The organism is Streptomyces sp. NPDC045956, assembly GCF_056430705.1.
The window spans coordinates 114,762-230,104 of sequence record NZ_JBWKKZ010000010.1; the positions used below are offsets into that span (position 1 = coordinate 114,762).

General features: G+C 72.7%; 76 protein-coding genes and 4 pseudogenes (2 of these 80 cut by a window edge). 34 read left to right on the forward strand and 46 right to left on the reverse strand.

The genetic code is table 11. The features are described 5' to 3' along the window. The 4 genes from AC07FV_RS25635 to AC07FV_RS25650 all read left to right on the forward strand — a co-directional run. Positions 1-46: the 3' portion of a nucleotidyl cyclase domain-containing protein gene (locus AC07FV_RS25635; RefSeq protein WP_479089590.1), read on the forward strand. It extends 779 nt beyond the left edge of the window; 46 of the gene's 825 nt are visible here — the last part of the coding sequence; the start codon falls outside the window, past its left edge; the stop codon is at positions 44-46. Then, positions 43-2,067 (forward strand): hypothetical protein, encoded by a 2,025-nt coding sequence (locus AC07FV_RS25640; protein WP_479089591.1) that lies wholly within the window; start codon positions 43-45, stop codon positions 2,065-2,067. The genes AC07FV_RS25635 and AC07FV_RS25640 overlap by 4 nt, the downstream gene beginning before the upstream one ends. 59 nt (positions 2,068-2,126) lie before the next feature. Beyond that, positions 2,127-2,825 (forward strand): hypothetical protein, encoded by a 699-nt coding sequence (locus AC07FV_RS25645; RefSeq protein ID WP_479089592.1) that lies wholly within the window; start codon positions 2,127-2,129, stop codon positions 2,823-2,825. 1,082 nt (positions 2,826-3,907) lie between these two features. Beyond that, positions 3,908-4,369 (forward strand): hypothetical protein, encoded by a 462-nt coding sequence (locus AC07FV_RS25650; protein WP_479089593.1) that lies wholly within the window; start codon positions 3,908-3,910, stop codon positions 4,367-4,369. Positions 4,370-4,387: 18 nt separating this feature from the next. Here the strand turns inward: AC07FV_RS25650 and AC07FV_RS25655 are convergent. Then, positions 4,388-5,216, reverse strand: a pseudogene (locus tag AC07FV_RS25655) (IS5 family transposase). A gap of 94 nt (positions 5,217-5,310) precedes the next feature. Between AC07FV_RS25655 and AC07FV_RS25660 the strand changes: the two are divergent. Beyond that, the gene (locus tag AC07FV_RS25660) at positions 5,311-5,799 is read left to right on the forward strand and encodes a hypothetical protein (protein WP_479089594.1); all 489 of its coding nucleotides are present in this window, start codon (positions 5,311-5,313) and stop codon (positions 5,797-5,799) included. Positions 5,800-5,972: 173 nt separating this feature from the next. Here AC07FV_RS25660 and AC07FV_RS25665 read toward each other — a convergent pair. Beyond that, positions 5,973-6,723, reverse strand: a pseudogene (locus tag AC07FV_RS25665) (transposase). Between the two features lie 313 nt (positions 6,724-7,036). Here AC07FV_RS25665 and AC07FV_RS25670 point away from each other — a divergent pair. Further along, positions 7,037-8,029 carry a hypothetical protein gene (locus AC07FV_RS25670; protein ID WP_479089595.1) on the forward strand — a complete coding sequence of 331 codons (993 nt, stop codon included), beginning with the start codon at positions 7,037-7,039 and terminating at the stop codon, positions 8,027-8,029. Positions 8,030-8,702: 673 nt separating this feature from the next. On the opposite strand, the gene AC07FV_RS25675 is transcribed toward AC07FV_RS25670, so the two are convergent. Further along, positions 8,703-9,095: a DUF6233 domain-containing protein gene (locus tag AC07FV_RS25675; RefSeq protein ID WP_479089596.1), complete on the reverse strand. Its 393-nt coding sequence runs from the start codon at positions 9,093-9,095 to the stop codon at positions 8,703-8,705. Here AC07FV_RS25675 and AC07FV_RS25680 point away from each other — a divergent pair. Together AC07FV_RS25680 and AC07FV_RS25685 are read left to right on the forward strand one after the other, a co-directional pair. Then, positions 9,028-9,189, forward strand: coding sequence for a hypothetical protein (locus tag AC07FV_RS25680; RefSeq protein ID WP_479089708.1), 162 nt, complete (start codon positions 9,028-9,030; stop codon positions 9,187-9,189). The genes AC07FV_RS25675 and AC07FV_RS25680 overlap by 68 nt on opposite strands. Positions 9,190-9,489: 300 nt before the next feature. Further along, positions 9,490-10,860, forward strand: a complete 1,371-nt coding sequence (locus AC07FV_RS25685) for a DUF6236 family protein (protein WP_479089700.1) — start codon at positions 9,490-9,492, stop codon at positions 10,858-10,860. A gap of 69 nt (positions 10,861-10,929) precedes the next feature. On the opposite strand, the gene AC07FV_RS25690 is transcribed toward AC07FV_RS25685, so the two are convergent. Further along, positions 10,930-11,088: a hypothetical protein gene (locus AC07FV_RS25690; protein ID WP_479089597.1), complete on the reverse strand. Its 159-nt coding sequence runs from the start codon at positions 11,086-11,088 to the stop codon at positions 10,930-10,932. Between the two features lie 64 nt (positions 11,089-11,152). Between AC07FV_RS25690 and AC07FV_RS25695 the strand changes: the two genes are divergently transcribed. Next, positions 11,153-11,320 carry a hypothetical protein gene (locus AC07FV_RS25695; RefSeq protein WP_479089598.1) on the forward strand — a complete coding sequence of 56 codons (168 nt, stop codon included), beginning with the start codon at positions 11,153-11,155 and terminating at the stop codon, positions 11,318-11,320. 177 nt (positions 11,321-11,497) lie between these two features. Beyond that, positions 11,498-12,073 (forward strand): RICIN domain-containing protein, encoded by a 576-nt coding sequence (locus AC07FV_RS25700; RefSeq protein ID WP_479089599.1) that lies wholly within the window; start codon positions 11,498-11,500, stop codon positions 12,071-12,073. 767 nt (positions 12,074-12,840) lie between these two features. Here the strand turns inward: AC07FV_RS25700 and AC07FV_RS25705 are convergent. After that, positions 12,841-13,065 (reverse strand): hypothetical protein, encoded by a 225-nt coding sequence (locus AC07FV_RS25705; RefSeq protein ID WP_479089600.1) that lies wholly within the window; start codon positions 13,063-13,065, stop codon positions 12,841-12,843. Positions 13,066-14,395: 1,330 nt separating this feature from the next. Here AC07FV_RS25705 and AC07FV_RS25710 point away from each other — a divergent pair. Both AC07FV_RS25710 and AC07FV_RS25715 read left to right on the forward strand, forming a co-directional pair. Beyond that, positions 14,396-15,210 (forward strand): IS5 family transposase gene (locus AC07FV_RS25710; RefSeq protein ID WP_479089701.1). Its coding sequence is split into 2 segments (ribosomal slippage): positions 14,396-14,750 and positions 14,750-15,210, totalling 816 coding nucleotides; the frame shifts between segments, so codons are not numbered across the junction. 129 nt (positions 15,211-15,339) lie between these two features. After that, entirely contained in the window at positions 15,340-15,798 is a 459-nt protein-coding gene (locus tag AC07FV_RS25715) for an SMI1/KNR4 family protein (RefSeq protein WP_479089601.1), read from the forward strand. 103 nt (positions 15,799-15,901) lie between these two features. Here AC07FV_RS25715 and AC07FV_RS25720 read toward each other — a convergent pair whose 3' ends face one another. The 3 genes and pseudogenes from AC07FV_RS25720 to AC07FV_RS25730 all read right to left on the reverse strand — a co-directional run bounded on the left by AC07FV_RS25720 (position 15,902) and on the right by AC07FV_RS25730 (position 18,012). After that, positions 15,902-16,621, reverse strand: coding sequence for a VOC family protein (locus AC07FV_RS25720; RefSeq protein WP_479089602.1), 720 nt, complete (start codon positions 16,619-16,621; stop codon positions 15,902-15,904). 133 nt (positions 16,622-16,754) lie between these two features. Next, positions 16,755-17,545 (reverse strand): annotated as a pseudogene (locus AC07FV_RS25725) (IS5 family transposase); the annotation flags it as partial. Between the two features lie 71 nt (positions 17,546-17,616). Further along, entirely contained in the window at positions 17,617-18,012 is a 396-nt protein-coding gene (locus AC07FV_RS25730) for a hypothetical protein (protein WP_479089603.1), read from the reverse strand. 370 nt (positions 18,013-18,382) lie between these two features. On the opposite strand from AC07FV_RS25730, the gene AC07FV_RS25735 reads away from it, so the two are divergent. After that, positions 18,383-19,336 (forward strand): transposase, encoded by a 954-nt coding sequence (locus AC07FV_RS25735; RefSeq protein WP_479089604.1) that lies wholly within the window; start codon positions 18,383-18,385, stop codon positions 19,334-19,336. Positions 19,337-19,409: 73 nt separating this feature from the next. Here the strand turns inward: AC07FV_RS25735 and AC07FV_RS25740 are convergent, their stop codons facing one another. Beyond that, the gene (locus tag AC07FV_RS25740; protein WP_479089605.1) at positions 19,410-19,907 is read right to left on the reverse strand and encodes a GNAT family N-acetyltransferase; all 498 of its coding nucleotides are present in this window, start codon (positions 19,905-19,907) and stop codon (positions 19,410-19,412) included. 550 nt (positions 19,908-20,457) lie between these two features. Between AC07FV_RS25740 and AC07FV_RS25745 the strand changes: the two genes are divergently transcribed. Continuing rightward, entirely contained in the window at positions 20,458-20,805 is a 348-nt protein-coding gene (locus tag AC07FV_RS25745) for a MerR family transcriptional regulator (RefSeq protein ID WP_391971553.1), read from the forward strand. A gap of 162 nt (positions 20,806-20,967) precedes the next feature. Here AC07FV_RS25745 and AC07FV_RS25750 read toward each other — a convergent pair whose 3' ends face one another. Next, positions 20,968-21,501, reverse strand: a complete 534-nt coding sequence (locus tag AC07FV_RS25750) for a 2'-5' RNA ligase family protein (protein ID WP_479089606.1) — start codon at positions 21,499-21,501, stop codon at positions 20,968-20,970. A gap of 100 nt (positions 21,502-21,601) precedes the next feature. Here AC07FV_RS25750 and AC07FV_RS25755 point away from each other — a divergent pair, with 100 nt between their 5' ends. The 3 genes from AC07FV_RS25755 to AC07FV_RS25765 all read left to right on the forward strand — a co-directional run bounded on the left by AC07FV_RS25755 (position 21,602) and on the right by AC07FV_RS25765 (position 23,716). Continuing rightward, positions 21,602-22,438, forward strand: coding sequence for a helix-turn-helix domain-containing protein (locus tag AC07FV_RS25755; protein ID WP_479089607.1), 837 nt, complete (start codon positions 21,602-21,604; stop codon positions 22,436-22,438). Positions 22,439-22,520: 82 nt separating this feature from the next. Beyond that, a complete protein-coding gene (locus AC07FV_RS25760; RefSeq protein WP_479089608.1) occupies positions 22,521-23,000 on the forward strand; it encodes a cupin domain-containing protein in 480 nt (159 codons plus the stop codon). Further along, positions 22,997-23,716 (forward strand): SGNH/GDSL hydrolase family protein, encoded by a 720-nt coding sequence (locus AC07FV_RS25765; protein ID WP_479089609.1) that lies wholly within the window; start codon positions 22,997-22,999, stop codon positions 23,714-23,716. The genes AC07FV_RS25760 and AC07FV_RS25765 overlap by 4 nt, the downstream gene beginning before the upstream one ends. Before the next feature lie 234 nt (positions 23,717-23,950). Here the strand turns inward: AC07FV_RS25765 and AC07FV_RS25770 are convergent, their stop codons facing one another. From AC07FV_RS25770 to AC07FV_RS25785, 4 genes are all read right to left on the reverse strand, one after another. Further along, on the reverse strand, positions 23,951-25,504 hold the full coding sequence (locus tag AC07FV_RS25770; RefSeq protein ID WP_479089610.1) for an alpha/beta hydrolase: 1,554 nt from the start codon (positions 25,502-25,504) through the stop codon (positions 23,951-23,953). A gap of 217 nt (positions 25,505-25,721) precedes the next feature. Further along, positions 25,722-26,390 (reverse strand): beta-glucanase, encoded by a 669-nt coding sequence (locus AC07FV_RS25775; RefSeq protein ID WP_479089611.1) that lies wholly within the window; start codon positions 26,388-26,390, stop codon positions 25,722-25,724. Between the two features lie 161 nt (positions 26,391-26,551). Beyond that, positions 26,552-27,211 (reverse strand): MSMEG_1061 family FMN-dependent PPOX-type flavoprotein, encoded by a 660-nt coding sequence (locus AC07FV_RS25780; RefSeq protein ID WP_479089612.1) that lies wholly within the window; start codon positions 27,209-27,211, stop codon positions 26,552-26,554. A 34-nt stretch (positions 27,212-27,245) separates the two neighbouring features. Then, a complete protein-coding gene (locus tag AC07FV_RS25785; RefSeq protein ID WP_479089613.1) occupies positions 27,246-28,310 on the reverse strand; it encodes a hypothetical protein in 1,065 nt (354 codons plus the stop codon). Between the two features lie 168 nt (positions 28,311-28,478). Here AC07FV_RS25785 and AC07FV_RS25790 point away from each other — a divergent pair, with 168 nt between their 5' ends. Then, positions 28,479-29,072, forward strand: a complete 594-nt coding sequence (locus tag AC07FV_RS25790) for a helix-turn-helix domain-containing protein (protein WP_479089614.1) — start codon at positions 28,479-28,481, stop codon at positions 29,070-29,072. Between the two features lie 117 nt (positions 29,073-29,189). Beyond that, positions 29,190-30,104 (forward strand): class I SAM-dependent methyltransferase, encoded by a 915-nt coding sequence (locus AC07FV_RS25795; protein WP_479089615.1) that lies wholly within the window; start codon positions 29,190-29,192, stop codon positions 30,102-30,104. Between the two features lie 7 nt (positions 30,105-30,111). On the opposite strand, the gene AC07FV_RS25800 is transcribed toward AC07FV_RS25795, so the two are convergent. The 17 genes from AC07FV_RS25800 to AC07FV_RS25880 form a co-directional block, all read right to left on the reverse strand. After that, complete coding sequence (locus tag AC07FV_RS25800; protein ID WP_479089616.1) at positions 30,112-30,414, reverse strand: hypothetical protein; 303 nt, start codon at positions 30,412-30,414, stop codon at positions 30,112-30,114. A gap of 29 nt (positions 30,415-30,443) precedes the next feature. Continuing rightward, positions 30,444-30,623, reverse strand: a complete 180-nt coding sequence (locus AC07FV_RS25805; RefSeq protein WP_356610359.1) for a hypothetical protein — start codon at positions 30,621-30,623, stop codon at positions 30,444-30,446. A 108-nt stretch (positions 30,624-30,731) separates the two neighbouring features. Continuing rightward, a complete protein-coding gene (locus tag AC07FV_RS25810; RefSeq protein ID WP_479089617.1) occupies positions 30,732-31,925 on the reverse strand; it encodes an acyl-CoA dehydrogenase family protein in 1,194 nt (397 codons plus the stop codon). Between the two features lie 62 nt (positions 31,926-31,987). Then, positions 31,988-33,238: a lytic transglycosylase domain-containing protein gene (locus AC07FV_RS25815; protein ID WP_479089618.1), complete on the reverse strand. Its 1,251-nt coding sequence runs from the start codon at positions 33,236-33,238 to the stop codon at positions 31,988-31,990. A 37-nt stretch (positions 33,239-33,275) separates the two neighbouring features. Continuing rightward, on the reverse strand, positions 33,276-34,118 hold the full coding sequence (locus tag AC07FV_RS25820; RefSeq protein WP_479089619.1) for a hypothetical protein: 843 nt from the start codon (positions 34,116-34,118) through the stop codon (positions 33,276-33,278). Positions 34,119-34,144: 26 nt separating this feature from the next. Then, positions 34,145-34,693: a hypothetical protein gene (locus AC07FV_RS25825; RefSeq protein WP_479089620.1), complete on the reverse strand. Its 549-nt coding sequence runs from the start codon at positions 34,691-34,693 to the stop codon at positions 34,145-34,147. Between the two features lie 26 nt (positions 34,694-34,719). Next, positions 34,720-35,526 (reverse strand): hypothetical protein, encoded by an 807-nt coding sequence (locus AC07FV_RS25830; RefSeq protein ID WP_479089621.1) that lies wholly within the window; start codon positions 35,524-35,526, stop codon positions 34,720-34,722. Beyond that, positions 35,523-36,041: a hypothetical protein gene (locus tag AC07FV_RS25835; RefSeq protein WP_479089622.1), complete on the reverse strand. Its 519-nt coding sequence runs from the start codon at positions 36,039-36,041 to the stop codon at positions 35,523-35,525. Before AC07FV_RS25835 ends, AC07FV_RS25830 begins: the two co-directional genes overlap by 4 nt. Continuing rightward, entirely contained in the window at positions 36,038-37,327 is a 1,290-nt protein-coding gene (locus AC07FV_RS25840) for an MCE family protein (RefSeq protein ID WP_479089623.1), read from the reverse strand. Before AC07FV_RS25840 ends, AC07FV_RS25835 begins: the two co-directional genes overlap by 4 nt. Beyond that, positions 37,324-38,556, reverse strand: a complete 1,233-nt coding sequence (locus AC07FV_RS25845) for an MCE family protein (protein WP_479089702.1) — start codon at positions 38,554-38,556, stop codon at positions 37,324-37,326. The genes AC07FV_RS25840 and AC07FV_RS25845 overlap by 4 nt, the downstream gene beginning before the upstream one ends. 104 nt (positions 38,557-38,660) lie before the next feature. Next, positions 38,661-39,680, reverse strand: a complete 1,020-nt coding sequence (locus AC07FV_RS25850; protein WP_479089624.1) for an MCE family protein — start codon at positions 39,678-39,680, stop codon at positions 38,661-38,663. Continuing rightward, positions 39,677-40,780, reverse strand: coding sequence for an MCE family protein (locus AC07FV_RS25855; RefSeq protein ID WP_479089625.1), 1,104 nt, complete (start codon positions 40,778-40,780; stop codon positions 39,677-39,679). Before AC07FV_RS25855 ends, AC07FV_RS25850 begins: the two co-directional genes overlap by 4 nt. Further along, on the reverse strand, positions 40,777-41,835 hold the full coding sequence (locus tag AC07FV_RS25860) for an MCE family protein (RefSeq protein ID WP_479089626.1): 1,059 nt from the start codon (positions 41,833-41,835) through the stop codon (positions 40,777-40,779). Before AC07FV_RS25860 ends, AC07FV_RS25855 begins: the two co-directional genes overlap by 4 nt. Continuing rightward, positions 41,832-43,094 carry an MCE family protein gene (locus tag AC07FV_RS25865; RefSeq protein ID WP_479089627.1) on the reverse strand — a complete coding sequence of 421 codons (1,263 nt, stop codon included), beginning with the start codon at positions 43,092-43,094 and terminating at the stop codon, positions 41,832-41,834. Before AC07FV_RS25865 ends, AC07FV_RS25860 begins: the two co-directional genes overlap by 4 nt. Position 43,095: 1 nt before the next feature. Continuing rightward, the gene (locus AC07FV_RS25870; protein WP_479089628.1) at positions 43,096-43,902 is read right to left on the reverse strand and encodes an MlaE family ABC transporter permease; all 807 of its coding nucleotides are present in this window, start codon (positions 43,900-43,902) and stop codon (positions 43,096-43,098) included. 5 nt (positions 43,903-43,907) lie between these two features. Beyond that, the gene (locus tag AC07FV_RS25875) at positions 43,908-44,672 is read right to left on the reverse strand and encodes an MlaE family ABC transporter permease (protein ID WP_053141558.1); all 765 of its coding nucleotides are present in this window, start codon (positions 44,670-44,672) and stop codon (positions 43,908-43,910) included. Continuing rightward, complete coding sequence (locus AC07FV_RS25880) at positions 44,669-45,703, reverse strand: ABC transporter ATP-binding protein (protein WP_479089629.1); 1,035 nt, start codon at positions 45,701-45,703, stop codon at positions 44,669-44,671. The genes AC07FV_RS25875 and AC07FV_RS25880 overlap by 4 nt, the downstream gene beginning before the upstream one ends. Before the next feature lie 731 nt (positions 45,704-46,434). Between AC07FV_RS25880 and AC07FV_RS25885 the strand changes: the two genes are divergently transcribed. The 9 genes from AC07FV_RS25885 to AC07FV_RS25925 all read left to right on the forward strand — a co-directional run bounded on the left by AC07FV_RS25885 (position 46,435) and on the right by AC07FV_RS25925 (position 55,449). Next, on the forward strand, positions 46,435-47,067 hold the full coding sequence (locus AC07FV_RS25885) for a hypothetical protein (RefSeq protein ID WP_479089630.1): 633 nt from the start codon (positions 46,435-46,437) through the stop codon (positions 47,065-47,067). Positions 47,068-47,181: 114 nt separating this feature from the next. Beyond that, positions 47,182-48,762, forward strand: coding sequence for a DUF6801 domain-containing protein (locus AC07FV_RS25890; RefSeq protein ID WP_479089631.1), 1,581 nt, complete (start codon positions 47,182-47,184; stop codon positions 48,760-48,762). Positions 48,763-48,862: 100 nt separating this feature from the next. Continuing rightward, the gene (locus tag AC07FV_RS25895) at positions 48,863-49,813 is read left to right on the forward strand and encodes a hypothetical protein (RefSeq protein ID WP_479089632.1); all 951 of its coding nucleotides are present in this window, start codon (positions 48,863-48,865) and stop codon (positions 49,811-49,813) included. Positions 49,814-50,026: 213 nt separating this feature from the next. Beyond that, the gene (locus AC07FV_RS25900) at positions 50,027-51,235 is read left to right on the forward strand and encodes a PucR-like N-terminal domain-containing protein (protein WP_479089633.1); all 1,209 of its coding nucleotides are present in this window, start codon (positions 50,027-50,029) and stop codon (positions 51,233-51,235) included. A gap of 338 nt (positions 51,236-51,573) precedes the next feature. Beyond that, positions 51,574-52,080: a DUF2617 family protein gene (locus AC07FV_RS25905; protein WP_479089634.1), complete on the forward strand. Its 507-nt coding sequence runs from the start codon at positions 51,574-51,576 to the stop codon at positions 52,078-52,080. Continuing rightward, a complete protein-coding gene (locus AC07FV_RS25910; RefSeq protein ID WP_356610339.1) occupies positions 52,077-52,478 on the forward strand; it encodes a DUF4247 domain-containing protein in 402 nt (133 codons plus the stop codon). The genes AC07FV_RS25905 and AC07FV_RS25910 overlap by 4 nt, the downstream gene beginning before the upstream one ends. Before the next feature lie 56 nt (positions 52,479-52,534). After that, on the forward strand, positions 52,535-52,972 hold the full coding sequence (locus tag AC07FV_RS25915) for a DUF350 domain-containing protein (RefSeq protein WP_479089635.1): 438 nt from the start codon (positions 52,535-52,537) through the stop codon (positions 52,970-52,972). Positions 52,973-52,982: 10 nt separating this feature from the next. Continuing rightward, positions 52,983-54,581 (forward strand): polyamine aminopropyltransferase, encoded by a 1,599-nt coding sequence (locus AC07FV_RS25920; protein WP_479089636.1) that lies wholly within the window; start codon positions 52,983-52,985, stop codon positions 54,579-54,581. Positions 54,582-54,714: 133 nt separating this feature from the next. After that, positions 54,715-55,449 carry a D-Ala-D-Ala carboxypeptidase family metallohydrolase gene (locus AC07FV_RS25925; RefSeq protein WP_479089637.1) on the forward strand — a complete coding sequence of 245 codons (735 nt, stop codon included), beginning with the start codon at positions 54,715-54,717 and terminating at the stop codon, positions 55,447-55,449. 89 nt (positions 55,450-55,538) lie between these two features. Here the strand turns inward: AC07FV_RS25925 and AC07FV_RS25930 are convergent. From AC07FV_RS25930 to AC07FV_RS25970, 9 genes and pseudogenes are all read right to left on the reverse strand, one after another. Beyond that, positions 55,539-55,691: pseudogene (locus tag AC07FV_RS25930) on the reverse strand (phosphotransferase-like protein); the annotation flags it as partial. Positions 55,692-55,741: 50 nt separating this feature from the next. Beyond that, entirely contained in the window at positions 55,742-56,080 is a 339-nt protein-coding gene (locus tag AC07FV_RS25935) for an STAS domain-containing protein (RefSeq protein WP_479089638.1), read from the reverse strand. After that, entirely contained in the window at positions 56,077-57,363 is a 1,287-nt protein-coding gene (locus tag AC07FV_RS25940; RefSeq protein WP_479089639.1) for a PP2C family protein-serine/threonine phosphatase, read from the reverse strand. The genes AC07FV_RS25935 and AC07FV_RS25940 overlap by 4 nt, the downstream gene beginning before the upstream one ends. Beyond that, the gene (locus AC07FV_RS25945; RefSeq protein ID WP_479089640.1) at positions 57,363-58,166 is read right to left on the reverse strand and encodes an alpha/beta fold hydrolase; all 804 of its coding nucleotides are present in this window, start codon (positions 58,164-58,166) and stop codon (positions 57,363-57,365) included. The genes AC07FV_RS25940 and AC07FV_RS25945 overlap by 1 nt, the downstream gene beginning before the upstream one ends. A 121-nt stretch (positions 58,167-58,287) precedes the next feature. Continuing rightward, on the reverse strand, positions 58,288-58,644 hold the full coding sequence (locus AC07FV_RS25950; RefSeq protein WP_479089641.1) for an STAS domain-containing protein: 357 nt from the start codon (positions 58,642-58,644) through the stop codon (positions 58,288-58,290). A 129-nt stretch (positions 58,645-58,773) separates the two neighbouring features. Further along, on the reverse strand, positions 58,774-59,532 hold the full coding sequence (locus AC07FV_RS25955; RefSeq protein ID WP_383635673.1) for an IclR family transcriptional regulator: 759 nt from the start codon (positions 59,530-59,532) through the stop codon (positions 58,774-58,776). 225 nt (positions 59,533-59,757) lie between these two features. Beyond that, the gene (locus AC07FV_RS25960) at positions 59,758-60,030 is read right to left on the reverse strand and encodes a DUF4190 domain-containing protein (RefSeq protein ID WP_384694704.1); all 273 of its coding nucleotides are present in this window, start codon (positions 60,028-60,030) and stop codon (positions 59,758-59,760) included. Between the two features lie 162 nt (positions 60,031-60,192). Further along, positions 60,193-62,109: an ABC transporter ATP-binding protein gene (locus tag AC07FV_RS25965; RefSeq protein ID WP_479089642.1), complete on the reverse strand. Its 1,917-nt coding sequence runs from the start codon at positions 62,107-62,109 to the stop codon at positions 60,193-60,195. 152 nt (positions 62,110-62,261) lie between these two features. Continuing rightward, positions 62,262-63,806: a fused MFS/spermidine synthase gene (locus AC07FV_RS25970; protein WP_479089643.1), complete on the reverse strand. Its 1,545-nt coding sequence runs from the start codon at positions 63,804-63,806 to the stop codon at positions 62,262-62,264. A gap of 380 nt (positions 63,807-64,186) precedes the next feature. On the opposite strand from AC07FV_RS25970, the gene AC07FV_RS25975 reads away from it, so the two are divergent. From AC07FV_RS25975 to AC07FV_RS25990, 4 genes are read left to right on the forward strand one after another with little or no spacing between them, the layout of a single operon-like run. Next, positions 64,187-65,545, forward strand: a complete 1,359-nt coding sequence (locus tag AC07FV_RS25975) for an enolase C-terminal domain-like protein (RefSeq protein WP_479089644.1) — start codon at positions 64,187-64,189, stop codon at positions 65,543-65,545. Further along, positions 65,542-66,297: an SDR family NAD(P)-dependent oxidoreductase gene (locus tag AC07FV_RS25980; protein WP_479089645.1), complete on the forward strand. Its 756-nt coding sequence runs from the start codon at positions 65,542-65,544 to the stop codon at positions 66,295-66,297. The genes AC07FV_RS25975 and AC07FV_RS25980 overlap by 4 nt, the downstream gene beginning before the upstream one ends. 11 nt (positions 66,298-66,308) lie before the next feature. Continuing rightward, positions 66,309-67,301 carry an aldo/keto reductase gene (locus AC07FV_RS25985; RefSeq protein ID WP_479089703.1) on the forward strand — a complete coding sequence of 331 codons (993 nt, stop codon included), beginning with the start codon at positions 66,309-66,311 and terminating at the stop codon, positions 67,299-67,301. Continuing rightward, positions 67,298-68,233 carry an amidohydrolase family protein gene (locus tag AC07FV_RS25990; protein WP_479089646.1) on the forward strand — a complete coding sequence of 312 codons (936 nt, stop codon included), beginning with the start codon at positions 67,298-67,300 and terminating at the stop codon, positions 68,231-68,233. Before AC07FV_RS25985 ends, AC07FV_RS25990 begins: the two co-directional genes overlap by 4 nt. Here the strand turns inward: AC07FV_RS25990 and AC07FV_RS25995 are convergent. Further along, positions 68,190-68,948 carry a GntR family transcriptional regulator gene (locus tag AC07FV_RS25995; protein ID WP_479089647.1) on the reverse strand — a complete coding sequence of 253 codons (759 nt, stop codon included), beginning with the start codon at positions 68,946-68,948 and terminating at the stop codon, positions 68,190-68,192. The genes AC07FV_RS25990 and AC07FV_RS25995 overlap by 44 nt on opposite strands. Positions 68,949-69,089: 141 nt before the next feature. Between AC07FV_RS25995 and AC07FV_RS26000 the strand changes: the two genes are divergently transcribed. After that, positions 69,090-69,956: a GNAT family N-acetyltransferase gene (locus AC07FV_RS26000; protein WP_479089648.1), complete on the forward strand. Its 867-nt coding sequence runs from the start codon at positions 69,090-69,092 to the stop codon at positions 69,954-69,956. Between the two features lie 28 nt (positions 69,957-69,984). Here AC07FV_RS26000 and AC07FV_RS26005 read toward each other — a convergent pair whose 3' ends face one another. Next, complete coding sequence (locus AC07FV_RS26005; RefSeq protein ID WP_479089649.1) at positions 69,985-71,010, reverse strand: helix-turn-helix transcriptional regulator; 1,026 nt, start codon at positions 71,008-71,010, stop codon at positions 69,985-69,987. Positions 71,011-71,146: 136 nt separating this feature from the next. Here AC07FV_RS26005 and AC07FV_RS26010 point away from each other — a divergent pair, with 136 nt between their 5' ends. Further along, positions 71,147-71,542: a RidA family protein gene (locus tag AC07FV_RS26010; RefSeq protein ID WP_479089650.1), complete on the forward strand. Its 396-nt coding sequence runs from the start codon at positions 71,147-71,149 to the stop codon at positions 71,540-71,542. An 81-nt stretch (positions 71,543-71,623) separates the two neighbouring features. Here the strand turns inward: AC07FV_RS26010 and AC07FV_RS26015 are convergent, their stop codons facing one another. From AC07FV_RS26015 to AC07FV_RS26030, 4 genes are all read right to left on the reverse strand, one after another. Continuing rightward, positions 71,624-72,271, reverse strand: coding sequence for a dihydrofolate reductase family protein (locus AC07FV_RS26015; protein ID WP_479089651.1), 648 nt, complete (start codon positions 72,269-72,271; stop codon positions 71,624-71,626). Between the two features lie 139 nt (positions 72,272-72,410). After that, positions 72,411-96,872: a type I polyketide synthase gene (locus AC07FV_RS26020; RefSeq protein WP_479089652.1), complete on the reverse strand. Its 24,462-nt coding sequence runs from the start codon at positions 96,870-96,872 to the stop codon at positions 72,411-72,413. A 16-nt stretch (positions 96,873-96,888) separates the two neighbouring features. After that, positions 96,889-107,922, reverse strand: coding sequence for a type I polyketide synthase (locus AC07FV_RS26025; protein WP_479089704.1), 11,034 nt, complete (start codon positions 107,920-107,922; stop codon positions 96,889-96,891). Positions 107,923-107,943: 21 nt separating this feature from the next. Further along, positions 107,944-115,343, reverse strand: the end of a protein-coding gene (locus tag AC07FV_RS26030) for a type I polyketide synthase (RefSeq protein WP_479089653.1). It continues 9,880 nt past the right edge of the window; only the last 7,400 of its 17,280 coding nucleotides appear in the window; its start codon lies off the right edge, out of view; its stop codon occupies positions 107,944-107,946.

Here is a 115,343-nt window from a genome sequence, read left to right on the forward strand (position 1 = left end):
GGTTCAGGTCGGTCGCGACTACATCACCGGCCCGGAGCAGTCATGACGGGCGGCGAAGGCTCCGGAAAGGTGTCGCTGCAGCGGGCGGAAGCGTCCGGCAATTCCCAGGTGACGCAGGTGGCGGGCGACTACGAGGAACACCACCACCGCTACGTGCGGGGGTGGGAGTACCTGCGCGGGATCCGTGTGGACGACGCCGAAATGGACCTGGTCGACAACGCGTTCGTTGATCCCGCCGGTCCTGACGGAACCGGACAGGTGGCAGCGGCCGCCGGCGCGCTCACCCGATCGTACGATCGCAATCAGATCCTGGTGATCTGCGCAGAGGCCGGAGCGGGACGGCGCACCGCCGCCCTGCGGGCGCTGCGCCACGCGGGGGTACCCAAGGAAAAGATCCTCTGGCTGGTCCTGGACTGGGACCAACCACGCACCGAACAGATCCCCCACACCGAGAAGCACGGCTTCGTCCTGGACCTGACCGGCTACCGGACGCTCACAGAAGACTTCTACACCGGGCTCGCCGACTATCAGAAGGACGCCGAGACCGACTCCGCGTTCCTGATCATCCTGGCCGAACCAAGTACCTGGACCCCCGGCACGCTCACCGCGGCACCCGTCATCTCCCTCACCCGCCCACCAGCGCAACAGGTCGCCGCGGCCCACCTGCGTCATCTCGCGGCCTCTCGGCAGCACTGGCTCGACAGCGCCCCACTGGACGACCTGTTGGCTCCGGCTGCCCCGGCAGCCGACGCCGCCCGCCTCGCCCGGCTCATCGCCCAAGCCAAGGAGAACGGAAGAGCCGCGGTCAAGGAAGAGTTCACCGACTGGCGCGACCACTTGGAGAACTGGTTCGAGACGTACTCCCGGGAAGAGGACCTGCGCGAGAGAGCGCTCCTCCTGGCCGCAGCCCTGCTGGAGAAGGTACCGGCTCAAGTCGTGCTCACGGCAGCCGACCGGCTCTTCACTGAAGTCGGAGGCCAGCTCCCGCCCGGCGGCGCGCTGACAGGCCGTGACCTGGACAAACGCCTGGCGACCATCCATGCCCGTTCGGTAGACGACGAGAGCATCTCTCTGGAAGCCGAGCAGCACGGCCTGCCGGCCGCAGTCCTGAAGTACGTATGGCAGCAACGCCCGCAACTGCGGCCCGTGCTGCTCGAGTGGGCCTCGCAGATCAGTGCGCCCAACGGAATCGCCGTGCGGCATCTACGGCGTATCGCCGACTGCCTGGTACAGCTGGCCTTGCTGCCGGGCGGCACGACGGTGCGATCCGTGGCAAGCGCCTGGATCGAAAACGGCCGCACCGCACACCGGCAGCTGGCCGTCGAGATTCTCGAGACCATGGCGCTCCACCCGGTTACCGGCGTCGCCGTCCGCAAGCAGCTCTACGACTGGGCGCACCAGAAGAACACCAGCCAGGAGCTGATCAAGGCCGTCGGCGACATCTGTGCCGGACAACTGGGACAGAGGTACCCGCGCGTTGCTCTCACACGCCTGCGGCTGCTGGCCGCGCGAGGCGACGAGCTGTCTGTCCAGGCAGCATCCGACGCGGTGCGGGCCCTGGCGACCGCTCCTGACCGGCGCACCCTGGTCCTGTCGGAGATCATCGGCTGGACCGAGGCCACCGACACCGACATCCGCATGGCCGGAGCACACACCTTCCTGGCCCTGGCCGAAGCCGGCGACGTCCTCCTCCCGCCGCCCGATGAGCAGGAGAACGCAGGCAGCCTCCCCACCACACTGCCCGGACAGCTGTTCGTGCGCGGCTGGCGGGCAGTGCTGCAGGAGACCACCCTCGCCGAGAGTGCCCACACACGTCTGGCTTCCTGGCTGGACTCCTGCCAACTGGCCGACGAAGCGGTACTGCCGCTCGCAGCCGAAGTGCTGCGCGGGTACCTCGGCCAGGTCGGTGCAGCCGCTCTGCTGGTGGGATCGTCCACGAGCTCCGGCGTAGGACGAAGCCGCCGCAGGCAGCTACTCGACCAGCTGATCCTCGAACAAGTGGAATCGCCTTCCGGTCCTGCTCCGGTGCCCGCCGCAGGCAACCAACCGCCCTCCCCGCCGGGGTGAGCATCCTGCCGTGGCGCAGCCGGGCCACCCGGCGCAGCCCGCACGCCGGAGACATCGGTATGGCACATCCGCTCGCCCTGCACGGCGAGCGGATGGCCAGCCGCATCTCCAGTGTTTTCTTCACGGCCAACGTCAGCGGCTCGTGGCGCCACGTCGGCGCTGCTCTCACGCCTCATCAAGACCCCGAGGCCCTGGCCCGTGATCATCTGCGCCGCCAAGCAGCCCACGCCGTTCGTGAGTACTCCGTCCTCGACGCCGCCGCAGCCCAGGACGCAGCCAACGCCGCACTGGCACCGCCACCGCGCGGATGCCCGCTGGACATCACCGGCAGTGTCCACCTGGAGGTCACCGACCTCGACCGCGGCCTCGCCGAAGAGCACGCCCGACGGCAGCAGACGGCCGACCTCGACCACGAGGAGGAGACGTACCGACTGGCCCACCTCCAGCGGATCCTCGCCGATGAGGACCTGCGACGCGTCTGGTGGATCGCCCGCTTCCCCGACCGCTTCACCGACCTCGAAGGGCTCAAGACCGCGCTGCACGGCCTTCCCTCGTGCACCGAACCCGCAGACGACGACCTGCGCGGGGACATCAAGACCTTCACTGACCGGCTCGTGACCGCACTGCACACCCCCGAGCAGCGCGAAGTCTTCCTCCACGCCCTTGTGCAGACCCTCACCATCGTCGGCCACCACAACCTGGCATCTGATGCCGCCCGCTGGCGCACCGCCCATGAAACCGGGAGTCCACCCGAATGAAGATCCGCACCGCCCGATGGCTTCTTGCACCTCTGCGGCAGCTACGCACCCTCCGGCTCATGGCCCATCATGGGCCCTCCATGCCGTACGACACCGCATGGGCCCTGACTTCCCTGCGCGCCGCGCCCGACGACACCGCATTCGTACGGGCCTGGATCCGCGAGAACCCGAGCAACTCCCCCGGCATCCACCGCGATCACTGGCACGAACTGGAACCCGCAGAACAGCAGCGCCGCCTGCGGTGGCTGCACCGCCACGGCGGGCACTCCCCCGTTGAGCTCCTCGGACTGGGCCCCTCCGTCATCCAGAGTGTCGGCCTCCACGTCCCCGACTGGGGCCGTCCCCATACGGCGGACCCCTCACAGCGGGGCCGATTTTGCACCCGTGTTGTCACCATCCGCGGCCGCCACAGGCATCCCACAGGGCCTTCGGAGTCCTGACCTGTGGTGGCCCCAAGTGGTGACGTCCACGGTCACGTGCCGGAGAGACCCGGGGTCAAATGGGAGGCGGTTGGGTGGGCGGTAGCCCCCGAGAGAGGTCTGGTCGCGTTGGCCCGCTGCCCATTGACTGACCTGTTCGGTACCCACCTGTTCAATGGCGGCGAGCAGCAGAGTGCGCGCTTGGTCATCCCGCTCGGCCACCGAGAGCAGCCTATAGCGGTTGGTCTCGCGGCGCAGGGACTCCCGGGCCTGGGCTGCCAGCACCCAGCGGGGACCAGGGGCGAATACCTGGCGGAACCCGGTACAGAACAGAGCGCCGCCGGCAACAGTCGCCGTCACTCAGGCTGGGGCGTGTACGCCTGCTGCTACCACTGTCACGGAGGCGCTGGTTAACGCGCCGAGTTCGATCGCGCGGTGCGCGCGCCGCGCGGCATCTCCCCTGCGCTGGTAGAACGCCAACTCCTGCTCGGCCAGTGCCAGTAGTGGGTCGGGGGCGGAGGCCCAGCCATCAGTATCCGGAGTCGGTCTGCGCATGCCAGCATCATCGTCGCCGCCGCAGCTAGAGCCTGTCTCCTTGATGGGGCGATCCACTGATCGGCGCCCCCTTGATGCTTGCGGTATCGCGCGTGGAAGCCTGTCCACATGGATACATTCGCGGACCGACTCGACGGCGGGTGGAAGTGGTGGGAGGCCGCCATCGAAGAAGCGCAGGAGGGGCGCTGGGTCCGTGACGCTGTGGAACGGCAGGTCATCAAGGACATCGGCGCCGCCACAAACCCTCTTCATGGCGGACGGATGGCCCCGTTCACCGAGGACTCGTGGCACGTACGCATCGGGAGGATCGCGAACTGGGCCGGGGTACTGCGGCTCGCGGCCCGATCAGGCGGATGGGTGCTCCAACCCGTTGCCGGACGCATCCCGCCAAACCCCGCTGGCATGGCCGAGCTGCTGTCTGGCATCTACGCGGTCGGCGAGCAAGGAGAAATCTGGATGCGGCAGCTCCTGACGGGTGAGCTGCCACCCGAAGACGAGATCGCGAAGGTTGAGGGCTTCCTCACCGGGCCGGGATCCGTCGAGGACCTTGAGCTCTTCTTCTACGACTAAAAAGCCGTCGCTACAACGTCACCGTCGTACCCAGATGAGGATGGAGGCGAGGTGGAGTGCGGCCTGGTAGGCGATGGCGAGCTTGTCCGTCCGCATGGCCAGGCCGCGCCACTGCTCAGCCGGTTGATGCATCGCTCGACCGCGTTGCGTTGCCGATACGCCTCGGCGTCGAAAGCCGGTGGGCGACCGCCGGCGTGGCCTCGCCGCAGACGGTGGCCGATCTGGTCGGACGGCTGGGGGATGACAGCGCGGATTCCACGTCGGCGGAGATGATTTCGGATCGCGCGGGATGAGTACGGGCGATCCGCCAGGACGGCATCGGGTCGGGTCCTCGGTCTTCCCGGCCCGCTTCGCGGGACACGGATGCCGGCCATGACGGTCTCGAAGGCTGGGGCGTCGCCAGCCTGGCCCGCGGTGACGCGAAGGACCAGAGGTCGCGCATGGCCATCGCTGGCAAGGTGGACCTTCGTGCTCAGGCCGCCGCGGGAGCGTCCAAGCGCATGGTCGTCAGGTTCGGCCCGACCTGGAGCCCCCTTTTCCTCGCTCCGGCGGCGTGCTGGTGAGCCCGGCAGACGGTGGAGTCCACCGACACGGTCCACCCAATGTCGTCAGCACCCTCGGCGGCTGCGAGGACCGCGGCAAGGATGCGTTCCCAGGTGCCGTCCACGGCCCACCTGATCAGCCGTTTGTGAGCGGTCTGGAACGAGCCGAGCTCGTCCGGCAGGTCCCGCCAGGGCGAGCAGGTGCGGTACTTCCACGCGATGGCTTCCAGGGTTCGGCGGTGGTCGGCCCATCGCCGACCGCGGACCGGATCGGCCGGCATCAGCGGCTCGATCCGGTCCCACATCGCATCACTGATCACTAATCGGACGGACACATCCGATCAACAGACCAATGGATCAAAGAGACACGCTCTAGCCCTCAGCACCGCGCGCCGTCTGATGGAGTTCGGCCGCCGCGAGGACTCTCGGGTCACCTTGTATGCCGAGCTCTGCTCTGTTGCCGAGGTGCAGCGGGTGGCGAGGGAGCTGCCCCAAGGGCAGTACGCGGGGGATTTTGACTATCGAGAGGTCGACGGAGTGCCACGGGAACAGCGGCCCCCGCTGGTGGCCGGCCTCGCAGGGTCTGATCTGCCGACCGATCCGGCGGCGTACGATGGACGGCTGCCGGTGACGTGCGAGCTCGACCACCTGCCGATCGGAAGAACTGAGGACGCCTTCGCAGCGGCGATCGGCCCGAGCAGGGGCTGGATCAACTGGGAGTGGCTGTGCTGGCCTGATGCGCCTGAGCTGGACTTTTTTGGCGAGCGAAAGCATGCCGAGGTGTCGCTCCTGTTCAACACACGCACCCGCGAGCTCGATGAGCCTGCCGACGATCACACCGGGTCCTGCTTCACGTCCGTAGCGTCAGCATCGACGGCCGCCAGGTGAGGGAGCCGTACGCACACTGGCTTGCCGAGCAGGTGGGACTCACTGTCATAGGACCCGGAGAGCTGTGGTGAGTCCGAGCGCTGTGACTGACCGGACCAGCCAGCGGCAGCACTCGGTCACGCTTCGCCCCTCCCCATGGCCTTCTCGATCTTCGCCTTGCTCATTGAGCTTCGTCAGCGGCGCCACTCCACAGTGAGGACGGCTTTGGCGATTGACGTCATGCGGTTCGGACTGCATCGGGCGTCACGGAAGATCCGCCAGCACTTCAGGCGGGCGACACCGCGTTCAACCGGAGCCCTGGTGCAAGACAGTGCCCGGTTGAGGGTCTGGCCGGTCGGAGTGAGGTCGTGATGCCGGCCGACGCTTGAAGCCCGTGGTGACCCAGGGTCCGCCGCCCTGGTAGGCCAGGTCGGCCAGGATCGGGACGCCCTGGCGCTCGCAGATCCGGATGATCCGGTGTGTGCGAGCGGCGGTCAGGTCGTGGCTGCGCCCTGGCAGGGCCGGCGAGAGCCACAGCAGTTGGCCGGACGGATCGGTCACGACCTGGACGTTCACCCCGTGGCGGCGGTGCTTCGGGGAGTAGTCGGCCCGGCCGTCGCCGACGCGGTCGCATTCGGCGAGAGTGCCGTCCAGCAGGACGAAGCCCGGACCGCTTTCCCGCAGCACCTTCAGCAGGCCGGGTGCCCGTTCGGCCGGCAGATCGATGACCGCGGTGGTGTAGGCGTGGGCGGTGGACTCGCTGATGCGGAATCCTGCGGCAATCTTGGCCAGGGTGGTGTGCTCACGCAGGTACACCAGCGCCACCATCGCGCGCTGGGATGGGCGCAGCTTGCACCGCCGGTCGCCCTCACGGGTGACGATGAGCATCGTCACCCACTCTACGAGCGCATGCGGCAGGTCGAGGCTGGCAGGACAGATGACCAACAAGACCCCAAGGCACACCGGTTGAGACGTCCGACATCTCGATCAACAGCCCGAGGGCCTCGCCTGTTACGCCTCGCAGCCTTCACCCGATCAGGGGCCAGCCCGAAGAAGCTCACCGAGCCCCGCCGCAGTCCTCGACGCCTCACCGCCTACCGTGCACGAGCTCGTTAGGCTCATTCAAGATCACCGGCAGCAACGCTGGGGCGGTACGAGGGAGGGGCCGAGGATGGCCTGGTGGGACACGAGGCCCTGGGACACGCGGGAGCAGTGGATGCTGGAGCCGTTGGCAGGAGTAGGGCCGTTGCGATTCGGGATGAGACCCGACGAGGTGACGGCGGCTCTCGGAGAGGACAGCCCTTCCGTCACCCATCACACGGACACCGGAGTGGTCTCGGCGCAGTACACGAACTGGGGTGTGACCGCGGTATACGGAGAGCAGTCCCAGCTCGTTGCGGTCAAGGTCGATGCGATGAGCGGGCCGCGGGTGAAGCTGCGCGGTATCGACCTGGTCGCCAGGGTGCCCTCTGAAGTCCGGTCGGATATCGACCGTCTCGCGCATCAGGACGGTGTGTGCGTGCGGGTGAACTGGAGCGGGGACCCGGAGGTTCCGGCGTGGGGTGTGTCCATGGGAGCTGAGCTGGAGTTCGAGGTGTTGCCCCAGCAGTACGTACACCGTACGGACAAGATGATCTCCAGCGCACTGTTCGTCAGCTCCGACCTGGCTGAGGATCCGTACGCATCCGAGCCCGTGGCCCGGTGGTGTGACGTCAGCACCGAAGAGCCGAACCCGGGGGCGTGGCCGGTGAAGGCCGAGTCGGACCGGCTGCTTTGGGAATGGAGGCCACTAGAGGGTGTCGGCCCTCTCCGGTTCGGCATGGATCCGGATCAAGTGGCCGCCGCGCTCGAAGACAAGCCTGCCGCCCGTCATGGCCGATACCCCTACGGGACGTCCTGGGAGGGGGTCGGGGAGTGGATGCTGCTTGACGACCGGTTCGACGCGGTCGGCGTGACCGCTCACTACCATTGCGGCTTCGGCTTTCCGCCCGTTCTGGGTGCCGTCACGGTGCACGGACGTACTGGCCCTCAGGTCGTCTTCGACGGGATGCCACTGATCGGCAGGAAGGTTTCCACTATCGACAAGGCCATGATCGAACGCGCGGACAACGGTGAGATGGGCCTACTCATCGGCTGCAACTTCGATCTCGGGCCGGACGGCCTCAACATGTACGTACGGGCCGCCAGGGCGGGAGACAGCGTGGTCAGCGAGGCCCGTTTCTGCCAAGCAGAATGGGAAGATCACGGATGAGCTCTCGCAGAACAGGACAAGCGGGATGGCAAATCCACTCGCTCCCGTGGGACACATCTGAGTGTCTGGAGAACCGTCCCACTTGGGCTCGGCCGGCACCGCGGCGGCGGATCGGGGCCGGGTGCGGCCGCGGTGAGCATCGGGTCCGGCAGTGTCCAGTTCACCCGGGATGCTTCTACAGCCGCTGCCTGATTTGCTCTATTCGCGAGTACGGGTTCTGGCACGAGTTGTGTGACGTGGGCGCACGTTCAACGACGGCCCTGTGCCTGCCTAGTAGATGTGGTCGTCGACGCGTTCATCCTCGGGTGTCCGTCGGAGACGCCACGCGCCGAAGGCGACCCCCGAAGCCCCGCCCATGAGAGCTGCCGCTCCTGCCCACACGCCGCTGGGCGAGAGCGCCGCAGCGAACAAGCCAGCCAACAGGGCTCCCACCAACAGGTACATGACGATGATAAAGCACGCAGCGAGGTAGCGACTCCTCGGAGGCGTCATGCCACCTTGCATGAGGTTCTCCGGTCCCCTTCGGCTGGTTCCCTTCTCGCATATCCCCGAACATTCACGGCAATCCGGCTCACGGGGTCACGCCACAGGAATTTGAGCCAGTGCCCGTCCTCGCGAACAGAGCCACCCGTTCGATCCTGTGAAGGCCGCCCCTCGCCCGTTGGCAGGTAGGTCAGTCGATGATGCGCAATTCGACGTTCGGCTGGCAGTGCCCGCACGCTCGCAGGCCCGCGGCGAGCAGGCGCCGTGCCTCGTTGCGGGCGACGGCGCGGCGTCGCGGGCCCGCCATGTGGCAGTCCCCGGCGTATACCTGTACTGGCGGGCGGCGGGCGCCGATCCCCAGCTCCATGATCCACTCTGGGGGCGCGGGGCGGTTGCGGCGGCCGTGCTCCTCCTCGACCCGCCGCTGCCGGCGAGCGGCGAGCTTGGCGTCGATGCGTTCGAGCTTCTTTGAATTTAGGTTCGATATCGTGTGTGTGGGGGAACGAGGTGGTCTAGTGCCGTACGCCGACACGCTGGCGGACCCGGTACCGACGGTGATGCACGTGCGCTGTCCCGACCGCATCCCGGAGGACGTCTACCGGCAGGTGCTGGAGCTGCTGCCGACCTGTCCCCGGTGGTGCAAGCGCTGCCGTCGTCCGCGGCCCTGGTCGGGCTGAAGGGCGCCCTGCGCTACTACGGCCCCCAGGTGCACCGGCTGGACGAGGTCCTGCGGGCGCGGACCCTGACCCGGCTCGGTATCGACCTGCGGGTCGGCATAGGTCCGATGGTCACCGTCGCCGCCACCGCCTTGCCCGGGTCGACCCACCTGGCGGCGTCCTCACCGTCACCTCCGGCCAGGCGGCCGACTGGCTGGCGCCGCTGCCGGTCGGGGCCTACATGGCATCGGCCCCCGCCCGGTCGTCCCCCGGACCCTGCCCGCGGCCGCCACCGTCCGCCTGCGCTTCGCGGGCCACGTCCTGGACGGCGCCGACGTCCGCGCCGGCCTCCTCGACCTCGTGGTGCAGCTGGCCCGCCCGCTGCGCCGCCGCGGCCAGGCTGATCGCGCTCTCTCCCTGACGTTGCAGTTCACCGGCGGCACCATCTGGGAGAAGACCCGCCGCCTGCCCGAGCCCTCCGCCCACGACGAGGGCCTGCGCACGATGGCCTACCGCCTGATCGACATGGCGGGCGTCCTGCTGGGCGAGGCCGCGGTCCCCGCCGACGCGCGGGAGGGGCTGGCCACGCGGGCGGGCGCGCTGTCCGTGCGGTACGTGCTGCCCGGCCGCCTCGACACAGTGCCCGTCGACCGGATCGTGCAGCTGCGGACCCGGTACGAGGCGGAGTTCCGCACCTTCAGCGACGCGGTGGAGCGGACCACGCACACCCTCCACGAGACCGTGGGCGACGTCGGCAGCCGGCAGGCACTGGAGATGCACCTCTGCGAGGCGGTGCACCGTGACTTCGAGATTCACGTGGACGAACTGCGCAAGGTGATGAACGGCATCGACCTGCAGACCATCACCACGGCCGCCGGCACCAGTTTCAAGATGCCCGCCTCGGTCGCCCTGGCCGGGGCGGCGACCGGCGTGGCGGCCGGTACCGCCATGGGCACGCTGACCGGCGCCGTCGGCACGGCCACCGTCGCTGCCTTCGGCGTCGTCACCGGGGCACGGCAGGCGGACGCGGCCCTCGCGGCGGACCCGGCCGGTTTCCTGCTGCGCGTCGAACCCGGGCTGCGGCCCGCCACCTTGTGGGGACGCTTCGACCGGGCGCTGCGCCGCGGTGTGGGAGCGGGCGCCTGGCGCTCTCACGGCCGCGGGACCGCTACGGTCTCGCGGCCGCGCGGACCGGGTCAGTCCGCGTGGACGAGGATCAGGACCAGGGCCGCGAACGGCACGGTGGTCGCGCCGAGCAGGGTCAGGGCCGCCGGGACCGCCGCCGTCAGGCGCTCCCTGCCCCGGCGCCGGCCCGAGTGGAGGACCAGGCAGGCCAGGGCGGGCGGCAGGGCCACGAGGGCGAGGAGGACCACCGGGACCGCGATCCGGCTGAACACGGTGGTGCCCGGGTCGGTGACCAGTTGCAGGCTGGTCGTGCCGAAGACCACGGCCAGGGCGGCCAGGAGGACGAGGGAGAGGGCTGACGCCACGGCGACGGTCAGCCCTTCGGTCAGCCGCTCGGCACCCGCGCGTTCCCGGCGCACCCCCGTCGCCCCGCCGTCCCCGCTGTCGCCCACGACCGTCCCCCCGTTGCCGCCGTCCGTGCCGCCAGGGCCCCGGTCGCATGGCGCCGCTCCCGCCGTGGCCGGCGGAAAGCGACGGCACCGGGGCGTGCGGCCACGGAGACGATGATCCCATGACCCGCCGGCCGCGCCACGGGCCGGTGCCCTTGCCTTGGAACCCGTGGAGGAGCCGCCTGTGTCAGCGGGCACGCAGACCGGGGTCCGGCGAGACGTCCGGACGCCGCTCGCCGGGCCCCACGCAGGCGTAGACCACGCCGCCGCTGCCACCGACCTTGTAGTAGCCCGGGCCGAACGCGGAACAGTAGGCGTACGACCAGATGTTGCTGCTGGTGATCACCCCGCGGGCCGTCTTCCTGGTGGACCCGTTGGTGCAGGTGGCCTTGGCGTAGTAGGCCTGGCTCGTGACACAACTGACCTACCGGGAGCTCGAAAGCAAAGCCACCGCCCACGCCGACCCCCTGCCGGCCAGCACCATCGCCACCACCCTCAGCCGCGTCACGCTCCCTCGCGAGCGTTTCGTGGGTGCCTTCGTCCGCGCCTGCGGACTCAGCGAGGACAAGACACGCTAGTGGATCCTGGCCCGCCGCCGCATCGCCACCGAGAGCCCCGCGCCCACCCGGGGCGAGGGCGGGGCCCGGACCGGCGGCGGAGAGAACTTCTCCGCCACCGGCGTGGTCGGCCCGGCGCCCGCCCCACGGTGGTGGCGTCGCGCAGCCGCCCTGGCCTGCGGCGCGGGCCTGGGGGCCGTGGGAACGCTCGCCGTCGTGGGCCTGATGGGCGACACCAGCCCAGGGGCGAGCCCGCCCCCGATGCCGGTGACCGGTCTGCGCATGCTCGCCGTGGGCAGCTGGACGCAACTGCATCCGGCGCGCACCCCCGAGCTGTGCGTGACCGAGGGCAGGGACCGCACCGGCGGCTACGAGACCGCCGTCGCCGTCCAACGGCCCTGCACCCAGGCCGGTCTGCCGCAGGTGTTCCTCGAACCGACGGGGCGGAACACCGTGCAGATCCAGTGGCACCACCCGGACCACGGCATCGGCTGCCTCACGGTCCTGCCCGACGGCCCGGGCCGGGACCTGATCGAGCCCCGCGACGACTGCACCGACACCGACCCGGCTCAGCAGTTCCGCATTGAGCCCTTCGGACCGCCCGCCGCCGCTCACTTCCGTGTCCGGCCCGTCAGCACCGGCAGGTGTCTGAGCCTGCGCGACCAGAACACCGCCGTCGGAGCGGAGGTCGTCCAGGGCCGCTGCTCCGGCGCCCCCGACCAGGACTTCCTGATCGAGCTGACCCGTCCCCCGCGGACAGCCACCGCCCCCTAGTAGCTACTGGATTATCGAATCCGATTCCGGACGCCGCAGTGTTCATTGTCCTCCTAGAGCCATGAGCCAGTAATTCCGACGCCTCCCAGGTAGCCGCCAGCCGCGTAGCCGACGTCAACTGCCTTGGCGGCCTTTCCTGCCGCTCCCGCCAGCTTCATGGCAGATCCGACACCACCCGTGGCGGCACTGAATATGCCAACTGCAGCCGTCTCATTGGCGGAATTCCCGGAAGCAATGGAACCCGCCACGGTCAATCCCACGGATGCGACCGTGGCACCTATCGCTACTGGCGCTGAAACGGGCGCCAAGGCCGCCAGACCCACAACCGTGCCGGCCATTCCGAGTCCCTCGGGTACGCCACAAGCAATGCCCAGGCGCAGCCCACCGACGTGAGGCGCTCGGCCATGATCTTCGGCCGAGCGCCTCCGTGTTCACTCCCCGCACAAGGGCGCCGTCACCCTGCAGCACGCGGGGCCACGCTTCGCGGATCGGGAGTCAGGACTTTTCTTTGCGGCCGGCGAGTACGGCAAAGACTGCCAAGAGCACTCCACATGCCGCGGCGATCGCCCCGAGCACCATCGGAACAGCGTCACTGGTCGCGATTCCCGCGATGCATCCGCTCAATCCACCCACCAACAGAATGATGGAAAAGATCCGCACAGCGCGTACAGCGTCCGTCATCGGGGCGTCGCTCGCTGTCATTCTTACGTCACTTCCCCGGCCGTACCCAGCGATGTCCGTGGCGGCCGATCGGCTCCCTCCACCGCTCACTTGTTCCGCGAGCGAATGACCACTGCCACTCCGATCGAGATGATCACACCGACCACAGCCACCCACACAGCTGGCTTCATGCCTGCCACCATGCCGAAGACACCGATGAGCACAAGAGCGATCCCGGCGACCAGTGCGATCCACAATCCAGTAGCAGCCACCGCTCGTCCGGCCTCGTCGCCGTGGCCCAGCAGGCTTCCTTGATCGTTGCCAGTGTCCACCTGATCTCCTTGTGTCAGGACAGCGAGTCCTGCATCGCACCTGCGGTTACGTTGCTGACGGTGTCGGCCGCGATACCGCATCCTGCCGTGGTCAGCGGAATGAGGTAGGGCATCCCTGCGGCGGTCGCCATCGTGGCGGTCCCAGCGGTGCAGAGGCCTCCGAAAACAGCCCCTGCGGCGATGCCCACGGCCTGCGAGAACAGCGCCTTGGGATCATTACGGTTCTGCCAGATCTCTGCGATGTCCTTGCCTCCGAACAGTAGGTGTACGTGGTACCGCCGGGGCAGGTGTTCTTGCTGCCGTCCCGGCTGGTGAGGTTTCCGGCCTTGTCGAAGCAGCACAGCCACGACGCGTCCCGCGCACCGGCGGAGTCGGCTTCCAGGGCGTAGGTGAGGCGGTCCTGGGAGTCGTAGGTGTAGGTGGTCTTGTACTGGGTGAGGTTGTCGGTGCGGGTGCGGAACTTGGTGGTGTCCTTGCCCGCGCTCGTGTAGCTGTAGGTGAGGTCGATGAAGGTCTGGGTGCCGGAGGTGGTCTTGATCTTCTCCGGGCGGCCGTTCTTGTCGATGGTGACGGTCTGGGTGGTGCCGCCGGGGTAGACGGTCTTGGTGCGCTTGTCGTTGTTGTTGTAGTCGAAGTCGGTCTTCTTGCCGTCCGGCGCCGTCAGGTGGTCGAGGCGGCCGGCCTTGTCCCAGGTGTAGTCCGCCTTCCCGGTCGGGTCGGTGTAGAAGTCGACGTCGCCGCCCGGGGTGTAGGCCAGGACGGTCTGGGCGCCGTTTTGCAGGGTGCGGCGCTTCTCGCGGTTGAGCTTGTCGTACTCCCAGGTGGTGGTGCCGGAGGCGTCGGTGCGGGTCTTGACGTTGCCATCGTCGTAGGTGTAGGTGACGGTGGAGTTGGTCGAGGAGACCTCGCGCACGCGGTCGCGGTCGCGGTTGTCGTAGTCGTAGACGGTCTTGATGCCGCGGCCGGCGGTGACGGTCTCCACCCGGTTCAGCGCGTCGTAGGTGTTGGTCGTCTCCCTCAGCGGCGCTGGCGGCTTCACCTCCCACAGGTTGCCCTTGGTGTCGTACTCGAAGGAGGTGACCTTGCCGTTGCCGTCCTTCGCCGTACAGCGCTGGCCCTCGAAACCGCCGCACTTGGGGGTGGCCTCGTTGTAGGTGTACTCACGGGTGCCGCCCGCGGTGCCCGACGTCGTCACCGACATGGTGTTGCCGTTGGCGTCGTACATGAAGGAGTCCTTGCGGCCGTCCGCGGTGGAGAAGTCGTTCGGCAGGTCGGTGCCCGCGACCGTCTGGTAAGCGGACACGGACGCCGTCGCCCCAAGCGGCAGCTTCTGGGAGACGGCGTTGTTGCGGCCGTCCCAGCCGTAGGTGGTCGTGTTGCCGCCGGTGCCGTCCGTGCCGGTGCCCATCGCGTCGATCGCGGTCTGGGTCAGGTGGTTCTTGTACGGGACGTACTGTGCGGGATCTTGTACGTGCTGCACACCGGGATCCAGTGGGAGTACCTGCCCAAGGACCTCGGCTTCGGGTCGGGCATGACGTGCTGGCGCCGGCTGCGGGACTGGAACGAGGCCGGTGTCTGGCAGCGGTTGCACGAGATTCTGCTGGCCGAACTGAACGCGGCCGCACGTCTGGACTGGTCCCGCTGTGTGGTCGACTCCTCCCGCGTCAGGGCGCTAAAAGGGGGCAGCACACGGGCTCATCGCCGGTTGACCGGGGACGAGCCGGCTCCAAGCATCACTTGATCACCGACGGACACGGCACCCCGCTCGCGGTGCTGCTGACCGGCGGCAACCGCAACGACGTCACCCAGCTCCTGCCCCTGCTCGACGCGATCCCGCCGGTCCGCGGCCGGGTCGGTCGTCCTCGCCGGAAGCCGGACTCGCTGTTCGCCGACCGCGGGTACGACCACGCCATCTACCGGTACCAAGTCCGGGCCCGCGGCATCGTGCCCGCGATCGTCCGCCGCGGCACCCTGCACGGCACCGGACTGGGCACCTACCGCTGGGTTGTGGAGAGGAGTTTTGCCTGGTTGCACGGCTTCCGTCGCCTGCGAATCCGCTGGGAGCGGCGAGCCGACATCCACGAGGCGTTGCTCAGACTTGCCTGCTGCCTCATCACCGATCGGCAGCTCAGGGCATTGCGCTGACATTGGAACCGCTGGGTATCCCATGGATGTCCGTGGCTCATGCCATGATCCGGCCTCATGAGTGACCGATCGCTTTCGCCTGCCTGGCTGGCCTCGTGGACAGAAAGGGTCAGCGGGACTCTCACGGCCATGACAGGCGAGTTCGAGCATCGGCACGGCTTTCCTCCTGGGATCAACCAGGTCCGGCCGGCCGACCACGATGATCAAGCCGCGGCTCGCACGCTCGCCCAAGTCGCCCCTATACCAGGTGACCTGGTCACCTTCTACGAAAGTATCGGTGATGTCACCTGGGAGGACGTCGGCAACGGCTACTTCCTCGATCCGGCCGGTGACCTCCTGCTGCGGCTCCAGGAGTACGGCGTTGTCGACGTCGGCACGGACGAAAAGATCCGTGGCCTGGTCATCGGCTCGAACGGCGGCGGCCAGATCTATGTCGCGGGGCCTGAGGGGGCCGTGTACCGAACGCGGACGGCTTCACTGGACGAAGCGGAGCTCGACAAGGTAACCGATGACCTCCGACAGCTTCTGGAGCTGCTGGAGCGTTCCCTGACAAGGTTCAACGCCGACGGCGATCCGGGATACCTGTAAGCACAGGCTCGACGCCCATTCTGTTAGCCGCTGTTAGAACCCCTAACGAAATGAGGTGCCGTCGGCTCAACATGGTCCGACGGCGCCATGTGTGGTCCAGGCGTCATTGCCCCAGAGATTGAACTCGGAATGACAGCCCTTCCGGGCTGTGCAGCCTCAGATTGGACTGGTCGGTCTCTCGGATTCGGTTAGCGAGGCTCGGGCCACCGCCACCGATCTGCATGCGGGAGATGACGCCCTCCAGGTCATCGACCCCGATGCAGAGTTCCCACTGCGGGGTAGTGATGGGTTCACGCGCCGCGATGAATGCGGCAGCCGCGAGAGGAGTACCTGTCAACTGGTGGTAGAAGTCCCGGGCCCGGTCCGGTTGGCCGGAGATCAGGACCATGTGATGTGGGGTGCCTGCCAAGCGGGGCGGGAACTTCCACCCGGTGAACCCATGGGGTTGCCACAGGGAGAAAGGGGCACCCACCGGGTCGATCAACGTCGCCGTACGGCCCTGATCACCCGCGTCAAAGGGAGCCACGACAAGACGCGCGCCGTTCGCCGTCGCGGCTTCGGCGCGGCGGTCGACGTCATCAACGGCCAGGTAGTAGGCGACGTGGGCGGGCGTGCCCGGCGGGTAGATCGGGTTCGCAAGGTCGCTGACGCTGCCGATCTGGTACCCGCCGATGGTTATCTTGGTGGCCTGGCGCCAGTCCTCCTCATCCACTGCAAAACACCAGCCCAGTGCCTGCGATAGGAAGGCAGCGGTGCCGGATGGATCGCAGGTCTTCAGGTCCATCCAGCAGAACTCGTTCAACGAACCGAGGGCGGTCATCATGTCCTCCTTGTCTTTCGAGTGCTGGATATCGGCTCACCGGGCGACTGCACAAGCGGGTTTCAGCTGCTAGCCGTGCGAGAGGTCCGGCGGGATGCCACAGGTCTGTGCTGCGTATGCAGTGACACCAGCGTCTCCAGCAGATGAGAGCGCATCCGAGGCTGAGGAACGCTTCGTGGATGTCGTCGCGTATCTCCCAGCGAATCCGCAGGCGGCGGAACCAGTGCAGGTGAGCGAATGCGCGCTCGACGACCCAGCGTTGGGCTCCCAGTCCGGAGCCGTGTTCGGTGCCGCGGCGGGCGACCAGCGGCTTCACGCCAAGGGCCCGGACCATATGGCGGTACTTGTCGTGGTCGTAGCCGCGGTCAGCAAGGATCACGTCCGGGCGGCGCCGTGGCCGGCCGCGCTTGCCTCGCACCGGCGGCACGGCCTGGAGGAGCGGGATCAGCTGAGTGACATCGTTGCGGTTGCCACCGGTCAAGGAGGCAGCAAGCGGGATGCCGGTAGCGTCAGTGATCAGATGATGCTTACTGCCCGTCCTGCCCCGGTCAACGGGGCTTCGTCCGGTCTTGGCTCCCCCTTTAACGCCCGGATATGGGAGCCGTCGACCACCGCGCGAGAGAAGTCCAGGGCGTTCGCGGCGCGCAGCTCGGCGAGGAGGAACTGGTGCAGCTGAGGCCACACCCCGGCCTCGGTCCATTCGGCCAGGCGGCGCCAGCAGGTCATGCCCGAGCCGAAGCCGAGTTCCTGCGGTAGATGTTCCCAGGCGATCCCGGTATGCAGCACGAACAGGATGCCCTGGAACACCAGCCGGTCCGGATGCCGCTTGCGCCCTGGATGCCGGGTCCGGCGCTCGATCTTGGGCAGTAGCGGTTCGATCACTGGCCACAGCTCGTCGTCGACTTCCCATGCCTTCGGCCGTGCCACCCCGCACCCCCAGATCCTCGATCGGTCTTGGAACGATCCAATCACCTCGAAGATCATTTCGTTAGGACTTCTTAGTCCCCTGAGAATCCGAAAATTCCCAGGTGAGTCGGACTGTCGCCGGTGTAGAGGGCGACGTAGTAACCGGTCCACCGCATCTGGCACTCGCCGAGCAGGCTTTGCTGGTGCTCCTCATAGCTCGAAGCCTGCTTGGCAAGAGCAACGAGGTCCGCGTACTGCTCAACCGACGGGCGCTCTGTTCCGAAGTGGTGCATCACGCGATTGAGAGCCAGCGGGCGCAGGGTGCCGTTGTCAGCGATATCGGAGTCGGTCGGCGGGTCGGCCGTGGCCACAACCCTTTCGATATCGAGGACCGTATGGGTGCCCTCGGACCCCATGAACTGCTCGTCCCCGTAGAGAGCCTCGAGACTTCGGTACCGGGCATCGTCGCCGTACTCCTCCTGGAACACCCTGGCCCGCAGTGTCGCCAAGGCCGCCTCTGGATGGCGGTGAGCAGGACGAAGAGGATCCCGCACAGCGCCTGCCGGTCGGGTACCCGTGGTCTGCCCTCGGCCTTCTTCGGACCCGGCTTCGGCAGCAACGGCTCGACAAGCGAACACAGGTCATCCGACACGATCCAGGGCCGTGACTGACGGTCTGCCATGCCCAGACATACGGGCGCAGGGGCCGAGAGTCTCATGATCAGCCACTTTTGTTAGAGCCAGTAAGACTGATCCTCCGGAGCGTGTAACTGACACTTGCTGCTGATCGTTGGTGTGCACATGTGGCGGGGTGACCTAACGAGCTCGTGCACGGTAGGCGGTGAGAGGCGGAGCCTGGATGGTTGATCATGGCCGGGTGGTGGGGAACTCGACGCGTGCGGCGATCATCAGTAATAGGCGGATCACAGGCCTGACTGCCGGAGTGATAGCTGAACTCGTCGAGGAGATCGGTCCCTTGTGGCAGGAGCGTCACCAGGCGAGGCTTGCCGCTCGACCGCGGAAGCGGGCCGTGGGCGCCGGCGCGAAGCACCGGCTGGTGTTCGTCGACCGGCTCCTGGTCACGCTCGTCCGTCTTCGTCATGGGGTCACCCACGACGTGCTGGCCTGCTGGTTCGGAGTGGACCGCTCCACCGCCACCCAGGCCGTCGGCCAGGTGCGGCCCCTGCTCGCCGAGAGAGGGTGCACCGTCAGCCCTGACGTGCGGCTGCGGTCTCTGGCCGAGGTCATCGACCATCTCGGCTCGAGCGGGACGACCGGCATCATCGACGGCACCGAGATCCGGGTTCACCGCCCGGCCGCCGGACACCAGGACCGCGACAAGTTCATCTCCGGCAAGAACAAGCAGAACGCGGTCAAGTCCATGGTGGTCACGGACGGCGAAGGCCGCGTGCTGTGGTGCAGCCCAACACGGCCCGCAAGCTGCGCGGACATCACCCAAGCCCGCCAGTCAGGGCTGGTCAGACTCCTGGCCGACGGGCCCGCGGTGGAGATCCTCGCCGATGCCGACTACCAGGGCCTTGGCGCGCAGACCGGCGGCCAGGTGATCACACCACCGCACCGCGAGTTCAAGAAGAACCCCCCGGACTGGTACGAGGAGACGTACGAACGCCAGCGCAAGGCACACTCCACAAGGCGGATCCGGGTCGAGCACGGCATCGCCCATCTGAAGAATTGGCGTGCCCTGGCCCGCCACCTCGGCCGCCGCGAGCACATGAGCGACACCGTCCAAGCCGTCGCCGGCCTGCTGTCCCACCAGCAGACCGCGGACCTGACGTCGCCACCGCAGAGGTGAACACCGAGCCCCGCCGACAGCCTCGACGCCTCACCGCCTACCGTGCACGAGCTCGCTAGCGGCGTCGTGGAAGTCAGATGCGGAATTCGAACTCCGGACGGTCCCACGGCACGGCGGGCGGGGTCGCGAACACGGTGCCGGTCCGTACCGCGCCGACGCGGTGGTAGAAGTCCTCGGCGGGAACGTGCGACACGACCTTGACCCGGTCGACTCCGGCGGCACGGGCTTCGGACCGCATGTGCGCGACGAGCAGCCGCCCCATGCCCCGCCCCTGCGCTTCGTCCGCGACGAACAGCAGGTCGAGCTCGGGCGGAGCGAGGACGAGCGCATAGAACCCGAGCACCCGGCCCTCGTGATCGTCAGCATCGGCGGCCACGAAGACGCGGTGGGCCTCGATGTAGTCGGGACCGACCCGGTAGCCCGCGACCGCGGACGCGTACAGGCCCTCGTAGGCGCTCGATCCGCGCACGAGCCGCGTCAGTCGTTTGGCATCCCGGGCGACGGCTCTCCGGATCGTGATCGGCCGGCCGGCCGGGACAGCGCGTGTACCCATCGATCGAGTATTTCGCATCGGGCGGCGCCTCCGCGCGGTGGGTCGGTCCGTTCCCGTCCCGCCCGTCCCGGCGACTGCGACCAGCCCTCTCCCCCGCCGGTCGGCTCCCTCCGCGCACGCCGCCCATTCGAACACAGGGCGAACAGACTCACACCTACAGCCTATGGAGCAAATCTGTAGTGTCGGGAGTAGACATTACCGCCGGGGAGAGTTAGTCTTTCTGCGTACCCAGAAGTCGAAGGGCGCGGCAGAGACGACTGCCACGCAAGCAGGAGCGGCCTTGGGGCCGCACAGCGGTATCAGGTAAGTCCGGCAGAACAAGAGGTAAGGAGCAGAGCGCCATCAGGATCGCCCGGGCGAGGAAGCAGTCCGCCCGGGTACCGCAGACCCCGGAATGGAAGGTGGTCCCCGGTCACGCATCCGCGATCCCCGCATCCCCGCCCCTCCGGGCGGACCTGCGGACAGAGAAGGTCGGCCATAATGGCCGGCAGATGGTGTTGAAAGCTCGGGGCCCGGGTGCCAGTACGGCACTCGGGCCCCTCGACGCGTCCCTAGAAAGAAGAGGCCTATGCCCTCTGGCAGTCCCCAGCCCGTCATCCCCCTCGATGACGACGACTACCCCGCCTACACTATGGGCCGGGCCGCCGACATGCTCGGCACCACCCCTGCCTTCCTCCGCGCGCTCGGCGAGCATCGCCTGATCACCCCTCTGCGCTCCGAAGGCGGCCACCGCCGGTACTCCCGTTACCAACTGCGCATCGCCGCCCGCGCCCGCGAGCTCGTCGACTCCGGCACCGCCATCGAAGCCGCCTGCCGCATCATCATCCTCGAAGATCAACTCGAAGAAGCCCAGCGCATCAACCAGGAACTCCGCAACACCCACAACGCGCGCCAACAGCCGAAGACCCCCACCTGACGGCGCGGGCCTCACCCCGGCGCGTCCGGGCGCGTAGCTCCCCCACCGCGGGCCCGCCGGTGCGCGGGCCCGGACCGCGGATCGATACCGCCGGCTCCAGTACCGTCGGCCGCTGCACCACCGCGCGCCGGGCCCGTCGTGCGGTCGGCGTCGGGGCGCGTCTCAGGGGCGGGGCTCCAGCACCTCCAGGGCACCGGTCACCGTGTCGTAGCTGCGCAGGGTGCTGAGGCGGACGGACAGCGGCGGCGCCGGGAGCAGTTCGGGGACCTGCCGGCCGGCGAAGGCACCTGCCCGCCTGGTGCGGCCGAGCGTGACGTGCGGGCTCCAGCGGCCAGGAGCATGGAACGGGCTGAGCGTCCCGGGCGGACTGTCCGAGGCCACCGCCTCCCACACCCGCTGGTGCAGACCCTCCAGCGCGGAGTCGAGGTCCAGTGCCCAGGCCAGCACCGAGGTGGGCCGCTCGAAGCGGACCACTCCGGTGAACCGCACCGGCAGCGGCAGCGCGGCGGCCGCCTCAGCCAGCTCCCAGCGGATCGGGGCGGTCAGCTCCGGACACGCCGCCAGGGTGAGGTGCGGGCTGTTGGTCGGGGAACGGTGGCGCGCCTGACTGGGCAGGCCCGCTTCCGCGAGCCGCCGCCAAGCCTCCCGGACCGCCAGATCCGCCGCCTCGTCCAACAGGAGCTCGACCGTACGCACCGCCGCAGTCTATCGGCGAGGGCGGAACGCCGGGTGAGCGAGAAGCCGCAGCGGCTCGTGCAGGGAGCGTCGCCGTGGCGCGGCTCGTACACTGGCGAGGATGGAGGACCACACGGCGACCGAGATCGCTGCGCGTCCCGCGCCCGCCCTGCGGCAGTACGTCGACTCGTATCTCGGCTTCGACCTCCGCGGACTCCCGACAGGGGTGCACTGCGGCCCGCCGAGCCGTTCGCTCACCACGGTGATCAGCCTGTCGGGTCCGCTGGAAGTGGCGGCGGGCGTCGACGACGGGTCACCGGTCACCCGGTACGGCAGCGTGGCCGGTGGTCTGATGTGCCGGTCCGTCGCGATTCACCACGACGGACGCCAGCAAGGTGTTCAGGTGTCGCTGACACCGCTCGGGGCCCGGGCCGTCTACGGCGTGCCGTCCGCCGAACTCGCCCACCGCGTGGTCCCCCTCGACGCACTTCTCGGAGCGCTCGCCGGAGAGCTATTCGAGCGGCTTCGATCGGCGACGACATGGGCGGCGCGGTTCACCGCACTGGACGCCTTGCTCCTCCGCGCCGTCGGCCGTGGCCCCTGCGCCGACCAGGTGCGCTGGGCGCGTCCCGAGGTGGTCGAGGCATGGCGCCGCCTCGTCGCGGCGCGGGGTCGCGTCCAGGTCGGTGCGGTCGCCACGGAGCTCGGCTGGAGCCGCCGTCACCTCACCGAGCAGTTCCGCACCGAGGTGGGCCTGTCGCCGAAGACCTTCGCCCGGGTCCTGCGCTTCGAGCACGCGCACGAACTGGCGGCGGTGCGGAACCCGCTCCCGTGGGCCGAGGTGGCAACCGTCTCCGGCTACGCCGATCAGGCCCATCTCGTCCGGGAATGGCGCGAGTTCACGAACCGGTCACCGACTTCCTGGCGTCGCGGCGAGGTCCTCCTCGAAGGTGGGTAGCCACCACCCGTCTGCCCGTCGCGTCGGTATCTCTTCCCTTTCCTTCAAGACCGCCCGATCGCTGTCGTGGACGATTCCCGCCATGAGACTCGTGGACCACGAACGCAACGCCATGGACCTCCGGACCACCCCCGTACATCTGGGTCTGGGATCGAGAGCGAAAGCCGTCGAGGGCTTCGCCTGGGACCCGGCAGTGCTCCAGGCCTACAGCGCCGCGGTCGCGGCGGACGGCGCCGAAGGCCGGATGGTGATGATCTTCGACGGCGACGGCCCCGGCGACCACTGGGAGAGCCACCCTGCAGGCGACGAACTGGTCGTCTGCCTCAGCGGGTCCGCGACGGTCACCCGCGTCGTGGACGGGGTTCCCGACCGCGTTCTGCTCGGGCCGGGCGAGGGCACCGTCAACCCGGCCGGGGTATGGCACGTGGTCGACATGGAGGGACCGACGTCCATCCTGTCCATCACCGCGAGCCTCGGCACCGAACACCGTCCTCGGACCGCTCGGACCGACATCCGCCCGACCGGCCGCGTGGGTACGCCGGGCCCTGAGGAAACGCCGTGACGACACGCATCGCGTGCCTCGGCGACAGCCTCACCCGCGCACAGTTCAGCGTCGACTACCTGGATCTCCTCGGACGACGCCACCCTGCCGGTGCCGTGCGGCTTGCCCGCTTCGGCGTCAACGGCGACTTCGCCCACAACCTCTCGCAGCGCCTCGACGCCGTCGTCACCGACCCACCTGATGTGATCACCGTGTTGATCGGGACCAACGACGCGCGAGCGAGCCTCGCCGGTTACCCCGTCGAGCAGGCCATGCGGCGCAAACAGCTCCCCCGCCGCCCGTCGGCCGGATGGTTCCAGCAGTGCCTCGCAACCGTCGTCGCACGACTGCGAGCGGAGACCGACGCGACGATCGGTCTGCTGTCGCTGCCGGTACTCGGCCAACAACTCGACGGTGCGGCGGCTCATGCATCGCAGGAGTACAGCCGGATAATCGCCGAAGTCGCCGCCGCCCAGGAGGTGGCCTACCTTCCGCTCCACGAACGCCAGACGGAGGAATTGCGCCGAGCGGACCCGGCGCCGGTTCCGTACCGGGAGGTGACGCCGGCGGCGGCCCTCGGCGTCCTCGTCCAACACGCGGTGCTGCGCCGCAAGCTCGACACGATCTCACGGCGCCGAGGTCTCGTGCTCACGACCGACCACATCCATCAGAACAGCCGCGGCGCCGGCCTTGTCGCCGAGACCATCGACACCGGTCTGCTGACCCGGCGCACGTAGCCGGCTCCCCTGCCGAGCCGGTCGTACGGCGTCCTGCACCCGGAGAGCCGTCAACCCTGACGATCGTCGCGGTCCGGTGTTGCCGTTCGGCTCGGGTCCCCGGCCGTTCGGGCTTCTACGTTCGGGCCTCATGAACGGCCCAGGGACGATCAGCGGCGGCCGACTCGATCCGAGCGCGCGGGGCGGAGTGGGGTGGGGTGGATCGTTCGGTCGTCCGGAGGGTCCGGGTGGGTGTCAGGACATGCTGCCCCGGCACACCGTCCCCGCGGCCGGGGTGCGGCCCGTGCGGAGGTAGGTGTCGACGGCCTCCGTGACGCAGCGGTTCTGCGGGTAGCTGCCGTGGCCCTCCTCCTCGGCCGTCAGAAGCACGCCGACACCGTCGCCCAGGGCGCGGGCCATGTGGCGGGCGCCGGGGTACGGGGTGGTCGGGTCGCCGGTGCCGCCGACCACCAGGACGGGGGCCGCCCCGTCGGCGTTCACCTGGGGTGTGAGGCGCTCGCCGTCGAACGGCCAGTCGTAGCAGAGGTAGACACCGGTGGACCAGGCCGCGCCGAAAACGGGCGAGGCGGCCTTGACGCGGGCCTCGTCCCGGTCGAGGCGTTCGAAGTCGGGGCGCAGGCTGGAGTCCGCGCAGGTGATCGCGGTCTGGGCGGCGGTGCTGCTGTCGGGCGGGGTCTCCGTGCGCTCGGCGGACCCGGTGTCGGACGCGCCGTTGCTCAGCGGACCGCCGTCGTTGTGGTCGATCAGCGCGGTGAGGGCCTTGGCGAGCGGTGGCCAGCCGTCCGTGCCCAGGACGAGGTGGTCGCCGACGCTGTGCGCGAGGTCGTCGGCGTCCAGGTGGTTTCCGTCGCCGGTCGGGGCGGGCTTCTTCTCCAGGCGGTCGGCCAGGTCCCCCATGCGTCGTGCGGCCTCTTCGGGCCCGTCGCCGGTCGGGCAGTGGCGGATCCGGGTCGCGCAGTGCGCGGCGAACCGGTCGAACGCCGCCTGGACCGCCTTGACCTGCGACACCTGTTCCTCGCTGAGGTCCTCGGTCGGATCGACGGGCGCTTCGAGGACGAACCGCCCGACGTGCGAGGGGTACAGGTGGGCGTAGGCCGCACCGAGCGCCGTTCCGTACGAGACGCCGAAGTAGTGCAGCCGCTCGTCGCCGAGGAGGTAGCGCATCAGGTCGAGGTCGCGCGCGGTGTGGGAGGTGCCGAGGTACGGGAGGAGCGCCCCCGAGTGCTCGGCGCAGGCGTCGGCCCCGGCGAAGGCCGTGTCGTCCGCGGTCTTCCCGCAACGCACGGGGATGGTCGCGCCGACGCCGCGCGGGTCGAAGGAGACCAGGTCGTAGCGGTCGAGGAGGGGCTTGTACTGGTCGATGTACTCGGGCAGGCCGTTCACTCCGGACACGCCGGGGCCGCCGAAGTTGAGGACGAGCGAGCCGATCCGCCGGGCGTTCGGGCCGGTGGCCTTGCGGCGGATCAGGGCGACGTCGATCGTCCTGCCTTCCGGTTTCCGGTAGTCGAGGGGGGTCTTCATGGTGGCGCAGTCGTAGCCCGTGCGGGCGGCCGGCGGCGAGGTGCAGCGGGACCAGCGGAGGTGCTGGCCGGTGGTGAGCGCGGTGGGCAGCCCGGCGGGCGGGTTGTTCGCGGTGAACTCCGTGCGCGGTTCCGCACTCCGGCCGGGAGGGTCGTGCTGGAGATAGGCGCCGACGGCCCCGATCACGGCGAGGACGACCACCGCGATGATCCGGGCGCCGACCGAAAGACCCGGTCGGCGACTGCGTATCGGCGTTGCGTCACTCATCGGAACCCCCGCGCTCCCGCCCCGGACGCCCGCCCCGTGCCCGCCGGCCCGTGTCCGTGATCGTCCGATCGTTCAATGAGTGCAGGGTACAAGTCGTCGTCAGCGGCTCAGCTCCCGGCTGACGCGGGCGCAGCGCGGTCACCGGTGGTCACCGGTCGGCCGGACCGGCGACGCCCCGGCCGCTCGGGCAGCCACCGGCCGTCTGCGGCGCCGGGGTTCACCCCGGGCCGTGGGCAACCGGCCGTCGTACCACCAGTCCCTCCACCTCGTAGGACAACTCGGTGGCGTCGTCCTCGGGTGGCGGGTGGTAACGGCCCGCGCAGACGGAGAGGTTCACGATGAGACTGGCGTGCCAGCGGCTTCCGACGCCGCGACCGTCGGAGTGGACGCGCCGCCCGTTCAGCGACCAGACCACGCTGTTCCGGCCGAACAGCACGGCGATGTCGATCCGGCCGCCGGGGCGTACGGCTTCGTCGCGTACGTAGGCCTGCCCCCGGCGTACGTGGTTGGTGAGTTCGAGCAGGTCGGGGTTGTCGGGGTGGTACTCGAAGACGTCCACCTCGTTGCCACCGTCCCGCCAGGTCCAGATCGCGGGCCAGGCGCCCAGGCCGACGGGGAGCCGGACCGTCGCCTCCAGGAGGTCGCCGGTGCGGACCATGAAGCCGTCGGCGCTCTCCTCCGTGGTCAGCAGCCCCGCCTCCCACAAGCCGTCCGGGCGCCGCGTGGCACGGAAGCGGCCGGTGCGGCTGTAGGCGGGGTCGGCTGTCAGGTGGTCCAGCTTGTCGTCGTCCGGATTGACGGGGCCGCCGTCGGGATAGGCCCAGGAGCGGCCGGCCACCCATTGCCGGTCACTGGTGAAGTCGGCCCTGAACACCACATCCGCCATCGGTGACCTCCTGGGGTCCGGGCGACGGAATGGTCGCACCCGCGATCGTCCCCGTATGGCATGCCGGGCATGCGCCGGGGCAGCGAAGGCGGGCCGGGTTTCACCCTGGTGAGTGACAGCCGGCCGTCGTGCGGTGCCGCAAGGCCCGACCGCGGGCTCCCCTACTCGTAGCGGTACTTCAGCGAGTCCGCCTCCGCACGCTCGATGTCGGCGATCGTCAGCTCCGGCATCCGCAGCTGGGCCAGCGTGACCTCGGCCGAGGTCGGCTGTGCGTCCGCCGGCAGCCACTGTTCCGGCTTCCACGCGTTGCTGCGCAGGAGCGACTTGGGGCAGTGCGGGTAGACCTCCTCGATCCCCAGCACCAGCGCACTGGCCGGCGGCTTGCCCACGGCGGTCAGCTGCGACAGCAGCTCCGGGCGGGTGGATACGCAGGCCCGGCCGTTGACCCTGAGCGTCGTGGTGCGCCCCGGAATGACGAACAGCAGCCCGGCCCGTCCGGTGGCGATGACGTTGTGCAGGGTGTCCAGACGCTTGTTGCCGGTCGCGTCCGGTATCGCCACCGTCCGGTCGTCCAGGACGGCGACGAACCCGGCGGGGCCGCCGCGCGGGGAGACGTCACAGTTGCCCTCGGCGTCCGTACTGGCGATCAGGACCAGGGACGAGCAGCCGATCAACCGTCTGGTCTGCTCGGTGAGTTCGTCCATCTGCTTGCGCCAGGCCACCTCCCTGGGGAGTTCGTAGACACTGCGCAACGCCTCCAGGTCGGAGACGGCGTCGAGACGGAGCGAGTCGAAAGCACTGTCGGCAAGAGGTGAGGTCATGCCCCGACCCTAAGGGGCCCGCCTGCGGGGCCCGTCAGGACCGCGACGCGCGTGCGCACTCGTCTCCGGAGGACGCGTCCTGTCCGACCGGGCCGCTGCGGTCGTACGGGTCCACCTCCGCGCCGGACACGTCCGCCTCGCGGTCCTTGCCGAAGGGCGGGGTGAAGTACCCCGTGGGGGCCCCGCAGCCGCCGTTGGTCATGTCGTACTTGTACGAGACGATCGAGAACGTGCCCGGCTCGGTGATCACCTTGTCGGGGTCGTCCCAGTTGAGGACCAGTTCGCGTCGCACGATCGTGCGTACGATCTCGTCGCCGCCCCCGTCGGCACGGGTGACCGGATAGACGAAGGTGACGTCGGCGGTCACCTGGAGCGCGCCGCGCTCGCCCTCCCGGTAGGTGAGCCCGCCCCGGGTCTTCACGACGTCACCGACCAGGCGGCTCTCGGAGGGCCGGAAGCGGCTGAACAGCAGGAGGGGGTCGTGGTCCTCGCTCGGGCTGCGGAACGCGGTCCCGAGGAAGTCCTGCACGTCCTCCTGGTGCGGGTTGATCTGTGCGATCGCCTTCGCGGGGCGCTCGCCGCGCAGTACCGCACGGTCCAGGCTGGTCCCGACGAGGAAGTCCCGGCTGCGGTCGAGCGCGCGCTCGACCTCGGTCTCGCTCATCCAGCCGACCGCCCTGGCCCCGGGCATGCTGATCCCCGCCGCTCCGCTCGCCCAACTCGCCGCCGGGGAGCCGCGGAAGGGCTCGTCCACGGTGGGGCCGTCGGTCCCGGTCGCCGAGGCCGGGGGGCCTGCGTCCCCGTCGCCGGTCACCAGGTCCGTCATCCGTTCCGGCGCGAGCGCCACGGCGAGCAGCACCAGCGAGGTCAGCAGCCCGACCACGTACCAGCCCGTACGCCGCTTGGGACGCGCGGGCGAATGGCCGCGCCAGGTCTCCGCCTCGCGGCCGGGCTCCGCACGCAGCCGCTTCGCCACGTCACGAGCCCGTGCCGACGGCTCCTTGGGCGAGTCGGCGACCCCTTCCACCGACTCGCGGAGGAACCGCTCCCACTCCTCGTCGGACCTGGACGAGCCGTCCGGCTCGGTACCCGCACCCATGCGCAAACCCCCTGGCAAGCAGCACGCGCCCCACTCCCTGGAACGCGTCCGCATCATGACACGGGCCGCTGACGGCGAGGACGGCACGGGGGCGGCGTGCGCGCGGCCGGTGTCGTGCGGGCCGTGCCGCTACCGGGATGGATGCGGGAGACGCATACTGTGCTGCCCATGACGCAAGAGGATGACGATCTGGACGGCCTCGTCCGTAAGCGGATCCGGGCGCTTCGCCTGGCGCAGGGCTGGTCCCTCGAGGAACTCGCCAGCCGCGCACGGCTCAGCCAGTCCTCGCTGAGTCGCATCGAGAACGGCGGGCGCCGCCTCGCACTGGACCAACTGGTCACGATCGCCCGCGCCCTGGACACCACGCTGGACCAGCTCGTGGAGACCGCGTCCGACGACGTGATCACCAGCCCCGTGATCGACAGCGCCCGCGGCTCGATGCGCTGGCTCGTGAAGGGAGATCCCGGCATGAGTGTGGTCCGCCAGCGCATGACCGACCCGCCCCCGCAGAGCCCGGCCCGCATGCGGGCGCACCCGGGGCGCGAATGGCTCGTCGTCCTGTCCGGCACCGCGATCCTCATGCTGGGCCAGCGCCGCTACCGCGTCGAAGCGAACCAGGCCGCCGAGTTCCCCACGATGATGCCGCACGCGATCGGCTCCGAAGGCGGACCCTGCGACATCCTGGGCATCTTCGATCGCGACGCGCGCCGCGGCCACCAGCGCGAGGACGGCGACGGCGGCCCGCGCGGCACCGGGAGGTGAGGGGGCGGACCCCCGCCACGGCAGCTTCTTGCGCGGGCGGCAGCACACACGACCGTCTTCTTGCGCAAACCGGGAGGCGTCATGCCACCTGCGCATGAGGCTCCTAGGGTGGCAGGCATGGACCGAACACAGCCGCACCCCCTCGCCCACAGCGCGCAGCAGAGGCACGCACAGCAGGGGCACCACCACGAACACGAGCACGACCATGACCACGACCACGACCACGACACAGACGATCTGGCCGAGATCCTCGATCTGGACGCCGAGGTGCTCGCCGAGCACCTCAGCTCCCTCACCGCGTGGCTGCCGCTGAGGACCGGTCCGCGGCGGATCGTCGATCTGGGCTGCGGCACGGGCACGGGCACCTTTGCCCTCCTCGACCGCTTCCCCGACGCGCACGTCGTCGCCGTCGACGCCTCGGCCGCGCTCCTCCAGCGCCTGCGGGCGAAGGCACGCGACAACGGCCTGGACGACCGCGTGAGCACCGTGCGGGCCGACCTCGACGCCCCCGAGTGGCCCGACCTCGGCTCCCCCGACCTGGTGTGGGCGTCGGCCTCCCTGCACCACCTGGCCCACCCCGACCGGGCGCTGCGCACCGTCCGCGACGCGCTCGCGCCCGGCGGACTGTTCGCCGTCGTGGAGCTGGCCGGCTTCCCCCGCTTCCTGCCCGAGGGCGCCCCCGCGGAGCGACCCGGTCTGGAGGAGCGCTGCCACGCCCTGACCGACCGTCACCAGGCCGAGCACACACCCCATCGAGGCGCCGACTGGGGACCGCTGCTGACCGCCGCCGGCTTCACGGTCGAAGCCCGACGCACCCTCGCGGTCGACATCGCGGGTTCCCGCAGCGAGGCCGTCGGCCGCTACGCCCTCGCGAGCCTGAGCCGCATCCGCCGCGCCACGGCCACCGGGCTGCACCCCGAGGACCTCGCCGCGCTCGACCGGCTCCTCGACACCGACGGTCCGCACAGCCTCCTGCGCCGCGACGACCTGGCGGTGCGCACCGAACGCACCGTCTGGGCCGCCCGCGCGTGAGTACGCCTCAGGGGGTTCCGTGCTGCGAGGCCGCCGTCATACGCGGGGCGGCATGGTGCGCGGGCCGGCGCGGGCCGGCGCTCTCCAGGCGCCGGACCCAGGTGGTGGCCGTGAGCAGCAGGCCGGTGAAGACCCCCAGGAGGAGCAGGGCCACCCACATCTGCCGGCTCCCTGGGGACTCCAGTCCCGTCCAGGCGGCCGATGCCGCCCACAGGGCGAATCCCGCCGCGTAGAAGGCCCTGATGCGGCGGAGCTGGCGGATCTGACGCGTACGGGGCGACGCTGCCCGGTGATCGTTCCTCGATGCCATGGCGGGCGTGTACCCCCGCACGCGGCTCACTACCTCCCGCGGCCCTCGAAGTCCCGGCGGACCGCCGCTGCCCGGTCCTCCGTCAGTCCGGTCTCGGCCGGGAGTTCCAGGACCCTGCCGCAGTGCTCGCACAGCTCGCCGTCCCCGGCGGGCGTGCCGCAGGCGATACAGGAGCGGATCCGGGTCTTGTCCTCGTGCTTCTCCGTCATGATCTCTTCCGGTCGTCGTGGATGCTGGTGGATACCCCTACGCGCGTACCCGGCAGGTCCTGCCGAATGCCGGGGGCCCGCCCGAAACGCCTGAACTCCTTGGGAAGGTCAGACGAAGGCGCTCTCCCCGGTGATCGCCTTCCCGACGATCAGGGTGTTCATCTCCCGGGTGCCCTCGAAGGAGTAGATGGCCTCCGCGTCGGCGAAGAAGCGGGCGACGTCGTGGTCCAGGACGATGCCGTTGCCGCCGAAGATCTCCCGGGCCCAGGCCACCACCTCCCGCATGCGGGCGGTGACGTGCGCCTTGGCCAGCGACGAGTGCTCGTCCCGGAAGACGCCGGCGTCCTGCATCCGGGCCAGCTGGAGCAGCATCCCCCAGCTGGACGTGATGTTGCCCAGGCTCTTGACCAGGAGGTCCTGCACCAGCTGGAACCCGGCGAGCGGCCGGCCGAACTGCTGCCGCTCGCCGGCGTAGCGCAGGGCGAGTTCGTAGGCGCCGATCATGACGCCCAGGGCCTGCCACGCCACCCCGCTGCGCGTGGCCCGCAGGATCTCCGCGACGTCCCGGAACGACGACACGCGTTGCAGCCGGTCGGACTCCGGCACCCGCACGCCGCTCAGGGTGACGTCCGCGTTCTGCACGATGCGCAGCGACGTCTTGTGCGCGATGGGCTCCGCGGTGAACCCGGGCGCACCGCGGCCGACGACGAACCCCTTGACCTGGTCGTCCTGGACGTCCCGGGCCCAGACGACGACGTGGTCGGCGAAGGTCGCGTTGCCTATCCAGCGCTTGGCCCCGTCGATCACCCAGGTGTCGCCCTCACGCCGTGCGGTGGTGCGCATGCCGGCCGCGATGTCGGAGCCGTCGAGCGGTTCCGTCAGCGCGAACGCCCCCACGGTCTCCATCCTGGCCATGCCGGGCAGCCAGCGCTCGCGCTGCTCCTCGTCGCCGCCCGCCTGGACGGAGTACATCGCCAGTCCGTTGTGCACGCCGAAGAACGTGGCCACCGAGGCGTCGACGCGGCTCATCTCCATCGCCATCATCCCGGTCAGCAGATGGCTGGCGGCCGGTCCCGGTTCGCCGTAGCCCTCGTACGGCAGGCCGACCAGCCCGCTCTGCGCGAAGCGGGTGATCAGCTCCATGGGGAAGGTGCCGTCGGCCCAGTGTTCGGTCACCAGGGGCCGGACCTCGTCGCGCATGAACTCCCGCGTCCTCGCCAGGACCTTGCGCTCCTCCTCGGACAGGGCGCTCTCGAAGTCGTAGAAGTCGGCGACATTCTGCTGTTCCTCGTGTGACGTCATGCGGCCCTTCTTCCACGGTTGGGCCGGGCGATGCGTGCGTCACGCCGAGGGTGCGGGTCCGTTCAGGCCGGGCAGGTGGGTTCCGGTCCCGGCGCCTCCGGGTCCGGGCCGGGAGAGGCGCCGGTGTCCGGGGAGGGGCTCGCCGAGTCCGTGGGGCAGTCCTGCGGGGTGGACGGGTCGGGGGTCGGGGTGGGTGAGTCGGTGGGGGTCGGGGTGGGCGAGGGGTCCGGTGACGGGGAGTCCGTCGGGGACGGGTCGGGAGACGGGGAGGGGGCGGGCTTCGTCGCGGACGGGGACGGCCGCGGGGAGGAGGCGGGCGGATCCGAGCGGGAAGGGGACGGCTGGGGCGTCCCGGGATCGGGGCCGATGATGATGTCGTCCCCGTCCGCGCCCCCGCTTCCGTCCTTGCCGCCGGCACCCCCGCGCTCGTCCTGGTCGACCGGCTCCGTCGCCGGAGTGTCGCCGCCGGCGCCGGGAGACCGCGGGACGACGCCCTTGCCGTCGGGGACGGCGTGCACGCCCCCGCGGTAGAAGTCCAGCCAGTGACGGACCAGTGCGAGGTAGGAACGGGAGTGGTTGTAGCTGAGGACCGCCCGGTCGAGGTCGGCGGCCCGGCGCAGGTCGCGGTTCCCGGCGCACAGGTAGTGCCCGGCGGCCAGGGCCGCGTCGAAGATGTTGTTGGGATCCGCGCGGCCGTCGCCGTTGCCGTCCGCGCCCCAGCGCGCCCACGTCGACGGCAGGAACTGCATCGGCCCCACCGCGCGGTCGTACACCGTGTCGCCGTCGTGGACTCCGCCGTCGCTGTCCAGGATCAGGGCGAAGTTGCGGCCGTCGAGGGCCGGGCCGGTGATCCGGCCGAGCGTGGTGCCGTTCCGGTCGACCGCGCCGCCGCGTGCCTGCCCGGACTCCACCTTGCCGATGGCGGCGAGCAGTTCCCAGGGCAGGGCGCATCCCGGGTCCGTCCGGCCGACGGACGTCTCCGCGGCACGGTAGGCGCGCAGCACGGTTCCCGGTATGCCGGACTCGGCCCGCATGCGGACGGCCTGGCCGGCGCGCGGCGGGACGTTCGGGGTGATCAGCGGCGGCAGTTCGGTGTGGTACGAACCGTCGTCGGGCGGGGCCGGCTCGGCGTGCGGGAGGTCCGCCACCGGGGCGGCGGAGCGGGCCTCGGAGGCCGGACGGGCGCTCTCTTCCCGGGGAAGTCCGGGGGCTTGAGAGGCGGTCAGTGCCGCCACCGCGGTCACGGCGGCGGCGGTGGCCCGCAGACCCTGCCGGGTCCGGGCGGGTACGCGGCGGTCGCGCGTTTCGGGCATGGTCTGTCACTCCCTGGTGGTGAGGCGCGTACGGGGTTCAGCGGCCGAAGGTGTCGATGCCGGAGACGAGCCACCGACCGTCGCGTCGCTGGACGTCGACGGCGAACATCGCCCCGGCATAGGTGCCGTCGTCCTCGGCCTTCTTGCCGCCCGCGGTGCTGACGCTGCTCTGGTCGGCGTAGACCAGGACGCGGGCCCGGTCTCCGTCGATGCGCTCGACCGCGCTGTCGGTGACCGTCGTGGTGATCACCGCCTTCTGCCGGTCGGCCTGGGTGCGGACGTCGCCGAACAGGTCCCGGTGCTGGGTGACGGCGCGGCCCGTCAGCCATTCCTTCGCGGCCTTGTCCAGGCCGGCGGGGTCGGCGTGGTCGTACGAGAAGAGCGCGGCGACGGCCTTGGCCGACTGCCCCTTGATCTCGCTGGTGCGGGCGGTGTCGGACAGGGCGGTGTTGCGTGCGGCCGCGGTGTCCCGGAGGGCCTCCGCCCGGGAGTGCGCCCAGCCGGCGAAGCCGCCGAGGAGCAGCGTCAGCAGGCAGAGGACGAGGAGCGCGGTGCGGTGGCGGTGCGGGGCGGACGGGCGCAGGGGCGGCGTGTCCTTCGTGTCGGGTGCGTCCTGCGCATCCGACGCGGGCGGGGCCTCCGGCGGGTCCGCGGCCCCGTTCCGGGCGGGCGGGGGCTTGCGGGTGGCCGTGCCGGGGGCACCGGCCCGCGCCGGGCGGGGCCGGTCGAGCAGGGGGCCGCGTCCGTCGACGGATTCCGCGCCGGCCGGGGCCCGGGGGGTACCGCGCTCCCGGGGCTCGTGCGTGTCCCCCGGGGGGCGCAGTGCCTCGCGGGCCTGGCGACGGCGGAGGTTGTTCAGATGGTGCCGGGTCGTCGGCATGGTGGGTCGTCCTCTCCTCCGGCCGGTCAGCCGGCCGGTGTACCGCCGACGGGGGCCTGGCCGAGGGCGCTGAGCTTCCAGTCGCCACCGGTGCGGGTCAGTTCACCGAGCATGCGGCTGTCCTTGTCGGTGCTCGCGTCGCCCGGCGCCTTCACCGTCACCCGCAGGGCGACCAGGACCCGGGCGCGGCCGGCGCGGTCGTCGAGTTCGGTCAGGGCACCGGACAGCACCCGTGCCGTGGTGACCGTCTTGGCGCCCTTCACCTGGGTGGTGAACTCCTCGCGTCCGGAGACCAGTTGCTCGTGCAGGTCGCCGGTGGTCGAGGACTCCCAGAGGTCCAGCCCCTGGTCCAGCTTGCGGTGGTCCAGGGTGTTCAGGTTCTGCACGGCCTGCTCCCCGGCCGCGAGCGCCTCGTCGCGCTGCACGGCGTAGGCCGTCGTGTCGTCGTGGGCCGTCTCGTACCAGTCCCAGCCCGTCCACGCCGCGAAGCCCCCCGCCGTCAGGGTGAGGACGAGGGCGAGGACGGTGACGGACCTCCCCCGGGTCCGGTCCTGTGATGCGGCCGCGCGCTGCACGAGTGCTCCCCTCCGCCGCTGTGGCTTCAGTGGGTTCTGATGTCGACGATCCGCCACTGGTCCTCCTCCCATCGCGCGGTGACCGTGAGTTGAGCCGCCGCGGAGGTGGTGCCGTCCTTGCCGCGGTGGGAGATCTGGTCGAGGAAGACCAGCAGTCGCGCCCGGTCGCCGTCGAGTTCGATCACTCCGGTGCGCACGGGCTGGGTGCTCAGGGTGACGCGCTGCTCGGCGAGGTCGCCGCGGATCCGTTCCATCAGGTCGGCGTACTGCCGGGCCGCCCGTCCGCCGAGGACGGTGCGTGCGGAACGCTCGGTCGCCTCGACCCCGTCCGGCGTGTACGAGAAGACGCGGGCGAGGGCGTTGCCCACGTCTCCGGCCACCCGTGTGCTCGCCGCGGTGTCGGTCAGCGCCGCGTTCTCGGCCGAGGGGGTGGACCGGAGCTGGTGCGCGCCGTAGAAGAAGCCGCAGCCGGCCAGGACGAGGGTGACGGCCCCCACCGCGGGCGCGGCCCTGCGGAGGCGGCCCCACCGAGTGCTGCGGCGTCCCGCGGGCGGCGCCCCGGGGCCGCCCTCGTCCCTTTCGGCGACCGTGCCGTCCCCGGTGTCGTCGGCGTCTTCGGCGTCGTCGGCGCTTTTCGCGTCGTCGGCGTCCCGGTCCTGCTCGGCCGCTGTGCCGGACCGGGCCTCCGCGGCGTCCCAGTCCGACTCGGCCACCGTGTCGTCGCCGGGCCGCCCGCCCGCGTCCCCGGAAGCGGCGTCCGCCTCCCCGCGGGGTGACGGGGGTTCGCCGGCCGCGGAGTCCCGCGCCCGCCTGATGTGCAGCAGCCGTGTCATCGGCCGTCGTCCTCCTCAGCCGTCCGTGCGAGCGGTACCGCGCTCAGTGCCTTGACCTTCCACTCGCCCGCGTCCGTGCGGGCCAGGACCGCTTCCAGGCGTTTGCGGTCCGTGCTCGCCCGGGCGGCTCCGGCGGACGTGACCTCGACGCGCACCGTCGCGATGAGCTTGGCCGTGCCGGCGCGCGTGTCGAGGGCCGTGAGGGCCGCCTCGGTGACCGTGCCCCGGGCCGAGGCGCCCTTCTCCGGTCTCGTGCGGGCGAGTTCGGCGCGCAGCGGGCCGGTCGCGGCGGTGCGCCAGGCCCGGATGCCCTCCTGCGCGTGCTCCCGCGAGGAGGCGTCCAGCGTGTGGAGGACGGAGAGGCGCTCGCGTCCGTCGGCGAGCGCTTCGTCACGTTCCCGGCCGTAGGCGAGCGAGTCGTCGCCGCGTGCCTGCGCGTAGGTCCACGCGCCGGCGCCGCAGAAGGCCAGGGACAGCGCCAGGGCCGCGCCGGCGGCGATCCGGGCCCGCCTCACCGGCCGTCCTCCTCGCCCGCTCCGAGCAGCCCGGCCAGGTCCGGGGCCCCGGCTCCGCCCACGTCGGGCAGTGCGAGGGCGCCCGGCAGCGGCCCGGCGGCGGACGTGGCCTCGGACGCCGACGGTTTGGTGCTGCCGGAGGGCAGGGAGCCGGGCCTGGCGGGCTCGGGCACCGGGCCGCCCCGGGGGGCGTTGGCCGAACCGCGCACGTTGACGCCGCTGCCGGGTGGGGCGGTGCAGGAGGCACCGGTGTTGAGGGCGGGGGCCGTCCCCAGGTCCAGGCCGTTGCGGTAGCGGGTGCCGCCGTAGCCGGCGGTGCACGGCAGGGGCTTGAAGAAGGTGACGGCCAGGCCCAGCTTCATCGTTCCTCCGTCGACGGCGGTGGCGCCGGCGGAGACGGCCGCCGGGTACTTGACGAGCAGCTCCTCGATGCCGCGCTGCCGGGTGACGGCCACCTCCGAGGTGGTCAGGAGGTTGGCGAGCACCACGCCGAGGCTGGGGTCGAGGTCCCTGAGGAGTCCGCTGACCTGCGTGGCCGCTTCCGGGGTGACGGTGAGCAGGCGCCGCAGGTCCGCGTCGGAGCCCTTGAGGGTGCGGGCCAGCTCCGTCGCGCCGTCGGCGAAGCCACGGATCGCCTCCGCCTCCTCGGCCTGGGTGCGCAGCACGGTCTCGCCGTCGGTGAGCAGGCGCGTGGTGGAGGGCAGTGCCCGGTCGGCGGCCTCGACGAAGGCGCTGCCGTTGTCCAGCAGCGCCTGGAGGTCGTCGCCGTGGCCCTCGAAGGTCTTGCCGAACTCGTCGACGACCGTGCGCAGGTCCTCCAGCGGCACCGACCGGGTGAGCGCGTCGACGCTGGTGAGGACGTCGGTGACGGGTGCGGGCACCTCCGTGTCGGGCAGCTCGATGCGGGTGCCGTCCGCCAGGTAGGGGCCCGAGTCGCTCTCGGGTCGCAGGTCGATGTACTGCTCGCCGACCGCGGAGAGCCCGGCCACGACGGCGCGTGTGTCGGCGGGGATGGAGGGGGCGGACTTCTTGATGCGCAGGTGGGCGACCACGCCGTCGGCGGTGAGGTCGATCGGCCCGACCCGGCCCACCGAGACACCCCGGTAGGTCACGTCGGAGTGGGTGAACAGTCCCCCGGTGCGCGGCAGTTCCACATCCACGGTGTAGTAGTCGGCGGCTCCGACGTACCGTCCGAGGTCCGCGTACCGGATGCCCACGAAGCCGAGGACGAGGACGGCGATGACCAGGAAGGCGAGGTTCTTCAGCCGGACGGCGAGGGTGATCATCCCTGGGCACCTCCGCCCGCCGACGGGGTCGGCACGGAGGGCAGGGGCAGCGGGGCCGAGGGGGTGGGCTTCTTCCCGGCCCCGGCCCCGCTCCGGGAGCCCTTCCCGGCCGCGTCGTCCCGTCCGCTCTGCGCGGTGACGGAGGGCGTCGGCGAGGGGGAGGGGGTGCTCCCGGGCACGAGCGGCGGGATGATCCGGGTGCCGGGGGCGGCCGTCATGTTCAGGTACACGTTGAGGTAGTCGCCCTTCACCCCGTTCAGCACCTCGTCGGTGAACGGGTACGTCAGCAGCACCTCCAGGGAGTCGGGGAGGTCGGTGCCCGCGTCGGCGAGTGCCTTGAGGGTGGGCGCGATGGCTTTGAGGTCGGCGACCATGTCGTCCTTGCTCGCTTCTACGGTGGAGACGGCGACCCCGGAGAGCGTGTCCAGGGAGCGCAGCATGGTCAGCAGGGAGCCGCGCTGTTCGTGCAGGGTCTTCAGTCCGGGTGAGAGGTCGGTCAGGACGGTCCGCACGTCGTCCTTGCGGCCGGCGAGGGTGGAGGAAAGGCGGTTGACGGCGTCCAGGGCGTCGGTGATGTCTCCCCGGTGGTCGTCGAGGTTGCCCACCAGCTTCTCGACGCGTTCGAGCATCGAGCGGACCTCGCCCTCGCGGCCGCCGAGGGCCTTGTTCAGCTCCTGGGTGATGGTCTTGAGCTGGTTGACGCCGCCGCCGTTGAGGAGCAGGGACAGTGCGCCGAACACCTCCTCGACCTCGGTGTTGCGGCCGGTGCGGGCCAGCGGGATGACGGCGCCGTCGGCGAGCCGGGCGGCGGCGGGCGACGTGCCGGGGGCGCTGAGCTGTACGTACTTCTCGCCGAGCAGGCTGGACTGTTCGAGGCGGGCCGTGGCGTCGGCCGGCAGTCGTACGTCCCCGTTGATCTCCATGGTGACGCGGGCCGTCCAGGCGTCACCGTCGAGACGGATGGCGGTGACCCGGCCCACCGCGACGTCGTTGACCTTGACCGCGGCCTGCGGCACGAGGCTGAGGACGTCGCCGAGTTCGGCACTGACGGTGTACGGGTGGGAGCCGAGGTCGGCACCGCCCGGCAGGGGCAGGTCCTCGATGCCGCCGAAGTCCGGGGCGGTGACGGAGAACGCGCCGAGGGCCAGGGCGAAGCCGAGTCCGAGGGCGAGGATCCCGCCCAGTCCGGCGCCGACGGCCGTGGTGGTCGTGAGCGCTCCCCGCCTCACCGTGCCGTGGACCTCGACGCGGTCGGCCCGCTCGGTCTCCACCTGGTCCTCCCCCGGGGCCTCCACCGGGTCGGTCCCCCGCCCGCGGCGTCCCACGACGCGCTTCATCGGGTCCCCTCCCCCGAGCTCGCCGCGCCTCCGGTGACCGGCAGGGGCAACAGGGGGCCGCCCATGCTGATCTCGTTGAGGTTGGCGCGGCCGTCGAGCATGCCGGTGCCGGTGTCGTATGCGTTCACGACGTTGCCCGCGGCGAGCGGGGCGACGTCCAGGGCCTCGGCCAGGGACGCGCGCCGCCGGACGAGGGTCTCGGTGATCGGCACGAGCTTGTCGACGTTCTTCTTCAGCTCGCCCCGGTTGTCCTGGATGAAGGTCTTCACCTGGGCGAGGGCGGTCCCGAGTTCCTCCAGGGCGCCGGCCAGGTCGTCCTTGTTGTCGGCGAAGAAGCCCACGACCGTGTCCAGGCGCTCCTGGGCGGTGCGCACGTCGGTGTCCTTGTCCTTCAGCATGGTGGTGAAGGTCTGCAGGCTGCCCAGGGTGGCGAACAGGTCGTCGCTGGAGCCGTCGAGGGTCCTGGCTGCCTTGCCGAACTGCTCGATGCCGTCGCCGATGGCCTCGCCGTTGCCGTCGAGGTTGGCGGCGCCGGTCTTCAGCAGTTCGGAGAGCGCGCCGGAGGAGTTGGCGCCCTCGGGCCCGAGTGCCTCGCTGAGGTCGGTGAGGGAGGCGTAGAGCTGGTCGATCTCGACGGGGGTGCGGTTGCGCGAGGCGGGCAGCACGGCGCCGTCGGCGAGGGCCCGTCCGGAGCGGTAGGCCGGGGTGAGCTGCACGTAGCGGTCGGCCACGACGCTGGGTGCGACGACCACGGCGCGGGCCGAGGCGGGGACCCGGACCCCGTCGTCGAGGGCGAGTTCGACCCGTACCCGGGTGCCCTGGGGTTCCACTGACTCCACCTCGCCGACGCGGACGCCGAGGATGCGCAGGTCGGAGCCGGCGTAGATGCCGACGGCGCGGTCGAAGTAGGCGGTGACGCGGGTGCCGTCGTCTTCGAGGGCGCGGACCGTGGCCAGGCCGGCGGCGACCACGGCGAGGGCGATCGCTGCCGACAGGAGTCTTCTGCGTCTGCTCATCGCTCACCGCTCCCCGGGGCCGCCGCCTGCTGCTTCGGCGGCATGCACCCGTTCGTGGGCTGGGACTGTGCGGGCAGGTAGTCGCGGGGCACGACCCCGCAGAGGTAGCTGTCGAACCAGTGGCCGTTGCCCAGGGTGTTGCCGACCAGGCGGTAGTAGGGGCCGACCAGGGCGAGCGTCCGGTCCAGCTGCGTGCCGTTCTTCTCCAGGACGGTCGTGACCCGGCCGAGCGCCTTGAGGGTGGGCTCCAGTTGCTTGTCGTTGTCCTCGACCAGGCCACCGAGTTCGGTGCCCAGGTCGCGGCTGCCGGTAAGGAGGGCGTCGATGGCGTCCCGGCGGTCGCGCAGTTCGCCGAGGAGCGGTCCCGCGTCCTCGATGAGGGTCTCGAAGCTCGACTTCCTGGTCTCCAGCGTCTTGGTGAACCGGGCGCTGCCCTTGAGCAGTTCGGAGAGTTCGCGGTCGCGCTTGGACACGGACTTCGACAGGTCGGACAGGCCGGTGGCCGCCTTGCGGACGTGCGGCGGCGACTTCTCGAAGGTCTTGGAGATGGTCTCGAAGCTCTCGGCGAGCCGCTGGGTGTCGATGGCGTCGACGGTGCCGCTGAGGTCCTGGAACGCCTGGGTGACGTCGTACGGGGAGGTGGTGCGGGTCCGTGGGATGCGGGCGCCGGGGTCCTGCCGGCCGGAGCCGAGGGGGTCGAGGGCCAGGTACTTGTCGCCGAGCAGCGTCTTGATGGCGATGGCGGCGGTGGTGCGGTCGCCGATCCAGGCGTCCTCGACCTCGAAGGTCACCTTCACCCGGTCGCCGTCGAGGGCGACGGAGGTGACCTCGCCGACCTTGACCCCGGCGACGCGCACCTCGTCGCCGTCGTCGAGGCCGGCCGCCTCGGTGAAGTCGGCGGTGTAGGTGGTGCCGCCGCCGGTCAGGGAGAGCCGGTCGGCGTTGTAGGCGAGGACGGTGAGCAGCGCCAGCAGCAGCAGACCGACGAGGGCCACGGCGACGGGGTTGCGGTCCTTGACCGGCTTCAGGCGGGGTGCGCGGGGGCGGCGGGGCGTGGCCCAGCTCCCGGCGCCGCGGTCGGGGCGCGTCAGGGTGCTCATGCGCCGCACCTCGCTTCGGTGACCGCGATGCCGGTCGGCGCGTCCTCGCCGGTGGAGGTGGTCACGGGGCCCACACGCGCCTCGCACAGGTAGAGGTTGAACCAGGAGCCGTACGAGGACAGGCGGCCGAGCGCGGTCATCTTGGCGGGGGTCCGGGCAAGGAAGTCCTCGATCTGCGGGGTGGCGTCGCCGAGGTTGCCGGAGAGCCGGCCCAGTTCGCGGATGTCCTGCTTGAGCGGTGCCCGCCCCTCTTCGAGGAGGTCGGCGGTGACGGTGGTCAGGTCGCCCATGGCCGCGACGGCCTTGCCCAGCGGTTTGCGGTCCCCGTTGAAACCGCTGACGAGTTTCTGGAGGGTGTCCACGAGGTCGTCGAAGTCGGCCTCGCGGTCGTTGAGGGTGGTCAGGACCGTGTTGAGGTTCTTCACCACCTCGCCGATGACCTTGTCCTTGGCGGCGACCGTCGTGCTGACGGAGCCGATGTGCCGGATGAGGCTGTCGACGGTGCCGCCCTCGCCCTGGAGGACCTGGACGATGGAGCCGGCCAGCTCGTTGACGTCCTTCGGGGACAGGCCCTCGAAGAGCGGCTTGAACCCGTTGAACAGCAGGGTCAGGTCGAGGGCGGGCGCGGTGCGGTCCAGCGGGATCGTGTCGCCGGCGTCGAGCGTCCCGGTGAGGTCGCCGCTGCCCCGGTCGAGGGCGATGTAGCGCTGCCCGACCATGTTGAGGTACTTCACCGCGGCGGTCGTCGAGCGGGGCAGCGTGCGGTCGTCGCGGACGCTGAAGGTGACCTGGGCGGTCCGCCGGTCGACGACGCGGACGTCGGTGACCTCGCCGACCTCGACGCCCGAGATGCGCACGCTGTCGCCGTCGGTGACGCCGGTGGCGTCGGTGAACAGCGCTCGGTAGGAGAGGCTGTCGTCGTCGACGCCGGTGCCGGAGACGCTCAGTCCGAGGACGGTCGTGGCGAGCGCGGTGACGACGAGGAAGGCGAGGGACTTCAGCAGCGGTCCGGTCAGGGGGCGGCGCCGGGTCGGGGCGGAGCGGGTGGACGTCATCGCAGGGTCACCTCCGTGCCACGCAGCGCCGGGCCCGCCAGGAGGCTGCTCCACTCGGGGAGGTCCGCGGGGGCCTTGCCGGTGGCGGGCGCGAGGAGTTCGTTGACGAGGTCGTTCTCCTGCGGGGAGTTGGCGGGGCCGAGGTCCTGGCCGGCCGACGCGGGCACCTGTGCCGCGGGCTTCGCGGAGACCCCCAGGTAGGGCACGGGGTAGCAGCGGGGGCCGCCGCCGGCGTCGTAGGAGGGGGTGTCGCTGCCGGGCCGGTAGGCGCCGCGGGAGGTCACGGTGGTGACGTCGACCCGCAGGCCGGGCCGGTCGGTGCCCTTGCCGAGGGCCTCGTCCATGGCCGGGACGAAGTCGGCGAGGGTGCGCAGGGTGCAGGGGAAGGCGGAGGAGTACTCGGCGAGGAGTTCCAGGGTCGGCCGGGAGGACGCGGAGAGCCGGATGATGTTGTCCCGGTTCTGCCGGAGGAAGGCGGTGACGTCCTCGGCCGTGCCGGTGGTGGCACCGAGGGTGCCGGCCAGCTCGCTCTCCTTCTCGGCCAGGGTGCCGCTGGTGGTGGTGAAGTCGGTGAGGGCCGTGATGATGTCGGGCGCGGAGTCGGCGTACACGTGACTGACCTTCACCAGCTCTTTCAGGTCGCGGTTGAGGGTGGGCAGCTGGGGGTTGAACTCCCGCAGGTGGGAGTCGAGGAGGCTGAGGGTCTCCCCGAGCCGGTCGCCCCGTCCCTCGAGTGCCTGGGAGACGGCGGAGAGGGTGGCCGAGAGCTTCTGCGGCTGGACCGCGGTGAGCATGGGCAGGACGTCGTCCAGTACCTGCTGGAGTTCCACGGCGCTCTCCGAGCGGTCCTGCGGGATGACGGCGCCGGCGGCCAGCGGCTGCGCGGAGGGCGCGGCGGGGGGCACCAGGGCGACGAAGCGCTCGCCGAAGAGGGTGGTGGGCAGCATCTGGGCGCGCACGTCGGCCGGGATGTCGTCGAGGGCGCCGGGTCGCAGGGCGAGGGTGAGCCGGGCGCCGTCGTCGGTGGCGTCGATCTCGCGGACCTCGCCGACGACGACGCCGCGCAGCTTCACCTCGGCGCCCAGGTGCATCTCGTTGCCGACGCTCGCGGCCTCCACCACCACCGGGTCGGAGTCCGTGAACTTCTTCTGGTAGACGGCGATGGCGAGCCACACCAGCAGGGCGGGGACCACGAGGAACACCACGCCCGCGAGGCGGCGGCGCGCGGTCGCGCCCCGTGCCGTGTTCACTGCGGTCATCTCAGCCCGCCACCTTCACGGTCGTGGTGGCGCCCCACAGGGCCAGCGACAGGAAGAAGTCGGTGACGCTGATCAGCACGATGGCGTTGCGCACCGACCGGCCGACGGCCGTGCCGACGCCGGCCGGGCCGCCGGTGGCGCGGTAGCCGTAGTAGCAGTGGGCGACGATCACCATCACGCTGAAGATGAACACCTTCAGGACGGACAGCAGCACGTCCGTGGGTGAGAGGAACAGGTTGAAGTAGTGGTCGTAGGTGCCCCGGGACTGGCCGTTGAAGAGGACCGTGACGTACCGGGAGGCCAGGTAGGAGGAGACCAGCCCGATGGCGTACAGGGGGATGATGGCGACGACGCCGGCGATGATGCGGGTGGTGACCAGGTAGGGCAGGGAGCGGATGCCCATGCCTTCGAGGGCGTCGACCTCCTCGTTGATGCGCATGGCGCCGAGTTGGGCGGTGAAGCCGGCGCCCACGGTCGCGGACAGGGCGAGTCCGGCGACGAGCGGCGCGATCTCGCGGGTGTTGAAGTAGGCGGAGACGAAGCCGGTGAAGGCGGCGGTGCCGATCTGGTCAAGGGCCGCGTAGCCCTGGAGGCCGACGACGGTGCCCGTGAACAGGGTCATCGCGATCATCACGCCGATGGTGCCGCCGACGACCCCGAGGCCACCGGTGCCGAAGGCGACCTCGGCGAGGAGCCGCTGCACCTCCTTGAGGTAGCGGCGCAGGGTCCGCGGGATCCACAGCAGGGAACGGACGTAGAACAGGAGTTGGTCGCCGGAGCGGTCGAGCCAGACGAGCGGGGAGGCCACGGACCTCAGCCTCCCTTCGGCGGGACGAGTTGGAGGTAGACGCCCGTCATCACCATGTTGACGAAGAACAGCAGCAGGAAGGTGATGACGACGGACTGGTTGACCGCGTCGCCGACGCCCTTGGGGCCGCCGCGCGGGTTCAGGCCCCGGTAGGCGGCGACGACGCCCGCGATGAACCCGAAGACCAGGGCCTTGAGTTCGCTGACGTAGAGGTCGGGCAGCTGGGCGAGGGCGGAGAAGCTGGAGAGGTAGGCGCCGGGGGTGCCGTCCTGGAGGAAGACGTTGAAGACGTAGCCGCCGAGGATGCCGACCACGGAGACCAGGCCGTTGAGCAGCACCGCGACACCCATGGTGGCCAGGACCCGGGGGACCACCAGGCGCTGCACGGGCGAGACGCCCATGACCTCCATGGCGTCAAGCTCCTCGCGGATGGTGCGCGAGCCGAGGTCGGCGCAGATGGCGGAGCCGGCCGCGCCCGCGATCAGCAGGGCGACGATCAGTGGGCTGGCCTGCTGCACGACGGCCAGCACGCTGGCGCCGCCGGTGAAGGACTGGGCGCCGAGCTGCTGGGTGAGCGAGCCGACCTGGAGGGCGATCACGGCGCCGAACGGGATCGAGACCAGGGCCGCGGGCAGGATCGTGACACTGGCGATGAACCAGAACTGCTCCACGAACTCCCGGAACTGGAACGGCCGCCGGAAGATCGCCCGGGCCACCTCGGCGGCGAGCGCGAAGAGCCGACCGGTCTGCCGCAGGGCACCGGTGATCATGTGCCGCTCCCGGTGGCCGGCATCCGGAGCGTCGGGGCGGTGGCGCCGGGCGCGGTGGGCCCGGTGGCCGCGGAGGTCGCGTAGGTGCGTTCGATGGCGGTGCGGGCGGCGGGCGGCAGCCTGTCGAGCATGCCCAGCACCCGCTCCCGGCGCCGGGTGACGGCGCGGCGCGGCGGGAGCCCGGGGGACGGCTCCAGCTGGGGGGTGATCTCCCGGGGGCCGTCGGCGCCGCGCCCCCCGGCGGCCTCGGCGGCGAGGGTGGCGGCGTCCTTCTCCTCCGACATCCCGATCGGTCCCTCGCGGCGGCCGGCCAGGAACTGGGCCACGACCGGCTCCTCGCTGGTGAGGAGTACCTCGCGCGGGCCGAAGGTGACCAGTTCGCGCCGGAAGAGCATGCCCATGTTGTCGGGGACCGTGGCGGCGATGTCGAGGTTGTGGGTGACGATGAGCATCGTCGCGTCGATCTGCGCGTTCAGGTCGATCAGCAGCTGGGAGAGGTAGGCGGTGCGGACGGGGTCGAGTCCGGAGTCGGGTTCGTCGCACAGGATGATCTGCGGATCGAGCACGAGCGCGCGGGCGAGTCCGGCCCGCTTGCGCATGCCGCCGCTGATCTCTCCGGGCAACTTGCCCTCGGCGCCCAGCAGACCGACGACCTCGATCCGCTCCATGACGATGCGGCGGATCTCCGCCTCTTTCTTCCGGGTGTGCTCGCGCAACGGAAAGGCGATGTTGTCGAAGAGGGACATGGAACCGAAAAGGGCGCCGTCCTGGAACATGAGCCCGAATTTCTTGCGGGTCTCGTAGATATCGCGCTCCGGGCTGTTCACCATGTCGACGCCGTCGATGAGGACGCGGCCGTGCTCCGGTTTCAGCAGTCCGATGAGCGACTTGAGGAACACCGTCTTTCCGGTGCCGGACGGACCGAGCATGACGCTCACCTCTCCGGCCGGCAGGGTGAGGCTCACGTCCTGCCAGATCTTCTGCCTGCCGAAGGACTTGGTGAGGCCCTCGACCACTACTTCGATTCCCATATCACCTCCAAAGCAGGTGAGAGCGGTGCGTGCCGCGGAGCGCACGCCGAGTCGCTGCGCGGTGTGCTGACAACCGGTGGGACGCCGGCCTCCTCGCCTTTTGTCACTGCGTGGACAAGTCGCGTCCGGCGCTTTGTCCGCCGGGTGCGGGGCAGGGTCGCGCGGCTCCGGGAGGGAGGAGCTCCACGCGGCCCTGCCGACGGATGTCCGCCCCTGAAGGAGGGCAAGGCCGGAAAACATCCATCGCGCCTCCTCGGCATGGGGGGGCACCCACCAGGAGATCAGCGCCGTGCCCGGCACGCTACGGCTGAGTAACCTGAGCGGGCAAGAGGAGGATCCGACTTTCCCGAAGGATTCGGTTGAGCCATCGCGCGTTTGTCAGCGCGGCGACAAATACGCCCCTTCTTCTTGTCACTCGGTGAGTACGGAAGGGCCGGCCGGCGCCCGTGGACCGTCCCCCACCTCCCCCGGAGCGGTCCGGCCGCGAACCGTGCGCAGGCGCCTTACTTAGCAGCGGATGACTATGCCGGGCTCCGGAGCGCTCACTTGGGGAACAGATATTTCACGTTCTCCAAAGAATCATGACCGACGCCATTGTTCGCCTAAGTTTCCCGCAAGTAACGTCGTGGCTCGCGGTCGAGGATTTCCGGACCGCACCGCGCCCGTCCCCACTCCACAGGTACGGGCGAGATCCCTCTCTGCCGGTCAATCCACAAGGGAGTCCCCACGTCATGAAGAAGTCCCTGTCAAGAATTTCCGTCGTGGCGGGCGCGGGTGCCGCCGCCTTCGCCATGACCATCGGCCCCGCCTCGGCCGTCCCGTCGACGGTCTGGACCGTCACCCCGTCGCCGGCCAACTTCTCGGCGACCAACAGCGGGAACATCGTGCTGACCGCCAACATCCCGATGACGTGTACGACGTCCAGCGCCTCGGGCACCATGGCGAGCGCCACCGGCAACCCCGCGACCGTGGCCAGCATCAACGCCATCAACTTCGGCACCAGCGGCGCGCCGTGCACCAGCGTCCTGGGCAACGTCACGACCGTCGCGACCACGCCCTGGACCGTCGTCGCCCAGGACTACACCGCGGCCACCGGTGTGACCAAGGGCTACGTCGGCAACGTCAAGGCCAAGGTCACCGCCGGCGCCTGCGTGTTCAACGTGCAGGGCAAGGCCACCGCCACCTACACCAACTCGACCGGCATCCTCGCGGTCGCGAGTGTCAGCGGCGACCTGGTCGTCACCTCGGCCTCCGGTTGCGGCTCCGTGGTCACCACCGCCACCAAGCCCACCTTCAAGGGCAACTACGCGGTCAAGGTCACGGGCACCACCACCATCCCGAAGATCGTCGGGTCCAACCCGTAAGCAGGAGGGCGGCTCGCCGCCCGGCCGGTGACCCCGGCCGGACGTGCGGGCCGCCGGCACGCCGCAGCCGCCACCGGCCGTGCGGACCGTGGAACGACCCGAGCGGAGTGAGAGATGACAGGCCCCCGTACCGCCGTCCGACGGACGGTCCGCAGCCGCGCCCGCAGCGCGGCGATCGCCGCGTTCGTCGTGCTGGCGGCCACCGTGCCGGCGGCGGCGGGGGCGGCCGGTACGCAGGAGGTCGATGCCGATCTGCCGTACACGTGCCTGTTCCCTTCCGGGCAGCAGCCCGCGACGGTCAGGGTCTCGGCGGCCTTCCCCGAGCGGGTGGCGCCCGGTGAGCCGATCGAGCCCTCGGACGTGACCACGACCGTCGAGCTGCCGGAGCCGGCGGTGGCGGACCTCACGGCGCTGGGCGCCTCCGGTGTGCGGGCCGCGACCCGGCTCTCGGTCGGCGTGGCGCAGGGCGGGGCCACCGCCGAGGCGACGTGGCGCGGCGGCACGGAACCCACGCAACTGACCGCGACCGGACCGCTGACGCTGACCGCGACGGGGGACGTGCCCTCGGTGACCGGCCGGAAGGCGGGCGAACTGACCATGACCGCCGGTGGCTTCGCCCTGGACCTGGCCCTGACCACGTCGGAGGGCGGCTCCACCGATCCCGCCTCGGTGACCGTCGACTGCACCCTCGCCGACGAGGCACCGGACGGCGGACGGCTCGCCACCGTCCAGGTCGGCACGGACGAGGAAGGCCCCGCGGGCACCCCCAGCGGCTCGCCCTCCGGATCCCCCTCCGCCTCCGGGACGCCGGGAGAACCGACGGACGAACCGGCGGAGCGCCAGGGCGAACGCGCCCCGAAGGTCGCCGAGCCCGCGCCGGACGGCGGCACCGCCGCCGAGCGGACGGCACCGCCCTGCAAGTACGACGACAAGTACCCGGCCGGCCCGATGTCCCTGAACGCCTACATCACCGGCTACTCGAACGTGAACAAGCTCGACGGCGCCGCGCTGGTCCCGCCGTTCTGCACGCTCATCACCCAGGGCGAGCCCGAGTTCGAGTTCTTCCCGGACTTCAGCGGCGCCTACATCAGGCAGCACTCCACCGCGGACCTGTACTACCAGCAGCGCAAGGAGACCCCTCCCTTCCAGGGGACCTTCCTCACCTTCGACTTCACTCCGACCACGGCCACGATGGTGCTGGAGCAGACGGGTCCGATGACCATCGACTCGAACGGCACCACCGACTTCCTCTTCACCAGCACGGACACCTATGTCCGCGCGCCGGTCGTGCTGCGTGTGACGTCCCTGAAGGTGAACGGAACCCCGCTGGACGTGGGGGCCGAGTGCCGGACGAGGACGTCCCTCGTCTCTCCGGAGCCGGACCCGGAGAAGTACCCCGGCGACCACCTGGTCCTGCACGGCCGGGGCGAACAGGTCACCGGTGAACCCGCCACCGGCTACCTGCTGCTCTCCGGCGGTCCGCTGACGGGCGAGGTCACCATCCCGGCCTTCACGGGCTGCGGCACCGCGGAGGGCGAGGACCTCGACCGCCTGCTCACGGCCTCCGTCTCCGGTCCCGGCAACTACGTCAAGCAGATCCAGGGGCAGGCCTGCTACGTCTGGGCCGAGGAGCCCAACCCGGACGAGTGCACCCCCGACCGGCAGCCCCTGGAGATCCCGGTGGCCGAGCGCTGACCGTCCTCGCGCCGTACCGCCCCGCCCCCCGGATCCGTCCGCACCCTTCAAGTGCAGCTTCGCCCGCACCCTCCCATCCCCTGACACGGAAGGCCTCATCATGCGGTTCTCCCTCGGCGCCAGAGTCGCCACCACCGCCACCGCTCTCGGTACCGCCCTCGGCGCCTTCGCCTCCATGGGCACGGCGACCGCGGCGGCGGCCGCCGTGCCCAACGGCGAGTGGGCGCCCTTCACCCGCTGTCCCGTGGACGCTCCGGCGATGCTGGCCGCCGACGGTCTGGCCCGCACCCCGCAGTGTGTGGTCTCCACCTCGCCGAGCGGCTCCATCAAGCTGGGCAAGACCACGGTGACCACGGGCAGAACCAACCTCCAGATCGGCGTCGTCCAGAACTCCGACGGGACCAGCACCGTGGTGGCCCCCGCCGGCGGCGCCCTCGTCGCCGACTCCGCGACCGTCCCCGGCGGACTGCTCGGGCTGATGTGCCCGAGCAACATCCCCGCGATCACGGCCATCTGCGAGCAGCTCAGCAACAGCACGCTCAACAAGATCACGGCGACGGTGGAGTCCGTGGGCGCCCCCTACGACTTCGACCAGACCGCCGGCATCCTGACCGACCAGCCGATCGTCGCCCTCCCGGTCCGCATCCACCTGGAGAACCCGTTCCTCGGCAGCAAGTGCTACATCGGCTCCGCGGCCAAGCCGATCGTGCTGCGCCCGGAGAACCGGCAGTTCCCCGAGTTCGGCATGTCGTTCTTCCGGGGTGACGGCACGGTCGCCGAGGACGGTGAGATGAGCCGCATCAACCTCACCGGGGCCACGCAGAACGACAGCTCCTTCGCCGTGCCCGGTGCCAGCGGCTGCGGGCTCGGCCTGTTCGGCCTGATCGACGCGGCGGTCAACGCCAAGACCGGGCTGCCCTCCGCCGCCGGGAACAACAGCCTGACGCTCAACAACGCCCAGACCCACCTCGCCGGCCTGAACGCTCCCGGCACGGTGGCCCCCGACGCGGGCAAGCACCTCTCGCGGAACTGGCACTCCGCCGTCGAGTAATGGCCGCGGGACGGCGATTCCCAGCCGTACCGGGAGCCCCGCCGCGTCCCACCGCATCTAAATGTGCACAGACTGTGTACGTCCCAACGAACTTGATTTAGCTTCAGCAGCCCAGCCACACATCACGTCAAGTCCGGTCGTGTGCCTCCTTCGTGAAGGACCGGGGCACACGACCGGTGCACCGTGGGCACCGGAGAGCAAGGGACGGCACTCATGCCTTCAACCACGCGGCCGCCGGAGGTCGGTGAACCGCTAGAACCGCTCCCCAAGGAGTTCGCCGCCTTCATGCGGCCCGAGTTACCCGGCCTCATGAAGGAGATCGGCGCCGAGGTCACCCGTGCCTACCCGGTGTACGGGCGGCTGCTCAACGGACCCAACGCCGACGCCATCCGCCAAGGCGTCGAACAGGCCCTGTACGCGTTCGTGGACCGCGTCGCCGATCCCGGCAAGAACGCCGCGCTCCGCGACGAACTGCTGCGCAGGTTCGGCCGCGTGGAAGCGTACGAGGGCCGCGAACTGGACACCCTCCAGGGGGCGTACCGGCTCGGCGCGCGCATCGCCCTGCGCCGGGCGAGGGCCGTGGGCCAGCAGTACCGCCTCTCCCCCACCCTGGTCCTCGCCTTCGCCGACGCTCTGTTCGCCTACGTCGAGGAGCTGGAGCAGATCTCCCGCGAGGGCTACGTCGAGGTGCAGTCGCGGGCCTCCTCCGAGGTGCCGGCACAGCGCAGACGGCTCCTCCACCTGATCCTCACCGGACCTCCGCTCCCGCAGGCCCTCTCCGGTCTCTGCGAGGCGGCCGCCTGGCCGCTGCCCGCCGACGTCACCCTGGTCGCCCTGCGCCCGCCGCTCCCCGAGCACCTCCAGGCCGGGCTGGCCGACGACGTCCTCTTCGACCTGGACATCCCCCATCCGCACCTGCTGATACCCGGAGCCCTCACCCCCGAGCGGCTGGCCATGCTCGACGCCGCCCTGGCGGGCGCGCACGCCGTGCTGGGGCTGACCGTACCGCTGGCCCAGGCGGCCGACTCCGTCCGCTGGGCGCGCCGTGTGCTCAAGCTGATCGACGAGGGTGTGGTGGCCGACGCCCCCGTGGTCCGCTGCCAGGACCACCTGGTGACGCTGTGGCTCCTGTCGGACCCGGCGCTCGTCACCCACCTCGCGGCCGCGGAACTGGCCCCCATCGAGCAGCTGCCGGCCAGCCGCCGCGACCGGCTCGTGGAGACCCTGCGCGTGCACGTCTCGACGCGCGCGCCGGCGGAACAGGTGGGCGAGATGCTGGGCGTGCACGCCCAGACCGTGCGCTACCGCCTGCGGAACCTGGACGCCCTCCTGGGCGACCGCCTCGCCGACCCGGACCACCGCTTCGCCCTCGAGGCCACACTGCGCGCCCTGCACCTGCTCTCCCGCGAGCCCGGGAAGTAGGGGCGGGCCGGGGGCGACGGTCACCGGCGCGGCGCCGCGACCCGGTCGACGGGACCTCCGCGACACCGGCGCGGACCGCAGCACCGGGCATCACCCCAAAGGCCCGGCCACCCCCTGCACGGAGTCGGCGGGTGGCCGGTCTCCTCGGCTACGAGCACGCGGCCGGGACACTTCACCGGCGGCGCACACGGCGGACCGGCAGCGCGGCCTGCTCCCTCCTCGGGCGCGCGGTGCACCCGGCGGACGCACGTCGCGAGGGCCCCACCGACCGGCCGCTCGCTCTCATGTGCCATACTCGGCGCCGCTCATAGCAATATCGGACCGGGGGGCCGCGCCGCGTGCACGCTGTATCTCTGCAAGCTCCCTACCTGGACACGGCCGCGGACCAGCTCTGCTTCTCTCTGGACCTGACCGAACGGCCCGCGCTGGCCGAACGCGAGGTGCTCGTGGGGGGACTGGCCGTACGCATGAGACTGCTCGGTGCCTCGCACCAGGTCTTCGCCGGACCGGTGCGGGAGACGGTGGCCTGTCTGCCACGGGCCGTACGGGGGCTGCCCGCCCGGCACACCCGGCAGTCGGCCGGCTGGTCCTACGTCTTCGGCGCCACCACCGCCCGCCTGGGCCCCGACGAGTTCAGCGCGCGGGTGGCGGAGATCCTGGCCCGGGTCGCCGACGCCGAGCACAGTCTGTGCGGAGTCTTCCCCGGTTCGCCCGAGGCGGTGACGGCCGTGGTCGTCGAGGCGTCCGCCGAGCCGTCCCCTGCCGGACTGGCGTGGCGCACCTGGCACACCTATCCGCAGGACGGGCACATCGTATCGACCCACACCCGGCTGGAGGCCCGATGAACAGCGCCCGACTCGTCCGCGGAGCGGTGGCGGCCACGCTGGTCGCGCTCCTGCTCTCGGCCTGCTCGAGCGACGGGGACGACGGCGTCCCCCGCTCCTGGATCCGCGACACCTACACCGTCAGCGGGTCCCGGTGGATCGACAAGGACAGTTCCCCGTCCCGGGTCTCCGACGCCATCCACAAGCACCGCAAGGCCCTCGACCGGTCCTCCGGGGGCGGCAAGCGCTTCCTGCGCTACGGCGACGACATGGTGACCGTCTCGCCGTACCGGGGCGGCAGCCTCATCGAGATCGAGGACTACCGCAACGGCTACCGGCGTCACCAGCAGCACCTCGTCAACTGGCCGAACCCGAACAGCCAGAGTTACCGCGGCGGCGGCCCCGGCGAAGGCAAGTGACACCGGAGCGCGACACCGCCTCCCCACCCTGACAACGCCCCCAGAAAGGCAACCCAGTGACCGAGATATTCGAGTCGGCCGGCCAGGCCCTGCTCTACGGGGTCGTGGGCCTCGCCGTGATGGCCGTCGGCTTCGTCGCCCTCGACCTCGTCACCCCCGGCAAGCTCTTCCACGTGGTGTGGCGGGATCGCAACCGCGGGGCGGCCGTGCTGCTGGGCAGCCAGTCCGTCGCGGTGGGTCTGGTCATCATGGAGGCGATCCGCGCCAGCGAGTCGGAGAAGGGACTGGGCGAAGGCCTGCTCAGCACGCTCCTCTACGGCCTGGCCGGCGTCCTGGTGATGACGCTGGTCGGCATCGTGATCGGCATGCTCACTCCGGGACAGATGGGCGCGGTCGCCCTGGACGACGGCGACGACCGCCCGCACCCCGCCGCCTGGGTCCAGGCCGGCATGTATCTGGGCACCGCCTTCATGGTCGGCGCGGCCCTCTCCTAGGACCGTACCCATGAGCTCCACCGCCCTCGGCGACCGCGACACCGCGACGCCGCAGAGCCCCCCGGCCGGCCGTCCGACCCGGGGGGCTCGGTTCCTCCTGCTGCTCGCCGTCTTCCTCTGCGCGGCCTGCGGCCTCGTCTACGAACTGGCCCTGACCGCGCTGGGCAGTTACCTCATCGGCAACTCGGTGCTCCAGACCTCCGTGGTCATCTCCGTGATGGTCTTCGCCATGGGCCTGGGCTCCCTGGCCGCGAAGCCGTTCCGCAACCACGCCGTCGTCGCGTTCGCGGTGCTGGAGGGGGCCCTGGCCCTGATCGGCGGCCTGTCCGTCCTCGGGCTGTACGCGGCCTTCGCCTGGCTCCAGCTCTACATGCCCGCGATGATCCTGGTGTCGCTGGTGATCGGCCTGCTGATCGGCGCCGAGATCCCGCTGCTGATGACCCTGCTCCAGCGGATCCGCCGGCAGGAGGCGAGCAGCGCCGTCGCCGACATGTTCGCCGTCGACTACATCGGCGCCCTCGTGGGCGGCCTGTGCTTCCCCCTGCTCCTGCTCCCGACCTTCGGCCAGTTGAAGGGCGCGCTGGTGGTCGGCGCGGTCAACGCGGTCGCCGGCGTCATCGTCGTGGTGTTCATCTTCCGGCGCGAGACCCGTCGCGCGGTGCGGGCCTGCCTGCTGGCCGGCGTCACCGCGGTGCTCGCCGTGCTCGGCACGGCGTACGTGCTGGCGGACGACCTGGAGGTCACCGCGCGGCAGCACATGTACGCCGACCCCATCGTGCACTCCGAGACCACGCAGTACCAGGACATCGTGATCACCCGCGCCACCGCCTTCACCGGTGACCCCGACCTGCGGCTCTTCCTCAACGGCGACCTCCAGTTCAGCTCGGTCGACGAGTACCGGTACCACGAGTCGCTGGTCCACCCCGCGTTGTCGGGCCGCCGCTCCCACGTACTGATCATGGGCGGGGGCGACGGGCTCGCGCTGCGCGAGGTGCTGCGCTACGACGACGTCGAGCACGTGACCCTGGTCGAACTGGACCCCGCCATGACCCGGTTGGCCCGGACCTACGAGCCCCTGCGCGAGCTGAACGGCGACGCGCTGGAGGACCCACGGGTCGAGGTGGTCAACGCCGACGCCTTCAACTGGCTGCGCGACGCGCGGCAGCGGTACGACTCCGTGATCATCGACTTCCCCGACCCGGACTCGGCGTCGCTGGCGAAGCTGTACTCGGTGGAGTTCTACCATCTGCTCGGCCGGGTCCTGGAGCCGCAGGGCAAGGTCATGGTGCAGAGCGGGTCGCCGTTCTTCGCCCCGAAGACGTACTGGTCGATCGCGAAGACGATCGAGGCGGCGGGGTACGCGACGACGGAGTTCCAGGTCGACGTGCCGAGCTTCGGCAACTGGGGCTTCGTGCTCGCCGCCGACGGCGCCGCTCCCCCGCCGCTGAGGCTCGCCGCGGACGTCCCGAAGCTGCGCTACCTGGACGAGGCGGTCCTGCGCGCGGCGACCGTGTTCCCCGTCGACCGCCGTCGCGCCGACGTACGGCCGAGCACCCTCATGGACCCCGCGGTCCTCGAGTACGTCCTGGACGAGTGGCGCAACTACTGAACCCGTCGGCGGCGGTGCTCACGGACAGCCGCCGGGACGGGGATCTCCTTTCCCGGCGGCGCCGTTGACGCGCGTAGCTCGTTGCCCCAGGCTGGGCTTCGGTTGTTGTCGACTCAACGGTCGGGAGGCCGGGATGATCAGACGCGTGTCACGCCTGCTTCTCTCTCTTGTCATGCTCACGTCCGGTGCGGTGATCGGGGTGGGCGCCACCGCCGGCACCGCGCACGCCGACTCCTGCTACACGTGGAACCGCACCCTCTCCCAAGGGTCGTCGGGCAGCGACGTGACCCAGCTCCAGATCCGCGTCGCCGGGTGGGTGACCTCCGGTGAACGACTCTCCTACGACGGCCAGTACGGCGCGCGGACGGCCGCCGCGGTCAAGAAGTTCCAGGCCGCGTACGGTCTGGGTGCGGACGGGGTCGCCGGAGCCGCGACCTTCAGCAAGATCTACTCCCTTCAGGACGCCGACTGCACACCCGTGCACTTCACCTACGCCGAACTCAACAAGTGCAACTCCGACTGGTCCGGCGGCGCGGTCTCCGCGGCCACCGCCAAGTCGAACGCGCTGAAGACCATGTGGAAGCTGGAGGCGATGCGGCACGCCCTGGGCGATGTGCCCCTGACCGTCTCCAGCGGCTTCCGCTCCCGCGCGTGCAACAACGCGGTCGGCGGGTCCGCCACCAGCCGTCACCTGTACGGCGACGCGGCCGACCTGGTCGGCTCGCCGTCCCTGTGCCGGCTCGCCCAGCAGTCCAGGACCCACGGCTTCTCCGAGATCCTCGGCCCGGGCTACCCCGGACACAACGACCACACCCACGTGGCGTTCGACCCGTCGCCGTACTGGTCGGCCCCCACCTGCGGCATCTGACCCGGCCAGGAGACCGGCACGGGCCGGCGGGCGCTCGGCACGGGTCTCGTGCCGAGCGCCCGCCCGCGGGCGCGTCGGGCCCCCGGGTGCATGGAGGCGGGCATCGCCTCGACCAGCGTGTCCGTACCCAGGGCGAGCCGGGGATCCGGCAGGACCGCCTGCAGACACCGGACGATCCCGGACTTCCCCGAGCTGGAGCCACCGTTGAGAACGACACCTGAGTCGTCACGGCGCCCGAGCAGAGGCCCGGGGCGGGCGGCGAATACGCGTCGTCGACCGGTCGGTGCGGCGGTCAGTACCGCGAGGCCGCGTCGCTGTCGGGGAGGAGCCCGAAGACCTGGTCGAGGCCGACCATGCGCAGCACGCGGAGGGTGTGGTCGGGGACCGCGGCCAGTGCGACGTCGGCCTCCGCGGCCAGGGCGTGGTTGCGGGCGACGATCAGGGCGGTGATCCCGCTGGAGTCGCAGAACTCCATGCCGGCCAGATCCAGGACGAGGAGCTGGCCCGGCCGGAGGGTGAGCGTGGTGAGCAGTTCCCGCAGCCGGCCGGCGGTGGCGTAGTCGAGGTCGCCGAAGATCGACAGCACGGGTCCGGCCGGGGCGTCTCGGGTGGTGATCTTCATGGGGCTCATTCGGTGGCTCGAGTCTGCGGGGCAGGGGCGGGGACACCCAGGGTGAGAAGGGCGGTGTCGTCGTCGAGGCCGTCGCCGAAACCGTCCAGCAGGCCGGTCAGGGCGTGCAGGACGGCCTGCGGGGACTCGCCGGCGTGGCCGGCGGCGAAGTCGCGCAGGGCCTCCTCCCCGAAGAGGCTGTTGCGGTCCTCGCCGGTACGGGCCTCGGTCAGACCGTCGGTGTACAGCACGAGGGAGTCCCCGGGGCCGAGGACGGTCGTGGCGGTGACGAAGGTGGCAGCCGGAAGGACGCCCACGAGGAGGCCGCCGGGGGTGGGCAGGAAGTCCGCCGTCCCGTCCGCACGCAGGACGAGGGCGGGGGGATGCCCTCCGGAACCGATGCGGACCCTGACCTGACCGGTGGCGGGGTCGGGTTCGAGGACGCCGAAGACGACGGTGCAGTAGCGCGGGTCACCGCCGGTGTAACGCTCGTGCAGGACCCGGTTGAGCGTTGTCAGGGCGGAGACGGGGTCCGGGTCGTGCACAGCGGCGGCGCGCAGGGTGTAGCGGGTCAGGGAGGTGACCGCGGCCGCCTGGGGCCCCTTTCCGCACACGTCGCCGAGGAAGAAGGCGAAGCGTTTGTCGTCGATGCGGAAGAGGTCGTAGAAGTCACCGCCGAGCCGGTCGGGCGAGGCGGTGCGGTAGTGCGCGGCCGCCTCCACCCCGGGTACGGGCGGCAGGGTGGCCGGCAGCAGCGACTGCTGGAGCACGGCGAGGGCGTCCTGCAGCCGGGCGCGATCGGCTTCAGCCGCCTTGTGTGCCTCCTCCGCCGCCCTGCGGGCCCGCAGGAGTTCCTCCTCGTAGGCGCGGCGGTCCCGGGCGTCGAAGACGGTGGTGCGGATCAGCTGGGGCTCGCCGGTGCTGCCGTACTTGACGGCGGAGGAGACGAACACGGGTATGCGGCCGCCGCCGGTCTGCTTGAGATCCAGCGCCACCCCGCTGATCTCCCCCTGCATGCGCAGCAGCGGCGCGAAGTGCGTCTCGTGGTAGAGCTTGCCGCCGACGGTCAGCAGGTCCGTGAACCGCATCCGGCCCACCACCTGCTCCCGCTCCAGGCCCAGCCAGTCCAGCAGGGTGCTGTTGATCTTGGCGATGACGCCGTCCATCAGTGTGGACAGGTAGCCGCAGGGCGCGCTCTCGTACAGCTCCTCCGCGCTGTCCTCCAGCAACGACGCGAACACCGCACCCGCCGCGTCCGGGTTCCCGGGGTCGTACGGGTCGGGTTGCTGGTCCGTGCGACACATCACTGGAGGCGCTCGAGGAACTCGACGATGGCCTCGTTGGTCGCCTCCGGGGCGGACAGGTGCGGGCAGTGCCCGGTGGCGTCGAGGGTGACCAGCTCCGAGCCCGAGATCGCCTCGTGGACGAAGGCGCCGACCTCGCGCGGAGCGATGGCGTCCTGGGTGCACTCCAGCACCAGCGTCGGCACCGCCACGGCCTTCAGGTCGTCCCGCGAGTCCGACAGGAACGTGGTGCGGGCGAAGACACGTGCCATGTCGGGGTCGGTGGCGCAGAAGCTGTTCTTCAGCTCCTCACCCAGCTCGGGCCGGTCCCCGTTGCCCATGATCACCGGTGCCATGGCGGCCGACCAGCCCAGATAGTTCGACTCCAGGGACGCCAGCAGCTCGTCGATGTCCTCGGCACTGAAGCCGCCCCGGTAGTCCCCGTCGTCCACGTAGCGGGGGGACGGCGCGACCATGATCAGCGCCCCGATCCGCTCCGGGACCAGCGCGGCCGCCAGTACGCCGATCATCGCGCTCACCGAGTGCCCCACGAACACGGCGTCCCGCAGGTCCAGCGCCTCGCAGACGTCCACCACGTCCCGGGCGTAGCCGTCCAGCGTTCCGTAGCGGTCCTCGGAGAACGAGGCCAGGTCCGAGCGGCCCGAGCCCACGTAGTCGAAGAGCACCACGCGGTAGTCGCGAGCCAGGGCGGGCACCGTCAGCCGCCACATGTTCTGATCGCAACCGAATCCGTGCGCCAGGACCACCGTGCGCCCCTCGGGGTTACCGGTGATCGTGACGTTGTTCCTGCGATCGATATCCATACGCCTACTCTCTCAGGTCCCGAGCGCCTACCCGCGCGGGCCCGTGTCACCCCACGTCATCCCCGCCTCTTGCGCACGCGTCGCGCACACGGCCCGAGAGGCGCGGCGTCGAGCGGCGAGGTCAGTGCCGCGGGCGGGGCCAGTCGGCCAGCTCCTCGGCTCCGGCGCGCCGCGCGGTGGCCTCGCCCACGGAGTCGTGGAAGGAGTAGACGGGGCGCAGCCCGCCGAGGGAGAAGACGCGCAGCAGCCGCTCGTCGTCACAGGCGATGCGCAGCGAGCCGTGACGGGCCCGGATGTGCTTGGTGACCGCGACGATCATGCCGAGCCCGGCCGAGTCCAGGAACGGGGCACCGCACAGGTCCAGGACGAAGTGCCGATGGCCGTCGGCCAGCAGCCGGACCACCGCGGCCCGCACGACGGGGGCGTAGGCGATGTCGATCTCGCCGCTGGCGTCGACGACGGTCCAGCCGTTCGTCACGCGGCATCCGACCGATCCGTACGATCCCACGAAGCCCTGCTCACACACGTATCTTTCCCTCACATCGCCGGCTGCATCCGTTCCCTCCAGGAGACGGGTCACGGGTGCCCGGTCACAAGGGCCCCGTTTTCAGATGGTGAGCGAGAGCCCGCGGGACACGCGCTCCGCGGTGGCGACCAGCCGCGTCACGGCGGCTTCGAGGCGGTCGGTGCGGCCGGCCCGGACCGATATGCCGAGCGCGCCGATGGTGTCGCCCTGGCGGACGGGCACCGCCACGCACGCGGTGCCGAGGGCGTACTCCTCGACGTCGGTGACGGCGGGCGCCTGTGCCGCGGCGTCGAGGCGCCGGAGCAGTTCCGCGCGGTAGGTGATGGTGCGCGGGGTGAGATCGTTGAGCGCGTGACGGGAGAGGTAGTCGGCGCGGGCCTCCGCGTCCAGGTCGCGCAGCACGCACTTTCCCAGCGCCGTGGCGTGTCCCGCGTCCTCGAAACCGACCCACAGGTCCACGCGCGGGGCCTTCGGGCCGTCCACGATCTCCGCGACCCGGATCTCACCCTCCTCGTAGAAGGTCAGATAGGCCGCGGCGGACAGTCCGTCGCGCAGCTCCGTGAGGGTCGGACGGACCCTGCTGAGGGCCGCCTGCTCGCGGCTCCCGCCGTGCAGCGCGCCCAGTTTCTCGCCGAGGACGAACGTGCCGTCGTCGAGTTTGCGCACGTAGCCGTCGTGCACCATCGTGCGCAGCAGGTGGTAGGTCGTGGCCGGCGCCAGGCCGGTCTCGCGTGCCAGCTGCTTGGCCGGGACGCCGCCCTCGTGCGCACCCACGGCCTCCATGAGCCGGAAGGCTCGCTGGACCGACGAGATGAGCGTGGGGCCGTCCTTACCACCCATCTCTCCACCCTGCTCGCGCGCACCGGCGCCCGCAAGTCCGCCGGCGGACACCGGAGCGGAGGGGGACGAGGCCCGGGCCCGGGACCACAGACCCCGCACGCGTCGCCCCGGTCCGCCTGCGCCGCCTCCCGATCCGGGCCGGGCGCTGGGCCGGGCGAGGTCGGTCTGGCGGGCGGGCGGTACCGGGGCGGGTGCGGGACGTGGGTGCGGCCGCGAGGGCCCGGGTCAGCCCACGTTCCAGGTGAAGCTACCGCCGTTGTTGGCCGCCACGGTGAACATGACGATCATGAGGATGATGTCGACCACTCCGAGGCCGATGGCCCACTTCGCCATCATGGAGCCGGTCTGACGCAGCGCGACGGCGCCGAAGATGATGGCCAGCGGGCCCAGGATGATCGGGAGCAGGAACAGGCCGACGATGCCGCAGACCAGTCCCGCGATGGCCAGTCCGCTCGTACGGCTCGTCTTGTGCGCGCTCGTTCGGCTGTAGGTCGACATCGTTTTCTCCCCAACTGATGCGGTTGGTTTCCTTTGCTCTTTCGGTTCCCTTCTGGTTGCCCGTCCTGGCCGGTTCATGCCTGTCCGGATGAACGTCAAATACTTCCGCCCGGCCGGGAGTTGCCCGGCGCCGGTGCGGTCCCCCCGGTCACATCCCCCCGGTCACATCGCGCCGGGACCGGAGCCGGCCCGGGGTGCCGTGGGCCGGCCGGTGCCGGGCGGCGGCCGGAGCGGTGCCGGCAGGCCGACGACGCCGGCCACGGGCGGGACCTCGTCCGCCTCCGGGTCGGCGCTCTCGCCGAGGAAGCCTCCGGACTGGTGCTGCCACAGCTTGGCGTAGGCACCCGCCGAGGCGAGCAGTTCCGCGTGGGTGCCCTGCTCGACGACGCTGCCGTGGTCGAGGACGACCAGCCGGTCCATGCCGGCCACGGTGCTCAGCCGGTGGGCGACCACGAGAGCCGTACGTCCCTCCATCAGCCGCCACAGAGCGTCCTGGACGAGGAGTTCGCTCTCCGAGTCCAGCGCGCTGGTCGCCTCGTCGAGCAGCAGGACCGGTGCGTCCCGCAGCAGCGCCCTGGCCAGTGCGACCCGTTGACGCTGGCCGCCGGACAGCTTCACCCCCCGCTCCCCCACCAGCGTGGCGAAACCCTCCGGGAGCTGCTCCGCGAACTCGGTGACGTGCGCGGCCGCGGCCGCGGCGTGGATCTCCCGGTCGGTGGCGCCCGGCCGGGCGAAGGCGATGTTGTCCCGCAGGGTGCGGTGGAACATCGCCGGTTCCTGCGGCACGTAGGCGATCAGTGAGCGCAGCTCGGCCTGGCGGAGCCGGCTGATGTCCTGGCCGCCGATCAGGATGCGGCCGGCGTCGATGTCCGCCATCCTCAGCAGGAGCCGGGTGAGGGTCGTCTTGCCGCCGCCGGACCTGCCGACGAGCCCGACCCGTGCGCCGCCGGGAACGTCCAGGTCCAGCCCCTGGAAGATCGGTTTCGCTCCCGCGTGCGCGAAGGTCACCGCCTCGAAGCGGACACCCGCGTCCCCCGGTGCGAGGGGTTCGGGGTCGGCCGGGTCCAGCACGGTGGGAGGTTCCAGCAGCAGCTCGGTGAACTGTGCGGCCTCGGTCATCGAACTCTCCAGACGCCGGTAGATCTGGTTGAACTCGAACATGATCTGGGTCGCGTTGGAGTAGTAGGTGAAGGCGACGACGATCCCCTCCACTCCCTGGCCCGACCCGGCGAAGGCGATGGCCACCAGGAGACCCAGCACGTTCGTCAGCACGGACATGGGGGCGACCAGCGTGTCGACGCGCAGGTTGCCGTAGTCCCACGACTTCAGCGTCAGGCGCCGCGACTCCGCGACGTGGCTGCGGTGTTCGTCGGCCTCCCGGCGCTCGGCCGCGAACGCCCGGATGGTCTCCATGTTCACGAGACTGTCGGCGACGTGTCCGGAGACCCGGGCGACCGCCACCTCGCGCTCGTTGACGAGGGCCTGCCGGCGGCGGATGAGCGGCGTGGCGGCCACCACCGTCAGGGCGATCATCAGGAGCAGGCCGGCGACGAGCAGCGGTTCGTAGTGCCAGAGCACGACGGCGCCGAAGACCAGCGGCACGAGACTGCCGATGATCCGGTACGTCAGGGTGTCGACGAAGTCCTCGAAGCGCCTGCCGAAGCTCAGCACCCGTTTCGTCAGGGAGCCGGCGAAGTTGTCGTGGAAGAACGCGGCGTCCTTGGCGAGGAGTTCGTCCATGCCGAGTACGTACAGGTGTTCCGAGCCGCGGGCGTCGACGCGGTTCAGGCAGTGCTGCCCGACGCGCCACACTGCTTCGGCGAGCAGCAGCACGGCACCGAACCCGAGTACGTACGGCAGCGCCGAGGCGAGGGTGATGCCGCCGTCGGCGGCCTGGCCCGCCAGTTTGGCGACGAGCAGGGGGGCGACGTAGCGGATGCCGATGTTCCCCACGGCCGGAAGCAGCAGGGCGGGCAGGGCCGTTCGTCGTTGTCGGAGCAGTTCCATGCCGTAGTGGCGCAGCGCGAGGACCACCGCGCTCTTGCCCGGCGTCGGCCTTTGGGTGTCTTTTGTCGCCATCACACTCCCGAGGTTGGGAGTCAGCAGTCTTCCGTCGCGCGACGACGGCAGTCCAGGCATTTACCGCGGACGGGCGACAATCGGACACCCCACCCCGTCGGGGAGCGTCCCCGCACGCCGACGGGGTGGGGAGCCCGTGCGCCGTCGGCCGCTCACTCTCCCGAGCCCGAACCGACCGGCTGGAGAAGCTGGTCGACCGGCGCGTGGTCGTCGGTGAGCGGTCGGGCGTCGCCGGTCCAGGCGCTGAGGGCACCGCCGGTGACGATCTTCCACCCGGTCCGCCGGGCGTCGAGCGCCTCCCGCACGGCGCGCGGGTCGAGCGGCCGGCCGGAGGCGAGGAGCACCATGTTGCCCCCGTCGGGCGTGACGGTCGGGTCCAGGCCGATGTCGGCCGGTTCGCCGATGAGGGCGACGTGTGCGAAGGTCGCGTCCAAGGTGGCCGCTTCGGCGCGGGCGAAGGCCATGTCGCCGTGGTCGATCAGGTTGGCGACGTACAGGCCGTCCTCGTCGAGCACCCGCCGGACGTCCGTCATCGCCTCCACCGTGGTGAGGTGCCACGGCACGCTGACGCCCCCGAAGGCGTCGCCGACGACGAGGTCCCGGCTGCCGGTGTCCAGTCGCCGCAGGCCGAGCCTGCCGTCCTCGGTGCGCACGTCGAGGCCGGCCTGGGGTTGCGCACCGAGCAGTTCACGGTTGACGCGCAGGACGCCGCCGTCGATCTCGGACACCAGGCTGCGCGTTCCGGGCCGCTCGGCCGCGAGGTACCGGGGGAAGGTGAGTCCGCCCCCGCCCAGGTGGTGGGCGACGAGCGGCTCCTCCTCGGGGAACGCGGCGTCGACGACCGCGGCGAAGGCGCGCACGTACGTGAACTTCAGGTAGGTCGGGTCGTCGAGGTCGACGTAGGAGTGCCGCACGCCGTCCAGCACGAGGGTGCGTCCGCCCTCCCGGCCGGGATCGGCGACGACCCGCACGCAGTGGTACTTGGTCTCCGTGTCGCAGCCGCCGGGCGCGATGCCGGCGGCGAGGCCGCCGGCCAGGACCGCGAGCGCCAGGGCCGGGGTGCCGCTCCACCCGCGGGTGCGCCACCCGACCAGCGCCGAGCCGAGCACCAGCAGGGTTCCGAGACCGATCAGGATGCCGCTGACCGGCCAGCGCGACACGAGGACGAAGCCGGTCAGCACGGTGCCGGCGATGGCGCCGGCCGTACCGACGCCGGACAGCCGGCCGACGACCGTTCCGGTCTCCGCGAGGCTCGTCAGACGCAGCTTGGTCACGATCGGCGTCACGGCGGACAGCAGGGCGCCCGGCACGAGGATGGTGAGCGACGCGATCAGCAGCAGCGCCACCGGTGCCCATTCCGCCGTGGTGCGCAGCACCGCGGGGGTGAGGGCCACGACGACGCCCGAGAGCCCGAGGCAGGGGCCCACGAGCCGACGTGGGTCGACCTGGTCGGCGAGGCGCCCACCGAGCCAGGAGCCGAGGGCGATCGCGGTGAGGGCGATCCCGATCACCATGGTGCTGGTCTCGAGGGTGAGACCGAGATAGGGAGCCAGCAGCCGCAGGGCGACGATCTCGACCACGAGCACGGCGGCCGAGGAGGCGAACACCAGCCCGGCAGCGGTGCGGGGGCCCGGACCGCGACTGGGCGGCGCGCCGTCGGTGGCGGGCAGGGAGGACGAAGCGGTCACGGGCCACATCCTCGCACGCGGCGGTCACGGGCGGTGACGGAACGTGAGCCGTCGTCGGCGCGAAACGGCACGGGTGGGCCGCCCAACCGGTCGGGCGGCAAGGCAAGACGGCACGGCGCGGGGAGAACGATCCGGCGATCGGGCACGGGCGACGCGGACCTAGGCCCCCTCCGCCCCGCGGCTTGCAGAGCGTCGTGCCGAACATGGCATTCCTATACGATCCCGCGCTCGCCGGAGCTTGACGACGGTGATCCTGACACGGGTCTTGACGTGAGGAGTGACTCTGACCGAGCATCACGAGAACTGAATCCTATGGGATCTGATCCGGTGGGCGTCCCGGCGGTGAGGCGAGGGACGGTCAGTGCCGGACCGGACGCGTGAAGAGGGCGATGGACAGCAACCGCACGCCGCGCATCACGGACGTCGAGGTCGTCGACATCCGCTTCCCCACCTCACGCGCACTCGACGGCTCCGACGCGATGAACCCCGACCCCGACTACTCGGCCGCCTACGTCGTCCTGCGCACCGACGCGGCTCGGGGACCGGGCGGCCCGCTGGAGGGACACGCCTTCGCGTTCACCATCGGACGCGGCAACGAGGTGCAGACGGCGGCCGTCGCCGCGCTGCGCGAGCACGTCGTCGGTCTGTCCGTGGACGCCGTGTGCGCCGACCCCGCGGTGGTGAGCCGGGCCCTGAACGGTGACAGCCAACTGCGCTGGCTCGGACCGGAGAAGGGCGTGATGCACATGGCGGTCGGCGCCGTCGTCAACGCCGTCTGGGACCTGGCGGCCAGACGGGCCGGCCGACCGGTGTGGAAGCTCCTCTCGGACGCCGAACCGGAATGGCTGGCCGACCAGGTGGACTACCGCTACATCGAGGACACGCTCAGCCGCGCGGACGCCGTCGCGCTGCTCCGCGCGGGCAAGGAGGGCGCCGCCGACCGCGAGGCGCTGCTGCTCTCCCGCGGGTACCCGGCGTACACCACCTCCCCCGGCTGGCTCGGCTACTCCGACCGGAAGCTCGTGCGGCTCGCGAGGCAGGCCGTCGCCGACGGCTTCACCCAGATCAAGCTCAAGGTGGGTGCCGACCTCGCCGACGACGTCCGCAGGCTGCGCGCGGCCCGCGCCGCGGTCGGCCCGGACATCCGCATCGCCGTCGACGCCAACCAGCGGTGGAACATCGGCGAGGCCATCGAGTGGACCAACGCGCTGGCCGACAGCGATCCGTACTGGATCGAGGAGCCCACCAGCCCCGACGACGTCCTCGGTCACGCGGCCGTGCGCCGGGGCGTGGCACCCGTCAAGGTCGCCACCGGGGAACACGTGCACAACCGCGTCGTCTTCAAGCAACTGCTCCAGGCCGACGCGGTCGACGTGGTGCAGATCGACGCGGCACGCGTGGGCGGCGTCAACGAGAACCTGGCCGTGCTGCTGCTCGCCGCCGCCTTCGGTGTCCCGGTCTGCCCGCACGCGGGCGGTGTCGGCCTGTGCGAGCTGGTGCGGCACCTGGCGATGTTCGACTTCGTCGCCCTGAGCGGCACGACCGACGACCGGGTCATCGAGTACGTCGACCACCTGCACGAGCATTTCGAGGATCCCGCGGTCGTCTCCGGCGGTCATTACACGGCGCCCACGTCGCCCGGCTTCTCGTCCCGGATGCGCCCGGAGACGATCAGCACGTACCGCTATCCCGACGGCTCCTTCTGGGCCGCCGACCTCGCCGGTCAGGGGAAGGACCTCCGTACATGAGGGAACTGTCGGGCCGCACGGCCCTGGTGACCGGCGGTGCCTCCGGCATCGGCCGGGCCACCGCGGACCTGCTGGTCGCCCGCGGCGCCGACGTCGCCGTACTCGACATCGACCCGTCCGCGGTCGGCGGGCCGTTGCGCGGCTACGTCGCCGACGTGTCCGACGACGCCTCCGTACGCGCCGCCGTCGCCGCCGCCGCCCGCGACCTCGGCTCCCTCGACATCCTGGTCAACAACGCCGGCATCGGGGCCACGGGCACGGTCGAGGACAACGACGACGCCGAGTGGCACCGGGTCCTCGACGTCAACGTCCTCGGCATCGTCCGCACCACCCGGGCCGCCCTGCCCCACCTGCGCGCCTCCACGTACGCGGCCGTCGTCAACACGTGCTCGATCGCGGCCACCGCCGGGCTTCCGCAGCGCGCCCTGTACAGCGCGAGCAAGGGTGCCGTGCAGGCCCTCACCCTCGCCATGGCGGCCGACCACGTCCGCGAGGGCATCCGCGTCAACTGCGTGAACCCGGGGACGGTGGACACCCCGTGGGTGGGGCGCCTCCTCGAACGGGCGGCAAACCCCGCCGCCGAGCGGGCCGCGCTCGACGCCCGCCAGCCCGTCGGCCGCCTGATCTCCGCCGACGAGGTCGCCGCCGCGATCGTGTACCTGGCGAGCCCGGCCGCGGCCGGTGTCACGGGCACCTCCCTCGCCGTGGACGGCGGCATGCAGGGACTGCGGATGCGCCCGGAGGGACGGTGACGGCGGGCGCGCTGCCGGCCCGGACCCTGGGCCGCGGCGGAGTCCCCGTCACGGCCCTCGGTTTCGGTGCCGCCGCGATCGCCGGACTGTACGAGGAGGTGGGCGACGACGAGGCGGCGGCCGCCGTGGAGGCCGCCTGGGAGGCGGGCGTCCGCTACTTCGACACCGCCCCCCACTACGGCCTCGGCCGGTCGGAGCGCCGGCTGGGCGCGGTCCTCGGCACCAAGGACCGGGACAGCTACACGCTGTCCACCAAGGTGGGCAGGGTGCTCGACCCGTACGACGGAGGCGGCGACGACCTGGCGCACGGTTTCGCCGGTCCTGCCACCCACCGACGGCGGTGGGACTTCAGCCGCGACGGTGTACGCCGCTCGCTGGAGGAGAGTCTCACCCGCCTCGGGACGGACCGCGTGGACCTGGTGCTGCTCCACGACCCCGACGAGCACGAGGAGCAGGCGTTCCGGGAGGCCTATCCGGCGCTGGAGGAGCTGCGGTCGCAGGGCGTGGTCCGGGCGATCGGCGCGGGCATGAACCAGAGCCGGATGCTGGCGCGTTTCCTGACGGACACGGACGTGGACGCCGTGCTCTGCGCCGGCCGCTACACCCTGCTCGAACAGGGTGCCCTGGAGACGCTGCTGCCCGCCGCGGGCGCGAGGGGCCGGAGTGTGATCGTCGGCGGGGTCTTCAACTCCGGGCTGCTGGCGGACCCCGTCCCCGGGGCCGCGTACGACTACGCCCCGGCGCCCGGTGAGGTGCTGCGCCGGGCGGAGCGACTGCGCGAGGCCACCGAGGCGCACGGCGTGCCCCTGCGGCGAGCCGCGCTGCGGTTCCCCTTCGGGCACCCCGCGGTCGCCTCGGTGCTGGTCGGCGCGCGCTCCGCGGACCAGGTCCGGGACGCCGTCGCGCAGTACCGCGGGCCGGTCCCCGGAGCCCTGTGGGACGGCCTGCGCGCCCAGGGGCTGCTGGGCGGCGACGTGCCGGTGCCGACCGGGGGCGGGGAGTGAACGTCGTCGACGCCCATCACCACCTCTGGGACCTCGCCGTACGCGACCAGGAGTGGCTGGACGGCCCCGGGCTCGCGCCGCTCCGCCGGTCCTTCGCGCCGGCGGACCTGGAGGCCGAGGCACGGGCGTCGGGGGTGACGGCCACCGTGCTGGTGGAGACGGTGAACGCGGCCGAGGAGACACCGGAGTTGCTGGCCCTGGCCGCGGGCAGCGAGCTGATCCAGGCGGTCGTCGGCTGGACCGATCTGACGGCGCCCGGTGTCGCCGAGGAACTGGCCCGGCTCGCCTCGCTTCCCGGGGGCGCCTTCCTGCGCGGCGTCCGCCACCAGGTCCAGGGGGAACCCGACCCCGACTGGCTGACCCGTCCGCAGGTCCTGCGCGGCCTGCGTGCCGTCGCCGCCGCCGGACTCGTCTACGACCTGGTGGTGCGGCCGCACCAGTTGCCCGCGGCGACCCGCGCGGCCGCCGCCGTGCCCGGTCTCACCTTCGTCCTGGACCATCTCGGCAAGCCGCCGATCGCGTCGGGGGCACGGGAGCCCTGGGCGGGACGGGTGCGGGAACTGGCCGCTCTGCCGAACACGGTGTGCAAGCTGTCCGGCATGGTGACCGAGGCCGACCGGGCGTCGTGGACGGTCGCCGACCTCAAACCGTACGCCGACACCGTGCTGGACGCCTTCGGCCCCCGACGCGTCATGTTCGGCTCGGACTGGCCGGTGTGCACCCTCGCCGCGCGTTACGGCGAGGTCGTCGCCTCGGCACAGGAGCTTGCGGCGGAGCTGGACCCGACCGGACGGGCCGAGGTGCGGTCCGGCACCGCGACGCGCGTGTACCGCCTGTCCGGTGCGCCCGCCGGGCAGGCAACGCCCGGGACAGCCCCTGCCGGGCCCGTCATCCCTCCAGCCGACCGAGCTGGCGCTCCAGACTGCGGGTGAGGTGCTCGGCCATGGCCTCGGCCGCGCGTTCGGCCCGGCGGCGCAGGATCGCCCGCACCACCCGTTCGTGCTCGTCCGGGGTCGGATCGCCCGCTTCGTGCGAGCTGTTCAGGCGGAAGATGTGCAGGTGCGCGTGGAGTCGCTCCACCGCGTCCGCGAGCAGCGGCCGGCCCGCGGCCCCGGCGACGACCTCGTGGAAGCGCTGGTCGAGGGCGGCGAAGTCGCGGTACGACGCGTAGGGCCCGCCGGGGCCGGGGTGCGCCCGCATGGCCTCCAGCGTCTCCTCCAGGGCGTCGAGTTGCCCTTCGTCGGCGTGCAGCGCGGCCAGCGCGGCGGCGCGCGGCTCCAGGAGCAGCCGCATCTCGAACAGCTCCTCCACTCCCCGACGGGTCAGCAGGGCCGTCGCCCGGTACCCGGACAGAGAGCGCTTGACGACGAGGCCGTCGGCCTCCAGCCGGGCCAGCGCCTCGCGCACGGGGGTCGGTGAGACGTTGAGCGTACGGGCCAGTGCCTCGATGCCGACCCGTGCGCCGGGGGCGATCTCGTGGTCCATCACCCGGGCCTTGATGTCCTCGTACACGCTGTCGGACAGCACCTGGCGGACCGGCGCCGGTGCGGCGGGGTCTCCCGTGTCGCCGGCCACGTCCCTCCCGCCCGCGCCCACCGCCCCGGCCGCGCCGACGGAGCCGCGGACGGACGGGTCGTGTGCCGGCATCGGGGTCTCCTTGAACTCGGTGCGCTGCCCGGCGGCAGTTTATCGAGGGGGGCGCGCACCGTGGCTGCCCTGTGGAGGCCCTCGACCCGGGAATGCCGAGCACGTGTTCCCCGGCAGCCGGGGCGTCGGGGAGCATGGGGCATGCTCTCGGATGACTGGCACCTCACCCAGAACGTCGACGCGTTCCTCGCCCGGGCCGGCGACTTCCTGCGCTCGCGCCCCGCGCTGCACAACACTCCGCTGACGGACATCGAGAAACTGCGCACGCGCGCAGCGGCCGACCACGACGGCGAGGTTCCCGTCTTCGGCCGGCTGGAGTCGGACGGCGTGGTGCGCGCCGTCTTCTACCGCACTCCGCGCGGTCGCCTGGGCCTCACCCACCTCACCCGTGAGCAGGCCGACGCCCTCGCCGCTCACCTGGCCGCCCTCGGTCACAGCCCTTCCGACGTCATCGCCGACCACGACACCGCCGGTGCCTTCGCCGACGCGTGGCAGCGGCACACGGGCGCCTGCGCGGAGCCCTTCTGGCGGACGCACCTCTACCGTCTCGGCACGCTCACGCCGCCTCGGCCGCACCCGGAGGGCCGGGGGCGCGCGGCCGGGGGGAAGGACCGCGAGCAGGTCGTGAGCTGGTGCCGCGCGTTCTGCGTCGACGTCGGGGAACAACGGTCCATCGACCTGATCGACGCCGGCTCCTGGGGCGACTCGCGCTTCGGCGACCGGCACTTCACGTTCTGGGAGGACCCGGACGGCACACCGGTCTCCATGGCGGCCGCGACCCCGGTCGTCGGCGGCATGGTCCGCGTGGACCCCGTCTACACCCCGGCCCACCGCAGGGGCCGCGGTTACGCGGGGGCCGTGACGGCGGAGGTGAGCAGGGCGGCGCTGGCCGCGGGCGCGACGGACGTCGTCCTGTTCACCGACCCCGCCAACCCGACCAGCAACGCCCTCTACCGGCGCCTCGGGTACATCCGCATCGCCGACTTCGCCGGGTACCGGTTCTCCTGAGGCGCAGGCGGCCGGTCGGCGCCCGACGTCAGGCGCCGGACGCCGGTCCGTAGCGGGTGGCCATCTCGGCGGCGCGGCGGTGCAGGGAGATGCGCAGCGACTCCGGGGTCAGGGCCTCCGCGTCCGTGCCGAGCCGCCACAGCGCCCACTCGGCATGCCGCAGGTCCTGGAAGATCGCCTCCAGCCGCAGCCGGCCGTCCGGTTCCGGTCCCGGGCCCGGTTCCGAGCCCCGGTCCGGGTCCCGATCCGGCCCCGGGTCCGCGGCGCGGACCGCTACGGCGGTGTTCAGCAGGTCCTCCCTCCGCGCCGGGTTCAGCCGCATCAGCACGGCGATGTGGTCGCCGGACAGGAACCGCGCGCAGCGTTCCCGCCAGACCCGGTCCAGATCGACCCGGTCCGGTCGCTGTGCCGGCTCGGGCAGCTCTTCGGCGGCCAGGATGCGGGACAGCCGGTAGGTGCGGTCCGCGCCGGACCGCGTGGCCAGCAGGTAGCCCCGGTCCCGCACGGTGACCAGGCCGATCGGGTCGACCGTGCGCCACTGCGGCGTCCGGTCCACGGCCGCGTAGTGGAGGCGCAGTTTGCGGCCGGTGAGGACCGCGCGCCGGATCTCGGCCATCGTGCCGCCGGGTACCTCCTCCGTGGGCGTCCGGCGTGAGAGGAGGTCGGTCTCCGGTGCGACGAGGATGCGTGCGGCCGCGTCGCTCACGGCGGCCTGGTGACGCTCGGGCAGGGCGTCGACCACCTTGCGCATCGCCGAGGCGAGCGCCGCGCCGAGCCCGAAGGCCTGCTCGCCGCGCGCGGACCCGGCGGTCAGCAGGGCGAGGGCCTCTTCGTGGTTCAGTCCGGTCAGCTCGGTCCGGAAGCCGGGCAGCAGCGCGAACCCGCCGTGCCGGCCGCGTTCGGCGTAGACCGGGACGCCGGCCGCGGACAGCGCCTCGATGTCACGCAGCACGGTGCGGGTGGACACCTCCAGCTCGCGGGCCAGCGTGTCCGCGGTCAGCCGGCCGCGCTGACGGAGCAGCAGCACCAGGGAGACCAGCCGGTCGGCGCGCATGAGGGGACCTTATCCGATACATGACGATCGGTGTCATGAATGGTCGGCAGGCTCTGGAGCGGCGGCGACCGCGACGGCGGTGACCGCGCCGCCGGGCGTACGCACGCCCGATCGAGCGACAGGAGTCGATGTGACAGTGGAACGAACGGCAGTCAACCCGGTGACGTGGTCGGTGGCGATGGGGTTCAACCAGGGTGAGCTCGTCTCCGGGCACACCCAGACCCTGTACTGCTCCGGCCAGACCGCGATGAGCGGCGACGGGGAGCCCCTGCACGACGGCGACATGGCCGCGCAGCTGGCGCTGAGTCTGGACAACCTGGAAGCCGTGCTCGGCCGGGCCGGCATGTCCCTCGCGGACCTGGTCCGGCTGGGCGTCTTCACGACCGACGTCGATCTGCTGATGCCGCACTACGGCGTACTGGCGTCGCGGCTGGGAGCCGCCGGGGCGGCCCCGGCCACCACGATGCTCGAGGTGAGGCGGCTGGCGGTGCCGGGCCAGCTGGTGGAGCTGGAGGGGACGGCGGTCGCGTGACCCCGGACCCGCCTGCCGCCGGACGCGGTCCCACCGGCGGGAGCGGCGGGCGGGCGGGTCGTGTGGTCGGAGTCCGCGCCGTCACTTCCGCCAGAACAGGTGGTGCACCACCCCGCTGGGGCTGGGGACCACGTCGAGGTGGAAGCGGTCGGTGAGGTCGTCCGGGGACTCCCACAGGCGGGCACCGGAGCCGAGGGTGATCGTCGGGGCCACCACCACGTGCAGGGTGTCCACCAGGTCCGCCTCCAGGAAGGCGCGGATGGTCGTGGCGCCGCCACCGAGGCGGACGTCCTTGTCCTGGGCTGCCTCCTTCGCCCGTTCCAGGACCTCGGCGGGGTCGTCGTCGACGAAGTGGAAGGTGGTGTCCGAGAGGGTGAAGGAGGGGCGGGGGTGGTGGGTCATGACGAAGACCGGGGTGTGGAACGGCGGCTCGTCGCCCCACCAGCCCTGCCACTCCTCGTCCTCCCAGGGGCCGCGCTGCGGGCCGAACTTGTTGCGACCCATGATCTCGGCGCCGACGTGGTGGTCGTGATCGCGGATGAAGTAGTCGTCCAGTCCGCGGCTGCCGCCCGGCTCCGTCCGCATCGTCCAGCTGGCCGTGGTGCCGGCCCAGCTCATCAGGCTCAGCGGATCGGCGTGGCCGAAGGGGCGCTCCAGGCTCTGCCCCTCGCCCGCGCCGAATCCGTCACTCGAGACGGTGAAGTTCTGGACCCGCAGCAACTGCGTCATGGCGCTACCCGCTCCCGTTCGGTGATCTCCGACCATCGCTGCCGGAAGGGTAGACCCGCGGGCCCGGCGGATCTCATCGCCGGGCCCGCGGCACCTCCGCGTTCTCGCCGGGCCGGGTGCTCCTCGGCCCTGGCCCGCATCAGTCGAGCGCCCCGTCTCCGAGCTGGTCGCGGATCAGGTTGATCAGCTCGTCGTCGTCGGCGGCCTGGATGCGGTCGGTCACCGCACTGTCCGCGGCGGCCGGCCGGTCGGCGGTCCACCTGTCGAGGAACGCCTGGAGGCGGACGGTGACCCGTGCCCGGGACAGTCCGTCCGGCGGCGACTCGGCCATCGCCGCCTCCAGGGTGTCCAGTGCCCCGATGAGCGGCTCGACGTCGGTGACCGGATCGCCGCCGGGCAGCGTGTCGTGCAGGTGGTCGGCGAGGGCGGACGGCGTCGGGTGGTCGAAGACGATCGTCGACGGCAGCGGCGTACCGCACCGGCGGGCCAGCAGGTCCCGGAACTCGACGGCGGTCAGCGAGTCGAAGCCGAGGTCCCGGAAGGGGCGGGCCCCGTCGATCCGCTCGTCCGCGTCATAGCGGAGTACGACGGCGAGGGAACTTCTGATCAACTCCGTCAGTTCGGCCAGTCGCTCAGCGGTGCTCAGCGTGGCGAGTCGCTCCAGCAGCCCGGTGTCGGCCTCCTCTTCGCCGGGTGTCCCGGTCGGCGCCACCGCGTCGGCGGCCTCGGGCAGTTCGCGCAGCAGCGGACTCGGCCTGCCGGAGGTGAACGCCGGGGTGAAGCGGGCCCAGTCCACATCGGCGACGGTCACGTTCGTCTCGCCGCCGTCGACCGCCTGGGCCAGCGCGGCGACCGCCAGGGCCGGGTCGAGCGGGGTCAGTCCGCGGCGGCGCAGGAACTCCTCCGCCTCTCCGGACACCGCCATGCCGGCGCCGGCCCACGGGCCCCAGGCCACCGAGACGGCCGCCAGTTTCCGGTCCGCGCGGCTCTGGGCGAGCGCGTCCAGGTAGGCGTTGCCGGCCGCGTAGAGCGCCTGGCCGCCGCTGCCCCAGGTGGCGGCGATGGAGGAGAAGAGCACGAACAGCTCCAGATCGGCGTCCTTGGTGAACTGGTCCAGATGGGCCGCGCCGAGCACCTTGCCGTCGGTGGTCTCCGCGATGTCCGCGAGTCCGGTGGTCTCCACCGGCCCGGACCGGGCGACGCCGGCGGCGTGGACCACGCCGAGCAGGGGGCGGTCGGCCGGTACGGCGGCAAGCAGTTCCGCCACCGCGTCCCGGTCGGCGACGTCGCAGCGGGCGACCGTGGCATCCGCGCCCAGGACCTTCAGCTCGGCGAGCAGTTCGTCGGTGCCCGGTGCCCGGGCGCCGCGACGGCTGGTGAGCAGCAGGTGCGACACCCCGCGTCCGGCGAGCCACCGCGCGACCGAGGCGCCCAGTGCGCCGGTGCCGCCGGTGACCAGGACCGTGCCCGGCCGGGACGGCGTCCAGGACGTGGTGGCAGGGTCCGGTCGGTCGGCCCGGACGAGGCGCCGGGCGTGGATTCGGCCGTCGCGCAGGGCGAGTTGGTCCTCGTGGGAGTCCCCGCGCAGTACGGCGGGCAGCCGGGTCAGGTCCTGGTCGCCGTCCGAGGGCAGATCGACCAGGCCGCCCCAGCGCTGCGGTTGTTCCAGCGCCACGGCCTGCCCGAAGCCCCACAGCCGCGCGTGCTCGGCCCGGGTGACCCGGTCCGCCGCGTCGACCGCGACGGCGCCGCGGGTCAGGGTCCACAGCGGAGCGGCGCACCCGGCGTCGCTGAGGGCCTGGACGAGGGTGAGGGCCACCGCCAGGTCGGCCCGGTGGCCCGCCGGGTGAACGACTCCGCGCAGGTCGCCCGCCATCAGCGTGCGGATGCGGGCGGCCAGCTCGTGCCGGTCGGGACGGGTCGCGTCGACCGTCAGAGGGACGACGTGGGCGCCGGCCGCGCGGAGGGCTCCCCCGACGTCGCCGCCGGCCTCGTCGCCCGCCTCGGTGACCAGGAGCCAGGTGCCGTCCAGGGGGCTGTCCGGTACGGCGACCGGTGTCCACTCCACCCGGTAGCGCCAGCCGTCCACCGCCGCGTGCTGCCGGGCCTGCCGTCGCCAGGACGACAGCGCCGGCAGCACCTCCGCGAGAGCGTCCGGTCGTGCGGCCAGCCGCAGGGCGCTCGCGACCTCGGTCACGTCCTCGCGTTCCACCGCCTCCCAGAACCGGGACTCGACCGCGTCCTGGGCCGGTTCCGGTACCGGTGCCGAGGTCGCCGGCTGCGGCCAGTACCGGTCCCGCTGGAACGCGTACGTGGGCAGGGCGATCCGTCGGCCGTGCGCGGGCACCGCCGCCGCCCAGTCGACGTCCACGCCCACCGCCCAGATCCGGCCGAGCGCCTCCCACGCCGTGCGCACCTCGTCGCGGTCCCGTCGCAGGACCGGGGCGAAGGCGCCGGTCACGCCGGACCGGCGGGCCATGGCGCAGAGCACGCCGTCCGGGCCGAGTTCCACGAAGCGGGTGACGCCCTGTCCGGTCAGCTGTCGTACTCCGTCGGCGAACCGTACGGTCTCGCGTACCTGCCGCACCCAGTAGGCGGGGGTGGTCAGGTCCGCGCCGGCCATCGCGGGGATCACGGGGATTCGGGGCTCGGCGAACGTCATCGCCTCCACGACCTCCGCGAACTCGGCCAGCATCGGCTCCATCAGGGCCGAGTGGAAGGCGTGCGACACCGTGAGACGGCTGGTCCTGCGGCCCTCGGCCGACCACTGCGCGGCGAACTCCTCGACCACCTCGGCCGCACCGGAGACCACGAGCGACGACGGGCCGTTCACCGCGGCGATGTCCAGCCGGCCCCGTACGGCGTCGAGGATCTCGGCCTCGGTCGCCTCGACCGCGAGCATCGCGCCGCCGGCGGGCAGCGCCTGCATCGACCGGCCTCGTGCCGCGACGAGTGCGCAGGCGTCCTCGAGCGAGAACACTCCCGCGCAGTGGGCGGCGGCGATCTCCCCGATCGAGTGGCCGAGCAGGACGTCGGGGATCACGCCGAAGGACTCCAGCAGCCGGAAGACGGCCACCTCGACGGCGAACAGGCCGGCTTGGGCCCACACGGTCCGGTCCAGTCCGTCGCCGTCGAACACCACGTCCCGCACGGGGCGTTCGTACGTCAGGTCCAGCTCGGCGCAGACCGCGTCGAAGGCGTCGGCGTAGGCCGGGAAGGCCTCGTACAGGTCCCTTCCCATGCCGGCCCGTTGGGCGCCCTGCCCGGTGAACAGGAACGCCGTGCGGCCCTCGCCGGTCGTCTCCGAGATCAGGTCGGCGGACGGTGCGCCGGCGGCCAGCGCGGCGAGGCCGGCCAGCAGGTCGTCGCGGCCGGCGCCCATGACCACCGCGCGGTGCTCGAGGTCGGCCCGGGTCAGCAGGGACCGGGCGACGTCCGTCGGGGCCGCCTCCGGCTGCGCGGACAGGGCCGCGTGCAGCCTCTTCGCCTGTGCGGCGAGCGCGGTGGCGGACCGGCCGGACACCAGCCAGGGCGGTGTCGTCCCGTCGCTTCCCCGCTCGTGCGGGGCGGTCTCGTCCGCCGGGGCGGGTGCGGCCTCCAGGATGATGTGGGCGTTGGTGCCGCTGATGCCGAACGAGGAGACGCCCGCCCGGCGCGGGCGGTCCGCCTCGGGCCACGGCCGGGCCCGGGTCAGCAGCTCCACCGTGCCGGCCGACCAGTCCACCTGCTCGGTGGGCCGATCGGCGTGCAGGGTGGGCGGCAGCGTGCCGTGCCGCAGCGCCAGCACCATCTTGATCACGCCCGCGACACCGGCGGCCGCCTGGGTGTGGCCCAGGTTCGACTTGACCGAGCCGAGCCACAGCGGCCGGCCGGCGTCCCGGTCCTGGCCGTAGGTCGCCAGCAGCGCCTGTGCCTCGATCGGGTCGCCGAGCCTGGTGCCGGTGCCGTGTGCCTCGACCGCGTCGACCTCCGACGGCGACAGTCGCGCGTCCGCCAGGGCCTGCCGGATGACCCGCTGCTGGGCGGGTCCGTTGGGGGCGGTCAGGCCGTTGGAGGCGCCGTCCTGGTTGACGGCGCTGCCCCGTACCAGGGCGAGGACCTGGTGCCCGTTGCGGCGGGCGTCCGCGAGCCGCTCCACGAGCAGGACGCCGACGCCCTCGCCCCAGCCCGTGCCGTCCGCGTCGGCCGAGAAGGCCTTGCAGCGGCCGTCGTCCGCCAGACCGCCCTGCCGGGCGAACTCGGTGAACGCCGCCTCGGTGGACATCACCGACACACCGCCGGCGAGCGCCAGATCGCACTCGCCCCGCCGCAGCGCCTGCGCGGCCAGGTGGAGCGCCACCAGCGACGACGAGCACGCCGTGTCGACGGTGAGCGCCGGTCCTTCCAGGCCGAAGGCGTAGGAGACCCGGCCGGACAGCACCGCCGCCGCGTTGCCGGTGGCCGCGTGGGCGTCCAGGCCCTCGTCGGCGGAGGCGGCCAGCACCACCGGGTAGTCCTGTCCGTTGGTGCCGACGAACATCCCGACGGAGCGGCCGCGTACCGCGCGCGGGTCCACTCCGGCGGACTCGAAGGTCTCCCACACCGTCTCGAGGAGCAGTCGCTGCTGGGGGTCCATCGCCAGCGCCTCGCGCGGGCTGATCCCGAACAGGCCCGCGTCGAAGTCCGCGGCGCCGTCGACGAATCCGCCGCGCAGCGCGGGGAGGTCGGGGAGTGCGGCGAGGTCCCAGCCCCGGTCGGTGGGGAACGTCGTCATGGCGTCGACCCCACCGACGAGCAGGTCCCACAGGTCCTCGGGGGAACCGACACCGCCGGGCAGGCGGCACGCCATGCCGACCAGCGCCAACGGCTCGTCCGCCTCGGCGGCGGCTCCCGTCGCGGTCGCGGGGACGACGGCCGGTGCGGGCACCTGTTCGCCGCCGAACAGTTCCTCGCCGAGGTACCGCGCCAACTCCGCCGGGGTCGGCCGGTCGAAGACCAGGGAGGCGGGCAGCCGCAGCCCGGTCCGTACGGCGGCCAGGTTCCGGAACTCCACGGCGGCGAGCGAGTCGAAGCCGAGGTCCCGGAACGCCTGGCCGGCGCCGACCGCCTCCGCCGAGCCGTGGCCCAGCACGGTCGCCGCCCACGAGCGGACCGCCGCCAGCAGCAGCGCGCCGCGCCGCGCCGCCGGTGCCGCCGTCAGCTCCGCCCGGAACTCGGTTGCCGGGTCGGCCTCGGCGGCGGGGGTACGGGCGGACGCCGCCTCGGGCAGTTCGGTCAGCAGGGCGCTGGGGCGCGCGCCGGTCAGCCCGGCCGCGAACAGCGGCCAGTCGATGTCGGCGATCACCGGGTCCTGGTCACCGGGGACCAGGGCGCCCGCCAACGCCGCGACGGCCAGTTCGGGGTCCAGCGGCGTCAGGCCGCCGCGCCGCAGCCGGTCGGCGACCGCCTGGTCGTCGGCCGCCATGCCGTCCTGCGCCCAGGGGCCCCAGGCGACCGAGACCCCGGGCAGCCCGCGGGCCCGGCGGCCCTGCATCCACGCGTCGACGAAGGCGTTGGCGGCGGCGTAGTTGCCCTGTCCGGCGCTGCCCACCGTGCCGGCGAGCGAGGAGAACGCCACGAAGAACTCCGGTTCCGCTCCCCCGGTCGCCTCGTCCAGGGCGACCAGGCCGGACACCTTGGCGGCCAGGACCGTCTCGAAGCGTTCCGGGGTGAGCGCGTCGAGCGTCCCGTCGTCCAGGACCCCGGCGGCGTGCACCACACCGATCAGCGGGTGTTCGGCCGGGAGCCGCTCCAGGGCGCCTGCCAGTGCCGCGCGGTCGGTGACGTCGCCGGTCTCGACCGTGACCCGGGTCCCCGTGCCGGCCAGTTCGGTGACCAGCTCGGCCACCCCCGGAGCCTGCCGGCCGCGTCGGCCCAGCAGGACCACGTGGGGTACGCCCCGGTCGGCGAGCCAGCGGGCGACCGCGGCGCCGAGCGCTCCGGTGCCACCGGTCACCAGCACGGAGCCGGGCCGCGACGGCGACCACGGGGTGCTGCCGGCGGACTCGGCGCGCACCAGGCGGCGGCCGTAGACGCCGGCCGCGCGGACCGCCACCTGGTCCTCACCGGTCCCGCCGGCGAGGACGGCGGCGAGGCGTGTCCCGGCTCTGGCGTCCAGCACGGGCGGGAGGTCGACGAGGCCGCCCCACCGGTCGGGCTGTTCGAGTGCCGCCACCCGGCCGAGTCCCCAGAGCTGCGCCGACACCGCGGCGGGCGACGCGTCCGACCGTCCGACCGAGACGGCGCCGCTGGTCAACGCCCACAGAGGGGCGTCGATTCCGGCGTCGCCGAGCGCCTGGAGCAGGCACAGGGTCAGTCGCAGGCCGGCGGACGGCTCGGTGCGAGGCGTCCGGTCGTCCGCCCAGGCCGCGAGGGAGACCACCCCGCTGACCGGTCCGGCCTCGGCGAGCCGGACGGCGAGGGCCGCCCGGTCCGCGCCGGCGGGGACGAGGTGGACGGCCTCGGCGCCGGCGCCTTCCAGCGCGGAGGACACCTCCTGGACGGGCGCGGGGGCCGCCTGGGTCTGCGGGACGACCACCAGCCAGCGGCCGGTCAGCACCGGGGTCGGGGGCAGGTCGGTGATCGGGCGCCAGGTCGCCACGTAGCGCCAGGAGTCGACCGCGGACTCCTTGCGCCGCTGTCGCCGCCACGAGGAGAGCATCGGCAGCGCCGCGCCGAGCAGGTCCAGGGTGCGGGGGTCGTCCAGGAGGTCGGCGAGGGCGTCGATGTCCTCGTGCTCGACCGCGTCCCAGAAGCGGGAGTCCGTCGTGCGGGCGGTCGCCGGCGCGGCGGCGGTGCCGGCGCGCGGCCAGTACCTGTCGCGCTGGAACGGGTAGGTGGGCAGGGCGACCCTGCGGCCGCCGGGTGCCGTCGTCGACCAGTCGGCGTCCGCGCCGTCGGTCCACAGCCGGGCCAGGGCGAGCAGCGCGGTGGCGGTGTCGTCCCGGTCGGCGCGCAGGAGCGGGGCGCACACGGCGTCGGCGTCGGTCTGCCGGGCCATCCCGCACAGCACTCCGTCCGGGCCCAGCTCCACCAGGCGGGTCACGCCGTCGAGCCGCAGGCACTCGACCCCGTCGGCGAAGCGCACCGTCTCGCGGACCTGTCGTACCCAGTAGTCGGGGCTGGACAGGAGTCCGGGTCCGGCGGGCCGGCCGGTCAGGTCGGACACGACGGGGATGCGGGGCTCGGCGAAGTCCGTCTCCTCCAGCACGGCGGCGAAGTCGGCGAGCATCGGTTCCATCAGTGCCGAGTGGAACGCGTGCGACACGGTCAGCCGGCGCGTACGACGGCCCTGGTCGCGCCAGCGGGCGGCGAACTCCTCGACCGTCCCGGCCGCGCCTGACACCACCACCGACGACGGGCCGTTCACCGCCGCGACGTCCAGCCGGCCCCCGATCGCCTCGACGACCTCGGCCTCGGTCGCCTCCACCGCGAGCATCGCGCCGCCGGCGGGCAGGGCCTGCATCAGCCGCCCGCGTGCCGCCACGAGCCGGCAGGCGTCGGGCAGCGAGAACACCCCGGCGCAGTGCGCGGCGGCCACCTCGCCGATCGAGTGGCCGAGCAGCACGTCCGGGACCACGCCCCAGGACTCCAGCAGCCGGAACGCCGCGACCTCCACGGCGAACAGCCCGGCCTGCGCCCACACCGTCCGGTCCAGTCCGGTGCCGTCGAACACCACGTCCCGCACCGGCTGGTCCAGGTGCGGTTCCAGTTCGGCGCAGACCGCGTCGAACGCGTCCGCGTACACCGGGAACGTCTCGTACAGTCCACGTCCCATGCCCGCGCGCTGCGCGCCCTGGCCGGTGAACAGGAACGCGGTGCGCCCCCGCGTCGCCTCCGCCGACACCGTCCGGGCGGCGGTCCCGCCGTCGGTCAGCGTGGCGAGCCCGGCGAGGAGTTCGTCCCGGTCGGTGCCGACGACCACGGCCCGGTGGTCCAGGGCGGCCCGGGTGGTGGCCAGCGACCAGGCCACGTCGTACGGGTCGACGTGGGGGTCGGCGACCAGCCCGCGCAGGAGCGCGGCCTGGGCCCGCAGGCCGTCGGCGGTCCTGGCGGACAGCGTCCAGCCGAGGGGGCGCGGGGCGCGCGCGGGCGGGGACGCTTCCTCGTCGGGCGCCGGTGCGCCCTCCAGCAGGACGTGCGCGTTGGTGCCGCTGATGCCGAACGACGAGACCCCGGCCCGGCGCGGGCGGTCGATGACGGTCCAGGGCCGGGCCTCGGTGAGCAGCCGCACCGCGCCGGCGGACCAGTCGACGTGCGGGGTCGGCTCGTCCACGTGGAGGGTGGCGGGCAGTACGCCGTGCCGCATGGCCATGACCATCTTGATCACGCCCGCCACGCCCGAGGCGGCCTGGGTGTGGCCGATGTTGGACTTGACCGAGCCGAGCCACAGCGGGCGGTCCTCGTCCCGGCCCTGCCCGTACGTCGCCAGCAGTGCCTGTGCCTCGATGGGATCGCCCAGGCGGGTTCCGGTGCCGTGTGCCTCGACGGCGTCGACCTCGTCCGGGGTCAGGCCCGCGGTGGCGAGTGCCTGGCGGATGACGCGTTGCTGGGAGGGGCCGTTGGGTGCGGTCAGGCCGTTGGACGCGCCGTCCTGGTTGACCGCGCTGCCGCGTACCACCGCGAGGACGTCGTGGCCGTTGCGGCGGGCGTCGGAGAGGCGCTCCAGTACGAGGACGCCCACGCCCTCGCCCCAGCCGGTGCCGTCCGCGCCGCCCGCGAACGACTTGCAGCGCCCGTCGGAGGCCAGTCCGTCCTGCCGGTCGAACTCGGCGAACGCCGCGGGGGACACCATGACCGTCACCCCGCCGGCCAGTGCCAGCTCGCACTCCCCGTTGCGCAGCGCCTGCGCCGCCCAGTGCAGTGCCACCAGTGACGAGGAGCAGGCGGTGTCGACGGTGACCGCGGGTCCCTCCAGGCCGAAGGTGTACGCCACCCGGCCGGAGATCACGCTGTTGGCGGTGCCGGCCAGCAGGTAGCCGCCGGCGCCTTCGAGGCCGTCGCCCGGTCCCCCGTACCCGGAGGAGGAGGCGCCGGCGAAGACGCCGACCGGCCGGCCGCGCAGGGCACGCGGATTCAGTCCGGCGGACTCGAACGCTTCCCAGGAGGCTTCGAGCAGCAGCCGCTGCTGGGGGTCCATCGCGAGCGCCTCGCGCGGGCCGATCCCGAACAGCCCGGCGTCGAACTCCGTGGCCCCGTCCACGAATCCGCCCCGTGCGGCCGCTCCGGCCACGACGTCCCGCGGCCACTCGCGGTCGGCCGGGAACTCGGTGGTGCCGTCGGTCCCGTGTGCGACGAGGTCCCACAGCTGCTCGGCGTCGCGCACCCCGCCCGGGTAGCGGGCGCTCATGCCGACGATCGCGATCGGTTCGTCCGCGGCGGCGACGGCGGTGGTGCCGGTGACCGTGCCGGTCGGTTCCAGAAGTCCGGCGGTCAGGTGCTCGGCCAGTGCGGTGGGGTTGGGGTGGTCGAAGACCAGGGTGGCGGGCAGGGTCAGGCCGGTGTCCGCGCCGAGCAGGTTGCGCAGCTCGACGGCGGTGAGGGAGTCGAAGCCGGCGTCGCGGAAGGACCGGTCCGGCTCGATCGCCTCCGCGGAGGCATGTCCGAGCGAGACGGCCGCGCGGGCCCGGACCAGGTCGAGCAGCATGCCGTGACGGCGGCTCTCGGGCGCCGCGACCAGTTCGTCGCGGAAGGCCGAGCCGCGGCCGGCGGCGACGGTCGCCGGTGCCAGCGCCGCTGCCGCGTCGGGCAGTTCGGTGAGCAGAGCGCTGTCCCGGCCGGAGGTGAAGGCGGGGGCGAACCGCTCCCAGTCCACGTCGGCGACTGTCACACAGCTCTCGTCGAGGTCCACCGCGCGTTCCAGGGCGCGCAGGGCGAGGTCCGGTGCCATGGCGACCAGGCCGTGGCGGTACAGGTACTCCTCGGCTCCGCCCTGCGTGGCCATCCCTTCGCCCTCCCACGGCCCCCAGGCCACGGAGGTGCCGCTGCGTCCCTGCGCCCGCCGCCGCTCGACGAGCGCGTCGAGGTGGGCGTTGGCGGCCGCGTAGACGCCCTGGCCGCCGCTGCCCCAGGTCGCCGCGATCGAGGAGAAGACCACGAACAGGTCCAGGTCCGTCCCGCGGGTCAGCTCGTCGAGATGGGCCGCGCCCGTCACCTTGACGTCCAGGACGCGGGTGATCTCGGCCTCGTCGGTGTCGGCGAGCGGTACGGCCTGTGCGGCGCCGGCCGCGTGCACGATGCCGGTCAGGGGGTGCTCTTCGGGGATCGCGTCCAGGACGGCCGCCAGCGCCGTCCGGTCGGTGACGTCGCAGGCGACGACGGTCGCCTCGCAGCCGTGGGCGGCGAGTTCGGCGACCAGCTCGGTGGTGCCCGGCGTGTCGGCGCCGCGACGCCCGAGCAGGACCAGGCGCGGTGCTCCCCGTTCGGCCAGCCGGCGGGCCACCCGCTTGCCGAGGGCTCCGGTGCCGCCGGTGACGAGGACGGTCCCGGAGGGCGTGTACGGGGTGCCGGCCGGCTCGTCGGCGGCGACGCGGACCAGACGGCGGCCGTACGCGCCGGAGGTCCGTACGGCGACCTGGTCCTCGCCCGTGCCACCGGCCAGTACGGAGACCAGGACGCGGGCGGTGCGGGCGTCGAAGCCGGCCGGGAGGTCGATCAGACCGCCCCAGCGGCGCGGCTGTTCCAGTGCGGCCACCCGCCCGAGTCCCCAGGCCTGCGCCTGGGCCACCTGGCGCAGCGGATCGGAGCGGCCGATCGACACCGCCCCGCTGGTGAGCATCCACACCGGCGCGTCCAGCTCCGCCTCGTCCACCTGCCGCAGCAGCGCCACCGACTCGGTGACGACGGCGGACGTCGGGGCCAGGGCGACGACCCCGGCGACGGTGGCGGAGGCGTCCCGCGGGTCGGCCTCGCGGTCCAGGGGGGCGACGTCGGCTCCGGCCGCGCGGAGTGCCTCGGCGATGCGGGCGGCCGGTTCGGCGTCGGCCGGGGCGGCAGCGACCAGCCAGGTGCCGGACAGGGTGGCGGTGGTGCCGGTGAGGTGGTGGAGCGGGGTCCAGGTGACGCGGTAGCGCCACGAGCCGATCACCGACTCCTGGTGGCGGGAGCGCCGCCACCGGGAGAGGGCGGGGACCAGGGCGTCCAGGGGGGTGGTGGCGTCGGGCAGGCCGAGGGTGTCGGCGAGTTCGGCCGGATCCTCGCGGTCGACGGCCGCCCAGAAGCGTGCCTCGTCCGCGTCGGCGGGTGCGGTCGGGTCGACCGCCGGCTCCGGCCAGTACCGCTCCCGCTGGAAGGCGTACGTCGGCAGGGCGATCCGGCGGCCGGCCGGCAGCACCGCCGGCCAGTGGACCTCCGCACCGGCGGCCCACAGCCGGCCGAGCGCGGCCAGGGCGGTCTCGTGCTCGTCCCGGTCACGGCGCAGTACCGGCGCGAACACGGCGTCGCCCGCGCTCTGCTGCGCCATTCCGCAGAGCACCCCGTCGGGGCCGACCTCGACGAAACGGGTGACGCCGCGTTCGGTCGCCTCCCGTACGGCGTCGGCGAAGCGGACGGTCCCCCGTACCTGGCGCACCCAGTACCCGGGGGTGGACGGCTGCCCGCCCTCCGCCGCGGCGACCAGGGGGATACGGGGTGCGGAGTAGGCCACCGACTCCGCGGCCGCCGCGAACTCCGCCAGCATGGGCTCCATCAGCGTCGAGTGGAAGGCGTGCGACACCGTGAGCCGGCTGGTCCTGCGTCCCTCCCCCGACCACTTCGCGGCGAACTCGTCGACCGTCGCGGCGTCCCCGGAGACCACCACCGACGTCGGTCCGTTCACCGCCGCGACGTCCAGCCGGCCCCCGATCGCCTCGACGACCTCGGCCTCGGTCGCCCGTACCGCCAGCATCGCCCCGCCGGCGGGCAGTGCCTGCATCAGCCGGCCCCGTGCGGCGACGAGCGCGCACGCGTCGGCGAGGGAGAACACGCCCGCGCAGTGGGCGGCCGCGATCTCACCGACCGAGTGGCCCACCAGCACGTCGGGGACCACGCCCCAGGACTCCAGCAGCCGGAACACCGCGACCTCGACCGCGAACAGCCCGGCCTGCGTCCAGACCGTCCGATCGAGGTCGGTCCCCTCGAAGACCACGTCGCGCACCGGCCGTTCCAGGCTCCGGTCCAGTTCCGCGCAGACCGCGTCGAACGCCTCGGCGAACACCGGGTACGCCTGGTACAGCCCGCGTCCCATGCCGGCCCGCTGTGCGCCCTGGCCGGTGAAGAGGAACGCCGTGCGCCCCTCGGCGACCGCGCCCGGGACCACGTGCGCGGCGGGATCGCCGGAGGCAAGCGCGGTCAGCCCCGCCACCAGCTCGGCGTGGTCGTCGCCGACGATCGCCGCACGGTGGTCCAGCGCGGTCCTGGTGGTGGCCAGCGACCAGGCCACGTCGTGCGCTCCGGCCGGTGACGCGGAGAGGGTGGTCGCCAGTCGTGCCGCCTGGGCGCGCAGGCCCTCGGGGGTGTGCGCGGAGACCAGCCAGCTGACCGGGCCGGGCGTGGGCACGGGCGTGGGCGTGGGCGTGGCGTCGGAGGGCGTGGGTGCCGCGGCTTCCAGGATGACGTGGGCGTTGGTGCCGCTGATGCCGAACGACGACACGCCGGCCCGGTGGGGCCGGTCGGACAGGGGCCATGGGCGGGGCTCGGTGAGCAGTTCGACCGCGCCGGTCGACCAGTCGACGTGCGGGGTGGGGTCGTCCGCGTGCAGAGTCGGCGGCAGCACCCCGTTCCGCATGGCCAGCACCATCTTGATGACGCCCGCGACGCCGGCGGCGGCCTGGGTGTGACCGATGTTGGACTTCACGGAACCGAGCCACAGCGGACGGTCCGCGTCACGGCCCTGCCCGTACGCGGCGAGCAGCGCCTGCGCCTCGATCGGGTCGCCGAGCCTGGTGCCGGTGCCGTGCGCCTCGACCGCGTCGACGTCCGACGGCGCGAGCCGCGCGTTCGCCAGCGCCTGCCGGATCACCCGCTCCTGGGAGGGGCCGTTCGGTGCCGTGAGACCGTTGGACGCGCCGTCCTGGTTGACCGCGCTCCCCCGGACCACGGCCAGGACCTCGTGGCCGAGTCGCTCCGCGTCCGACAACCGCTCCACCAGCAGCAGGCCGACGCCCTCGGACATGCCGGTGCCGTCCGCGCCGGCGGAGAAGGCCTTGCAGCGTCCGTCCGAGGCCAGTCCGCGCTGGCGGTCGAACTCGGTGATCACACCCGGGGTCGCGAGGACGGTCACCCCGCCGGCGAGCGCCATCCCGCACTCGCCGTTGCGCAGGGCCTGCACGGCCAGGTGGAGCGCCACCAGCGACGAGGAGCACGCGGTGTCGACGGTGACGGCCGGTCCTTCGAGGCCGAAGGTGTACGCCAGCCGGCCGGACGCCACGCTGGTCGCGGTGCCGGTCATCAGATGCCCTGGCGCGTTGTCCGCCAGGCGCATGCCGTGGCCGTACTGCGCGTGCGCGGCACCGATGAACACGCCGGTGGAGGAGCCGTGCGCGTCCGAGGTCGCGATACCGGCGGACTCGAACGCCTCCCAGGCGGTTTCGAGCAGCAGCCGTTGCTGCGGGTCCATGGCGAGGGCCTCGCGCGGGGAGATCCCGAAGAGGGCGGCGTCGAAGTGCGTGGCCTCGTCCAGGAACCCGCCGCGCGCCGCCTCGGCGCCGACGAGGTCCCTGGGCCAGCCGCGGTCGGCCGGGAAGCCGGAGGTCGCGTCCACGCCCTCGCTGACCAGCGGCCACAGGTCGGCCGGCGAGGCGACCCCACCGGGCAGCCGGCAGGCCATGCCGACGATCGCGATGGGTTCGCCGGGTGCGGCGGCGGTCGCCCTGGGCGTCGCCGGTACGGGGGCGGGCTCGCCGCCCAGGCGGGTGCCGAGGTGTTCGGCGAGCGCGGTGGGCGTCGGGTGGTCGAAGACGAGGGTGGCGGGGAGCCGGAGCCCGGTCGCGGTGCCCAGCCGGTTGCGGAGTTCGACCGCGGTGAGCGAGTCGAAGCCGAGGTCGCGGAAGGCCTGGCGGACGCCGACGGCGTCGGTCCGGGCGTGGCCCAGCACGGTCGCCGCCTTGCCCCGGACGAGGTCGAGGAGGAGTTCGCGCCGGTCGGTGGCGGAGAGTCCGTGCAGGCGGGTGGCGAGGGCGTTGTGGGTCTCCTCGTTCCGGCCGGCCGCGCGTCGGCCGGCCGGGCGGACCAGGCCGCGCAGCAGGGCGGGGACCTCGCCGCTCCGGGTGAGGTCGAGGGGGAGGGGCAGCAGGTGCGGGGTGTGTGTCGCGGCCGCGACGTCGAACAGGGCCAGGCCCTGTTCGGTGCCCAGGGTGGCGCCCGTCCGGCTCCCGGTCGGGGTGGCGTCGCCGAGGAGGTGGCCGGTCATGGTGCTGGCCTGCTGCCAGAGGCCCCAGCCGAGGGACTGGGCGGGCAGTCCGCGGGCGCGGCGGTAGGAGGCGAGCCCGTCGAGGAAGCCGTTGGCGGCCGCGTAGTTGGCCTGGCCCCCGGTGCCGAGGGTGGCCGAGGCGGAGGAGTAGAGCACGAACAGGGCGAGGTCGGTGTCGAGGGTGAGGTCGTGCAGGTGGACGGCGGCGTCCACCTTGGGGCGGAGCACCGCCTCGACCCGCTCGGGGGTCATCGACTCGAAGACGCCGTCGTCGAGGACGCCGGCCGCGTGGATCACCGCGGTCAGCGGGTGCCGGTCCGGCAGCGCCGCCAGGACGTCGGCCAGCGCGCCGCGGTCGGCGGCGTCGCAGGCCACCACGGTCGCCCGGGCGCCCGCGGCACGCAGGTCGGCGAGGAGCCCGGTCGCGTCGGCGCCGTCCGCGCCCCGGCGGCTGAGGAGCAGGATGTTCCGTGCCCCGTGTGCGGTGACCAGGTGCCGGGCGAGCAGGCCGCCGAGCGTGCCGGTGCCGCCGGTGATGAGGACCGTGCCGTCGGGGTCGAGCGGCGTCGGGACCGTGAGCACGTTCTTGCCCACGTGCCGGGCCTGGCTGATGTGCCGGAAGGCGGACACCGCGTCCCGTACGTCCCAGGCGGTGACCGGCAGCATGTCCAGTGTGCCGGCGTCGAAGAGGGCGAGGACCTCGGCGAGGATCTCCCGTATCCGGTCGGCGCCGGCCTCGGCGGGGTTGAACGCCTGGTAGCGCACGCCCGGGTGGTCGGCCGCGACCTGTGCGGCGTCGCGGAGGTCGGTGCGGCTCAGGTCGGCGAACCGGCCGCCGTCGCCGAGGAGGCGCAGGGACGCGTCGACGAACTCGCCGGCGAGCGAGTTCAGCACCACGTCCACGCCCCGGCCGTCGCTCGCGGCGCGGAAACGCTGCTCGAACGCGAGGTCCCGGGAGGAGGCGATGTGCGCGTCGTCCAGACCGGCGGCGCGCAGGGTGTCCCACTTGCCGGGCTTGGCGGTGCCGAAGACCTCCAGGCCGAGGTGGCGTCCGAGTTGGACCGCTGCCATGCCGACTCCGCCCGCGGCGGAGTGCACGAGCACCGACTCGCCCGGCCGGGCGTGGGCCACGTCCACCAGCCCGTAGTACGCGGTGGCGAACACGACCGGTACCGCGGCCGCCTGGGCGAAGGTCCAGCCGGTGGGTACGGCGGCCAGCAGTCGCCGGTCGGTGACCGCGCGGGAGGCGATTCCGCCGGTGAAGAAGCCGAACACCCGGTCGCCCACGGCGAGATCGTGCACCTCGGGGCCGACCTCGGTCACGACGCCGGCCGCCTCGGCGCCCATCTGCGCCCGGTCCGGGTACATGCCGAGGGCGATGAGGACGTCGCGGAAGTTGACACCGGCGGCGCGTACGGCCACCCGCACCTGGCCGGTGGTCAGCGGGGCGTCGGCGTCGGGCGCGGGGAGCATGGCCAGGTGGTCGAGGGTTCCCTCGTCGGTGACGTCCAGTCGCCAGGCGGCGGGTCCCGCGGGGAGGGGCAGGCCGTCGTCGGCGGGCGGGCGGACGAGACGGGGTGCGTGGGCCCGGCCGTCACGTATCGCGACCTGTGGTTCGTCGTCGGTGACGGCCCAGTCCGGCCAGATGCCGTCGTCGGTGCCGGCGGGGTCGCGGTCCAGCAGGAGGATACGGCCGGGGTGTTCGGACTGGGCGGAGCGCAGCAGGCCCCAGACCGCCGCCCCGGCGAGGTCGGTCACCGCCTGGCCGGGCACGGCGGGGACTGCTCCGCGGGTGACGACCGCCAGACGGGTGTCGGGGTACCGGTCGTCGGCGAGCCAGTGCTGGACGGTGCGGAGCACGTCCTGGGTGGTGCGGTGGACGGTCTGTGCCGACGGGACGGCGTCGGGCGCGGGGCTGGGGAGGGTGAGGAGGGCGACGGGGGGCGGCGGCGTGTCGTGTGCCGGGATCGGTCCGTCGGGGTCGAGGCGCAGCCATGCGGAGGTGTCGGGCGGGGCGTTGCCGGGGGCGGGCAGCACGGTCCAGTCGACGGCGAACAGCGCCTCGCGCAGGTGCTGTTCACCGACCTGCCGGAGGGCGTCGGGGGTGATGTCGCGCAGGACGAGGGCGTCGACGGTGACGACGGGTGCGCCGGTGGGGTCGGTGGCTCGTACGGTGAGGCCGTCGGGGGTGGTGGTGAGGGCGACGCGGAGTACGGTCGCCTCGGTGGCGTGGAGTGTGACGCCGTGCCAGGCGAAGGGGAGTCGGGTGCCGGAGTCGGCGTCGGCGTCGGCGGTGACCGCGACGGCGTGCAGGGCGGCGTCCAGCAGCGCCGGGTGGATGCCGAAGCCCGCGGCGTCGACCGCTTCGGGCAGTTCCACCTCGGCGAGGACGGTGTCCCCGTCGCGCCATACGGCTCGTAGGCCCTGGAACGCCGGACCGTAGCCGTACCCGGCGTCCGCGAGGCCGTCGTAGAAGCCGGCGAGGTCCACGGGACGTGAGCCGGGCGGCGGCCACGTCGTCGGCTCCGTGGGCGCGTCCGCGGTGGACTCGCCGAGCAGTCCGGTCGCGTGGCACACCCATGCGGCGTCGTCGGAGGGGCGGGAGCACACCTCGACGGAACGGTCACCGGAATCGTCCGGCGCCCCGATGCCGACCTGGAGCGCGACACCGGCCCGGGCGGAGAGCACCAGCGGCGTCCGCAGCACCAGTTCCCGCAGGAACCCGCGGCCCACCTGGTCTCCGGCGCGCAGTGCCAGTTCCGCGAAGGCGGTACCGGGGACCAGTACCCGACCCTGCACCGCGTGGTCCTGGAGCCAGGGGTGCGACGCCTGCGACAGCCGCCCGGTCAGCACGGCACCGCCGGTCGGCAGGACGACGGCGGCGCCCAGGATGGCGTGGTGCAGGCCCTGTTGGCCCACCGCGGACACGTCACCGGACAGCACGGGGCGCGGCCAGTAGCGTTCGCGTTGGAAGGCGTAGGCGGGCAGTTCGACACGCCGTCCGGTGGGGACGACCGTGGACCAGTCGACCTCGACTCCTGCCACCCATGCCTCGGCCAGGGCCCTCAGGAAACGCTCCTCACCACCCTCACCACGACGCAGCGAACCCACCACCACCGCATCCACACCCGCGGCCTCAGCCGTCTCCTCCACCCCGACAGCGAGCACCGGATGAGGACTGCACTCCACGAACACCGACCGGCCATCAGCCAGCAGCCCCCGCGTCACCTCCTCGAACCGCACCGTCGCCCGCAGATTCTCGAACCAGTACCCCGCATCCATCGACGCCGTATCCACCACACCACCCGTCACCGTCGAATACAACGCAACCCCCGACGACACGGGCGCCACATCCGCCAACTCCGCCACAACCCGCTCCCGCACCCCCTCCACCTGCACCGAATGCGACGCGTAATCCACCGGAATCCGCCGCGCCCGCACCCCCCGCACCCCACACAACTCCAACAACCCCTCCAACGCCCCAAGCTCACCCGACACCACCGTCGACCCCGGCCCGTTCACCGCCGCCACCGACAACCGCCCCCCGAACCCACCCACCAGCTCCTCCACCACACCCCGCCCCGCAGCGACCGACACCATCCCCCCACCACCGGCCAACGCCAGAATCGCCCGGCTCCGCAACGCCACCACCCGCGCCCCGTCCTCCAACGACAACCCACCCGCCACCACCGCCGCCGCGATCTCCCCCTGCGAATGACCCACCACCGCAGACGGCACCACCCCACACCCACGCCACAACCGCGCCAACGACACCATCACCGCCCACAACACCGGCTGCACCACATCCACCCGCCCCAACAACGCCTCATCACCCGACTCGATCACCTCCGACAACGACCACTCCACCCACGGCTCCAACGCCACCTCACACTCCGCCAACGCCTCCCGGAACACCCCCGACCAACCCGCCAACTCCCGCCCCATCCCCACCCACTGCGACCCCTGACCCGGAAACACGAACACCACGTCCCCGGGGACCACTCCACCCCTCACCACACCCGGCGACGCCACACCGGCACCCACCGAGCCCAGGCCCTCGGCCGCGCTCTCCCGGTCGGCGGCCAGCACCACCGCGCGGTGCTCCAACCCCGCCCGCGACAGCAACGACCAGCCCACGTCCACCAGGTCCGGCCCGGACACACCGGACACCAGTTCCCGCAACCGGCCCGCCTGCGCCGCAAGGCCCGCTGCCGACTTCGCCGACACGGTCAACGGCACCCGTGGGGAGCCGGTCGTGGGTTCCGGCGTCGGGGCCGGCACCGGCTCGGCCTGTTCGAGGATCACGTGCGCGTTGGTGCCGCTCATCCCGAACGACGACACACCCGCCCGACGCACGCGCCCCGTCTCGGGCCACGCCCGCGACTCGACCGCCAGCCGCACCGCCCCGGCCGACCAGTCGACGTGCGGAGTCGGTTCATCCACGTGCAGCGTCGCCGGGACCGTGCCGGAGCGCAGCGCCTGCACCATCTTGATGACGCCGGCCACACCCGCGGCCGCCTGCGTATGCCCGATGTTCGACTTGACCGAGCCCAGCCACAACGGAGCTTCCGCCTCACGCCCTTGGCCGTACGTCGCGAGCAGCGCCTGCGCCTCGATCGGGTCACCCAGCCTGGTCCCCGTCCCGTGCGCCTCCACCACGTCCACTTCCGACGCCTCGAGACGCGCGTTGGCCAACGCCTGCCGGATCACCCGCTCCTGCGACGGACCGTTGGGCGCCGTCAGACCGTTCGACGCACCGTCCTGGTTGACGGCACTCCCCCGCACCACCGCCAGCACCTCATGGCCCCGGCGCACCGCGTCGGACAACCGCTCCAGCACCAGCACACCCACGCCCTCGGACCACCCGGTGCCGTCCGCCGCACCCGCGAACGACTTGCACCGCCCGTCGCCCGCGAGCCCGCCCTGCCGGCTGAACTCGGCGAAGATGCTCGTCCCCGCCATCACCGTCACTCCGCCGGCCAGTGCCCTGTCGCACTCACCGTTGCGCAGCGCCTGCACCGCGAGGTGCAATGCCACCAACGACGACGAACACGCCGTGTCCACCGTGACGGCGGGCCCCTCCAGGCCGAACGAGTACGCCACCCGGCCCGAGATCACACTGTTGGACCCGCCCGCCAGCACGTGGCCCTCGGCGGTGGTGAAGAGGTCGGTGCCCAGGCCGTAGCCGGACGACGCGGCGCCGATGAGTACGCCGGTGCGGGTGTGGTTCTGCGACAGCGGGTCGATGCCGGCGTGTTCGAAGGCCTCCCAGGACGCCTCCAGCAGCAGCCGCTGCTGGGGGTCCATCGCCAGCGCCTCACGCGGCGAGATCCCGAACAGCGCAGCGTCGAACTCCGTGGCTCCGTCGACGAATCCTCCCCGGCGGGCGTAGTCGCCGTCCCCCTTCTCGGGGTACTCGGGCCAACCGCGGTCGGTGGGGAAGTCCGTGACGACGTCGCGGCCCGAGGCCACCACGTCCCACAGCTGCTGGGCCGAGTTGGCCCCGCCGGGGTAGCGGCAGCTCATGCCGACGATCGCGATGGGTTCGTCGGCGACGGCGGGGGTGTCGAGGGTGGGTGCGGCGGCGGCCTCGGAGGTGTCGCCAAAGAGCCGGCCGAGCAGGTGGTCGGTCAACGCGAGCGGCGTCGGGTGGTCGAAGACCAGGGTGGTCGGCAGGGGCAGCCCGGTCTCGGAGGTGAGCAGGTTGCGCAGTTCGACGGCGGTGAGGGAGTCGAACCCGAGGTCGCGGAAGGCGCGCCGGGGTTCCACCACGGCGACGCTCGTATGGCCCAGTACCTGGGCGGTGTGCGTACGGACCGCGTCCAGGAGCAGCCGGTGCCGTTCGGTCCCGGGGGCGGCGGTGAGCGCGTCGCGCAGCGCGGTGGACGGAGTGCCGGCGTCGGCGGTGGTCGCCGTGGCCGGCACCTGTGCCTCGGGGAGTTCGGCGAGCAGGGGGCTCGGGCGGGCGGAGACGAACGCCGGAGCGAACAGCTTCCAGTCGACGTCGGCGACGCTCACGGTGGCCTCGCCGTGGTCGACGGCGCACGCGAGTGCCCGGAGAGCGACCGTACGGTCCATCACCGACAGGCCGCGGCGCCGCAGGAACGCGGCGACCTCGTCGTCGGCGGCCATGCCGACCTCGGCCCACGGCCCCCAGGCGATCGCGGTTCCGGGCAGCCCTCGGTGCCTGCGGTGCTCCACCAGCGCGTCGAGGAAGGCGTTCCCGGCCGCGTAGGCGCCCTGGCCGCCGCTGCCCCAGGTCGCGGCGATGGAGGAGAAGACGACGAACAGGTCGAGTCCGCCGGTGAGTTCGTCGAGCAGGGCCGCACCGGTGACCTTGGCGCGCATCGCCTCGGCGACCTCGTCCTCGTCGGTGTCCAGCAGCCGGCCCGGCGTCCCGACGCCCGCGGCGTGCACCACTCCGGTGAGCGGGAACGCGGCGGGTACGGCGTCCAGTGCGGCGGCGAGGGACGCACGGTCGGCGACGTCGCACCCGGCGACGGTCACCCGGGTGCCCGACGCGTGCAGCTCGGCCCGGAGTTCCTCCGCGCCGGGTGCGTCGGCGCCGTGCCGGCTGAGCAGCAGCAGGTGCGGCACCCCGCGCCGGGCGAGCCATCGGGCCACGTCGCCGCCGAGCCCTCCGGTCCCACCGGTGACCAGTACGGTGCCGTCGGTCGTCCACCGGGGCGCGGACCCCCGCGGCAGCGGCGCCCGTACGATGCGGCGGCCGTACGCCTGTCCGTCGCGGAGCGCGACCTGGTCCTCCCCGGCCGCGCCGCCGAGCAGGGCGACCAGCGCGTCGCCGACGGTGTCGTCGCGGTGGGCCGGCAGGTCGACCAGTCCGCCCCAGGTGGCGGGGTGCTCCAGGGCCGCGACCCGGCCGAGCCCCCACAACGGGGCCTGCTCCGGGTGGAGCAGCGGGTCGTCGTCCCCGGTGGACACCGCGCCGCGGGTCAGGCACCACAGCGGGGCGGTCAGCTCCGCGTCGCCCAGGGCCTGGCAGGTGAGGAGCAGCGCCGCGAGGTCGGTGGGCCGCGCCGGCCGGGGGCCCGTACCGCCCGCGACGACCACAACGCCGTCCGGGGCGGCGGAGGTGAGCCGCTCGGTGAGGACGGCCCGGTCGTCGGCCGCGGTGAGGGTGAGTTCGACGACCCGCGCACCGGAGGCACGGAGGGCGTTCGCCACGTCCTGGGCGTCGTCGCCGGTGCCCGCGGTGACGAGCAGCCAGGTCCCGGTGAGGGAGCGGCCCGGGGTGAGGGTGAGCGGCTTCCACCGGGCCCGGTAACGCCAGGACTCCAGGAGGGACTCCTGGCGCAGGGAGCGTCGCCAGGACGACAGCGCCGGGACGAGGTTCGCCAGGGACTCGGGGGCGTCGCGCAGTCCGAGGGTGTCGGTGAGTTCGGTGAGGTCGGCTCGTTCCACCGCTTCCCAGAACCGGTCCTCGTCCGGCGAGGTGGACGGCTGGGCGGCAGCCTCGTCGGGCAGGGCCTCGGGCCAGTAGCGCTCGCGCTGGAAGGCGTACGTCGGCAGCTCGACCCCGCGGCCCTCGGGGAGCAGTGAGCGCCAGTCCACCTCGGCGCCGGAGGTCCACAGCCGGGCCAGTGCGGTGAGCGCGGTGTCGGTGTCGTCCCGGTCCTTGCGCAGCACGGGGGCGAACACGGCGTCGGCGGCGGTCTGCTGGGCCATGGCGCAGAGCACCCCGTCGGGGCCCAGCTCGACGAAACGGGACACGCCCTGGTCCCGCAGGCGTGCCACGCCGTCGGCGAACCGGACCGCCTGCCGCACCTGCCGCACCCAGTACCCCGGGTCCGACATCAGGCCGGGCTCCGCCACCTCGCCGGTCAGGTTGGACACGACGGGGATGACGGGTTCGGCGAGGTCCAGCTGCTCCACCACGGCGGCGAACTCGGCCAGCATGGGCTCCATCAGCGCGGAGTGGAAGGCGTGCGAGACCGTCAGGCGGCGGGTACGGCGCCCCTCCCCCGCCCAGCGCGCGGCCAGCGCGTCGATGGTCTCCTCGGGGCCGGAGACCACGACCGACGCGGGCCCGTTGACGGCGGCGATGTCGGCCCGGCCGGCGAGCTCCTCGACGACCTCGGCCTCGGTCGCCTCGACCGCGAGCATCGCGCCGCCCGCGGGCAGCTGCTGCATCAGCCGGCCCCGCGCCTCGACGAGGCGGCAGGCGTGCTCCAGCGAGAGGACGCCGGCGCAGTGCGCGGCGGCCACCTCACCGATCGAGTGCCCCAGCAGCAGGTCCGGGGCGACGCCCCAGGACTCCAGCAACCGGAACGCCGCGACCTCCACGGCGAACAGACCGGCCTGCGTCCACTCGGTCCGGTCCAGCTCGGTGCCGCCGGCGAACACCACGTCCTTGAGCGGACGGCCGCGCCTCGGGTCGAACTCCGCGCACACGGCGTCGAAGGCCTCGGCGAACGCCGGGAACGACTCGTACAGCCCGCGTCCCATGCCGGCGCGTTGCGCGCCCTGGCCGGTGAAGAGGAACCCGGTCCGGCCCTCGTCGACCGTTCCCGTGACCACGCCGCCGGCCGGGTGCCCGGAGGCCAACGACGCGAGACGGTCGTGCAGTTCCGCCTCGTCGGTGCCGAGGACCACGGCGCGGCGCGTCAACGCGGCCCGGGTCGTGGCCAGCGACCATGCCACGTCGGCGGGACGCTCCGCGCGGTCCGACAGCCGGTCGCGGAGACGTTCCGCCTGGGCGCGCAGCGCGTCGGGGGTCTGCGCGGACACCGGCCAGAGCAGCGGCCGGGGCAGCGCGCCGGCGTCGGCGTCCGCCGGTCCCCGTCCCCCGGCCGGCTCGTCGCCGGGGAGCGGGGCCGGCGCCTCTTCGAGGATCAGATGGGCGTTGGTGCCGCTGACGCCGAACGCGGAGACACCGATCCGCCGCGGCACGTCCGTACGGGGCCATGGGCGGGCGTCGGCGAGCAGGCGGACGCCGCGGCCCTCCCACTCGACGTGGGGCGTGGGGACGGTGACGTGCAGGGTGCGGGGCAGCAGGCCGTTGCGCAGCGCCAGCACGCTCTTGATGACGCCGACCACGCCGGAGGCGGCCTGGGTGTGGCCGAGGTTGGACTTGGCCGAGCCGAGCCACAGCGGGCGGTCGTCGGCGCGGTCCCTGCCGTAGGTGTCCTGGAGTGCCTCCAGCTCGATAGGGTCGCCGAGCGCCGTGCCGGTGCCGTGCGCCTCCACCGCGTCGACGTCGGCGGTGGTGAGTCCGGCGTTGGCGAGTGCCTGGCGGATGACACGCTGCTGGGAGGGGCCGTTGGGTGCGGTGAGGCCGTTGGACGCGCCGTCCTGGTTGACCGCGCTGCCCCGGATGACCGCGAGGACGTCGTGGCCGTTGCGGCGCGCGTCGGAGAGGCGTTCGACCAGGAGTACGCCGACCCCCTCGCTCCAGCCGGTGCCGTCGGCTTCGGCGGAGAACGACTTGCACCGCCCGTCGGAGGCCATCCCGCCCTGCTTGCCGAACTCGGTGAACGCCGCCGGGGTGGTGATCACGGCGACGCCACCGACCAGCGCGCGGCCGCACTCGCCCTGCCGCAGCGCCTGGACGGCCAGGTGGAGGGCGACCAGCGACGAGGAGCAGGCGGTGTCGACGGTGACCGCGGGGCCCTCCAGACCGAGCACGTAGGACAGCCGGCCGGACAGGACGCTGCTGGCGCTGCCGGTCAGCTGGTAGCCGACGGTGGACTCGGGCATCCGGCCCACCGTGTCGTACCCGGACGGTGAGGCGCCGACGAAGACGCCGGTGTCGCTGCCGGCCAGTGAGTGCGGGTCGATGCCGGCCCGTTCGGCGACCTCCCAGGCCGCTTCCAGCAGCATCCGCTGCTGGGGGTCCATCGCCAGCGCCTCGCGCGGGTTGATCCCGAACAGGGCCGCGTCGAACTCGGCGGCGTCCGGGACGAACCCGCCGCGTCGGGTGTAGCCACCGGTCTCGGCCACGGTCTGGGTCCAGCCGCGGTCGTCGGGAAAGTCGACGATCGCGTCGGTGCCGTCCGCGAGCAGCCGCCACAGGTCCTCGGGCGCGCCGACGCCGCCGGGCAGCCGGCAGCTCATCGCGACGACGGCGACGGGTTCCCGGGCCGCCTGCCGCATCTCCCGGTTCTGCCGACGGAGCCGGTCGACTTCCTTGAGCGAGGCTCGGAGTGCCTCGACGGCCTTGTCGCTACGAGTGTTCATCGAGTTCTCCACAGGCTCAGGCATCGTCTCGGTCGGCGTTCAGCGCCATGTCGATCAACGCGTCGGCGTCCAGTTCGTCGATCGAGTCGCCGTCGGTGGACGGGGTGGTCTGGGTGGGCGGTGCGGACGGCTCGTCGGTGTCGCCGGCCAGGCGCAGCAGCGTGTCCATCAGGCCCTCCGCGCGGAGGCGGGCGAGGGGAACGGTCGCCAGTGCCGTCCGGATGGCGTCCTCTCCGGGCTCGGCGGGTGCCTGGTCGGCGCTCGGTCCGTGGTCGGCGACGCCGAGTTCCGATCCGAGGTAGGCGGCGACCCCCGTGGGGGTGCGGTGGTTGAAGACCAGGCTCACCGGCAGCCGCAGCCCGGTCCTGCGGCTGAGCCGGTTCCGCAGCTCGACCGCGGTGAGCGAGTCGAAGCCGAGGTCCTTGAACGCGTGCGCGGCCTCGACGACCCGTCCGTCCCGGTACCGCAGGACCGCCGCTGCCTCGGTGCGGACCAGATCGAGCAGGATCTGCCGGCGCTGCCTGGCCGGTGCGGCGGAGAGCCGGTCGAGCAGGACGGAGGTCTCGTCGTCGCTCCGCTCGTCGGCCGCTTCCGGGGTCCGGTCGGCTTGCAGTGCGGCGATCAGCGGGCTCGGCCGGCTCGCGGTGAACGCGGGTCCGAAGACGTCCCAGTCGATGTCGGCTACGACCAGACCGTCCTCGTGCCGGTCGATCGCGCCCGCCAGGGCCCGTACGGCCGGTGCGGGCTCCATCGGGACTACCCCGAGCCGCCGCAGCCGGTCCCCTCCCCCCGACGCGGCGAGGCCACCGCCGGCCCAGGTGCCCCACGCCACGGAGGTCCCGGCCAGACCGGCCTGGCGGCGGTGCCGTACCAGAGCGTCCAGGAACGCGTTGCCGGCGGCGTACGCGCCCTGCCCTCCGCCGCCCCACACGGCGGCGCCGGAGGAGAAGACCACGAACCGCTCCAGGTCCGCCTCCCGGGTCAGCTCGTGCAGGAGGCGCGCACCGGTGACCTTCGCGCCGAGCACGGTGTCGAGATGGTCCGCGTCGACCTCGTCCAGTGCGGTCACACCGTCGACGCCGGCCGCGTGCAGCACCGCGGTCAGCGGCCACTGCGCCGGCACCGCGGCCAGGACGTCCGCCAGCGCGTCCCGGTCGGTCACGTCGCAGGCGGCCAGGGTGACCGTCGTACCGAGTGCGGTCAGCTCCGCCGCCAGCTCCGGTGCGCCGTCCGCCGCTTCGCCGCGCCGGCCGACCAGCAGCAGATGGGGGGCGCCCCGGCCGGCCAGCCAGCGGGCGACCTCGGCGCCGACGGCCCCGGTTCCGCCGGTGACCAGCACCGTTCCGGTGGGGGTCCAGGCAGCGGGCGCGGGCTGGGTGGTGTCGGTGTCCTTCGGCGCGCGGACGAGTCGACGGGCGAGGATGCCGCGGTCGCGGACAGCGACCTGGTCCTCGCCGGTGCCGCCGGCCAGGAGGACGGTCAGCAGGTCGCCGGCGGTGCTGTCGGGAGTGGGGGGGACGTCGATCAGCCCGCCCCAGCGGTCGGGGTGTTCGAGCGCGGCGACCCGGCCGACACCCCAGACCGCCGCCTGGGCGGGACGGTCGGCGGGCTCGTCGTGGGTGGACACCGCCCCGTGGGTCAGCGTCCACAGGGGTGCGGTGATGCCCGCGTCGCCGAGCGCCTGGGTCAGCGTCACGGTGGTGGCGACCCCGGCGGGCACCGTGGTGCTCGGCAGCGCGCCGTCGGTGGTGGCGACGAGTGACAGGACACCGGAGAGGGGCTCCTCGGGGCCGGTGGTCCCGTTGGGGCCGGTGGTCTCCTTCAGGCGTGCGGCGAGGGTGGCGCGGTCCGGAGCGTGGTCGGCGTCCACTTCGCACTCCAGGACGTCGGCCCCGGCGGCGCGCAGCGCGGTGGTGGCCCACTTCGTCAGCTCGCAGGCGAGAGGGGCGACGACCAGCCAGGTACCGGTGAGCGGGCCGGCGGCGGGCAGTCCTGTCAGCGGGGCCCACTCGATCCGGTAGCGCCAGGTGTCGATGGTGGTGTCCTGACGGCGTCGGGTGCGCCAGGAGGAGAGCGCGGGCAGGAGCGCGCCGAGTTCCCGGGAGGACTCCAGCTCCAGGGTGCCGGTGAGTTCCGCCAGGTCACCGCGTTCCACGGCGTCCCAGAAGGCGGCCTCCCCGACGTCGGCGACGACAGCCTCGCGGGTGGCCGGCGCGGGCTCCAGCCAGTAGCGCTCGTGCTGGAAGGCGTAGGCGGGCAGTTCGACACGCCGTCCGGTGGGGACGACCGTGGACCAGTCGACCTCGACTCCCGCCACCCATGCCTCGGCCAGGGCCTTCAGGAAACGCTCCTCACCACCCTCACCACGACGCAGCGAACCCACCACCACCGCATCCACACCCGCGGCCTCAGCCGTCTCCTCCACCCCGACAGCGAGCACCGGATGAGGACTGCACTCCACGAACACCGACCGGCCATCAGCCAGCAGCCCCCGCGTCACCTCCTCGAACCGCACCGTCGCCCGCAGATTCTCGAACCAGTACCCCGCATCCATCGACGCCGTATCCACCACACCACCCGTCACCGTCGAATACAACGCAACCCCCGACGACACGGGCGCCACATCCGCCAACTCCGCCACAACCCGCTCCCGCACCGCCTCCACCTGCACCGAATGCGAGGCGTAATCCACCGGAATCCGCCGCGCCCGCACCCCCCGCACCCCACACAACTCCAACAACCCCTCCAACGCCCCAAGCTCACCCGACACCACCGTCGACCCCGGCCCGTTCACCGCCGCCACCGACAACCGCCCCCCGAACCCACCCACCAGCTCCTCCACCACACCCCGACCCGCAGCGACCGACACCATCCCCCCACCACCGGCCAACGCCAGAATCGCCCGGCTCCGCAACGCCACCACCCGCGCCCCGTCCTCCAACGACAACCCACCCGCCACCACCGCCGCCGCGATCTCCCCCTGCGAATGACCCACCACCGCAGACGGCACCACCCCACACCCACGCCACAACCGCGCCAACGACACCATCACCGCCCACAACACCGGCTGCACCACATCCACCCGCTGAAGCAACCCCTCATCACCCGACTCGATCACCTCCGACAACGACCACTCCACCCACGGCTCCAACGCCACCTCACACTCCGCCAACGCCTCCCGGAACACCCCCGACCAACCCGCCAACTCCCGCCCCATCCCCACCCACTGCGACCCCTGACCCGGAAACACGAACACCACACCGCGCCCCCCGTTCACCACGCCCTGTACGGAACCGGCGGCCGCCCCCTCGGCCACCGAACCCAAGCCCTCCAGAGCGGCCTCCCGGTCGGCGGCCAGCACCACCGCGCGGTGCTCCAACCCCGCCCGCGACAGCAACGACCAGCCCACGTCCACCAGGTCCGGCCCGGACACACCGGACACCAGCTCCCGCAACCGGCCCGCCTGTCCCGACAGCGCGCCCGCCGACCGTGCCGACACGACCAAGGGCACCACCCCGCCGCGAGCCACCCCGGACTCCGGCACCGCGACCGCCGCCGGTACCGGCTCGGCCTGTTCGAGGATCACGTGCGCGTTGGTGCCGCTCATCCCGAACGACGACACCCCCGCCCGACGCACGCGCCCCGTCTCGGGCCACGCCCGCGACTCGACCGCCAGCCGCACCGCCCCGGCCGACCAGTCGACGTGCGAGGTCGGTTCCTCCACGTGCAAGGTCGCGGGTACCACTCCCGACCGCAGCGCCTGCACCATCTTGATGACGCCGGCCACACCCGCGGCCGACTGCGTGTGCCCGATGTTCGACTTGACCGAACCGAGCCAGACCGGGCGGTCCTCGGGCCGGCCCTGTCCGTACGTCGCGAGCAGCGCCTGCGCCTCGATCGGGTCACCCAGCCTGGTGCCCGTCCCGTGCGCCTCCACCACGTCCACGTCCGACGCCTCGAGACGCGCGTTGGCCAACGCCTGCCGGATCACCCGCTCCTGCGACGGACCGTTGGGCGCCGTCAGACCGTTCGACGCACCGTCCTGGTTGACGGCACTCCCCCGCACCACCGCCAGCACCTCATGGCCCCGGCGCACCGCGTCGGACAACCGCTCCACCAGCAGCAGGCCGACGCCCTCGGACCAGCCCGTGCCGTCCGCGGCCTCCGCGAACGCCTTGCAGCGCGCGTCCTCGGCCAGTCCGTCCAGGCGGCTGAACTCGCTGAACACCCCGAAGCCGGCCATCACCGTCACTCCCCCGGCCAGGGCCATGTCGCACTCACCGTTGCGCAGCGCCTGCACCGCGAGGTGCACCGCCACCAACGACGACGAACACGCCGTGTCCACCGTCACCGCGGGGCCCTCCAGGCCGAACGAGTACGCCACCCGGCCCGAGAGGACGCTGGTGGCGCCGCCGGTGAGCTGGTAGCCGGCGACGTCCTCCGGGAGGGCCTTGTCGAGGCCGTAGTACGAGGAGGCGGCGCCCGCGAACACGCCGATCGGCTCACCGGCGACGGCCAGGGGGTCGAGCCCCGCTGCCTCGAACGCCTCCCACGCCGTCTCCAGCAGCAGGCGCTGCTGGGGGTCCATCACCAGTGCCTCGCGCGGCGAGATCCCGAACAGCCCGGCGTCGAACCCGGCCACGTCGTCGAGGAACCCGCCGAGCGGCGCGTACGGCAGGGCCGCGGTGTCGATGTCCCAGCCGCGGTCGGTCGGGAAGGCGGTGATGGCGTCCTCTCCGGCGTGCACGAGCCGCCACAGGTCGGCGGGCGACCGGACGCCGCCGGGCAGCCGGCACGACATGCCGATGATCGCGATCGGCTCGCCGTGGTCGGTGGCGGAGCCGGTGGTGGCCCGATGCGCCGGGCCGGCCTCGCCGACCAGTTCGGTGCCGAGGTGGTCGGCGAGCGCGGCCGGGGTGGGATGGTCGAACAGCAGTGTCGCGGGCAGGCGCAGTCCGGTGGCCGCGTTGATGCGGTTGCGCAGTTCGACGGAGGTCAGCGAGTCGAATCCGAGTTCCTTGAACACCCGGTCCGGGGCCACCGCGTCCGCGCCCGTGTGCCCGAGGACGGTCGCGGCCTCGGCGCACACCAGTGCGGTGAGCAGGCGGCGCTGTTCGGCGGCGGAGAGCGCGGCGAGGCGTCCGGCGAGGCCCGAACCGCCGGGGACGGTACCGGCGGCGCGGCGCGCGGGGGCGCGTACCAGGCCGCGCAGGAGCGCGGGCACGGGGCGCAGCGTCCGGGCGACGGACGCGTCGAAGCGCAGCGGGAGCAGGTAGGGCAGTCCGGTGGCATGGGCGGTGTCGAAGAGGGCGAGTCCTTCGTCGGCGGAGAGCGCGCCGCCGACGCGGGTGGCGCGGGCGAGACCGGTGGTGCCGAGGCCGCCGCTGATGGCGCTCTCCTCGGCCCACAGTCCCCAGCCGAGCGCGGTCGCGGCCAGTCCCCGGGTCCGGCGCTGCTGGGCCAGCGCCTCCAGGAAGGCGTTGGCGGCGGCGTAGTTGGCCTGGCCCGGGGAGCCGAATGCGGAGGACGCGGAGCCGTAGACGGTGAACAGGGCCAGGTCGTGGCCCGCGGTCAGTTCGTGCAGGGCGAGCGCGGCCCGGACCTTGGGGCGCAGTACGCCGGTGAGCCGCTCGGGCGTCAGCGCCTCGATGACACCGTCGTCGGCGACACCGGCCGCGTGCACGACCCCGGTGAGCGGGTGTTCGGCGGGGAGGCCGGCCAGCAGTCCGGCCAGGGCCTCCCGATCGGTGGCGTCGCAGGCGGCGATCCGCACCTGTGCGCCGAGCGCGCCGAGTCGCTCCGCGAGTTCCCGCGCGCCGGGCGCGGCGGGACCGCTCCGGCTCGTGAGGACCAGGTGTCGTACGCCCCGGTGCTCGACCAGGTGCCGGGCCAGCAGCGATCCGAGGGTGCCGGTGCCGCCGGTGATCAGGACCGTGCCCTCCGGGTCGAGGGCCCGCGGCAGCATCAGGACGTTCTTGCCGACATGGCCGCCGGAGGCGACGTGCCGGAAGACCTCCGGCGCCTGCCGGACGTCCCACGCCCGCGCGGGCAGCAAGGTGAACCGGCCGGCGCGGAACAGCTCCAGGACCTCCCGCAGCATCTCCTGCAACCGGTCCGGCCCTGCCTCGCCGAGGTCGAAGGAGCGGTAGCGGCGGTCGCCGAACGAGTCGGGGTCGCGCAGGTCCGCCTTGCCCATCTCCACGAAGCGGCCGCCGGGCGCCAGCAGCCGCGCCGAGGCGTCGACGAACTCGCCCGCCAGCGCGTTGAGGACGACGTCCACGCCGCGCCCTTCGGTGCGCCGCGCGAAGGCCTGCTCGAAGCCCAGGTCACGCGAGGAGGCGAGGTGGTCCGGGTCCAGTCCGGTCGCCGCCCACTTCGCCGGTGAGGCCGTGCCGTACACCTCGGCGCCCAGGTGCCGCGCGACCTGTACGGCGGCCATCCCCACGCCACCGGCGGCGGCGTGGACCAGCACCGACTCGCCGGCGGTCAGCCCCGCGAGGTCGACCAGCGCGTAGTAGGACGTCAGGAAGGCCATCGGCACCGAGGCCGCGTCCGAGAAGGTCCACTCCTCCGGCATCGACGCCACCATCCGCCGGTCCACCACCGCCAGCGGCCCGAAGGCCCCCTGGAACAGGCCGAAGACCCGGTCGCCCGGTACGAGGTCCGCGACTCCGGGGCCGACCTCGACCACGACGCCCGCAGCCTCCGACCCCATGAGGGCCGTGGGGTCCGGGTACTGCCCGAGTGCGATCAGCACATCACGGAAGTTCACCCCCGCCGCACGCACCTCGACCCGTACCTCGCCCGGCGCCGGCTTCGCGGTCGCCTCGGAGGCGGGCGCGAGGGCCAGGTCGCGGAGGGAGCCGGAGGCGCGGTCGGCGGTGAGTCGCCAGCCCTCCGTGTCGGGCACGGCGAGTGCGCCGGACGCCGAGGCGCGGGCCAGCCTGGGGGCGAGCAGGGTGCCGCCGCGCCGGGCGAGCCAGGGTTCGTCGCCGTCCGTGAGCACGGCGAGCAGGTCGGCGTCGGTGAGGATGTCGGTGCCAGAGCCAGAGCCAGAGCCAGGGCCAGTGCCGGTCCCGGCCCCGGAGTCGGTGTCGGTGTCGACGTCCAGCAGGACGAACCGGTCGGGGTGTTCGGCCTGCGCGGAGCGTACGAGACCGCCGACGGCCGCCCCGGACAGACCGGTGACGTCGTCAGCGGGTACCGCGGCCACGGCACGGCGGGTGATCAGCACCAGCCGGGACACGGTGAACCGCTCGTCGGCCAGCCACGCCTGGAGGCCGGCCAGGACCTCGGATACGGCGACCTCGGTGTCCGCGTCCGCCACGGGCCAGGCGACGACGTCGGGTGCGGCACCGGAGAACCCGGCCAGGAAGGCGCCGAGTCCGTCAGCGGCCAGGGCGAGCGATGCCCGCCGTGCCGGCGCCGGCACGGGTACCGGCGTCCAGTCGAGGAGGAAGAGCGAGTCGTCGTGGCCCCGGTCGACGGCGGTCGCGGCCCGCAGGGTGAGCGACTCGACGGTGGCGACGGGGGTGCCCTCGGGGTCGCTGATCCGCAGCGTCCAGGCGTCCGCGCCGACGGGGGTGAGGTGGACGCGGGCCCGGGTGGCGCCGGTCGCGTGCAGGGTGGCGCCCTGCCAGGCGAAGGGCAGCCCGGCCCGGTCCGGGTCGAGGCCGGTGAGGTGCAGCGCGGCGTCGAACAGGGCGGGGTGCAGTCCGCAGCGGCCCGCCTCACGGTGGGCGGACTCGGGCAGCTCGACCTCGGCGTACAGCTCGTCGCCCGCCCGCCAGGCAGCTTTCAGCCCCTGGAAGACGGGTCCGTACGCGAAACCGGCCCCGGCGGCCCGCTCGTAGAAGCCGTCGAGGTCCACCGGCTCGGCCTCCGGGGGCCAGGCCCGTGCGGTGCCCGCCGGAGCGGTGGTCGGAGCGGCGGCGAGTCGTCCGACGGCGTGGCCGGTCCATTCCTCCTCGCCGTCGGGACGCGAGTGGATCTCCAGAGGGCGGGTGCCGTCCTCGCGCTCGGCTCCGGCGCTGACCTGGATCTGCACGCCGCCGCGCGCGGGCAGCACGAGCGGCGCGGTGAGGGTGAGGTCGTCCACGGCCCCGCAGCCGACGTGTTCCCCGGCCTGCCAGGCGAGTTCGACGAACGCGGTGCCCGGGACGAGGACACCGCCGAGGACCGTGTGGTCGGTGAGCCAGCCGTGCGTGGCGGCGGAGAGCCGACCGGTGAGCAGCACCCCTCCCCCGACGGCCGGCCACACGGCGGCGCCCAGCAGCGGGTGCCCCGTCGCGCCGAGGCCGGCGGAGGTCAGGTCCCCGGCACTCAGCCGGACGTCGGGCCAGTACACCTGCCGTTCGAACGGGTACGTGGGGAGTTCCACGCGCCGGGCACCCGCGGTGCCGAGCGGCGCCGCCCAGTCGACGGGGGCGCCGTGCACGTGGACCCGGGCGATGCCGTGCAGCAGCGAGGCGGCCTCGTCGGGGCCCGAGCCCAGGGTGGGCACGGCGGTCGCTTCCTCGACGAGGTACGGCACGAGGGCGGACAGGGACCGGTCCGGGCCGAGTTCGAGGAAGCGGGTGGCACCGAACCCGTGCGCCCGGCGCACGGCGTCGGCGAAACGGACGGGGGCGACGATCTGCCCGACCCAGTACTCGGGGGTGGCCGGGTCCCCGGGGGCGGTGGCCACGATCGGCAGCGTCGGGGCACGGTACGTCAGCGACCGGGCGACGGCGGCGAACTCGTCGAGCATCGGCTCCATCAGGTGCGAGTGGAACGCGTGCGAGACGGCCAGCCGTTTCACGCGCACCCCGCGTGCCCGGAACCGCTCCTCCAGGGCGTCGATCGCGTCGGCGTCCCCGGAGACGGTGACCGAGGCGGGCCCGTTGACCGCCGCCACGTCGATCTCGTCGGGCAGGTCCAGCCCGTCCTCGGCCGCTTCGACGGCGAGCATCGCGCCGCCCCGCGGCAACGCGTCCATCAGCCGGGCGCGCGCCGACACCAGGGCGCACGCGTCCTCCAACGAGAGCACTCCGGCGAGGTGCGCGGCGGCCAGTTCACCGATCGAGTGGCCCACCAGCATGTCCGGGGCCAGCCCCCAGGACTCCACCGACCGGAACAACGCCACCTCGACGGCGAACAGAGCGGGCTGCGTGTACGCGGTGCGGGCCAGAAGCTCGGCGTCCTCCCCGAACAGCACGTCCTTCAGGGGCCGCGGGAGTCGGACCTGCGCACACACCGCGTCGAGCGCTTCGGCGAACACGGGGAAGGCCTCGTACAGCCCTCGCCCCATGCCCAGCCGCTGCGCGCCCTGGCCCGAGAACAGGAACGCCGTGCGCCCGGGTGCGGCCGTGCCGGACTCCGCCTCCGGCGGGACCTTGCCCTCGCCGAGGTCCGCGAGCGCCCGCAGCGCGTCGTCACGCCCCGCCGCCAGGACGACGGTCCGCGCGGCCAGCGACGCGCGGGTGGTGGCCAGCGAGTGGCCGAGGTCGGCCAGGCGTGCCTCGGGCCGTTCGGTCAGGTGCGCGTGGAGTGCCACCGCCTGCCGGCGCAGTGCGCGCTGCGTGCCGGCGGAGAGCGGGAGCGGGATCAGCGGCGGTTCGGGGGCCGTGGGCGGCGGCGCGGCCGGGCCCTCCCCGGTCTCGGGGTCGGGTTCGGGTGCCTGCTCCAGCACCGTGTGCGCGTTGGTGCCGCTCACCCCGAACGAGGAGACGGCGGCGCGTCTGGTCCGGTCGGGGCCGGGCCAGGGGCGGTTCTCGGTGAGGAGCCGTACGGCGCCGGTCGACCAGTCCACCTGCCGGGTGGGCTCGTCGGCGTGCAGGGTACGGGGCAGCACGCCGTGCCGCAGCGCCATGACCGTCTTGATGACGCCGGCGACTCCGGCGGCGGCCTGGGTGTGCGCGATGTTGGACTTCACCGAGCCGAGCCACAGCGGGCGGTCGGCGGCGCGGCCCCGGCCGTAGGCGGCCAGCAGCGCCTGCGCCTCGATCGGGTCGCCGAGCCTCGTGCCGGTGCCGTGCGCCTCGACCAGGTCCACGTCGGAGGGCGCCAGGCCCGCCGAGGCCAGCGCGTCACGGATGACCCGCTGCTGCGAGGGACCGTTCGGCGCGGTCAGCCCGTTGGAGGCGCCGTCCTGGTTGACGGCCGAGCCGCGGACCACCGCCAGCACCTCGTGGCCGTGGCGTACGGCGTCCGAGAGCCGCTCCACCAGCAGCATCCCGACGCCCTCGCCCCAGCCGGTGCCGTCCGCGCCGTCCCCGAAGGCCTTGCACCGGCCGTCGGCCGCCAGCCCCCGCTGGCGGGAGAACTCGACGAACGCGGCAGGCGTGGCCATGACCGTGACGCCGCCCGCGAGAGCCATGGTGCACTCGCCCCTGCGCAGCGACTGCACGGCCAGGTGCAGCGCCACCAGCGACGCCGAGCACGCGGTGTCCACGGTGAGGGCGGGGCCTTCCAGCCCGAAGACGTACGAGAGCCGTCCGGACAGCACGCTCGCGACGGCGCCGGTGGCGAGATAGCCCTCGGCCGCCTGCGGGTCGGCGGCGAGCGCGGTGGCGTAGTCCTGGCCGTTGGTGGCGGCGAACACGCCGATCCGCTCGCCGCGCACCGACTTCGGGTCGATGCCGGCCCGCTCGAAGGCCTCCCACGAGGTCTCCAGGAGCAGCCGCTGCTGCGGGTCCATGGCGACGGCCTCGCGCGGCGAGATCTCGAAGAGCCCGGCGTCGAACTCGGCGGCCTCATGGAGGAATCCGCCCTCGTGACCGTAGCTGCTCCCGGGCCGCTCGGGGTCCGGGTCGAGCAGTGCGTCCAGGTCCCAGCCCCGGTCGGCGGGGAAGGGGCCGACCGCGTCGCGGCCCTCGGTGACCAGCTGCCACAGCTGTTCCGGGGTGCGGACGCCGCCGGGGAAGCGGCAGGCCATGGAGACGACGGCGATGGGCTCGGAGTCCCGCTCCCGCGTTGCGCGCAGCTCCTGGTGCGCCTGCCGCAGCTCACCCGTGACGAACTTCAGGTGGTCGAGCAGCTTCTCTTCGTTCGTCATCGATGCGACTCCCAGCGGGCAGGACCGTACATGGCGTCAGGACTTGCCGAATTCGTTGTGGATGAGGTCGAAGAGGTCGTCGGCGCTCGCCGAGGCCAGGTCGAGGTCCGCGGTCTCGGGCTCGGAGCGGGCGGGTGGCACGGTCGCCGCGGCGCCGAGCCGGTCGGTGAGGTCGCGCAGGCGGGCGAGGAGGACCGTCGTCTCCTCGCCGTCGAGGGGGGTCTCGGCGAGCGCCGCCTCCAGCTTCTCCAGCCGGGCGACCGCGTTCTCGCCGCCCGCCGGGGCGGTCGGGCCGCTCACGAGGAGGCCGCGCAGGTGTGCGGCGAGGGCGGCGGGGGTCGGGTGGTCGAACACCAGGGTCGCGGGCAGGGTCTGCCCGGTGGCGGCGTCGAGCAGGTTGCGCAGTTCGACGCCCATCACCGAGTCGGTGCCCAGGTCGCGGAAGTGCCGGTCCGGGTCGATGGCGGCCGGGGTGCCGTGGCCGAGGACGGCGGCGGTCCTGGAGACCACCAGGTCGACCAGGATGCGTTCCTGTTCCGCCCGCGGCGCACCGGCCAGCCGTTCGGCCAGGTCCGGCCCCTGCCGGTCGGGGGCGGGCGGCGCGGGTCTGACCGCGGCGGGCAGCAGGTCGAGCAGGCGCCCGCCGCGCCCCGCTTCCAGGAGGGGGCCGAAGCGGCTCCAGTCGATGCCGGCCACGCAGAGCGTCGTCCGCCGCTCGGCGAGGGCCGCCGCCAGCGACAGGAGGGCCTGCTCCGGCGGCAGCGGTGCGACGCCGGTGCGCTGCTGCTGCTCGCCCGCGGCCGTGCCCGCTCCCACGCCCGCTCCGGCCCAGGGTCCCCAGGCGAGCGCCGTGGCGGTGCGCCCGGCCGCTCGGCGCCGTTCGGCGAAGGCGTCCAGCGCGGCGTTGCCCGCGGCGTACGCGGCCTGGCCGAGGTTGCCGACGACCCCGGCGAAGGAGGTGTACAGCACGAACGCGTCCAGCTCATGGTCCGCGGTCAGTTCGTCGAGGTGGCGGACGGCCGCCAGGCGTGCGTGCACCGCGTCCCCGACGCGGCCCGGGGTGAGCGAGCCGATCACTCCGTCGTCCACCGTCCCCGCCGCGTGCACGACGCCGGTGAGCGGCAGCTCCTCGGGTATGGCGGCGAGTACGGCGGCGAGCGCGGCGCGGTCGGTGACCTCGCAGGCGGCGAGGGTGACGCGGCTGCCGAGGGCGGTCAGTTCGGCGGCGAGTTCGCCGGCACCGGGCGCGTCCGGGCCCCGGCGCCCGACGAGCACCAGGTGCGGGGCGCCCTGCCGGGCGAGCAGCCGGGCGGTGTGCGCGCCGAGTGCGCCGGTACCGCCGGTGACCAGCACGGTGCCGGCCGGCCGCCACTCGGCGGGCGTACGGTCCCCGTTGCCGGGGGCGCTCTCGACGAGGCGCCTGCCGAGTACACCGGTCCGGCGGATCGCCACCTGGTCCTCGTGGCCGTCGGCGCCGAGCAGCGCGGCCAGCCGTACCCCGGCCCGGTCGTCCCACTCGGCGGGGAGATCGACCAGGCCGCCCCAGCCTCGGGGCATCTCCAGGGCCGCGACCCTGCCGAAGCCCCAGACGGCCGCCTGGTCGGGGTCCGGCCCCGGGTCGTCCGTGGAGACCCGTACCGCGCCGCGGGTGGCGCACCAGAGCGGGCCCGTCACCGCGGCGTCGTCGAGCGCCTGGACGAGGGCCACCACGGAGGGCAGGGCGTCGGAGCCCGCGGCGGGCGGCAGAGCCAGCACACCGGCCGGGACGCTCTTTGCCGTCGCGGCGCGGAGCCGGGTCGCGAGGGTGGCGCGGTCGGTGTCTCCGGGGACGACGCGGGTACGTGCGCCGGCGCGGTGCAGCGCGCGGCTGATGTCGTCGGTGCCGACATCGGCGCCGCCGTCCTCGCCGGGCGGCGTGACCAGGAACCACGTGCCGGTCGGGCGGGCGGTTTCCTCGGTCACCGGGACCCAGCGGACCTCGTACCGCCCCTCTCCGTAAGCGGTGCGGTGCCCGGCCGGGACGGCTTCGGGCCAGAAGCGGGTGTGCTGGAAGGGGTAGGGCGGCAGGGTGACGGGCGGGGCCGCGGGGAACACCGCCGCCAGGTCCACCGCCATCCCCCCGACCCACAGCCGCGCGACGGCCGCGAACAGGGACTCCACCTCGGGACGGCGGCGGCGCATCGCGGGCACCGCACCGGGGACGAGGCCGCTGAGGACGCCGTCGGGGCCGAGTTCCAGGAAGCGGGTGGCGCCGGCCTCGTGAGCACGGCCGAGGGCGTCGGCGAAGCGGACCGGCTCGCGCACCTGACCCACCCAGTACTCGGGGGTGGCCAGGTCACCCGGGGCGGTGGTGAGGACCGGGATCTGCGGGGCGTGGTACGTCAACGCCTCCGCGACGGCCGCGAAGTCGGCCAGCATCGGCTCCATCAGGCGGGAGTGGAAGGCATGCGAGACCGCGAGGCGCTTCACCCGCACACCTTGTGCCCGCAGCCGCTCCTCCAGCTCCGCGACCGCTGCCGCCTCACCGGAGACCGTCACCGACGTGGGCCCGTTGACCGCCGCCAGGTCCACCCCGTCGGGCAGCTCCAGGTCCTCCTCGGCCACCTCCACGGCCAGCATCGCCCCGCCCTCGGGCAAGGCGTCCATCAACCGCCCCCGCGCCGAGACCAGAGCGCAGGCATCCTCCAGCGACAACACCCCCGCCACATGCGCCGCCGCCAGCTCACCGATCGAGTGCCCCACCAGCACGTCCGGGACCACACCCCAGGACTCCAGCAGCCGGAACAGCGCCACCTCCAGCGCGAACAGCCCCGCCTGCGCATAGACCGTCCGCTCCAGCAGCCCGGCATCCTCGCCGAACACCACCTCACGCAACGGACGTTCGAGGTCCACCCGCGCACACACCGCGTCGAAGGCATCCGCGAACACCGGAAACGCCTCGTACAGCTCCCGGCCCATCCCCGGCCGCTGCGAACCCTGACCCGAGAACAGCAGCGCCGTGGATCCCTCACGCGCTGTTCCTCGGACGGCTCTGGGGGACGGCTCGTCCGTCGTCAGCGCCGTCAGGCCCTCGGCGTACCCCGCGACGTCCTCGGCGAGCACGACGGCGCGGTGTGCCAGGCCGAGGCCGGTCGTGGCGAGTGCCCGGCCCGCCGCGACACCAGACACGCCGGGGTCGTCGCAGAGCGCCAGGAGCCCCTTGGCCCGCGCGTTCAGCGCCGCGCCGGAGTGGGCCGAGAACGCCCACGGCAGTACGGAGTCCTGGGCCGGCGCCGAAGGTACGGCGACATCGGCCTGTTCCAGGACGACGTGGGCGTTCGTGCCGCTGATCCCGAACGAGGAGACCCCTGCCCGACGCGGCCGGTCGGCCCGGGGCGTCCACGCGGTGGCCTCGGTGAGGAGGCGCAGGCTGCCCGCGTCCCAGTCGACCGACGGTGACGGTTTCGCCGCGTGCAGGGTGCGGGGCAGCTCGCCGTGGTCCATCGCCAGCAGCATCTTGATGACGCCGGCGATGCCCGCGGCCGCCTGGGTGTGCCCGATGTTGGACTTCACCGACCCCAGATGGAGGGGTTCCGAGCGGTCCTTGCCGTACGTCGCGAGCAGCGCCTCGGCCTCGATCGGGTCGCCGAGCCTCGTACCGGTGCCGTGTGCCTCCACCGCGTCGACCTCCGAGGGCCACAGCCCGGCCGAGTTCAGCGCGGCGCGGATCACCCGCTGCTGCGCGGGGCCGTTCGGCGCGGTCAGGCCGTTGGACGCGCCGTCCTGGTTGACCGCGCTGCCCCGCAGCAGCCCGAGCACGCGGTGGCCCTGGGCCCGGGCGTCCGAGAGCCGCTCCAGCAGCACCAGCCCGGCGCCCTCGCCCCAGCCGGTGCCGTCCGCGTCGGCCGAGAACGCCTTGCAGCGCCCGTCGGCCGCCAGGCCGCGCTGGTGGGCGAACTCCAGGAACGCGGTGGGCGCGGCCATGACCGTGACACCGCCGGCGAGTGCCATCGAGCACTCCCCCGTCCGCAGTGACTGCGCCGCGAGGTGCAGGGCGACCAGCGACGACGAGCAGGCGGTGTCCACCGTGACGGCCGGGCCCTCCAGCCCGTACGTGTAGGAGATCCGGCCGGACAGCACGCTGGCCGCGCTGCCGGTGGCCACATGGCCCTCCAGCCCGGATCCGGTGGTGGGGAACAGCCCGGCGTAGTCCTGGCCGTTCGTGCCCACGAAGACGCCGACGCGGCTGCCCTGGAGGGCGGCGGGGTCCAGACCGGCCCGTTCGAAGGTCTCCCAGGAGATCTCCAGCATCAGCCGCTGCTGCGGGTCCATGGCCTGCGCCTCGCGGGGGGAGACGCCGAACAGGTCCGCGTCGAAACCGGCCGCGTCGGGCAGGAAGCCACCGCGACGCGCGAAGTCGGGGGCGCCGCGCAGGTCCCAGCCCCGGTCGACGGGGAAGTCGCCCACCAGGTCGAGACCTCGGGAGAGCAGCTCCCAGAACTCCTCCGGGGTGGCCGCGCCGGGGAACCGGCAGCCCATCGCCACGATGGCGACGGGGTCCTCGGGCGCGGCGGGCGCCGGGAGGCCAGGGGTCGCGGTGGCGGCCGTCCCGGCACCGCCGGTCAGTTCGGCGCGCAGCCGGGTGGCGAGGGCGGCCGGAGTGGGGTGGTCGAAGATCAGGCCCGCCGGGAGCGGGAGCCCGGTGGCAGCCCGCAGGGCGTTGCGCAACTCGACGGCGGTGAGTGAGTCGAAGCCCAGGTCGCGGAAGGCCTTGTCGGGCGCGACGGTGGCCGCCGTGCCGTGGCCCAGCACGAAGGCCGCCAGGGTGCGTACCAGTTCCTCGGTGATCCGGCGTCGCTCGCCCTCACCGGCGGCCGCGAGGCGCGCCGCGAGGCCGGTGGCGTCGCCGGAGTCGTCGGCACCGTCCGGTGTGTCGGCGGGGACGAGTTCGCGCAGCAGCGGGCTGGGGCGTGCCGCGGTGAAGCCGGTGGCGAACCGCCTCCAGTCGACGTCCGCGACGACGACGGCGGCGTCGGCCGTCCCGTCGCCGTCCGGGACCGCGGCGCCGAGCATCCGGCCGAGGACGGTGACGGCGAGGTCCGGTGGCAGGGGGGTCAGTCCGGAACGGCGCAGCCGCTGGGTGAGCGCCTCGTCCTCGGCCATGCCGGTCTCCGCCCACGGCCCCCAGCCGATCGACGTGGCGGGCAGCCCCTGGGCGCGACGGCGCTCGGCCAGTGCGTCGAGGTGGGCGTTGGCGGCGGCGTAGTTGGCCTGGCCCGCCGTGCCGACGGCACCCGTGAACGACGAGAAGAGGACGAAGGCGTCGAGCGGGAGGTCGCGGGTGAGGGCGTCGAGGTTCTCGGCGGCCAGGGTCTTGGCCCGGAGCACCTGTTCGAAACGTTCGGGCGTCAGGCCGTCGAGCACGCCGTCGTCCAGCACACCGGCCGCGTGCACGACGGCGGTGAGCCGGTGCTCCTCCGGTATCCCGGCGAGCAGGGCGGCGAGCGCGTCGTGGTCGGCCGCGTCGCAGGCCACGGCCGTCACCGTGGTGCCCGCCGCCGCCAGTTCGGCGGCCAGTTCCGCGACGCCGGGCGCGTCGGGTCCGCGCCTGCTGACGAGCAGCAGCCGGCTGTGGCCGCGCGCGGCGAGCAGGCGGGCCACCTGGGCACCGAGCGCGCCGGTCCCGCCGGTGACCAGCACGGTGCCGCCGGTGCGGGGCACGGGGGCCGCGGCCGGGGAGACCGGCGCGGCCGCGACGAGACGGCGGGCGAAGACGCCTTCGGCCCGGATCGCCACCTGGTCCTCTCCGTCGCCGGCGCGTGCGCCGCCGGCAGCGAGGACGGCGCAGAGCCGGTTCCCCGCACGGGCGTCCAGGATCTCGGGCAGGTCGATCAGCCCGCCCCAGACGTGCGGGAGTTCGAGGGCGGCGCCCCGGCCGAATCCCCAGACTTGGGCTTGCGCGGGGTCGGGTGGGGCGTCGGAGCGGCCGGTCGCGACCGCACCCCGGGTGACGGTCCACAGCGGGACGTCGGTGTCGGCGCACGCCTGGGTGAGCGCCAGGGTGGCGGCCAGTCCCCGGCCGAGGGCCGCCCCCGTGCGCGAGACACGGGTGTCGGTTCCCAGCAGCGAGACGACGCCCGCGAGTTCGCCGCAGGAGCGCAACCGGTCGGCGAGCGCGGTCCGGTCGGCGAGCGCGATCCGGTCGGCGAGCGCGATCCGGTCGGTGCCGGGGGCCGGGAGGGCGAGCACGGTGGCACCGCCGCGGCGCAGCGCGTCGGCGACCTGCGCGTCCAAAACGTCCAGCGCGTCCGCGCCGACCGGGGTGTCGGCGTTGACCGGGGTGTCTGCGCCGACCGGGTTGTCCGGGCCGACCGGGTTGTCCGGGCCGATGACGAGCCAGACACCGTCGAGCACGGTGGGTGCCGGAGCGACGGGCCGCCAGACCGCCCGGTAGTACCAGGAACCGACAGCCGCCTCGGTGCGCCGGCGGTCGTGCCAGGACGCGAGGTGCGGCATCAGGTCGGCCAGTCCGCGCCGTGCTTCGTCGTCGGGCAGGCCCAGGGTGTCGGCGAGCCGGTCGACCTCGCGCCCGGCGACGGCCGTCCAGAATCCGGCCTCGTCCCGTTCCCGGGGGGCCGTGCCGCCGCCGTCGGCCGCGGTGTCGGGCCAGTAGCGCCGGCGCTGGAAGGCGTAGGTCGGCAACTCGACGGCCTGGCCCCCGAGCGGCGCGAAGTACCGGTGCCAGGCGACATCGGCGCCGTGTACGTACATCTCGGCGACGCCGCGCAGCAGCGTGGTGTGCTCGTCGTGGCCGGAACGCAGGGCGGGGACGGCGGTGACGTCCTCGGTGAGGTGCGCGACGAGGGCGGACAGGGGGCCGTCGGGGCCGAGTTCCAGGAAGCGGGTGGCGCCGGCCACGTGAGCACGGCGCACCGCGTCGGCGAAACGGACGGGCTCGCGCACCTGACCCACCCAGTACTCGGGAGTGGCCAGGTCGCCGGGGGCGGTGGTGTCCACCGGGATCTGCGGGGCGTGGAAGGTCAACGACTCCGCGACGGCCGCGAAGTCGGCCAGCATCGGCTCCATCAGGCGGGAGTGGAAGGCGTGCGAGACCGCCAGCCGCTTCACCCGCACACTCTGCGCCCGGAGCCGCTCCTCCAGCCCCGCGAGGGCCTCCGCCGCACCCGACACCGTCACCGACGTGGGCCCGTTCACCGCCGCCAGGTCCACCCCGTCCGGCAGCTCCAGATCCTCCTCGGCCACCTCCACGGCCAGCATCGCCCCACCCTCGGGCAACGCGTCCATCAACCGCCCCCGCGCCGACACCAGCACGCAGGCATCCTCCAGCGACAACACCCCCGCGCAGTGCGCCGCGGCCATCTCCCCCACCGAATGGCCCACCAGCACATCCGGCACCACACCCCACGACTCCACCAGCCGGAACAGCGCCACTTCCA

Bases quoted from the DNA above. Each gene is read 5' to 3' on its own strand.
- AC07FV_RS25640 (WP_479089591.1), top strand. From the start codon at position 43: ATGACGGGCGGCGAAGGCTCCGGAAAGGTGTCGCTGCAGCGGGCGGAA.
- AC07FV_RS25645 (WP_479089592.1), top strand. From the start codon at position 2,127: ATGGCACATCCGCTCGCCCTGCACGGCGAGCGGATGGCCAGCCGCATC.
- AC07FV_RS25650 (WP_479089593.1), top strand. From the start codon at position 3,908: ATGGATACATTCGCGGACCGACTCGACGGCGGGTGGAAGTGGTGGGAG.
- AC07FV_RS25660 (WP_479089594.1), top strand. From the start codon at position 5,311: ATGGAGTTCGGCCGCCGCGAGGACTCTCGGGTCACCTTGTATGCCGAG.
- AC07FV_RS25670 (WP_479089595.1), top strand. From the start codon at position 7,037: ATGAGACCCGACGAGGTGACGGCGGCTCTCGGAGAGGACAGCCCTTCC.
- AC07FV_RS25675 (WP_479089596.1), bottom strand. From the start codon at position 9,095: ATGCGGTCGGGACAGCGCACGTGCATCACCGTCGGTACCGGGTCCGCC.
- AC07FV_RS25715 (WP_479089601.1), top strand. From the start codon at position 15,340: ATGACAGGCGAGTTCGAGCATCGGCACGGCTTTCCTCCTGGGATCAAC.
- AC07FV_RS25720 (WP_479089602.1), bottom strand. From the start codon at position 16,621: ATGATGACCGCCCTCGGTTCGTTGAACGAGTTCTGCTGGATGGACCTG.
- AC07FV_RS25735 (WP_479089604.1), top strand. From the start codon at position 18,383: ATGGTTGATCATGGCCGGGTGGTGGGGAACTCGACGCGTGCGGCGATC.
- AC07FV_RS25740 (WP_479089605.1), bottom strand. From the start codon at position 19,907: ATGCGAAATACTCGATCGATGGGTACACGCGCTGTCCCGGCCGGCCGG.
- AC07FV_RS25745 (WP_391971553.1), top strand. From the start codon at position 20,458: ATGCCCTCTGGCAGTCCCCAGCCCGTCATCCCCCTCGATGACGACGAC.
- AC07FV_RS25755 (WP_479089607.1), top strand. From the start codon at position 21,602: ATGGAGGACCACACGGCGACCGAGATCGCTGCGCGTCCCGCGCCCGCC.
- AC07FV_RS25760 (WP_479089608.1), top strand. From the start codon at position 22,521: ATGAGACTCGTGGACCACGAACGCAACGCCATGGACCTCCGGACCACC.
- AC07FV_RS25770 (WP_479089610.1), bottom strand. From the start codon at position 25,504: ATGAGTGACGCAACGCCGATACGCAGTCGCCGACCGGGTCTTTCGGTC.
- AC07FV_RS25775 (WP_479089611.1), bottom strand. From the start codon at position 26,390: ATGGCGGATGTGGTGTTCAGGGCCGACTTCACCAGTGACCGGCAATGG.
- AC07FV_RS25780 (WP_479089612.1), bottom strand. From the start codon at position 27,211: ATGACCTCACCTCTTGCCGACAGTGCTTTCGACTCGCTCCGTCTCGAC.
- AC07FV_RS25785 (WP_479089613.1), bottom strand. From the start codon at position 28,310: ATGGGTGCGGGTACCGAGCCGGACGGCTCGTCCAGGTCCGACGAGGAG.
- AC07FV_RS25790 (WP_479089614.1), top strand. From the start codon at position 28,479: ATGACGCAAGAGGATGACGATCTGGACGGCCTCGTCCGTAAGCGGATC.
- AC07FV_RS25795 (WP_479089615.1), top strand. From the start codon at position 29,190: ATGGACCGAACACAGCCGCACCCCCTCGCCCACAGCGCGCAGCAGAGG.
- AC07FV_RS25800 (WP_479089616.1), bottom strand. From the start codon at position 30,414: ATGGCATCGAGGAACGATCACCGGGCAGCGTCGCCCCGTACGCGTCAG.
- AC07FV_RS25805 (WP_356610359.1), bottom strand. From the start codon at position 30,623: ATGACGGAGAAGCACGAGGACAAGACCCGGATCCGCTCCTGTATCGCC.
- AC07FV_RS25810 (WP_479089617.1), bottom strand. From the start codon at position 31,925: ATGACGTCACACGAGGAACAGCAGAATGTCGCCGACTTCTACGACTTC.
- AC07FV_RS25815 (WP_479089618.1), bottom strand. From the start codon at position 33,238: ATGCCCGAAACGCGCGACCGCCGCGTACCCGCCCGGACCCGGCAGGGT.
- AC07FV_RS25820 (WP_479089619.1), bottom strand. From the start codon at position 34,118: ATGCCGACGACCCGGCACCATCTGAACAACCTCCGCCGTCGCCAGGCC.
- AC07FV_RS25830 (WP_479089621.1), bottom strand. From the start codon at position 35,526: ATGACACGGCTGCTGCACATCAGGCGGGCGCGGGACTCCGCGGCCGGC.
- AC07FV_RS25840 (WP_479089623.1), bottom strand. From the start codon at position 37,327: ATGATCACCCTCGCCGTCCGGCTGAAGAACCTCGCCTTCCTGGTCATC.
- AC07FV_RS25850 (WP_479089624.1), bottom strand. From the start codon at position 39,680: ATGAGCAGACGCAGAAGACTCCTGTCGGCAGCGATCGCCCTCGCCGTG.
- AC07FV_RS25855 (WP_479089625.1), bottom strand. From the start codon at position 40,780: ATGAGCACCCTGACGCGCCCCGACCGCGGCGCCGGGAGCTGGGCCACG.
- AC07FV_RS25860 (WP_479089626.1), bottom strand. From the start codon at position 41,835: ATGACGTCCACCCGCTCCGCCCCGACCCGGCGCCGCCCCCTGACCGGA.
- AC07FV_RS25865 (WP_479089627.1), bottom strand. From the start codon at position 43,094: ATGACCGCAGTGAACACGGCACGGGGCGCGACCGCGCGCCGCCGCCTC.
- AC07FV_RS25875 (WP_053141558.1), bottom strand. From the start codon at position 44,672: ATGATCACCGGTGCCCTGCGGCAGACCGGTCGGCTCTTCGCGCTCGCC.
- AC07FV_RS25880 (WP_479089629.1), bottom strand. From the start codon at position 45,703: ATGGGAATCGAAGTAGTGGTCGAGGGCCTCACCAAGTCCTTCGGCAGG.
- AC07FV_RS25885 (WP_479089630.1), top strand. From the start codon at position 46,435: ATGAAGAAGTCCCTGTCAAGAATTTCCGTCGTGGCGGGCGCGGGTGCC.
- AC07FV_RS25890 (WP_479089631.1), top strand. From the start codon at position 47,182: ATGACAGGCCCCCGTACCGCCGTCCGACGGACGGTCCGCAGCCGCGCC.
- AC07FV_RS25895 (WP_479089632.1), top strand. From the start codon at position 48,863: ATGCGGTTCTCCCTCGGCGCCAGAGTCGCCACCACCGCCACCGCTCTC.
- AC07FV_RS25900 (WP_479089633.1), top strand. From the start codon at position 50,027: ATGCCTTCAACCACGCGGCCGCCGGAGGTCGGTGAACCGCTAGAACCG.
- AC07FV_RS25910 (WP_356610339.1), top strand. From the start codon at position 52,077: ATGAACAGCGCCCGACTCGTCCGCGGAGCGGTGGCGGCCACGCTGGTC.
- AC07FV_RS25920 (WP_479089636.1), top strand. From the start codon at position 52,983: ATGAGCTCCACCGCCCTCGGCGACCGCGACACCGCGACGCCGCAGAGC.
- AC07FV_RS25925 (WP_479089637.1), top strand. From the start codon at position 54,715: ATGATCAGACGCGTGTCACGCCTGCTTCTCTCTCTTGTCATGCTCACG.
- AC07FV_RS25935 (WP_479089638.1), bottom strand. From the start codon at position 56,080: ATGAGCCCCATGAAGATCACCACCCGAGACGCCCCGGCCGGACCCGTG.
- AC07FV_RS25940 (WP_479089639.1), bottom strand. From the start codon at position 57,363: ATGTGTCGCACGGACCAGCAACCCGACCCGTACGACCCCGGGAACCCG.
- AC07FV_RS25945 (WP_479089640.1), bottom strand. From the start codon at position 58,166: ATGGATATCGATCGCAGGAACAACGTCACGATCACCGGTAACCCCGAG.
- AC07FV_RS25955 (WP_383635673.1), bottom strand. From the start codon at position 59,532: ATGGGTGGTAAGGACGGCCCCACGCTCATCTCGTCGGTCCAGCGAGCC.
- AC07FV_RS25960 (WP_384694704.1), bottom strand. From the start codon at position 60,030: ATGTCGACCTACAGCCGAACGAGCGCGCACAAGACGAGCCGTACGAGC.
- AC07FV_RS25965 (WP_479089642.1), bottom strand. From the start codon at position 62,109: ATGGCGACAAAAGACACCCAAAGGCCGACGCCGGGCAAGAGCGCGGTG.
- AC07FV_RS25970 (WP_479089643.1), bottom strand. From the start codon at position 63,806: ATGTGGCCCGTGACCGCTTCGTCCTCCCTGCCCGCCACCGACGGCGCG.
- AC07FV_RS25975 (WP_479089644.1), top strand. From the start codon at position 64,187: ATGGACAGCAACCGCACGCCGCGCATCACGGACGTCGAGGTCGTCGAC.
- AC07FV_RS25980 (WP_479089645.1), top strand. From the start codon at position 65,542: ATGAGGGAACTGTCGGGCCGCACGGCCCTGGTGACCGGCGGTGCCTCC.
- AC07FV_RS25995 (WP_479089647.1), bottom strand. From the start codon at position 68,948: ATGCCGGCACACGACCCGTCCGTCCGCGGCTCCGTCGGCGCGGCCGGG.
- AC07FV_RS26000 (WP_479089648.1), top strand. From the start codon at position 69,090: ATGCTCTCGGATGACTGGCACCTCACCCAGAACGTCGACGCGTTCCTC.
- AC07FV_RS26005 (WP_479089649.1), bottom strand. From the start codon at position 71,010: ATGCGCGCCGACCGGCTGGTCTCCCTGGTGCTGCTGCTCCGTCAGCGC.
- AC07FV_RS26015 (WP_479089651.1), bottom strand. From the start codon at position 72,271: ATGACGCAGTTGCTGCGGGTCCAGAACTTCACCGTCTCGAGTGACGGA.
- AC07FV_RS26020 (WP_479089652.1), bottom strand. From the start codon at position 96,872: ATGAACACTCGTAGCGACAAGGCCGTCGAGGCACTCCGAGCCTCGCTC.